Source organism: Pseudomonas spelaei, assembly GCF_009724245.1.
GTDB classification, from domain to species: domain Bacteria; phylum Pseudomonadota; class Gammaproteobacteria; order Pseudomonadales; family Pseudomonadaceae; genus Aquipseudomonas; species Aquipseudomonas spelaei.
In genome coordinates this window covers 54,873-170,215 of the sequence record NZ_WNNK01000004.1, presented here as the reverse complement: position 1 = coordinate 170,215, position 115,343 = coordinate 54,873, and the positions used below count along the sequence as shown (strand labels likewise).

General features: G+C 59.1%; 100 protein-coding genes (2 of these 100 cut by a window edge). 44 read left to right on the top strand and 56 right to left on the bottom strand.

Annotation, left to right across the window (positions count from 1 at the left end; translation table 11 throughout):
* From aspA to GNF76_RS06650, 7 genes are all read left to right on the top strand, one after another.
* Positions 1-350: the 3' end of an aspartate ammonia-lyase gene (aspA, locus tag GNF76_RS06680; RefSeq protein WP_155582388.1), read on the top strand. The gene continues 1,075 nt to the left of window position 1, outside the view; only the last 350 of its 1,425 coding nucleotides appear in the window; the start codon falls outside the window, past its left edge; the stop codon is at positions 348-350.
* Positions 351-826: 476 nt separating this feature from the next.
* Positions 827-2,278 carry an alanine/glycine:cation symporter family protein gene (locus tag GNF76_RS06675; RefSeq protein ID WP_155582387.1) on the top strand — a complete coding sequence of 484 codons (1,452 nt, stop codon included), beginning with the start codon at positions 827-829 and terminating at the stop codon, positions 2,276-2,278.
* Positions 2,279-2,349: 71 nt separating this feature from the next.
* Positions 2,350-3,339: an asparaginase gene (locus GNF76_RS06670; protein WP_155582386.1), complete on the top strand. Its 990-nt coding sequence runs from the start codon at positions 2,350-2,352 to the stop codon at positions 3,337-3,339.
* A gap of 52 nt (positions 3,340-3,391) precedes the next feature.
* Entirely contained in the window at positions 3,392-4,384 is a 993-nt protein-coding gene (locus GNF76_RS06665) for an AraC family transcriptional regulator (protein ID WP_155582385.1), read from the top strand.
* Between the two features lie 156 nt (positions 4,385-4,540).
* Positions 4,541-5,581 (top strand): histone deacetylase family protein, encoded by a 1,041-nt coding sequence (locus GNF76_RS06660; RefSeq protein ID WP_155582384.1) that lies wholly within the window; start codon positions 4,541-4,543, stop codon positions 5,579-5,581.
* Positions 5,578-6,669, top strand: a complete 1,092-nt coding sequence (locus GNF76_RS06655; RefSeq protein ID WP_155582383.1) for a polyamine ABC transporter substrate-binding protein — start codon at positions 5,578-5,580, stop codon at positions 6,667-6,669. Before GNF76_RS06660 ends, GNF76_RS06655 begins: the two co-directional genes overlap by 4 nt.
* 132 nt (positions 6,670-6,801) lie before the next feature.
* A complete protein-coding gene (locus GNF76_RS06650; protein ID WP_155582382.1) occupies positions 6,802-11,361 on the top strand; it encodes a dermonecrotic toxin domain-containing protein in 4,560 nt (1,519 codons plus the stop codon).
* Between the two features lie 12 nt (positions 11,362-11,373).
* Here the strand turns inward: GNF76_RS06650 and pdxR are convergent, their stop codons facing one another.
* Positions 11,374-12,927 (bottom strand): MocR-like pyridoxine biosynthesis transcription factor PdxR, encoded by a 1,554-nt coding sequence (gene pdxR / locus GNF76_RS06645; RefSeq protein ID WP_155582381.1) that lies wholly within the window; start codon positions 12,925-12,927, stop codon positions 11,374-11,376.
* Positions 12,928-13,030: 103 nt separating this feature from the next.
* Here pdxR and GNF76_RS06640 point away from each other — a divergent pair, with 103 nt between their 5' ends.
* From GNF76_RS06640 to GNF76_RS06630, 3 genes are read left to right on the top strand one after another with little or no spacing between them, the layout of a single operon-like run.
* Positions 13,031-13,666 carry an FMN-binding negative transcriptional regulator gene (locus GNF76_RS06640; RefSeq protein WP_155582380.1) on the top strand — a complete coding sequence of 212 codons (636 nt, stop codon included), beginning with the start codon at positions 13,031-13,033 and terminating at the stop codon, positions 13,664-13,666.
* Positions 13,663-14,109 (top strand): GNAT family N-acetyltransferase, encoded by a 447-nt coding sequence (locus GNF76_RS06635; RefSeq protein ID WP_155582379.1) that lies wholly within the window; start codon positions 13,663-13,665, stop codon positions 14,107-14,109. The genes GNF76_RS06640 and GNF76_RS06635 overlap by 4 nt, the downstream gene beginning before the upstream one ends.
* A gap of 10 nt (positions 14,110-14,119) precedes the next feature.
* The gene (locus tag GNF76_RS06630) at positions 14,120-14,788 is read left to right on the top strand and encodes a GNAT family N-acetyltransferase (protein WP_155582378.1); all 669 of its coding nucleotides are present in this window, start codon (positions 14,120-14,122) and stop codon (positions 14,786-14,788) included.
* Positions 14,789-14,850: 62 nt separating this feature from the next.
* Here GNF76_RS06630 and GNF76_RS06625 read toward each other — a convergent pair whose 3' ends face one another.
* Positions 14,851-15,144 (bottom strand): helix-turn-helix domain-containing protein, encoded by a 294-nt coding sequence (locus GNF76_RS06625; RefSeq protein WP_155582377.1) that lies wholly within the window; start codon positions 15,142-15,144, stop codon positions 14,851-14,853.
* On the bottom strand, positions 15,141-16,481 hold the full coding sequence (locus GNF76_RS06620) for a HipA domain-containing protein (protein ID WP_246211878.1): 1,341 nt from the start codon (positions 16,479-16,481) through the stop codon (positions 15,141-15,143). The genes GNF76_RS06625 and GNF76_RS06620 overlap by 4 nt, the downstream gene beginning before the upstream one ends.
* A gap of 360 nt (positions 16,482-16,841) precedes the next feature.
* Between GNF76_RS06620 and GNF76_RS06615 the strand changes: the two genes are divergently transcribed.
* Positions 16,842-18,158 carry an autotransporter outer membrane beta-barrel domain-containing protein gene (locus tag GNF76_RS06615; RefSeq protein ID WP_155582376.1) on the top strand — a complete coding sequence of 439 codons (1,317 nt, stop codon included), beginning with the start codon at positions 16,842-16,844 and terminating at the stop codon, positions 18,156-18,158.
* 75 nt (positions 18,159-18,233) lie between these two features.
* Here the strand turns inward: GNF76_RS06615 and oadA are convergent, their stop codons facing one another.
* Positions 18,234-20,057: a sodium-extruding oxaloacetate decarboxylase subunit alpha gene (gene oadA / locus GNF76_RS06610; RefSeq protein ID WP_155582375.1), complete on the bottom strand. Its 1,824-nt coding sequence runs from the start codon at positions 20,055-20,057 to the stop codon at positions 18,234-18,236.
* An 11-nt stretch (positions 20,058-20,068) separates the two neighbouring features.
* Positions 20,069-21,484: an acetyl-CoA carboxylase biotin carboxylase subunit gene (locus tag GNF76_RS06605; RefSeq protein ID WP_169357078.1), complete on the bottom strand. Its 1,416-nt coding sequence runs from the start codon at positions 21,482-21,484 to the stop codon at positions 20,069-20,071.
* Positions 21,485-21,680: 196 nt separating this feature from the next.
* Here GNF76_RS06605 and GNF76_RS06600 point away from each other — a divergent pair, with 196 nt between their 5' ends.
* Positions 21,681-22,655 carry a LysR family transcriptional regulator gene (locus GNF76_RS06600; protein WP_155582374.1) on the top strand — a complete coding sequence of 325 codons (975 nt, stop codon included), beginning with the start codon at positions 21,681-21,683 and terminating at the stop codon, positions 22,653-22,655.
* Here GNF76_RS06600 and GNF76_RS29535 read toward each other — a convergent pair.
* From GNF76_RS29535 to GNF76_RS06590, 3 genes are all read right to left on the bottom strand, one after another.
* A complete protein-coding gene (locus GNF76_RS29535) occupies positions 22,585-22,782 on the bottom strand; it encodes a PA3496 family putative envelope integrity protein (protein WP_179448544.1) in 198 nt (65 codons plus the stop codon). The genes GNF76_RS06600 and GNF76_RS29535 overlap by 71 nt on opposite strands.
* 222 nt (positions 22,783-23,004) lie before the next feature.
* Positions 23,005-23,871, bottom strand: a complete 867-nt coding sequence (gene hexR / locus GNF76_RS06595) for a transcriptional regulator HexR (RefSeq protein ID WP_003177007.1) — start codon at positions 23,869-23,871, stop codon at positions 23,005-23,007.
* Positions 23,872-24,033: 162 nt separating this feature from the next.
* A complete protein-coding gene (locus GNF76_RS06590) occupies positions 24,034-26,907 on the bottom strand; it encodes a GGDEF domain-containing phosphodiesterase (protein ID WP_155582373.1) in 2,874 nt (957 codons plus the stop codon).
* Between the two features lie 256 nt (positions 26,908-27,163).
* Here GNF76_RS06590 and uvrD point away from each other — a divergent pair, with 256 nt between their 5' ends.
* The 3 genes from uvrD (at position 27,164) to GNF76_RS06575 (ending at position 30,953) form a co-directional block, all read left to right on the top strand.
* Positions 27,164-29,347: a DNA helicase II gene (gene uvrD / locus GNF76_RS06585; RefSeq protein ID WP_155582372.1), complete on the top strand. Its 2,184-nt coding sequence runs from the start codon at positions 27,164-27,166 to the stop codon at positions 29,345-29,347.
* A 189-nt stretch (positions 29,348-29,536) separates the two neighbouring features.
* Complete coding sequence (locus GNF76_RS06580; RefSeq protein ID WP_155582371.1) at positions 29,537-30,409, top strand: Tim44 domain-containing protein; 873 nt, start codon at positions 29,537-29,539, stop codon at positions 30,407-30,409.
* A gap of 136 nt (positions 30,410-30,545) precedes the next feature.
* Positions 30,546-30,953: an SMI1/KNR4 family protein gene (locus GNF76_RS06575; protein WP_169357085.1), complete on the top strand. Its 408-nt coding sequence runs from the start codon at positions 30,546-30,548 to the stop codon at positions 30,951-30,953.
* A 17-nt stretch (positions 30,954-30,970) separates the two neighbouring features.
* Here the strand turns inward: GNF76_RS06575 and GNF76_RS06570 are convergent, their stop codons facing one another.
* A complete protein-coding gene (locus GNF76_RS06570) occupies positions 30,971-32,734 on the bottom strand; it encodes a cation:proton antiporter (RefSeq protein WP_155582370.1) in 1,764 nt (587 codons plus the stop codon).
* Positions 32,735-33,017: 283 nt separating this feature from the next.
* Here GNF76_RS06570 and GNF76_RS06565 point away from each other — a divergent pair, with 283 nt between their 5' ends.
* Positions 33,018-33,503 (top strand): acyl-CoA thioesterase, encoded by a 486-nt coding sequence (locus GNF76_RS06565; protein WP_155582369.1) that lies wholly within the window; start codon positions 33,018-33,020, stop codon positions 33,501-33,503.
* A 140-nt stretch (positions 33,504-33,643) separates the two neighbouring features.
* Here the strand turns inward: GNF76_RS06565 and pdxY are convergent, their stop codons facing one another.
* Positions 33,644-34,516 (bottom strand): pyridoxal kinase PdxY, encoded by an 873-nt coding sequence (gene pdxY / locus GNF76_RS06560; protein WP_155582368.1) that lies wholly within the window; start codon positions 34,514-34,516, stop codon positions 33,644-33,646.
* Between the two features lie 117 nt (positions 34,517-34,633).
* Here pdxY and GNF76_RS06555 point away from each other — a divergent pair, with 117 nt between their 5' ends.
* Positions 34,634-35,026 (top strand): DUF3301 domain-containing protein, encoded by a 393-nt coding sequence (locus GNF76_RS06555; protein WP_155582367.1) that lies wholly within the window; start codon positions 34,634-34,636, stop codon positions 35,024-35,026.
* On the opposite strand, the gene GNF76_RS06550 is transcribed toward GNF76_RS06555, so the two are convergent.
* From GNF76_RS06550 to dksA, 4 genes are read right to left on the bottom strand one after another with little or no spacing between them, the layout of a single operon-like run.
* Positions 35,020-35,982 carry a CobW family GTP-binding protein gene (locus GNF76_RS06550; RefSeq protein ID WP_155582366.1) on the bottom strand — a complete coding sequence of 321 codons (963 nt, stop codon included), beginning with the start codon at positions 35,980-35,982 and terminating at the stop codon, positions 35,020-35,022. The two genes, GNF76_RS06555 and GNF76_RS06550, sit on opposite strands and share 7 nt — an antisense overlap.
* 45 nt (positions 35,983-36,027) lie before the next feature.
* Positions 36,028-36,672, bottom strand: a complete 645-nt coding sequence (locus GNF76_RS06545; RefSeq protein WP_155582365.1) for a DUF1826 domain-containing protein — start codon at positions 36,670-36,672, stop codon at positions 36,028-36,030.
* Positions 36,672-37,880, bottom strand: a complete 1,209-nt coding sequence (zigA, locus tag GNF76_RS06540) for a zinc metallochaperone GTPase ZigA (RefSeq protein WP_155582364.1) — start codon at positions 37,878-37,880, stop codon at positions 36,672-36,674. Before zigA ends, GNF76_RS06545 begins: the two co-directional genes overlap by 1 nt.
* A gap of 26 nt (positions 37,881-37,906) precedes the next feature.
* Complete coding sequence (dksA, locus tag GNF76_RS06535) at positions 37,907-38,311, bottom strand: RNA polymerase-binding protein DksA (protein ID WP_155582363.1); 405 nt, start codon at positions 38,309-38,311, stop codon at positions 37,907-37,909.
* 124 nt (positions 38,312-38,435) lie between these two features.
* On the opposite strand from dksA, the gene GNF76_RS06530 reads away from it, so the two are divergent.
* The gene (locus tag GNF76_RS06530) at positions 38,436-38,804 is read left to right on the top strand and encodes a glutamine synthetase (RefSeq protein WP_155582362.1); all 369 of its coding nucleotides are present in this window, start codon (positions 38,436-38,438) and stop codon (positions 38,802-38,804) included.
* Here GNF76_RS06530 and GNF76_RS06525 read toward each other — a convergent pair.
* Positions 38,801-40,015: an N-acetylmuramoyl-L-alanine amidase gene (locus GNF76_RS06525; protein ID WP_155582361.1), complete on the bottom strand. Its 1,215-nt coding sequence runs from the start codon at positions 40,013-40,015 to the stop codon at positions 38,801-38,803. The genes GNF76_RS06530 and GNF76_RS06525 overlap by 4 nt on opposite strands.
* 129 nt (positions 40,016-40,144) lie before the next feature.
* On the opposite strand from GNF76_RS06525, the gene folE2 reads away from it, so the two are divergent.
* The 7 genes from folE2 to GNF76_RS06490 are packed head-to-tail and all read left to right on the top strand — an operon-like array spanning position 40,145 to position 45,787.
* A complete protein-coding gene (gene folE2 / locus GNF76_RS06520; protein ID WP_155582360.1) occupies positions 40,145-41,041 on the top strand; it encodes a GTP cyclohydrolase FolE2 in 897 nt (298 codons plus the stop codon).
* Positions 41,038-41,706 (top strand): metal ABC transporter ATP-binding protein, encoded by a 669-nt coding sequence (locus GNF76_RS06515; protein ID WP_155582359.1) that lies wholly within the window; start codon positions 41,038-41,040, stop codon positions 41,704-41,706. Before folE2 ends, GNF76_RS06515 begins: the two co-directional genes overlap by 4 nt.
* A complete protein-coding gene (locus tag GNF76_RS06510; protein ID WP_155582358.1) occupies positions 41,706-42,572 on the top strand; it encodes a metal ABC transporter permease in 867 nt (288 codons plus the stop codon). The genes GNF76_RS06515 and GNF76_RS06510 overlap by 1 nt, the downstream gene beginning before the upstream one ends.
* An 11-nt stretch (positions 42,573-42,583) precedes the next feature.
* Complete coding sequence (locus GNF76_RS06505; protein WP_155582357.1) at positions 42,584-43,468, top strand: metal ABC transporter substrate-binding protein; 885 nt, start codon at positions 42,584-42,586, stop codon at positions 43,466-43,468.
* Positions 43,465-43,890 carry a phosphoribosyl-AMP cyclohydrolase gene (hisI, locus tag GNF76_RS06500; protein WP_155582356.1) on the top strand — a complete coding sequence of 142 codons (426 nt, stop codon included), beginning with the start codon at positions 43,465-43,467 and terminating at the stop codon, positions 43,888-43,890. Before GNF76_RS06505 ends, hisI begins: the two co-directional genes overlap by 4 nt.
* The gene (locus GNF76_RS06495) at positions 43,887-44,447 is read left to right on the top strand and encodes a gamma carbonic anhydrase family protein (RefSeq protein WP_155582355.1); all 561 of its coding nucleotides are present in this window, start codon (positions 43,887-43,889) and stop codon (positions 44,445-44,447) included. The genes hisI and GNF76_RS06495 overlap by 4 nt, the downstream gene beginning before the upstream one ends.
* A 2-nt stretch (positions 44,448-44,449) precedes the next feature.
* Positions 44,450-45,787, top strand: a complete 1,338-nt coding sequence (locus tag GNF76_RS06490; protein ID WP_155582354.1) for a dihydroorotase — start codon at positions 44,450-44,452, stop codon at positions 45,785-45,787.
* On the opposite strand, the gene GNF76_RS06485 is transcribed toward GNF76_RS06490, so the two are convergent.
* Entirely contained in the window at positions 45,784-46,305 is a 522-nt protein-coding gene (locus tag GNF76_RS06485; RefSeq protein ID WP_155582353.1) for a DUF3617 domain-containing protein, read from the bottom strand. The genes GNF76_RS06490 and GNF76_RS06485 overlap by 4 nt on opposite strands.
* A gap of 130 nt (positions 46,306-46,435) precedes the next feature.
* Between GNF76_RS06485 and cls the strand changes: the two genes are divergently transcribed.
* Positions 46,436-47,875, top strand: a complete 1,440-nt coding sequence (gene cls, locus GNF76_RS06480; RefSeq protein ID WP_155582352.1) for a cardiolipin synthase — start codon at positions 46,436-46,438, stop codon at positions 47,873-47,875.
* Between the two features lie 119 nt (positions 47,876-47,994).
* Here cls and cfaB read toward each other — a convergent pair whose 3' ends face one another.
* The 8 genes from cfaB to hflK (GNF76_RS06440) all read right to left on the bottom strand — a co-directional run bounded on the left by cfaB (position 47,995) and on the right by hflK (GNF76_RS06440) (position 57,196).
* Positions 47,995-49,179 (bottom strand): C17 cyclopropane fatty acid synthase CfaB, encoded by a 1,185-nt coding sequence (gene cfaB / locus GNF76_RS06475; protein ID WP_155582351.1) that lies wholly within the window; start codon positions 49,177-49,179, stop codon positions 47,995-47,997.
* Positions 49,180-49,266: 87 nt separating this feature from the next.
* A complete protein-coding gene (locus GNF76_RS06470) occupies positions 49,267-50,049 on the bottom strand; it encodes an HvfC/BufC N-terminal domain-containing protein (protein WP_155582350.1) in 783 nt (260 codons plus the stop codon).
* Positions 50,040-50,885, bottom strand: a complete 846-nt coding sequence (gene bufB, locus GNF76_RS06465) for an MNIO family bufferin maturase (RefSeq protein ID WP_155582349.1) — start codon at positions 50,883-50,885, stop codon at positions 50,040-50,042. The genes GNF76_RS06470 and bufB overlap by 10 nt, the downstream gene beginning before the upstream one ends.
* Before the next feature lie 65 nt (positions 50,886-50,950).
* The gene (bufA2, locus tag GNF76_RS06460; RefSeq protein WP_155582348.1) at positions 50,951-51,202 is read right to left on the bottom strand and encodes a BufA2 family periplasmic bufferin-type metallophore; all 252 of its coding nucleotides are present in this window, start codon (positions 51,200-51,202) and stop codon (positions 50,951-50,953) included.
* Between the two features lie 116 nt (positions 51,203-51,318).
* Entirely contained in the window at positions 51,319-53,214 is a 1,896-nt protein-coding gene (locus tag GNF76_RS06455) for a cation-translocating P-type ATPase (protein WP_155582347.1), read from the bottom strand.
* The gene (gene hflK / locus GNF76_RS06450) at positions 53,211-54,257 is read right to left on the bottom strand and encodes a protease modulator HflK (protein ID WP_155582346.1); all 1,047 of its coding nucleotides are present in this window, start codon (positions 54,255-54,257) and stop codon (positions 53,211-53,213) included. Before hflK (GNF76_RS06450) ends, GNF76_RS06455 begins: the two co-directional genes overlap by 4 nt.
* Positions 54,254-55,243 carry a protease modulator HflC gene (gene hflC / locus GNF76_RS06445; protein WP_155582345.1) on the bottom strand — a complete coding sequence of 330 codons (990 nt, stop codon included), beginning with the start codon at positions 55,241-55,243 and terminating at the stop codon, positions 54,254-54,256. The genes hflK (GNF76_RS06450) and hflC overlap by 4 nt, the downstream gene beginning before the upstream one ends.
* Before the next feature lie 12 nt (positions 55,244-55,255).
* A complete protein-coding gene (gene hflK / locus GNF76_RS06440; protein WP_155582344.1) occupies positions 55,256-57,196 on the bottom strand; it encodes a protease modulator HflK in 1,941 nt (646 codons plus the stop codon).
* A gap of 185 nt (positions 57,197-57,381) precedes the next feature.
* Here hflK (GNF76_RS06440) and GNF76_RS06435 point away from each other — a divergent pair, with 185 nt between their 5' ends.
* From GNF76_RS06435 to pbpC, 9 genes are all read left to right on the top strand, one after another.
* Complete coding sequence (locus tag GNF76_RS06435; RefSeq protein ID WP_155582343.1) at positions 57,382-58,002, top strand: CDP-alcohol phosphatidyltransferase family protein; 621 nt, start codon at positions 57,382-57,384, stop codon at positions 58,000-58,002.
* A 10-nt stretch (positions 58,003-58,012) separates the two neighbouring features.
* On the top strand, positions 58,013-59,767 hold the full coding sequence (locus tag GNF76_RS06430) for a bifunctional alpha/beta hydrolase/class I SAM-dependent methyltransferase (protein ID WP_155582342.1): 1,755 nt from the start codon (positions 58,013-58,015) through the stop codon (positions 59,765-59,767).
* A 2-nt stretch (positions 59,768-59,769) separates the two neighbouring features.
* Positions 59,770-61,068 (top strand): phosphatase PAP2/dual specificity phosphatase family protein, encoded by a 1,299-nt coding sequence (locus GNF76_RS06425; protein WP_155582341.1) that lies wholly within the window; start codon positions 59,770-59,772, stop codon positions 61,066-61,068.
* Positions 61,058-61,501 (top strand): hypothetical protein, encoded by a 444-nt coding sequence (locus tag GNF76_RS06420; RefSeq protein ID WP_155582340.1) that lies wholly within the window; start codon positions 61,058-61,060, stop codon positions 61,499-61,501. The genes GNF76_RS06425 and GNF76_RS06420 overlap by 11 nt, the downstream gene beginning before the upstream one ends.
* Positions 61,502-61,510: 9 nt before the next feature.
* A complete protein-coding gene (locus GNF76_RS06415; RefSeq protein WP_155582339.1) occupies positions 61,511-62,131 on the top strand; it encodes a lysophospholipid acyltransferase family protein in 621 nt (206 codons plus the stop codon).
* Position 62,132: 1 nt separating this feature from the next.
* On the top strand, positions 62,133-63,065 hold the full coding sequence (locus GNF76_RS06410; RefSeq protein ID WP_063033761.1) for a phosphatidate cytidylyltransferase: 933 nt from the start codon (positions 62,133-62,135) through the stop codon (positions 63,063-63,065).
* 498 nt (positions 63,066-63,563) lie between these two features.
* A complete protein-coding gene (locus tag GNF76_RS06405) occupies positions 63,564-63,887 on the top strand; it encodes a DUF6124 family protein (protein ID WP_155582338.1) in 324 nt (107 codons plus the stop codon).
* 150 nt (positions 63,888-64,037) lie between these two features.
* Positions 64,038-69,881 carry an MG2 domain-containing protein gene (locus tag GNF76_RS06400; RefSeq protein ID WP_155582337.1) on the top strand — a complete coding sequence of 1,948 codons (5,844 nt, stop codon included), beginning with the start codon at positions 64,038-64,040 and terminating at the stop codon, positions 69,879-69,881.
* The gene (gene pbpC / locus GNF76_RS06395) at positions 69,862-72,171 is read left to right on the top strand and encodes a penicillin-binding protein 1C (RefSeq protein ID WP_155582336.1); all 2,310 of its coding nucleotides are present in this window, start codon (positions 69,862-69,864) and stop codon (positions 72,169-72,171) included. Before GNF76_RS06400 ends, pbpC begins: the two co-directional genes overlap by 20 nt.
* Here the strand turns inward: pbpC and GNF76_RS06390 are convergent.
* From GNF76_RS06390 to rpmH, 27 genes are all read right to left on the bottom strand, one after another.
* Positions 72,168-73,157, bottom strand: a complete 990-nt coding sequence (locus GNF76_RS06390) for a hypothetical protein (RefSeq protein WP_155582335.1) — start codon at positions 73,155-73,157, stop codon at positions 72,168-72,170. The genes pbpC and GNF76_RS06390 overlap by 4 nt on opposite strands.
* A gap of 144 nt (positions 73,158-73,301) precedes the next feature.
* A complete protein-coding gene (locus tag GNF76_RS06385) occupies positions 73,302-73,604 on the bottom strand; it encodes a hypothetical protein (protein WP_155582334.1) in 303 nt (100 codons plus the stop codon).
* A gap of 9 nt (positions 73,605-73,613) precedes the next feature.
* The gene (locus GNF76_RS06380) at positions 73,614-74,237 is read right to left on the bottom strand and encodes a LysE family translocator (protein ID WP_155582333.1); all 624 of its coding nucleotides are present in this window, start codon (positions 74,235-74,237) and stop codon (positions 73,614-73,616) included.
* A 52-nt stretch (positions 74,238-74,289) separates the two neighbouring features.
* Entirely contained in the window at positions 74,290-75,594 is a 1,305-nt protein-coding gene (locus GNF76_RS06375; RefSeq protein ID WP_155582332.1) for a SidA/IucD/PvdA family monooxygenase, read from the bottom strand.
* A 10-nt stretch (positions 75,595-75,604) separates the two neighbouring features.
* Positions 75,605-76,072 (bottom strand): GNAT family N-acetyltransferase, encoded by a 468-nt coding sequence (locus GNF76_RS06370; RefSeq protein ID WP_155582331.1) that lies wholly within the window; start codon positions 76,070-76,072, stop codon positions 75,605-75,607.
* On the bottom strand, positions 76,069-77,322 hold the full coding sequence (ectB, locus tag GNF76_RS06365) for a diaminobutyrate--2-oxoglutarate transaminase (protein WP_218585282.1): 1,254 nt from the start codon (positions 77,320-77,322) through the stop codon (positions 76,069-76,071). The genes GNF76_RS06370 and ectB overlap by 4 nt, the downstream gene beginning before the upstream one ends.
* Before the next feature lie 474 nt (positions 77,323-77,796).
* Complete coding sequence (gene glmS, locus GNF76_RS06360; RefSeq protein ID WP_155582329.1) at positions 77,797-79,629, bottom strand: glutamine--fructose-6-phosphate transaminase (isomerizing); 1,833 nt, start codon at positions 79,627-79,629, stop codon at positions 77,797-77,799.
* 10 nt (positions 79,630-79,639) lie between these two features.
* Positions 79,640-80,410: a DeoR/GlpR family DNA-binding transcription regulator gene (locus GNF76_RS06355; protein WP_178123219.1), complete on the bottom strand. Its 771-nt coding sequence runs from the start codon at positions 80,408-80,410 to the stop codon at positions 79,640-79,642.
* A 237-nt stretch (positions 80,411-80,647) separates the two neighbouring features.
* Positions 80,648-82,015: a bifunctional UDP-N-acetylglucosamine diphosphorylase/glucosamine-1-phosphate N-acetyltransferase GlmU gene (gene glmU / locus GNF76_RS06350; protein WP_155582327.1), complete on the bottom strand. Its 1,368-nt coding sequence runs from the start codon at positions 82,013-82,015 to the stop codon at positions 80,648-80,650.
* A gap of 115 nt (positions 82,016-82,130) precedes the next feature.
* Positions 82,131-82,556, bottom strand: a complete 426-nt coding sequence (locus GNF76_RS06345; RefSeq protein WP_155582326.1) for a F0F1 ATP synthase subunit epsilon — start codon at positions 82,554-82,556, stop codon at positions 82,131-82,133.
* A 44-nt stretch (positions 82,557-82,600) separates the two neighbouring features.
* Complete coding sequence (gene atpD / locus GNF76_RS06340; RefSeq protein ID WP_155582325.1) at positions 82,601-83,980, bottom strand: F0F1 ATP synthase subunit beta; 1,380 nt, start codon at positions 83,978-83,980, stop codon at positions 82,601-82,603.
* Positions 83,981-84,007: 27 nt separating this feature from the next.
* Positions 84,008-84,868, bottom strand: coding sequence for a F0F1 ATP synthase subunit gamma (atpG, locus tag GNF76_RS06335; RefSeq protein ID WP_155582324.1), 861 nt, complete (start codon positions 84,866-84,868; stop codon positions 84,008-84,010).
* Between the two features lie 50 nt (positions 84,869-84,918).
* Complete coding sequence (atpA, locus tag GNF76_RS06330) at positions 84,919-86,463, bottom strand: F0F1 ATP synthase subunit alpha (protein WP_155582323.1); 1,545 nt, start codon at positions 86,461-86,463, stop codon at positions 84,919-84,921.
* A 21-nt stretch (positions 86,464-86,484) separates the two neighbouring features.
* Positions 86,485-87,021 (bottom strand): F0F1 ATP synthase subunit delta, encoded by a 537-nt coding sequence (locus GNF76_RS06325; RefSeq protein ID WP_155582322.1) that lies wholly within the window; start codon positions 87,019-87,021, stop codon positions 86,485-86,487.
* A 12-nt stretch (positions 87,022-87,033) separates the two neighbouring features.
* Positions 87,034-87,504 carry a F0F1 ATP synthase subunit B gene (locus GNF76_RS06320; protein WP_178123207.1) on the bottom strand — a complete coding sequence of 157 codons (471 nt, stop codon included), beginning with the start codon at positions 87,502-87,504 and terminating at the stop codon, positions 87,034-87,036.
* Between the two features lie 57 nt (positions 87,505-87,561).
* The gene (gene atpE / locus GNF76_RS06315; RefSeq protein ID WP_002555987.1) at positions 87,562-87,819 is read right to left on the bottom strand and encodes a F0F1 ATP synthase subunit C; all 258 of its coding nucleotides are present in this window, start codon (positions 87,817-87,819) and stop codon (positions 87,562-87,564) included.
* Positions 87,820-87,952: 133 nt separating this feature from the next.
* Complete coding sequence (gene atpB, locus GNF76_RS06310; protein WP_155582321.1) at positions 87,953-88,822, bottom strand: F0F1 ATP synthase subunit A; 870 nt, start codon at positions 88,820-88,822, stop codon at positions 87,953-87,955.
* 16 nt (positions 88,823-88,838) lie between these two features.
* Positions 88,839-89,246, bottom strand: coding sequence for a F0F1 ATP synthase subunit I (locus GNF76_RS06305; RefSeq protein WP_155582320.1), 408 nt, complete (start codon positions 89,244-89,246; stop codon positions 88,839-88,841).
* Between the two features lie 148 nt (positions 89,247-89,394).
* Entirely contained in the window at positions 89,395-90,267 is an 873-nt protein-coding gene (locus GNF76_RS06300) for a ParB/RepB/Spo0J family partition protein (RefSeq protein WP_155582319.1), read from the bottom strand.
* Between the two features lie 9 nt (positions 90,268-90,276).
* Positions 90,277-91,074 carry a ParA family protein gene (locus GNF76_RS06295; RefSeq protein ID WP_005792605.1) on the bottom strand — a complete coding sequence of 266 codons (798 nt, stop codon included), beginning with the start codon at positions 91,072-91,074 and terminating at the stop codon, positions 90,277-90,279.
* Positions 91,075-91,092: 18 nt separating this feature from the next.
* Positions 91,093-91,737 (bottom strand): 16S rRNA (guanine(527)-N(7))-methyltransferase RsmG, encoded by a 645-nt coding sequence (gene rsmG, locus GNF76_RS06290; RefSeq protein ID WP_155582318.1) that lies wholly within the window; start codon positions 91,735-91,737, stop codon positions 91,093-91,095.
* A complete protein-coding gene (gene mnmG, locus GNF76_RS06285) occupies positions 91,734-93,626 on the bottom strand; it encodes a tRNA uridine-5-carboxymethylaminomethyl(34) synthesis enzyme MnmG (protein ID WP_178123206.1) in 1,893 nt (630 codons plus the stop codon). Before mnmG ends, rsmG begins: the two co-directional genes overlap by 4 nt.
* A 552-nt stretch (positions 93,627-94,178) precedes the next feature.
* Positions 94,179-95,549, bottom strand: a complete 1,371-nt coding sequence (gene mnmE / locus GNF76_RS06280; RefSeq protein ID WP_155582317.1) for a tRNA uridine-5-carboxymethylaminomethyl(34) synthesis GTPase MnmE — start codon at positions 95,547-95,549, stop codon at positions 94,179-94,181.
* A 79-nt stretch (positions 95,550-95,628) separates the two neighbouring features.
* Complete coding sequence (gene yidC / locus GNF76_RS06275; RefSeq protein WP_155582316.1) at positions 95,629-97,311, bottom strand: membrane protein insertase YidC; 1,683 nt, start codon at positions 97,309-97,311, stop codon at positions 95,629-95,631.
* A gap of 2 nt (positions 97,312-97,313) precedes the next feature.
* Positions 97,314-97,559 (bottom strand): membrane protein insertion efficiency factor YidD, encoded by a 246-nt coding sequence (yidD, locus tag GNF76_RS06270; protein ID WP_083355989.1) that lies wholly within the window; start codon positions 97,557-97,559, stop codon positions 97,314-97,316.
* The gene (gene rnpA / locus GNF76_RS06265; RefSeq protein ID WP_053128141.1) at positions 97,552-97,956 is read right to left on the bottom strand and encodes a ribonuclease P protein component; all 405 of its coding nucleotides are present in this window, start codon (positions 97,954-97,956) and stop codon (positions 97,552-97,554) included. Before rnpA ends, yidD begins: the two co-directional genes overlap by 8 nt.
* Positions 97,957-97,972: 16 nt before the next feature.
* Positions 97,973-98,107, bottom strand: coding sequence for a 50S ribosomal protein L34 (gene rpmH / locus GNF76_RS06260; RefSeq protein ID WP_003213577.1), 135 nt, complete (start codon positions 98,105-98,107; stop codon positions 97,973-97,975).
* 575 nt (positions 98,108-98,682) lie between these two features.
* On the opposite strand from rpmH, the gene dnaA reads away from it, so the two are divergent.
* From dnaA to gyrB, 4 genes are read left to right on the top strand one after another with little or no spacing between them, the layout of a single operon-like run.
* Positions 98,683-100,203, top strand: a complete 1,521-nt coding sequence (gene dnaA / locus GNF76_RS06255; RefSeq protein WP_178123204.1) for a chromosomal replication initiator protein DnaA — start codon at positions 98,683-98,685, stop codon at positions 100,201-100,203.
* 39 nt (positions 100,204-100,242) lie between these two features.
* Entirely contained in the window at positions 100,243-101,346 is a 1,104-nt protein-coding gene (gene dnaN / locus GNF76_RS06250; RefSeq protein WP_003213582.1) for a DNA polymerase III subunit beta, read from the top strand.
* Positions 101,347-101,366: 20 nt separating this feature from the next.
* On the top strand, positions 101,367-102,470 hold the full coding sequence (gene recF, locus GNF76_RS06245) for a DNA replication/repair protein RecF (RefSeq protein WP_155582315.1): 1,104 nt from the start codon (positions 101,367-101,369) through the stop codon (positions 102,468-102,470).
* A 4-nt stretch (positions 102,471-102,474) separates the two neighbouring features.
* Entirely contained in the window at positions 102,475-104,892 is a 2,418-nt protein-coding gene (gene gyrB / locus GNF76_RS06240; protein ID WP_155582314.1) for a DNA topoisomerase (ATP-hydrolyzing) subunit B, read from the top strand.
* Between the two features lie 111 nt (positions 104,893-105,003).
* Here gyrB and GNF76_RS06235 read toward each other — a convergent pair whose 3' ends face one another.
* Entirely contained in the window at positions 105,004-105,723 is a 720-nt protein-coding gene (locus GNF76_RS06235) for a response regulator transcription factor (protein ID WP_155582313.1), read from the bottom strand.
* Positions 105,724-105,963: 240 nt separating this feature from the next.
* Between GNF76_RS06235 and GNF76_RS06230 the strand changes: the two genes are divergently transcribed.
* From GNF76_RS06230 to GNF76_RS06220, 3 genes are all read left to right on the top strand, one after another.
* The gene (locus GNF76_RS06230; protein ID WP_257033986.1) at positions 105,964-106,197 is read left to right on the top strand and encodes a hypothetical protein; all 234 of its coding nucleotides are present in this window, start codon (positions 105,964-105,966) and stop codon (positions 106,195-106,197) included.
* Between the two features lie 388 nt (positions 106,198-106,585).
* Complete coding sequence (locus GNF76_RS06225) at positions 106,586-107,587, top strand: FecR family protein (protein ID WP_178123203.1); 1,002 nt, start codon at positions 106,586-106,588, stop codon at positions 107,585-107,587.
* 3 nt (positions 107,588-107,590) lie between these two features.
* Positions 107,591-109,894: a CHASE2 domain-containing protein gene (locus tag GNF76_RS06220; RefSeq protein WP_178123202.1), complete on the top strand. Its 2,304-nt coding sequence runs from the start codon at positions 107,591-107,593 to the stop codon at positions 109,892-109,894.
* Between the two features lie 182 nt (positions 109,895-110,076).
* Here the strand turns inward: GNF76_RS06220 and GNF76_RS06215 are convergent, their stop codons facing one another.
* The 4 genes from GNF76_RS06215 to glyQ form a co-directional block, all read right to left on the bottom strand.
* The gene (locus GNF76_RS06215) at positions 110,077-110,847 is read right to left on the bottom strand and encodes a lysophospholipid acyltransferase family protein (RefSeq protein WP_155582311.1); all 771 of its coding nucleotides are present in this window, start codon (positions 110,845-110,847) and stop codon (positions 110,077-110,079) included.
* 84 nt (positions 110,848-110,931) lie between these two features.
* Positions 110,932-111,471 carry a D-glycero-beta-D-manno-heptose 1,7-bisphosphate 7-phosphatase gene (gene gmhB / locus GNF76_RS06210; protein ID WP_178123218.1) on the bottom strand — a complete coding sequence of 180 codons (540 nt, stop codon included), beginning with the start codon at positions 111,469-111,471 and terminating at the stop codon, positions 110,932-110,934.
* The gene (glyS, locus tag GNF76_RS06205) at positions 111,471-113,525 is read right to left on the bottom strand and encodes a glycine--tRNA ligase subunit beta (RefSeq protein WP_155582310.1); all 2,055 of its coding nucleotides are present in this window, start codon (positions 113,523-113,525) and stop codon (positions 111,471-111,473) included. Before glyS ends, gmhB begins: the two co-directional genes overlap by 1 nt.
* Positions 113,522-114,475, bottom strand: a complete 954-nt coding sequence (gene glyQ, locus GNF76_RS06200; protein ID WP_003213601.1) for a glycine--tRNA ligase subunit alpha — start codon at positions 114,473-114,475, stop codon at positions 113,522-113,524. Before glyQ ends, glyS begins: the two co-directional genes overlap by 4 nt.
* An 81-nt stretch (positions 114,476-114,556) precedes the next feature.
* Between glyQ and GNF76_RS06195 the strand changes: the two genes are divergently transcribed.
* Both GNF76_RS06195 and GNF76_RS06190 read left to right on the top strand, forming a co-directional pair.
* Entirely contained in the window at positions 114,557-115,114 is a 558-nt protein-coding gene (locus GNF76_RS06195; protein ID WP_155582309.1) for a DNA-3-methyladenine glycosylase I, read from the top strand.
* Positions 115,115-115,154: 40 nt separating this feature from the next.
* Positions 115,155-115,343, top strand: partial view of a lysophospholipid acyltransferase gene (locus GNF76_RS06190; protein ID WP_169357161.1) — the 5' end (the start) only. Its footprint extends 699 nt past the window's final position; the window shows 189 of its 888 coding nt (coding positions 1-189); its start codon is at positions 115,155-115,157; the stop codon falls past the right edge of the window.

The following is a 115,343-nucleotide window of genomic DNA, read 5'->3' as shown; positions in this document are numbered from 1 at the left end:
GCCAATTGCAACTGAACGTGATGGAACCGCTGATCGCTTTCAAGATCTTCGACTCGATCCGCCTGCTGCAACGGGCCATGGACATGCTGCGCGAGCACTGCATCGTCGGCATTACCGCCAACGAAGCCCGCTGCCGCGAGTTGGTGGAACACTCCATTGGCCTGGTCACCGCGCTGAACCCGTACATCGGCTATGAAAACGCCACCCGTATCGCCCGTATCGCTCTTGAAAGCGGCCGTGGCGTGCTGGAACTGGTGCGCGAAGAAGGCTTGCTCGACGACGCCATGCTCGACGACATCCTGCGCCCGGAAAACATGATTGCCCCGCGTCTGGTGCCTTTGAAGGCCTAAGCGCTGTTGCACCGCTCACCAGGTTGAGGGACTAGACACCTCTCACCTTTTGAGGGCTTGGAGAACCATTCTCCAGGCCCTTTTTTTTGCCTGAAATACGATCAAACGAACACCGAAAATCCCTGTAGCTGCTCTCGTACCTCGGCAGCGGCTACAGAAAATCAGGTCCCCAAGCAATTGTGTAGATACCTATGCTCATCGCGGGCAAGCCCGGCTCCCACAGGGGATGTGCCGCTCCCGAGGCATTTTGGTGAAACCTTTAATCGGTGCGGGAAGACGTAAGGCTCTCGCCTAGGTATAGTGCCGCCCCTCTTCGCGTCAGCGGTCGTCGGTAACGAGGCCCTGTGAAACGCGAAACCGCATGAATAACAACACCCGCAAAAGGATTGGGGTCGACCGTCGCGCACTGCCTGGTGCATTGCGGCGTGTTGAGCCGTCCTGCGTTTGCCATTAGAAAAATCAGCGAGGAATACTCCATGCTTGAAGTCATCAACGACTTCCTCTCAGGGAAAGTACTGATCGTGCTCATTGTCGGGCTCGGTGGTTACTTCACGATCCGCTCGCGTTTCGTTCAGCTGCGTCACTTTTTCCACATGTTCGCGGTGTTCCGCGACAGCCTGAAAAGCAGTGCCGGCCAACTCAGCTCATTCCAGGCGCTGATGCTCAGCCTGGCCGGCCGTGTAGGTGCCGGTAACATCGCCGGTGTCGGCATTGCCGTGACCCTGGGTGGCCCGGGCGCCGTGTTCTGGATGTGGGTCACCGCACTGGTGGGCATGTCCTCAAGTTTTATCGAGTGCTCCCTCGGCCAGCTCTACAAACGCACCGACGCTGAAGGCACCTACCGTGGCGGCCCGGCCTATTACATCCAGCACGGCCTGCACAAACGTTGGCTGGGCATGGTGATGGCATTCCTGCTGCTGGTAACGTTCGGCTTCGCCTTCAACGGCCTGCAAGCCCATGCCGTGACCCACTCGCTGAACAACGCCTTTGGCCTCGACACCACCTACACCGGCCTGGCCCTGGCGGTATTGCTGGGCCTGGTGTTTATCGGCGGGATCAAGCGTATCGCTTCGATCGCCGACCTGCTGGTGCCGGTCAAGACCCTGGTCTACATCGCCGTGACGGTCTACGTGATCGTGCTGCAATTCGACCAGGTCCCGGGCATGCTGATGACCATCGTCAAGAGCGCCTTCGGTCTCGACCAAGCCTTCGGCGGCCTGGTAGGCAGCGCGATCATCATGGGCGTGAAACGCGGCGTATTCGCCAACGAAGCCGGCCTGGGCAGCGCGCCTAACGTGGCGGCCGTGGCCTCGGTGGAACACCCGATTGCCCAAGGTGTGGTGCAAGCGTTCAGCGTGTTCCTCGATACCTTCATCATCTGCACCTGCACCGCATTGCTGATCCTGCTCTCGGGCTTCTACACCCCGGGCTTCGAAGGCGACGGCATTGCCCTGACCCAGAACTCCCTGGCGGCAGTCGTCGGGGAATGGGGCCGGATGTTCATCTCGGTGGCCCTGGCGTTGTTCGTGTTCACCTCGATCATGTACAACTACTACCTCGGCGAGAGCAACCTGCGCTTCCTGGTGGGCAACAATCGCAAGGTCTTGATGGGTTATCGCGCACTGGTACTGGTGCTGATCTTCTGGGGTTCCATCGAGAACCTCGGCACCGTATTCGCTTTTGCCGATATCACCATGACCATGCTCGCGTTCGTCAACCTGTTCGCCCTGGCGTTCCTGTTCAAGATCGCCATGCGCATCCTGAATGACTACGACAACCAGCGTGCTGCGGGCATCAAGACCCCGGTGTTCGATTCCAGCCAGTTCCCAGACCTGGACCTGGACCGCACCGCCTGGCCAGCCAATCCGGTGAAGCCAGAACCCGCTGCCAAGGCAACGGCTGAACTGAACGCTCAAGCGCAACGCTAAGCAGATGACACGCCGTGTGGCCTTGGGCATGCTCTTGGCCACGCGGCGTTTTTCGTTCAGGAGATTTTCAGATGACCCAACCCGCCCAAGACGTCATGGTGCTCTACACCGGTGGCACCATCGGCATGCAGTCCAGCGCCAACGGTCTGGCCCCCGCCTCAGGCTTTGAAGCGCGGATGAGCGATCACCTCGCCAGCCAGCCGCAGCTCAGCGTACCCACCTGGCGCTTTCGCGAGATGGCGCCGCTGATCGACAGCGCCAACATGACCCCCGCTTACTGGCAGCGTTTGCGCATTGCCGTGATCGAAGCGGTGGACGCCGGCTGCGACGCCGTACTGATCCTGCACGGCACCGACACCCTGGCCTACAGCGCCGCTGCCATGAGCTTCCAACTGCTGGGCCTGCCGGCACCGGTGCTGTTCACCGGCTCCATGCTGCCGGCCGGCGTACCCGACAGCGATGCCTGGGAAAACGTCAGCGGTGCCCTCGTGGCGCTGGGCGAAGGCCTGGCGCCAGGCGTGCAACTGTATTTCCATGGCGAGCTGATGGCGCCGACCCGCTGCGCGAAGATTCGCAGCTTTGGCCGCCACCCGTTCGCCGCGTTGCAGCGCAATGGCGGTGTGGCCAAGGCTGACTCAGTGCCTGCGGCGCTGAATTATCGTCATGACAAAGGGCTCGCCAACGTCGGCGTACTGCCGCTGGTACCGGGCATCGCCGCCGCGCAACTCGAGGGTCTGATCAACAGCGGCATTCAGGCGCTGGTGCTGGAATGCTTCGGCAGCGGTACCGGGCCGAGCGATAACCCGGAGTTCCTCGCCAGCCTCAAGCGGGCTCAGGAGCTGGGCATCGTGGTCGTGGCAATCACCCAATGCCATGAAGGCGGCGTGGAGCTGGACGTGTATGAAGCCGGCAGCCGCTTGCGGGGTGTTGGCGTGCTGTCGGGTGGCGGCATGACCCGTGAAGCAGCGTTCGGCAAACTCAATGCGTTGATCGGCGCCGGGCTCGCGACTCAAGAGATTCGCCGACTGGTCGAGCTGGACCTGTGCGGCGAGCTCAACTGATCGACGGCATATAACTTGCTCGCTTCCAGCCAACCCTTGGCTGGAAGCCCCCATGCTTCACTCGCACCTCACCACCCTCAACGCCGTCTCCTTGATACTCGATACCTTCAAGACCGAAGGCGTCGCCAGCGAGGTGTTGCTGGCCGGTAGCGGCATCTGCGGCGCCGACCTGAGCCGTGCCGACACCTGCATCACCACCAACCAGGAGATGCGCGTCTGCACCAATGCCGTGGCCTTGCGCCGGGACATCGGCCTGGAACTGGGCCAACGCATGCATGTGTCGTCCTACGGCATGCTCGGCTATGCGCTGCTGACCAGTGCCACCTTCGGTGACGCTTTGCGCCTGGCTCTGCGCTACCCCGCGCTGCTGGGAACACTTTTTGAGCTGAGCCTGGAGGAAGACGGCCAGCGAATCTGGTTCACTGCCAGCGATTACCGGGAAAACCCGGCGCTGACCGAGTTCAATGTCGAGTTCTGCCTGGTTTCGCTGAAAGTCATCTGTGACGATTTACTGGGCCACCCCCTGCCCTTACTCGGTGCCCGTTTTGAGCACTCAGCCCCCGACTACCGCGCGCGTTATGCCGAACGCTTCGACTGCCCGTTGCAGTTTGAAGCCACCGCCAATGCCTTCGCCTTCGACCGGTATTGGCTCGATCAACCCTTGCCGTTGGCCGACGCCATCACCCACCGCGCCATGGCCGAACGCTGCCGCAAACAGAACACCGAATTCACCGGCCGCCAGGCCTGGCTGGGCCGGGTGCGCCTGTTGCTGGCGGCGCAATTGAGCGCCGCACCAGGCATCGATGGATTGGCCGAACAGATGAACTGTTCACCGCGCACCTTGCGCCGGCACCTGCATGACCTGGGTTGCAGCTACCAGGAACTGCTGGACGAACTACGCTTCGAGCGGGCCAAGCAGTTGCTGGGGGAGGATGAACTGCCGATCTATCGCATTGCCGAGCAGTTGGGCTTCAGTGAAACCGCAAGCTTCAGGCATGCCTTCGTACGCTGGAGCGGCGTGGCGCCAAGCCAGTTCAGGCTGTGATGCGCCACAGCTGGGCACGGCTGCTTCATTGAAGAGCGAATAACGGACACATACTTTGGCCATATTTATCCCCTTTTGGCCGCTCCTGCCGTTCTCCAAAGCCCCGCGCACCGCAACACTGCAAGGCATCCCAATCAACCTGCGCAGAACAACAATATGCTGACGATCTACTCGGACGATCATCATCTGCACCACGGCCGTTGCGAATTGATGGACGGGCAGTTGATGCCCTGCTTCGAAATGCCCTCCCGCGCCGACCATGTGCTGCAACGGGTCAAGGATCGCGAGCTGGGTCCCGTGCAAGACCCTCAGGACTTTGGCCTGGCACCGCTGCAACGCATCCACAGCCGCGACTACCTGGATTTCTTCAAAGGCGCCTGGCAACGCTGGACCGAGTTCGGCCAGGACGGTGACCTGCTGCCGTACACCTGGCCCGCCAGAACCTTGCGCCGCGTAATACCCACCAGCCTGCATGGTCAACTGGGCTATTACAGCTTCGACGGCGGCGCACCGATCACCGCCGGCACATGGCAAGCGGCCTACAGCGCGGCCCAAGTAGCGCTGACCGCCCAACAAGCCATCCAACAAGGCGCCCACAGCGCCTTTGCTTTGTGCCGGCCACCGGGACACCACGCCGCCGGCGACTTGATGGGCGGTTATTGCTACCTCAATAACGCCGCCATCGCCGCCCAGGCGTTTCTCGATCAGGGCCACACAAAGGTCGCGATCCTCGATGTCGATTACCACCACGGCAACGGCACCCAGTCGATTTTCTATGAGCGTAGCGACGTGCTCTTCACCTCGATCCACGGGCACCCGGAAGCGGAGTTTCCGTTTTTTCTGGGCTATGCCGATGAGCTCGGTGACGGCGCAGGTGAAGGCTTCAACTTCAACTATCCACTGCCAGCAGGTTCCGGCTGGGACAGCTGGAGTGCTGCGTTGGAAGAAGCCTGCAAGGAAATCGAGCGCTACGGCGCCGACATCATCGTTGTCTCCCTGGGTGTGGACACGTTCAAGGACGATCCGATCTCGCAGTTCAAACTCGACAGCCCGGATTACCTGGCCATGGGCCGGCGTATCGCGCGCCTGGGCAAGCCGACGCTGTTCGTGATGGAGGGTGGTTACGCCGTGGAAGAAATCGGCATCAACGCCGTGAACGTACTCGAAGGCTTTGAACACGAGGGGTCACCACAATGAACATGCTCAAGTCTCTGGTCCTGTGTACCGCGCTCATTGGCGGCGTCACCCACGCGGAAGAAAAAACCCTGCGGGTCTACAACTGGTTCGACTACATCACCCCCAAGGCCCTGGAAGATTTCAAGGCCCAGAACCCCGCGATCAAACTGGTCTACGACATCTTCGACACCAACGAAGCCCTGGAAGCCAAGCTGCTCACCGGCAACTCCGGGTATGACGTGGTGGTGCCGTCCAATGTGTTCCTGGCCAAGCAGATCGAGGCGGGTGTGTTCCAGCCCCTGGACCGCAGCCAGTTGCCGAATTGGAACCACCTGGACCCCAAGCTGATGAAGCTGATCGAAGCCAACGACCCGGGCAATAAATTCGCCGTGCCTTACATGTACGGCACGATCCTCATCGGCTTCAACCCAGACAAAGTCAAGGCAGCCCTGGGCGACAATGCACCGGTGGACAGCTGGGACCTGATCTTCAAGGAAGAGAACATCAGCAAGCTCAAACAGTGTGGCGTGGCCCTGCTGGATTCGCCGTCGGAAATCCTGCCGCTGGCCTTGCAGCACCTGGGCCTGGACCCCAACAGCAGCAACCCCAAGGACTATGAAAAAGCCGAAGCGTTGCTGATGAAGATCCGCCCCTACATCACCTACTTCCACTCCTCCAAATACATGGCCGATATCGCCAACGGTGACATCTGCGTGGCCGTCGGTTACTCCGGCAGCTTCTCCCAGGCCGCCAACCGCGCCAAGGAAGCCAAGAACGGCGTGATCGTCGACATGCGCCTGCCCAAAGAGGGTGCGCCGATCTGGTTCGACATGCTCGCCATTCCCAAGGGCGCGAAAAACCCGCAGGACGCCTACACCTTCATCAACTATTTGCTGCAACCGCCAGTCATTGCACCCATCAGCGATTTCGTCGGCTATCCCAACCCGAACAAGGACGCTACCGGGCTGGTTGACCCGACGATTCGCAACAACCCCAACCTGTACCCGACCGAGGCGGCGATGGCCACGCTCTACACCCTGAAACCCTTGGGTCGTGAGGCCGAACGTGCCAGGACCCGCGCCTGGACCAAGATCAAGTCCGGGACCTGAGCCCTCTATCAGCCGGGACAGACATGCCTGCCCCGGCCTATCTAACTACCACCTGCCACACCGCACGCATCGTTAGCTTTTTGCCTCGCAACGGTACCGCTCACCGGTATCGATCACTGCAAGGAAATGACTATGAGCGCAACCCCGTCAACACCGGACGCCACTCCACTCACACGCCCTCTGCTGGAAAAAGCCCTCCTCACTCGCCTGAGCTACGCAGGGCCAACCCTCCACGAAGTCGCCTCGAACCTGCTGCGCGCAGAATTGAAGACCCTCTACCCCGATCTGGACATCGACCCCGACAACACCATGATTGCTACCCCGGCGTGGGACTTCATTGATAACGAGTTGATCTGCAGCCACATCCAGTACGTCTCCTTGAGCCGGACCCTGGTCGGCCAGATCCTGGACGAAACTGTCGCCAACTTCCTGGAAGGGGAACACTTTCTTGCACGACAACCTTTGTCCGACAACCCTGTACACCTGGAAGTCAGCATCGAAAAGATCGCGCAACTGCTCAATGATTTAGCACCCGTATTTTTCTTCGCGTTCAAGGAGCAGCAACTGGCCTTCTGGAACGCCACCGGTGCCAAACTGCCGCGCTGGCAAGAGCTTTCCGACGGCCTTCGCAGAGCACTGAATGTGCAGGAAGTCGAGGCGTGGGATGCCGATCATTGCGCCATTGCCCAAGCGGTATCAACATTCCCCGACAAGCAGGAGCGTATAGCCCGGCGACCAGAGATGGCAGACATCCAAGCCTGCCTGGTCGACATCGATACCCCAAACGAAACGGTACTTAAACACCTGTCACTGGCAGGTATCGCGGTTCTGCAGGGCCGCTACAAACAACGCGACATCCTGCTGATGTACACCGTCGAATTCGGGTATGACGCATTCAGCTCGCTCAAAGCACTGGGTGACGCGATACGCCCATTACTTGAGCCACTGAACGCTTCAGAACCGCTGTCGTGGCGGCTGGTCGAGCCAGAAGGCAATTTCTTCGACCATATGGCCTGGGCCTTGATCAGCACTCAGCTCAAGAAAATCGAATCACTCAATATCGTCGACCCGCCGACGCCCTCCCCCCGGGAAAACGCCGTTACCCCCCCTTCAACCGATGAATTCAGTGATCGGGAAACAACCCGACTGACGCAACTTGAAGACGCGATACCTGACTGGCTGCTCCAGGCCTCGACACATGAATTGAGCGACTACAGCCAATACCTGATTGAACTCAGCACGCTGCGTAATCAGACACCGGATAACCTGTTCAGCATTCCCCCGATCAAAGCCTTCGCCCAGAAGAAGATGCGTGAGGCCATCATTGCCGACAAGGCCAAGGAGGGCGCCGGCAAGCTGCCGCTCGATGAACTGCAAATCACCCTGACGGAAAGCTTCACGGCGGGTGTATTTACCCTGCCCAATCCTTTCGAACGGCATATCCAGACCCTTGGCGAATATGGCCTCACCAACTCGCCACCCTACCTGGCCAGTGTGAGCTTCAAACATGGGCAAACCGTTCCCGACTGGCTCACCGTTGATTATCTGACTGGCATTGCAGAACACGTCAACATCGGCAAGATTTACCCCGAATTGATCAAAAGCAAGCTGGTCGATGACCTAGCCGAAGCTACCCGACAAAAGCAATTCCATAGCCGCCAATTGCGTTCGATGCTGGCGCTGTTGGCACTGGAATGCAAAGTCAAACAACAGGGCAATGTGAACGCGCAAGGTTATCGCTACATCACCGAACTGATTCAGCCAACACCCGGCAACCGACAACCTGTCGTTATCAGGCCGCTGTCGATGCGCCCCCAGGGTCGGCTCAGCAGCACCAGCGATAACATTCTCAATATGTTTATCATTGGCCCCTACAACCCGGAGGACGGGCCGTGCCTGCTCTATCGCCCCTTGCTGGATAACCCGCTGCTGCAGTTCCAGTCATTCCAGAACATGCTCTATGCCATGCACCAACCGGGCGAACTTCGCGATTCGATACTGGCGTGGCTGCCTGGCCGGGCGCTGAGTTTCAACTATTCCCAATACATCTTCCCGATCGGTCTGCCTTCACCCTGGCTAACGGTGCAATCGTTGTCTGAGCCCTTGAGCCTGCACGAATGGACGGGACCCGTCGTGTTCTCCAGCACTGAACTGACGGGCGATATTTTTGGTGCCCTCTTTGACGCCAACACCAAGGCCATGATCGAACTGGCAGACCGCCAAGCGCTGTCCAACGCCGAGAGACGGTGGGCCTTGCTCGCAGACAGTGGCTGGGCCATTTTCAACGTGGCCTCGAACTTTCTGAACGGGTCCGCAGGTGTAGCGGTATGGGCCTGGCAAATCATCAGCGACATCCAACAAACGGTGGATGCCCACAATCAAGGCAACGACCTGATCCAATGGACGAGCTTGGGCGATGTATTGATGGCGCTGGCAATCATGGTTGCCCATCAAGCTCATCATCATCGCCAGGCAGGCCCCAAACGGCCCACTCATTTCAGGCCCGTGTTCACAGACGGTGAAACGTCGACTGCGATGCAAAACCGCCCCATGGCGGTCGCCCACGGCTCATTGCCCCACAGTCAATACGCAACCCTCGCGACCGGTGGTTCGGTGCCGCGTCGAACACCTGAGCAATTGAATACCTATCTGGACAGTCTCAAAGTAGAGGCGCCAAACCTGCCGGACAACGCGATAACACTCACAGCCCCACCCGCCTCACCCACGGCGCCACTGCACGAGTTACAGAACACTCATTACGCGCAGGTAGACAAACGCTGGTTTGAGGTGGTGGCTGATGAAGATGAAAACATTCTGGTACTCGACCCCCAACATCCCTCCAGGGAAGGTCCTCGCCTGAGTCATGGGCCAACAGGCTCTTGGCGCGTCGATACCAGCTTGCGCTTGCTCGGTAGCGGTGTAAGCCTGAAAAGCCAACTGAAAGCCAGTCGCTTGGCCAAGGCGCAACGCCAGCAAGTATTGGAACAACAATTGGCAAAGCTCAAGGCACGAGAAACGCCTTTGAAGAGTGAGATGCGTCAGTCGTATCAAGACCTTCTTCAGGCAGCAAACACACCGCAGTATCAGTTAAAACTCCAAGGTAGCCTGACCAAGACCGAAGCGCTCAGTACGTTTTATCAAGAAACGCTGGCCGAGTTCAAAGAGTGGCGAGAAATGGGGGGCACTGCCGGCTACGCGCAGGAACTGCTCAGACTCAGTGCTGAATATCACAGGTATCTCAGCCAATGGATATCGCTCAAGCAAACTGACTATTCAGAGGTCATGACACGTGTCGAGAGCGCCTTGAAATCCGATCCGGGCCCTTCTCGACAGCTACTTCTGGACGATATAAACCATAGCGTCCAGATGAGTCATGAAATACAAACCAGGCTGGCGCTCTTGAACCAGGCCAAGGACGAGTTGGCCAGCCTTGGCTCAGCAGGCGTCATCGAGGCGGCGCGGTTACAAGCATCGGCCCCCCGGTTTACTCAATGGGACTTGAAAACCAACGAAATCGCCATGGCCTACGAGCCATGCCTGCGTGAGCAGGCCGCTCTGAACATGGAAGAGGCGCGCGCGATGGTCGCTTATGTGGTGCACCGCGCGGGATTGGCCAGCAAGTTCATGGCACAGATGATACGGGGCGTAGATGTTATTCCCGAGGGAGAGGATGCGATCGAGTATCTGCTTGAAATCGTTGACGACTACACCAGCGTCAGCCAGCGTATCGATGAGTTGCCCAGAGACTATCCAGAGCTGGTTGAGCCAGTACCATTGATGCGACTGAAAACACTCGTCCACGAGTTTCAGCGCTTGACCCAAAGCAAGCTCGATGGCCTGCTTTTACAAGAGACCGCTGCCGCCCTGCCTGCCCAGAGAGTAGCCAATACAGGCTTTTCCAGGTCGTTTCCGAAACTCCGCATCACCAAGGCCCGTCGCCGAGATCAACCTAAAAAAGCCCCCCATACGCCCAAACAAGAACCTCTGGAACTTATCCAGCCCTGGGTCATTCACCCTTCCATCAGCCACGGCGACTATGCCCAAACCATCAGTACCGCGATGGACCTGAACATAGACACCAATGCCTTTATCAAACGTACGCAAAAGGACGCCCTCAAACCCAAGCGAGTACCTGCGGACATGCAGGATATTTTCGACCAACAAGCTCTCAAGCTGGAACAGGCTGCCACAGCGGTCGAAACGCTCAATGCGGATGCATCCAACGCCGGAAAACTCGCCCCGGTGGCCAGCCTGCCCATGGAGCTGCGTGAGGGCGCCGCCCGGCTACGCCGTGAAGGCATCAATACCCGGGCGAAAATCCTCAAGACCCGTAAACCCCGCCAGGCCTATTTTCAGTGGTTGCTCGACAATGATCTGGTCCGGATCACCCGCAACGATGCCGGCAGAATCAAGACCCAACAGCAGGATTACTTCCAGGAGTACGTGATTCTCGACACGGCCAACAAGGATCAACCCCTGTGGCTGGCCCACTTCCACTACCCGAGCCTCAAGACCCCAGCCTACAAATTCACGGCGGCTCATCTCAAAATTGCCGATCAACATCTGCTCCAGTTCACCCCCGCACTCCAGGACGAGTTGAACAACCGTACCCCCCAGGATAACCAAGTGCGCAAACTCAGTGATCCACTGATGCAGTCGGTATTCCTGAAGCTCGAACGCCCTCAACCTTGACCAGACGGTGCGCTAGCGGCTCTGCCACGCCTTGCGCAACCGCACCAGCGCATCGGCGATGGCCGCCTCAGGCACGGCAGCAAAACCCAGTACCAGGCCGGCGCGCTGGTCGGGTGGGGTGCTGGAGTCAGGCAACCAATAGCTGCTCAAGCCATTGACCTCGACATCCGCCGCGCGGGCCTGGGCCAGTAATTCACCTTCACGGGCCAGGCTATCCACCCGCACGGTGAGGTGCAGTCCTGCCGCGACGCCGGGCAGGCTACCCACGCCTGGCACGTCGGTAGGCCAGCCGGCCAGCATGACATTACGCCGACTCAAGGCCGCGCGGCGCATGCGGCGGATGTGCCGCTGGAAATGGCCCGTCGCCATGAACTCGGCCATCACCGCCTGGGTGCTGACTTCCGAATGCCGCACATCCACGGCACGGCGCCGGGAGAACGCGTCCACCAAGCCCTCCGGCAATACCAGATAGCCCAGGCGCAATGCGGGAAACGCGACTTTGCCGAAGGTGCCGACATACAGCACCCGCCCACTGCGATCGAGCGCCGCCAACGGGGCCAGGGGCGCGCCGCTGTAGCGATACTCACCGTCGTAGTCGTCCTCAATGATCCAGCCGCCGCTACGTTCGGCCCAGGCCAGCAACTCCAGGCGACGAGCCAAGCTCATGACCACCCCCATCGGGTATTGATGGGAAGGTGTGACGTAGGCCAGGCGACAATCACTGAGAGCATTCAGCGCGGTGCAGTCGATGCCTTCACCGTCCACCGCCACGCCGTGGAGTTTCGCACCCGCAATTGCGAATGCATGCCCGGCTGCCCGATAGCCGGGATTCTCAATCGCCACCGTGTCCCCAGGCGCCACCAGCAGCTGTGCACAAAGGCTTATTCCCTGTTGTGCGCCACTGGTGATCACTATTTGCTCAGCCGCGCATTGCATACCTCGAGAACTGCGCAGGTAGGCAGCAATCAGCCCACGCAGTCGTTCATCTCCCGCCGGGTCGCCATAACACAGTTGCTGCAGGTCCGGCTTGCGCCAGAAGGCCGCATTCAGCTTGGCCCAGACGTCAAACGGGAACAGGTCGAACGCCGGTACACCCACGCGAAAAGCTCGTGGAGGCCCAGTGGGCGGCAGCGGCAAATGGTTGTTTTCCAGACGTCCCAATGCCGGACTGTGGATAACTTTACTGGATGAAATACCAGGTAAATTGACCTGTTTTGTGGATAAGGCTGGGGATAAGCCTGTTGAAAACCCTGTGGATAGTTTTGTGGATAGTTTTTTTGCCGGACTTTCGTTTGAAGGCAACTGCGCCACATAGGTCCCATCGCCGACCCGCCCTTCTATAAAGCCTTCGGCGTATAGCTGATCGTAGGCCCGTACCACGCTGTTGCGGGAAATCGACAAGGCCGTCGCCAGATCCCGGCTGGCCGGTAACCGCGTTCCGCTGACCAGCCGCCCATCCAACACTCGCTGACGCAGCGCCTGGTAGAGCTGGCGGGTGAGCCCCTGGCGTCGGTCCAGTTCAATACCGGCAGGGTTGAACGACAGCGGTGGCTCTAACGGGGGCATGGCAGGCGCTCTGTAAATTGGACCTATGAAATGGACCAAAGATGGCTCTTACAACGAACCATTAGCCTGCCTAGGATGCAAGCATTCGCCAAGGAAAATATTCATGTACACACCGCGCGCCTTTGCCCTCGATGATTTGCCTGAACTGCAGCAACTGATCCAGCACACGCGCCTGGCGCAGGTGGTGACCTTCGGCGAGCAAGGCCTGCAAGCCAGCCACCTGCCGCTGCTGCTCAACCCCGATGAAGGTCCCAATGGCACCCTCTACGGGCATTTGGCCAAGGCCAATCGCCAGTGGCAAGACCTGCAAAACGGCAGCGAGGCCCTGGTGATTTTTGCCGGTGCAGAGGCGTACATCAGCCCATCGTTTTACCCCGCCAAGGTGGAACACGGCAAAGTGGTGCCTACCTGGAATTACCTCGCGGTCCATGCCTACGGCCAGGCCGAGGTGTTCACCGACGCCGAACGCCTCCTCACGCTGGTCAGCGCCCTGACCGATCGCCACGAATCCGCCCGGGACCAGCCGTGGAAAGTCAGCGATGCACCGACGGACTACATCGACGGCATGCTCAAGGCCATCGTCGGCTTCGCCCTGCCGATCCAGCGCCTGGAAGGCAAACGCAAGCTCAGCCAGAACCGCAGCGCAGCAGACATCGCCGGCGTGCGCGAAGGGCTGGCCGCAAGTTCGGACCTGCGCGACCAGACCCTCGCCCGATTCATCCCCAAGGAACCAACATGAGCCAGATCGAAATCCGCCAGGTAGAAGCCGCCGACCACGCCGCTTGGTTGCCCCTGTGGCAAGCGTATCTGCGCTTCTACAACACCGAACTGCCAGACGCGGTCAGCGCCAGCACCTGGCAACGTCTGATCGACCCCAGCGAGCCGACTCATTCGGCCCTCGCCTGGCAGGACGGCAAGGCCGTGGGCATGGTCAACTTCATCTACCATCGCTCCAATTGGAGCATCGAGAACTCCTGCTACCTGCAGGACTTGCTGGTGGACCCCGCTCAACGGGGTACCGGTGTGGGTCGTAAACTGATCGAATTCGTCTACACCACCGCCAAGGTGGATGGCTGCTGCAAGGTCCATTGGCTGACCCACGAGACCAACGCCACCGCTATTCAACTCTATGAACGCATCGCCGAACGCCCTGGTTTCATCCAGTTTCGCAAAGGCCTTTAAGGAGCACCGCATGTCGACATCACTGGCAGACTGGAAAGGCGTTCCGGCGCCGACGGTCAAACTGATCGAAGGCCGCTTTATCCGCCTGGAGAACCTCGACCCGGCCCGCCACGGCGATGGGTTGTGGCAAGCCCTCGCAGGCCCGGGCGCCGACCCCAAGTTGTGGGACTATTTGCCCTACGGCCCCTTCGAGCGCAGCGCCTTCGATGCCTGGCTGCTCAACCACGCGGCCAACAGCGACCCGTACTTCTTCAGCGTCATTGACCGCGCCAGCGGCGAGGTGCAGGGCATCCTCAGTCTGATGTCCATCGTCCCGGCCCAGGGCCGTATCGAAATCGGTCACGTCACCTTCGGCGCACCCATGCAACGCTCGCCGAAAAGCACCGAGGCCGTGTACTTGCTGGCCAAGCATTCATTTGAACAGGGCTACCGCCGCCTGGAATGGAAGTGCAACAACGGCAACGCCCGCTCCAAGTATGCAGCCGAGCGCCTGGGCTTCAGTTTTGAAGGGGTGTTCCGCCAGCACATGGTAGTCAAGGGGCAGAACCGGGACACGGCGTGGTTTTCAATTCTGGATTCGGAATGGCCGGCGATTGGGGCGGGGTTTGAGGTGTGGTTGTCGGATGAAAATCAGGCGGGTGGCAGGCAGATGAAGACGCTGTTGGAGTGCCGGGCCTGAGTCATTGATCGTTCCCGCAGCATGGGAACGATCATCCTAAACAGATCTGGTGGCAATTTTTCTTAGAACGTCACCATTTCCGGGTAGATCCGCCGAACCTTCATCACTCCCATTTGCAGCCCAAATGGGCGGAATACGGCATTCAACGATTTCAACGTCGGATTCCCTTGTCCGTGTTCGATATGCACCAACGTACGAACTGAAATTTTGCACATTTTGGCGAATTGGCTTTGATGCAAGCCGGTGGCCTCCACGCGCAAACGACGCACCGCTTCTCCTATCTCCAAAGTTCCTTGGGCAAACTCTCGCTCGATGCTCTCTATCAATTGAGCACGGTCGTCGACTGAAAGTGTCATTTCAAACCCCAGCTATTCAAGTGCTGATCAAGGCCGCGCAACTTAATGCCTGGATGGTTCAAAGTAACGTCCGGCAATCCGTTTTCAGCCAGAACGTCCGGCAGTGCCCGCAAGTGCTCGGCGTCTTGTCGAAGCCGCTCAAAAGCTTGTTCAGGGTCAATGAATGGTGAAAGAACATCACAGACGCCACGCCAGTCGATATCACCTGCCACCTCCAGAGAACGCGGCCATTTCGTCGTGCGGGTAATACCCTCGTCATCCATGACCATAGGCGCCAGGTCATAAATAGGCGCCAGGCGTAGGCTGTCGGCACCTCGAATGATCGACGTATTACGCCCATGATTGTCTGAGTTGCCCAAGATTTTGTTCAGCAAGTCACGACGCAGATAGTCTGCAATCAAATCGCTCACTTGGGAGCCCTGGTTGGCCTGTTTCCATTTGTCGACCAGTGCACGCACCACGTCAAAGTGCCACATGGCACTGCCGGGTGCCGTGTTACCTGCCAATGAGTAAATTGACTCGACCGCAAAACGCTCGACCCCTTGGGTGCTGACATTACGGTCAAAACGGTGCATCCATAAACTGGGCTTTATCCCTTCGCCATCCTCCAACACCAATCCCTCGGCCACGACAGTATCGATGCCTAGTTCCTGTAGCGCCTTGTAGTAGTGGAATTCGCTTCTGAGAATGTCTTGGTCTCTCTGCAAACCTTTATTGCGAGCAAACTTGATAAACCAGTGCTGGCTGACCTGCTCATCGCCCAATACCGCGTCGGGGTACAGGAGCCCTTCATGGTTTTGAGCTAACAATAATTTCGGAGCCTCGCCACCCGCGCCAGTGGCACCACCAATCGCGGCACCTTCTTCGTAGGCGTACTCAAGAAAACGGTTGTCGCGCTCAACCACATCCTTGCGTGCAAATCCAATGGCTGGCCGCCCCTCTTCTGCCTGCACAGACTCCTTGATACGCATATGGCCAATAGGCGCCTGCGTGCTACGTGCCAGCAGAAACAGATCAGCGCCAATATGATCCGGTTTTTGCCGCCCAATGCGATCCATAAGGAAACGCTTTGCAGCGCCCGCAGGCGCAATGTCATAGAGAAAGGCCGGCGCTTGCCCCCGCGTCTCCTGCTCCCAATTCAATGGCACCTGGGTGCTGACCGCGTTGGCAAATATAGTTTCAAACCGCTCGTAATGACTGTTCAGGTAACCAGAGTCATAGGAAAACCGGCAAGGGCTGGCAAACCCATTTTGCGGCTCAGCAAAATCGAGGATCATCGCGTCCTGCCAATGGCCCTTATCGAAAATCTGAAGTGTCAGCCTGAAAGAGGTATCCATCCGCAATTTAATGCACCTGCAAGGCAGTAGAGGTTAATTCATTTGCAATATAGTGCATAAATTCAACCAGCGCAGACCTAAAAGCGCAATAAAATGCGTATCCGCGAAAAATGAAGCACTATAGACGCAACAAAATGCACACCTCTCTTTGCCTTACCACCCTGCTACCCTCGATGTCGGCTACAGCGGTGAAATCGGCAGTAACAATCGTAATCATTGCCTGATCAGGCAATGGCAGATGCGTTTTTAATCGCGCCAGACTAGAGACACCTCCCGCAAGCGAGGAGTAAAAGCCCTGACAGTTATTGCCGCTACGCCTCGCTAAATTCCCCGACCTCATACATTAGAGGTTGGGACAGCATGCCTTTCACATCACAGCGACTCGTACTCGCCATTACCCTTGCGCTGGGCGCTACCAGCATTCAATACGCCCAGGCACGGGGAGACATGGAGCCGGACAGCGAGTGGATTACCCAAAACCCCGTTGACGGCACAAAGGAGCAACACCACCCCGCGCTCCCCGAGCCTACCACCGACTTCTACTTCGCCGACCACGCGACCTCCCGCAACGGCCTGCGCGCGGCCCACGTATTGGACTCTGCCGTCGATGCCCTGCTGGATTCGGACGAGTTGACCGACTGGGATAGATACGAACTCGAGAATATCGGGCAGTACCTGGGAGGCCTGGGGCCGGGCCGGATCGGTGCCGTCCTTGAGCAACTGGCAGCCAGTCAGAATGCCAACCTGGGTACTGCAACCCAAAAAGGCATGGAGCAGATAAACAGCGGATTGCTGCTTGCCATGCGCCAATTGCCCGACAGCCCAGGCGAGTCCGGCGGGCGTCTCTGGGTCCAGGGCCTGAACAACGGTGGCCGCCTTGACGGCCAGCATGGCAGTGCCGGCTTGCAGCAAGACACCAAAGGCATGGTGATCGGTGCCGACTGGGCCGTGACCCATGATTGGCGAGCAGGATTAATGGGCGGTAAATCTGCCAGCAACTTTGACGCCAAGCGCTTTCACGCCGAACTGGATAGCTGGCACCTGGGCGCTTACGCCGTGCGCCAGGATGGTCCCCTGGCGCTTCGCCTAGGGGCGATCTACAGCAACCATGACGGTCAGAACAAACGGAACGTCGACATTGAGTTCTTCGACTATCGGGAGCAACTCAAGGGCAAGTACAACGCCCAAAGCCAAAACGCCTTCGCCGAGCTGGGTTACCAAATGAGCAAAGGTGACTTCAGCGCCGAGCCTTTCGCCAGCATTGGCTACCAACGCTATCACCGCGACAGTTTCAAGGAAAAAGGTGGCCGGACGGCCCTGAACGTCGGCGAGCAGACCCAACAAAACCTCAGCAGCACCTTCGGTATCCACCTGGCCAGCCTTTACCGGCTGGATAACCAAATGAGCCTGAAGCCACATCTGAGCACCCGCTGGAAACACTTGTACGGCAACGTCGACAGCAAGGTTCGGCAGTCTTCCACCCAGGCAGACAAAAAGGGCTTCAACAGCGACTTCACTATCGAAGGCACTGCCCTGGACCGCGACAGCCTGGCCCTGCAAGCTGGCCTGGACCTTGGCTTGTCCGCCGACCAGACCGTAGGACTGGCCTACACCAGCGAATTTGGCAGCCATAGCCGTAACCAAGGCATCATGGGTCAATGGGCCATGGCCTTCTGACGCAGCTGAATGGCAGGCAAAAAAAGGGGGCACATGCCCCCCCGAGGATTAAACGGTAGTCTCGAAGGCTGTATTTCAGCCTTCGATTTCGATCAGGATTTCGCCAGGGTTGACCCGGTCGCCCTTGGCCACATGAACGGCAGTAACCTTGCCAGCGATAGCGGCCTGGACTTCAGTCTCCATCTTCATGGCTTCAGTGATCAGCACAGCCTGGCCGGCTTTCACCACGTCGCCTTCCTTGACCAGCACGTCGACGATATTGCCCGGCATCGCGGTGCTGACATGGCCCGGCTCGCTGGCGTGCTTGCGCTTGCTGCCGCCACTGCTGACAAACTCGTTGAGCGGTTCGAACACCACTTCTTCCGGCATGCCGTCGATGGACAGGTAGAAGTGACGCTTGCCTTCAGCCTTGACGCCCACACCCGTGATGTCGACGCGGTAGCTTTCGCCGTGTACGTCAATGACAAATTCGGTCGGCACACCTTCGCCACCGGCACGGGCTACACCGCCGGCTTCCGGGATCGGCAACAGTACTTCCGGCGTCAGGGTGCCGGCGTCGCGCTCTTCAAGGAATTTGCGCCCGATGTCCGGGAACATCGCGTAGGTGAGCACGTCTTCTTCGGACTTTGCCAATGCGCCAATTTCGCCACGCAGCTTGGTCATTTCCGGCTTGAGCAAGTCGGCCGGACGGACGTCGATCACCTCTTCGCTACCGATGGCCTGACGCCGCAGTTTTTCATTCACCACGCCCGGAGCCTTGCCGTAGCCGCCTTGCAGGTAGAGCTTCACTTCGTTGGTGATGGTCTTGTAGCGCTCACCAGCCAACACGTTGAAGAACGCCTGAGTACCAACGATCTGCGAAGTCGGCGTCACCAGTGGCGGGAAGCCAAGGTCTTCACGCACCCGTGGGATCTCGGCCAGCACTTCGCTCATGCGGTTCAGCGCACCCTGCTCTTTCAACTGGTTGGCCAGGTTGGAAATCATCCCGCCCGGTACCTGGTTGACTTGCACACGGGTGTCGACGGCGGTGAATTCGCTTTCAAACTGGTGGTACTTCTTGCGCACGGCGTAGAAGTACAGGCCGATTTCCTGCAGCAGCTCCAGGTTCAGACCGGTGTCGAATTCGCTGCCTTTAAGCGCTGCGACCATCGATTCAGTGCCCGGGTGGCTGGTGCCCCAGGCGAAGCTGGAGATAGCAGTGTCGATATGATCGGCGCCGTTTTCGATGGCCTTGAGTTGGCACATCGCGGCCAAACCAGCTGTATCGTGCGAATGGATGAACACCGGCAGGGCCTGCTCGGCTTTCAGTGCCTTGACCAGTTCGCCGGTGGCGTACGGGGTCAGCAGACCGGCCATGTCCTTGATCGCCACCGAGTCGCAACCCATGGCTTCCATTTGCTTGGCCTGGGCCACAAAGGCCTCAATGGTGTGCACCGGGCTGGTGGTGTAGGCGATGGTGCCCTGGGCGTGCTTACCGGCAGCTTTCACCGCTTCGATGGCCACGCGCAGGTTACGCACGTCGTTCATGGCATCAAAGATGCGGAACACGTCGATACCGTTGACCGCCGCCTTGGCAACGAACGCTTTGACCACGTCATCGCTGTAGTGGCGGTAGCCCAGCAGGTTCTGGCCACGCAGGAGCATTTGCAGGCGTGTGTCAGGCAATGCCGCACGCAGTTTGCGCAGGCGCTCCCACGGGTCTTCTTTCAAAAACCGTACGCAGGCGTCGAAGGTCGCGCCGCCCCAGACTTCCAGCGACCAGTAACCGACTTTGTCGAGCTTGTCGCAGATCGGCAGCATGTCGTCGGTGCGCATGCGGGTCGCCAGCAACGATTGGTGAGCGTCGCGCAGGATGGTGTCGGTGACAAAGATTCTTTTAGAAACAGGGGGCTTGCTCATTCTTATATTCCTCACAGGCCTGCGTGGGCGGCGATGGCGGCGGCGATGGCCAGGGCCAGCTCTTCGGGTTTGCGCTTGATCGAGTAGTTGGTCAGCTCAGGGTGGCTTTCCACAAAACTGGTGTTGAACTGGCCGCTACGGAATTCCGGATTACGCAGGATTTCCTGGTAATAAGCGGCGGTGGTCTTCACGCCTTGCAGGCGCATGTCGTCCAAGGCACGCAGGCCGCGATCCATGGCTTCTTCCCAGGTCAACGCCCACACCACCAGCTTCAGGCACATGGAGTCGTAGTAAGGCGGAATGGTGTAGCCGGTGTAGATCGCCGTGTCGGTACGCACGCCGGGACCGCCGGGCGCGTAGTAACGAGTGATCTTGCCGAAGCTTGGGAGGAAGTTGTTCTTCGGATCTTCAGCGTTGATCCGGAACTGCAACGCAAAACCCCGGTGCTGGATATCTTCCTGTTTGACCGACAACGGCAGGCCGGACGCGATGCGGATTTGCTCGCGGACAATGTCGATACCGGTGATTTCTTCGGTGATGGTGTGTTCCACCTGCACCCGGGTGTTCATCTCCATGAAGTACACCTCGCCTTCGGCGAGCAGGAACTCCACGGTACCGGCGTTCTCGTAGCCCACGGCCTTGGCGGCACGCACCGACAGATCACCGATGTAGGCGCGCTGTTCCGGCGTCAGTTGCGGGCTGGGAGCGATCTCGATGAGCTTCTGGTTGCGGCGCTGGATCGAGCAGTCGCGCTCGAACAGGTGCACCACGTTGCCAAAACTGTCACCGAGGATCTGCGCTTCGATGTGCTTGGGATTAACGATGCACTTTTCCAGGAACACTTCCGCCGAACCGAACGCCTTGGTGGCTTCGGAAATCACCCGAGGGAAGGCCTGTTCAAGTTCTTCACGGCTGTTGCAACGACGAATGCCGCGACCGCCGCCACCCGAGGTGGCCTTGAGCATCACCGGGTAACCAATGCGGTCGCCTTCGGTCAGGGCTTCGGCGATATCCGCGACGTTGCCTTCGGTGCCGGGGGTGACCGGCACGCCAGCCTTGATCATGCTGCGGCGGGCTTCGGTCTTGTCGCCCATGCGGCGGATGACTTCCGCCGAGGGGCCAATGAATTTGATTCCACGCTCAACGCAAATATCCGCCAGCTCGGCGTTTTCCGAGAGGAAGCCGTAGCCAGGGTGCAACGCATCGCAACCGGTTTCCACCGCCAGGTTCACCAGCTTGCGCGGGTTCAGGTAGCCGGCCAGGGGCTCGGCACCGATGCTGTGGGCCTCATCGGCACGCTTGACGTGCAGGGCGTGGCGGTCGGCGTCGGAATAGACCGCGACCGAGCGAATGCCCATCTCGGCGCAGGCACGCACGATTCGTACGGCAATCTCACCACGGTTGGCGATCAGGATCTTTTTTATCACTTGGAAATTCCCTTGAGCCGATTGCTGCGTTCTTCGACCTGCTGGACCCGGGTCGGCGCGTGACCAAATGTTTCAAGCCAGTCGCGTGACACACACTATGCCCCGCGAAGGATTAACAAAAATCAATAATTATTGGGTCGTGTATAAGTAAAGACTTATAGTTGGCGCGACGACGGTCGTCAGGGGTGATTGAATAATGCGTAAGTCATTGATGCGTATGACATTGCGTCAGTTGCAGATTTTCAATGAAGTCTGTGATTTGCGTTCCTACAGCCGTGCGGCCGAGGAAATGTCACTCACACAACCGGCCGTTAGCCTACAAATTCGCCAGCTGGAAGAGCTGATCGGCCAACCGCTGTTCGATTATGTCGGCAAAAAACTCTACATGACGGAAGCGGCTGAAGCCCTGCAAAAAGCCAGCCGGGACATTTTCGGGCGCCTGGAAAACCTCGATATGCAGCTCTCGGACATGCAGGGCTCCTTGCAGGGGCAACTGAAGCTGGCGGTGGAGTCCAGCGCCAAGTATTTCGTGCCGCACCTGTTTGCCGCGTTCAAGCGCCAACACCCAGAGGTCAATCTACACCTGACGGTGGTCAACCGTGCCCAGGTGATTCGCCGGCTGTCCGACAACCGCGATGACCTGGTGATCATGTCCATGGTGCCCCAGGACATGGGCTTGGAGTTCCTGCCATTTCTCAACAATCCGATTGTCGCGGTAGCGCCGCCCGACCATCCGCTGAATCATCAAGGACCGTTGCGCCTGCAAGACCTTGAACCGTACACGCTGCTGCTGCGCGAGCCAGGTTCCGGAACCCGGATGGCCTGCGAGGAGTACTTCAAGGAGAAACGCGTGCACTTCACTCAGACGGTGGAGGTGGCTTCCGCCGAAGCTCAGCGTGAATGCGTGGTCGCCGGATTGGGCGTGGCCCTGTTGACGCGCCACGCCCTGAACCTGGAGCTGGCCACCGGCGGGCTCAAGGAGTTACCGGTGGAAGAACTGCCGCTGTACCGCAGTTGGTGCCTGGTGCAGGCCAAGGCCAAGCGTCTGTCACCGGTGGCCCATGCATTCCTGGGCTTTATCCGCAGCGAGCGGGTGCAGATCAGCGCCCTGGCTGAACGCTTCGCAGGGCGGCCACTGGTGCTTGCCAGTGCAATTCAGGATAGTCGGTGATGCTCTGGAGCAATTGACGCTGTTCGCAACGGTCTTCAATTGCACGACGGAACGCCATGCGGCGCTGGTCTTCCTGTTGGCGACGAGTCTTGACGGTGCTGTTGCTGTCTTCGTATTGCCGGGCCATTTTGAGTCTCCCAATGCGAGTACGGGGAGCTCAGGATGGGCGCAGGGGATGACGGTTTGGCGGCGCGGGGATGACAAGCTGATGAATATTCTGGATATGACGCAATTCAAAATGTGGGAGCGGGCTTGCTCGCGAAAGCGATGTGTCAGGCGCTGAAGTGTTTACTGATAGACCGCTTTCGCGAGCAAGCCCGCTCCCACATTTTTTGACCGCGCATGACCTTTAGTCGTCGAGGGCTTTGACGGACTTGGGCGACAGACGAAGGCTACGCAAGCTGCGCTTGACGCTCTTGAGGTGGTTGACCAGGCTCGGACCACGGGCCATGGCCACGCCCATTGCCAGCACGTCGATCACCACCAGGTGGGCGATACGCGAGGTCAGCGGCGTGTAGATTTCCGTGTCTTCATGCACATCGATCGCCAGGTTGACCGTCGACAATTCCGCCAATGGCGTCTGGCTCGGGCACAAGGTAATCAGCGACGCGCCGCTTTCACGCACCAGATTGGCGGTGATCAGCAGGTCTTTGGAACGACCGGACTGGGAAATACAGATCGCCACGTCGGTGGGCTTCAAGGTCACCGCCGACATCGCCTGCATGTGTGGGTCGCTATAAGCCGCCGCCGTCAGCAACAAGCGGAAAAACTTGTGCTGGGCATCCGCCGCCACCGCACCCGAAGCGCCAAAGCCATAAAACTCCACGCGCTGGGCCTGGGACATGGCCGTCACGGCTTTCTGCAATTCCACCGGGTCGAGCTTTTCCCGCACTTCCATGAGGGTGTGCAGGGTCGTGTCGAAGATTTTCAGGCTGTAGTCAGCGACGGAGTCGTCTTCATGAATGGCGAACTGCCCAAAACTCGCACCGGCCGCCAGGCTTTGGGCCAACTTGAGTTTCAAGTCCTGGAACCCGGAGCAACCGATAGCACGGCAGAAGCGCACGATGGTGGGCTCACTGATACCCACGCTGTGGGCCAGGTCGGCCATCGAGCTGTGCATCACAGCCGCAGGATCAAGCAGCACGTGATCGGCAACCTTGAGTTCCGATTTGCGTAACAGGTGGCGTGACTGGGCGATATGTTGCAACAGGTTCAAAGGGCTGGACTCTTGTTATTGGCTGACGCCAGGGATGTAGCAAGCTTGTAGTTATACTACAAGAATTGTTGGTTTGCCCGTTCGATGCATCACTTAATCGCCCTGCTGCCCCCTATTTTCGCGGACACGCTGTATGTAGCCATTGGGGCAACCCGCGTTCGGTTACGGAAAATCCGCATTTTTTCGTAACAAATCCGCCAAGCCATCGGCCTCCATTGGCCGACTGATCAAATAACCCTGTACCTCATCGCATTGCTCGGCCCGCAGGAAATCCAGCTGCTGCTGATCCTCCACACCCTCGGCCACCACCTTGAGCGCCAGCCCATGGGCCATGGCGATGATCGCCCGGGTAATCGCCGCGTCTTCACGGCCCTGGCCCAGACCACGGATGAAGGTTTGGTCGATCTTCACGTAGTCCACCGGGATGCGCTTGAGGTAACTGAGGGACGAGTAGCCAGTACCAAAGTCGTCGATGGCCAGTTTCACCCCCAGGTCCCGCAGTTGCTGGAAGGTAGAGATGATGTGCTCGACACTGTCGAGCAACTGGCTTTCCGTCAATTCCAGCTCCAGGTACCGCGGCTCCAGGCCAGTTTCTTCGAGCACCTGGCGCACCAAACTGACCAGCTTGCCCTGGCGCAACTGGTGCACCGACAGGTTCACCGACACCCGAATCGGCGCCAGCCCTTGGCGCTGCCACTCGCACGCCTGCCAACACGCCTGGCGCAGGACAAACTCGCCCAACGGCACGATCAACCCGGTTTCTTCGGCCAGGCCAATAAAATCCCCCGGCGGCACCCGGCCCCATTGCGGATGATCCCAGCGCACCAATGCTTCGGCGGCGTTCATCTTGCCCGTGGCCAGGCACAACTTGGGCTGGTAATAGACGTTGAGCTGACGCTCCTCGATGGCCTTGCGCAACTGGTTCTCCAACTGCAAACGTTCCAAGGTGCTGGCCTGCAGGCTATCGGTATAGAACTGGAAGTTATTGCCTCCCAAGTGCTTGGCGTGTTGCATGGCCATGTTCGACTGGCTGACCAGCGCAGAAATTTCCCGCGCATTGTCCGGCAACAGACTGACGCCGATTGAGGCGCTGACCACCAGTTCATGCCCCTCTACCGTCATTGGCACCCGCAACTTGGCCAGCAGACGGGTCGCCACCCGCGCGAGGCTCGATAAGCTGCCATAGGCATCAAACAGCACGGCAAATTCATCTCCGGAGAGACGGGCAATGGTGTCGGCTTCCGGCAAGGCATTAATCAGGCGCCGGGCCATTTTCTGCAACAGCTGGTCGGCCACTTCATGACCGAAGCTGTCATTGAGCAGCTTGAAGCGATCCAGGTTGATGTGCAGCAAGGCCAGGCTACGGCCGCCCTGGCGTACTCGCTGATGGGCTTCACGCAGCCGCTCATGGAACAGAGAGCGATTGGCGAGGCCGGTCAATTCGTCGTAATGAGTGAGGTAGCGCATGCGCTCTTCAGATTCGCGTCGAGCGGAGAGATCGGCAAAAAATCCCACGATATGACTGACATTTCCCCGAACATCGCGCACGACATTCAGTTGTAGCCATTGCGGATAGAGCTCGCCGTTTTTGCGCGCCTCCACCAGCTCGCCTTGCCAGGTACCATGGCTTTGCAGGGCTTGGCGGATCACCGGAAAGTGGCGCCGGGCATCGCGACTGCTGGGCAGTTCCACGACGTTGCGCCCCAGCATGTCGTCGATATCAAAACCGGTCACACGGCTGAATGCCTGGTTCACCGCAAGCAGCGCATAGTCCGGATCAAGGATCACAATACCTTCGCTGGCGGCCTCGAACACCGTAGACGCCAACCGTTGCTGCTCTTCTATGGCTTTACCGGCGCTGATATCGCGCCGAGTACCCAGCATCCGCGTGACTCGCCCGTTGGCCGCATGCTCCACGGCGCGGCCCCGGTCCTGGATCCAGACCCAGTGCCCATCGCCATGGCGCACCCGGTATTCCACCAGATAGTCATCGCTGCGGCCTTTCAGATGTTCCACCAGGGCACGCTTGAGTACAGGCAGGTCATCAGGATGCAGGCGCGGCTTGAGGTGGCTGAGCATCGCCGTGACGTACTCCGGCTCCAGGCCGAACAGTTCTTTGAGTTGGGTATGGTGAACCTCGTCGGTTTGCAGGTTCCAGTCCCACAGGCCCAGTTCGCTGGCTTGTAACGCCATGGCCAGACGGGCTTCGCTTTTGCGCAGGGCCAGGCTGGTAGCGCCCAGTTCCTGGCTACGCTGTTCGACGCGCTGTTGCAGGCCAATCTGCGCCTCACGCAATTCCCGTTCGACCTGACGCCGTTGTTCCACCTCGCGAACCAGCTCCTGATTCAACTGTTCGCTGCGGTGCCGGGCTTGCTGCAAGTGCTCGATCAATGCCTGATTCTGGAAGCGCCGCAACAATCCGCGCTGAGTCAGACGGTTGACCTGCCACGCCACCACGCTCAGGGAAGCCAGCAAAATCAGGCACAAACAACCCCAACCTTGCTGCTGCGGGTCACCGCTCCAGAACAGATAAACAATGGCGGGCACCAAACAAGGCAAGGCAAACGACAGGAACGCCAGCAGGCTCACGGCATAGGCGACGCTGGCAGACAGCGTCGCCGCACCGATCAAGCCGAACACCCACGCCTGTTGAGCGAAGCTGTCCACCGGCCCCAGGGCAATGGCTGCACTGGTCAACGTCAAACCGCTCATCGCCGACCCCAGCATGAACATGCGGCGCCAGATCGGCTGCGCCTGGCGGCTCGGCATCGCGGCATCGAACGCGGCCACCTGAATCACCCGCAAGGCCACCAGCGCCAGCAACCACACCAGCCAAACGCTGACCAGCAGATAGCGCTGCGGGCTCCAGAGCAACCAGGCGCAGACCAGACCGTTGAGCAACATCAATAAGGTAGGCAACAGCGAGCCTTGGTACAGCAGGCGCGTGCGCTCGACCGCCATCTCCATGGCGTAGTGTTTGCGAATAACCTGCGCCGGCGCCACTGCGGGCCCAGACAGGTCAGAGCTAAGGGTCATAGGCAATGTTCTTATAATGGTGAGCCCGAAACGTGGACGGAGCATACACAAGCAAACGTGCAGACCAAACAGCTGCGGACCATAAAAATGGATCGCCAAATGGGCGCAAACCTTGGAGCCAGAGGGGCTGAGCGAGGCGGGGCGCGGGTTGTGGGGGATGACCAGCCAGTCATCCTTGGGCGCAGATTGTTGGTTTTCCTTCGACCACCGGGCATTGGGATTTGCCCCCCTTCCCCCGGCACCCTAGAATGCGCCGATGCGCGATGATCTCTCTCTTTTGCTGAACTCCCTCAACGATGCCCAACGCCAGGCCGTAGCAGCCTCCGTCGGCCGTCAGTTGGTCCTGGCCGGTGCTGGCTCCGGTAAAACCCGAGTGCTGGTGCACCGTATCGCCTGGTTGATCCAGGTTGAAAACGCCTCACCTCATTCCATCCTGTCGGTGACCTTCACCAACAAGGCCGCTGCCGAGATGCGCCATCGCATCGAGCAGCTGATGGGCATCAGCCCGGCCGGCATGTGGGTCGGCACCTTCCACGGCCTGGCGCACCGCCTGCTGCGGGCCCATTGGCAGGAGGCAGGGCTGAGCCAGACGTTCCAGATTCTCGACAGCGACGACCAGCAACGCTTGGTCAAGCGGGTGATCCGCGAGCTGGGCCTGGACGAACAGCGCTGGCCGGCCCGTCAGGCCCAGTGGTTCATCAACGGCCAGAAAGACGAAGGCCTGCGCCCACAACACATCCAGGCCAGCGGCGACCTGTTCCTGGCCACCATGCGCAGCATCTATGAAGCCTACGAAGTGGCCTGCCAGCGTGCCGGCGTCATCGACTTCTCCGAACTGCTGCTGCGCGCCCTCGACCTGTGGCGCGACAACCCAGGCCTGTTGGCGCATTACCAGAAGCGCTTCCGCCATATCCTCGTGGACGAGTTCCAGGACACCAACGCCGTGCAGTACGCCTGGTTGCGCCTGCTGGCCAAAGGCGGCGACAGCCTGATGGTGGTGGGCGACGACGATCAGTCAATCTACGGCTGGCGCGGCGCGAAAATCGAGAACATCTACCAGTACTCCGACGACTTCCCGGACGCCGAAACCATTCGCCTGGAGCAGAACTATCGCTCCACCGCCGGGATTCTCAAGGCCGCCAACGCCTTGATCGCCAACAACACCGGGCGCATGGGCAAAGAACTGTGGACCGACGGCGGCGAAGGCGAAGCGATCAACCTCTACGCGGCCTTCAACGAGCACGACGAAGCGCGCTACGTGGTGGAAACCATCGAAAGCGCCCTGAAAACCGGCCTGGCCCGCAGCGATATTGCCATTCTGTACCGCTCCAACGCCCAATCCCGGGTGCTGGAAGAAGCCTTGCTGCGCGAGCGCATTCCTTACCGCATCTACGGCGGCCAGCGCTTCTTCGAGCGGGCGGAAATCAAGAACGCCATGGCCTACCTGCGCTTGCTGGAAGGCCGTGGCAACGATGCGGCGCTGGAGCGGGTGATCAATATCCCGGCCCGTGGCATCGGCGAGAAAACTGTCGAAGCCATCCGCGATCACGCGCGCCACAGCGACGTGTCGATGTGGGAAGCCATGCGCCTGCTGATCGCCAACAAGGGCCTGACCGGCCGTGCGGCTGGTGCCTTGGGGGTGTTTGTCGAGTTGATCGAGAACCTGGCCGCCAAGTGCATGGAAATGCCCCTGCACTTGATGACCCAGACCGTGATCGAACAATCCGGCCTGATCGCTTACCACGAAGCGGAAAAGGGTGAGAAAGGCCAGGCTCGGGTAGAAAACCTTGAGGAACTGGTCAGCGCCGCCCGTGCGTTTGAAAACAGCGAAGAAGATGCTGAGCTGTCGCCGCTGGCCGCCTTCCTGGGGCACGCGTCGCTGGAGGCCGGTGATACCCAGGCCGACGAGCACGAAGACAGCGTTCAACTGATGACCCTGCACAGCGCCAAGGGCCTGGAATTCCCCTACGTGTTCCTGGTGGGTATGGAAGAAGGCCTGTTCCCTCACAAGATGAGCCTGGAAGAACCGGGTCGCCTGGAAGAGGAACGCCGCCTGGCCTATGTCGGCATCACCCGGGCCATGCACAACCTGGTGATGACCTACGCCGAAACCCGTCGCCTGTACGGCAGCGAGACCTACAACAAGGTATCGCGCTTCGTACGTGAAGTGCCGAAGGGGCTGATTCAGGAAGTACGATTGTCCAACAGCGTCAGCCGGCCCTTCGGCGGTGGCCAGCAGCAGAACTCCAGCAGTATGTTTGCCGGTTCGGAAATTCCCGAGACACCGTTCAGCCTTGGTCAACAGGTCAAGCATGCGATCTTCGGCGAAGGCGTGATCCTCAACTTCGAAGGCGCTGGCGCCCAGGCCCGGGTACAGGTGAACTTCGCCGAGGGCAGCAAGTGGCTGATGATGGGTTATGCCAAGTTGGAAGCGATTTAAAGTCCCGCCGCACATGAAGGTATATGGCCCGCCCTTGTTTTTACGGGAGACGGGCCAATATCTGTAATACGTCCTACAGACCATTCTGATTCGGTCTTACGCAAAAGCCCGAAACATTATGTCGCTAGCCACTGTCACGACACCTGTGCAACATGGCGCGCGTGCAATCCACAAATGGGAATTCCCTTTATGAAACGTTTTCTTAGCATCGCCATGGCGTTGTGCATCGGCCTGACGATGAGCCTCGACGCCAACGCCAAGCGCTTCGGTGGCGGCAAAAGCATGGGTTCGGCGCCGAGCCACCAGACCAGCCAAATGGCCCCATCCGCCGGTGGTATGGGCGGCGCTGCTGCTACCGCCGGTGCTGCTGGTGCCGCGGGCGCTGCTGCCAAGGCTGGCGGTGCTTCGCGCTGGTTGGGCCCTCTGGCCGGTATCGCTGCCGGCGGCCTGCTCGCTTCCATGTTCATGGGCGGCGGCTTCCAGGGCATGCAGATCTTCGACATCCTGATCATGGCGGTCATCGGCTTTGTGATCTTCCGCTTCATCGCCGCCCGTCGACGCAAGCAGCAGGAGCACATGGCTCCGGCTGGCGCGCCGATGCAGCGTGAAGTGTTCGAGCAAAAGCCTGCCATGGGTTCGATTTTCGGTGGCTCGGCCGCACCTGCTGCCGCCCGTCCGGTGATCAATGCACCTGCCTGGTTCAACGAAGAGCGTTTCGTTGAAGCGGCACGCAACCACTTCCAGTCCCTGCAGCAACACTGGGACGCCAACGAAATGGACAAGATCGCCGAGTTCGTGACCCCGCAACTGCTCGAGTTCCTCAAGCGCGAACGCGCTGACCTCGGCGAAGGCTTCCAGTCGACCTACATCGACGACCTGCGCGTACAACTTGAAGGTGTGGATGACCGCGCCGACAAGACCATCGCCACCCTGACGTTCAGCGGCGTGTCGAAAACCTCGCGTTTCGACCAGGGCGAAGTGTTCAGCGAAAGCTGGAACATGGAGCGTCCGCAGGGCGAGAACCAGCCTTGGCTGGTGGCCGGTATCCGCCAGAACGGCTGATCCCCACGCGCTTTGAGCATGCAGTAACAAAAACCCCGGACTTGTCCGGGGTTTTCTATTTCACGGTTGCACTTATAGCGAGCTACTGTATAAAACGCCCCTATAAACCGCGCCATCTAGCAAGAGGATCCCGGCCGTGGAAGAAGTCATCGAACAATTGCGTGAAGCCAACGAACCGGTTCCGGTTCCTCTGGAGCTGCCTGATGAAGACCAGATTGTGGAAATCGAGGAACAACTGTTCATCGATATTCCGTTTGTCTTCCGGGAATTTCTGCTGACCGTCAGCGACGTGGTCTACGGCAGCCTGGAGCCGGTGACCGTCACCGACCCACAATCCCACACCTACCTGCCAGACGTTGCCGCCAACGCCTGGGATGCCGGTGTCGATCGCAGCATGATCCCTATCTGCCAGAACGGCGACGACTACTACTGCGTCGAAGAAGACGGCACTGTGGTGCTGTGGTCCGGCGAAGAAGAGCTCGTCACCGAAGAAACCTGGGAATCCGTGTGGCACTGGGCGCGGGACGTCTGGCTGGAAAGCTGAGACCCGCACCTCGCCTATCAGTGCTCCGGCGTGTCCTTATGGTTATCCAGGGTTTCCAGCAAGGCCACCTGCATCCGCGTATGCACGCGGATGAACCAGCGCCAGAGCACGGCGGCCACCGCGGCCGCCACTACGGCGATCAGCACGAGCAACTTGTTGGTCGGTAAAATACTGGCCGACAAGGCTGCCAATAGCAGGAAAATCACCAACAGCGAGAGCAACGGGATCACTTCGGCGATCACGCGACGCACGCGTTGGGTATGACGCCCGGCCATTTCCGGCTTGACGCTCATCTCTGCCAGCAACATCGACAGCGCCTTGAGTTTGCGGTACGCCGCGATCAGGAACGGCAGCGACAACAACAGCGCCCCACCCCAGATCAACGCCTTCTGCCAGCTCGGATCGCTGATCCAGCCTTCCAGATAACTGCCAATGCGCACCGCGAAAAAGCTGCCGGCAAAGAAGATCGCGATCACCAGTGCCAGATTCACCCCGACCTGCAAAATGATCTTGCGGATCATCGACGCCAGCATTGCGCCTTCGCCCTGAGGCTGAATACTGCGCAACCACTCGCCATACATCCCGAATACCCGGCTCATGCGCTTGGGCATCACCGCCGCGATCTTCAACGATAGCGGGTCGGCGCCGCGAATCAGGTAAGGCGTGAGCAGCGTGGTGATGGCCGACACGGCCACCGCCACCGGATAGAGGAAGTCGCTGGTCACCTGCAATGTCATTCCGAGCGCGGCGATGATGAATGAAAATTCGCCGATCTGTGACAGCCCCATCCCTACCCGCAACGACGTACGGCCATCATTACCGGCAATAAATGCCCCCAGGCCGCAGGACAACATCTTGCCCAGCACCACCGCCACGGTAATCACCGCGATCGGCCAGGCGTATTGCAGCAGGATTTGCGGGTCGATCATCAAGCCGATGGCCACGAAGAAGATCGCGCTGAACATGTCGCGAACCGGTTCGATCAAGCGCTCAATCTTCAGCAACTGCCGGGACTCGGCCATGATCGCGCCGATCAGGAATGCGCCTAGCACCATGCTGTATTCCAGCTTGACCACCAGCAGGCAGAAGCCAAAACACAGGCCCAGCACGGTGATTAGCAGCATCTCGTTGCTTTCAAACTTGGCGACATATTCCAACAGCCGTGGCACCAGCAAAATGCCGATGACCAAGGCGACGATCATGAACAACGACAGCTTTCCGACGGTAGAGAATACCTCGCCGGAGCTGACCGTACCGCTGACGGCAATGCTCGACAGCAGGGCGATGATGCCGATGCCGAGGATGTCTTCGACGATCAGCACGCCGAAGATCAACTGGGCAAAGCGTTGGTTCTTCATCTTCAGGTCATTGAGCGCCTTGACGATGATGGTGGTTGAGGAAATCGCCAGGATCGCGCCGAGGAACAGCGAGTCCATGGTATTCCAGTCGAACCAGCGGCCGATTTCGTAGCCGATCCAGATCATCAGGATGATTTCCAGGAAGGCGGCGATAAAGGCGGTGGCGCCAACCTTGAACAGCTTGCGCAGGCTGAACTCCAGGCCCAGGCAGAACATCAGGAAGATCACCCCCAGTTCGGCCAGGGTCTTGATGGTGTCTTCGTCGTGGATCAGGCCGAACGGTGGAGTGTGAGGGCCGATGATGAAGCCGGCGACGATGTACCCCAGGACCACCGGTTGCTTGAGGCGGTGAAACAGGATGGTAACCACCCCAGCCACTAACATGATCACGGCCAGGTCCTGGATAAAGCTGATGGCGTGCATGGCGAGGGGCTCCTTGAGGGGACTGGCGCTTTTGTTCGCTTCCGTGCAACGGTCGTAATAAGCGGAAGGAAAAGTCTGCCTTGATCGTAAGAAAGGCCCTTGAACTGGGCTTTTGAAGGGTAACACCGCGACTTCCGGCAGAAAGCCGGTGCAATATATGGAAACAGATCGCTCCAGGCGTGACGGCAAGCCGCATGACGGCGTCCCGTTAGGAATGGCTCTGCAAAGATTTCAGCACCCGCAGAGGTGCCCCCCACCCAATGCCTACAACCGTGAGTGTGCTATGGAACCCGGAAACGCCCAACTGTCGATGACGGTACTGATGACCCCTGACATGGCCAACTTCTCAGGCAATGTCCACGGCGGCACTTTGCTCAAGTACCTCGACGAAGTTGCCTACGCCTGCGCCAGCCGTTACGCCGGGCGCTATGTAGTCACCTTGTCGGTGGACCAGGTGATTTTTCGCGAGCCGATTCATGTCGGTGAGCTGGTGACCTTCCTGGCCTCGGTCAACTACACCGGCAACACCTCGATGGAAGTGGGGATCAAGGTGGTCACCGAGAACATTCGCGAGCGCTCGGTGCGCCATACCAATAGCTGCTTCTTCACCATGGTGGCGGTGGACGATCAACGCAAACCGGCGGCCGTGCCGCCGCTGCAACCGCAGAACAGTGAGGACGAGCGCCGGTTTGTACAGGCTCAGCAACGCCGGCAGATTCGCCAGGAACTGGAGAAGCGCTACCGGGAAATCAAGGCAGACGCACCCTGATTCCAGACTGTGAACCTTATCAAGTGTGGAAGCTGGCTTGCCTGCGATTGCATCACTGCGGCGTGACTGACACACCGAGGTGCCTGCATCGCGGGCAAGCCCGGCTCCCACACAAGCCCGATCACATTCGAGTTGCGTTTCTACAGACCGATCGGCGTTGCTTCAAAGCGGACTCGCGGGTGCGCGATCCGGTCCTGAGCACGCACCAGCTCCAACTCGTAGCTGGCACAGGCCTGAGTTTCCAGCAGCACTTCATGCACCGCCGCAGCGGTGAACTCGAACGCTGCCAGCAGGCTGTCGCCCAACAACACTCGCGCCAGGAACAGGCCTGAAGTCAGGTCCCCCACCCCCACCGGCTGGCGAGGGAATGCCAGCAATGGCCGACGCAAGTGCCAGCTGCCATCGGCAGTCACCAGCAGCATCTCGAAGCCGTCCGGCAGCTTGCCGGGGTAATCTAGGTGTTTGACCAGCACCGCCTTTGGCCCACGGGCCAGCAATGCGCGAGCCATGCCCAGGCAATCGAACAGTGACTGCGGCTTGCGCCCGGCAAAGCTGTCCAGCTCCAGTTGGTTAGGGCACAGGAAGTCCGCCATGGCAGCCGCCTCTTCCAGCAGAAAATCGCTGACTTCCTGGGGCACGATGCAGCCTTTTTCCGCGTGGCCCATTACCGGGTCGCACAAGTACAAGGCCTTGGGGTTGATCGCCTTGATCCGCGCCACGCCAGTAAGGATTGCCCGGCCCTGGGCCGCGCTGCCCAGGTAGCCCGACAGTACCGCATCACAGTTGCCCAGCTCGCCAATGGCCGCGATGCCTTCCACCAGTGCAGGAATTTGCTGCGGCGCCAACACTTCTCCCGCCCACTGACCATACTGAGTGTGGTTGGAGAACTGCACCGTATTGAGCGGCCAGACATTCACCCCGACCCGCTGCATAGGGAACACGGCGGCGCTGTTTCCGGCGTGGCCAAAGACCACATGGGACTGGATCGCAAGTAGATGAGGGGTACGTTTCATGCGGGAAATGTCCGTAAAGCCGTTGAAATTCTGGCCGCGCAGTATGCGACTAAACGCAGCCTGTACGACAGACCGAAGACACAGTTAAGCTGGCCATACTTTGTTGGAGTTCATCGAATGCTGACCCTGGGAAATATCTTCGTGCTGATGCTACTGGCGACCGGCGCCGCCTGGCTGTGGCACAACCACGGCCTGCGGGAGCGGGCGCTGGAACGGGTCAAGCAGCATTGCGCCAAGCTCGACATCGAGCTGCTGGACGGTGCCGTGGCGCTCAAACGCATCGGTTTTGTGAAAGATGCCAGCGGTCGCAAGCGGCTGGCACGGATTTATAACTTCGAGTTTACTGTGACCGGCGAAGCGCGCCACCCTGGGACTATCACGCAGTTTGGCGCCCACAGCGCACAAATCGAACTGGCGCCCTACCCGTTCGAGATCAAGACACCGTTGCCCAGTGCCGAGGTGATTGAGCTAAGCCAATGGCGTCAGGAGCACGGCAAAAGCCGTCACTGACGGCAATCCGCCAAGGCTCGCTGCAGTTCGGCAACGTCTTGAGCATCACTGAAAATCAGTTCGATGCGTGAATCCCGACGCCATTCACTAGGTTGCCAAGTGAAGGTGGTGTTATCCACAGCGTTAGCCGAGAGCCAATCGTGCGGGCTGTGGATAACCAGTTTGGCCCGCTTCCAGCTCAGGGATTGCAGCCAATGCTGCAGGCGTTGCGGGTCAAATTGCTGACTCGGGTGCCAGCGCCAGCCAATACTCCAGTCACCTTCCTGCGCCTGACTCAAACAAATCGGCAACGTCGGATCACTCCAGATCGCCGGTATCTGCGCCAAGCCTTTGGGCACCTCAAACTTATCCACAACCCCGCCCGCCTGAGCGGCCACACCTGGTAACTGGGCCAAGGGCAGTTGTGCCTGGCGCGTCCAGTAGACCGGGCAGGCAGGCAGTTGCCCTTCAATTGCCAAGCGTTGCACTGCGTCCAGAGACTCATCCTTGTTCAATACCAGCAACCCGGCACTGGCCAGCGCTTCCCGTTGCGCATCCGGCAGTGGCTTACCGGCCGCCAGCGCCTGGGCGTCCAGTACCAGCACACAAGGTTGAACAGCCAGAACTTCTTGCCAGGGTGCTTCGCGCAGTTGCTTGAGCAGTTGAGCCGGATGGCCCAGTCCGGAGGGCTCGATAAACAACCGGTCTGGCTTGGCCTTACGCAACAAACGGCCCAGTCCTACCTGGAACGGCGCACCGTTGACGCAACACAAGCAGCCGCCCGCCACTTCGCCCAGGGCGATCCCGTCGTCATCACGAGCCAGCAGTGCGGCGTCCAGGCCAATCTGCCCGAACTCATTGATCAGCACCGCCCACCGCTCGTTGGCCGGGCGCTGGGCCAGCAGGTGTCTGATCAGGCTGGTCTTGCCGGCGCCCAAGGGACCAGCAATCACATGGGTGGGAATGTTCTGCAGCATGGAGGACATCATTCAGGCCGTGTAGAGAGATTTGATCCTACCCGGTTACGCCAACCAATCCAGCGTCAGAATCAGCCGCCGTTCGTTGGCGTTCAGTTGCGGCGACCGGTGGATCAGGCCAAAACCTTCATTGCCGTGCCATTTTTCGCCCTTGAGCAAGGCCACTTCACCGCAATGGATTTGCTCGATTCCGTCTTCGGGCTCTGCATTGGCCTGGCTCAGGTGTCGACGCTCCATCCTACCTTCCCGCAGCCATTGGCTGCCGATACCGGCATAGGTGGTGATCAACCGCACCGGCACATGATCCACATGGAAACGTGGACACATGGCCTTATCCAACAGGCGCAAGCGCACGCCGATGCGCCTGGCGCCGAGCAGGCAGGCAAAGGCGCTGACCAACCACGACACATCGGCGATAAAGCCTTCATAGCCTTCAAGATCACTGCAACTGGAGGCCAGCCCCAGTAAGTTCGGCTCTGCATCCTCGCCGCTCAACTCAATGACCCGCGACTCAGCCAAAGGCTCGTTCAACGAAATCAGCAGCTCGCCAAACTCGGCAATGTGCAGGGGCAACTGGCGCTGCCATAGCGCCAGATTAACGCCGTCTTTCAGGATATCGGTGAGCACCACCGGGGTTTCACCGATGGTCTGGCGGATCACCGGACGCAGTTTCAGGGTCGGTGCCAGCATCAGGCCGCTGCCTCCTCAAACCAAGGACCAAAAGGGTCCGCCAGCAAGCGCCAACCCTCGACGCCCACGGCCATTTCGTCGTCGGTCAACAAGCAATCATCAAGCTCGGCAGTGAGCTTGGCGAAATCGATGTTCTGCCCGATAAACACCAATTCCTGACGGCAATCGCCGGTGCTGGGTTGCCAGTTACCCATGATCGCCGCGACATTTTCTTCGTCCTGCGGCCACTGGCTCTTCGGCACAAAACGCCACCAGCGTCCGGCAAAGCCATGACGCATCAAGCCACCGGCCTGGGACCAACTGCCAGCGTCCTGGTGCTTGCTGGCCAGCCAGAAAAACCCTTTGGAGCGCAGCAACTTGCCGTTGACCCATGGACGATCAATGAAGTCGAAAAAACGCTGGGGGTGGAACGGGCGGCGTGCGCGATAAGCGGTAGAAGCGATACCGTATTCTTCGCTCTCCGGCACATGCTCGCCGCGCAATTCCTGCAGCCAGCCCGGTGCCTGGGCTGCACGCTCGAAGTCGAAACGGCCGGTGTTGAGGATCTTGGCCAGCGGCACTTCACCCATGACCATGGGGATGATTTCTGCCTGGGAATTGAGGCGTTCGAGGATCGCCATCAGCTCCTGACGCTCATCGCGGCTGATCAGATCGATCTTGCTGATAAGGATCACGTCAGCGAACTCGATCTGCTCGATCAGCAAGTCGGTGATGGAGCGTTCGTCCTCTTCACCGAGGGTTTCGCCGCGCGACGCCAGGCTTTGCGCAGCCTGATAGTCGAGCAGGAAATTCATGCCATCCACCACGGTGACCATGGTGTCGAGGCGCGCGATGTCCGCCAGGCTCTGGTCGTTTTCATCGCGAAAGGTGAAGGTTTCAGCCACCGGCAGCGGCTCGGAAATACCGGTGGACTCGATCAACAGGTAATCGAACCGACCGTCCCTGGCGAGCTTTCCGACTTCTTCGAGCAAGTCTTCACGCAAGGTGCAGCAGATGCAGCCGTTGCTCATCTCCACCAGCTTTTCTTCGGAGCGGTTGAGGGTAACGTCGCGCTGGACCTCGCTGCCATCAATATTGATTTCGCTCATGTCATTAACAATCACCGCCACCCGCAGGTTTTCGCGATTGCGCAGAACATAGTTGAGCAGCGTGCTTTTACCGGCGCCGAGAAAGCCGGACAGCACAGTAACGGGGAGACGATTGGGCATCAGGTAGTCCTCATCAGGTTGGCCGGTCAAATCGCCCGTCGATGGCGTTCGCGCAGCTCTTCACGTTCTTTGGCTTCGATACACAGGGTGGCCGTAGGCCGTAGCAACAGGCGCTGTAGGCCAATGGCCTCGCCGGTTTCACGGCACCAGCCGTACTCACCGCGGGCCAGGTTTTCCAGGGCGTCATCGATCTTGTCCAGGAGCTTTTTCTCGCGCTCCAGCAGGCGTAATTGCCACTGGCGTTGCTCTTCGGCGCTGCCGACGTCGGCGGGGTCGCTGCTGGGTTCTTGCTCACGCAGCACCATGAATTCGGCATCGATGCGCGCTTGCAGCTCATCGCGCTGGGCCAGCAATAGCTCGCGAAAGAAACCTTGCTGGGCTTCATTCATGTAATCGTTGGGCGATTGGGCGAGGAGGTCTTGTTCAGTCATGGGCAGGGTTCACGGGTCAGGCTTTATTTGATGTTATAGTATAACAATACAAATAAGCCAATCCTCGCTTGCTCCCCGCGACGAAGGGCGCAATGCTTGAGCCCATCAATCCCCGGGAACGCCTATGAAATACCTGTTGTGCGGCCTGTTGCTGGTAGCTGCAACCCACGCCAGCGCCCAGGCGCCGAGCCTACTGGCCACCTGCACGCGCAGCGCCAACCTGTTGTCATGTGTGGATGCCGAGGGCAACGCCTATAGCGTCGCCACCGCCGGCAGCACCACGTATTTGCGGGGTTTCGAGGTGATCGGCAAACGCTATTGGGCGCAGACCAACAGCCGCTATGGGCAACTGACGTTCTTTACCGGGTTGGCATCCGATGGTGAGGCGTGGGTCGGCTACACGAGGCGCGTGGGCTGGACCACCATCAACCGGTTTTCCAGTTCCGGAGGGGCCAGTGCCAAATTCACGTGCAGCCGAATGACCGGCTGTTAAACCTGACCTTTCTTCTGCTCCTGGGCCCAGGCCATGTAGCTGTTGACCGGTGGATTCTTCTGGAAGTAACGCTGTAAACCTTCAAACAAACCGTCTGCCACCGCTTGCTGATGGCGCGCCGTGACCAGCCGCTGACTGTCGCGAGCGTTGGAAATGAAGCCGGTTTCCACAAGTATCGACGGCACGTCCGGTGACTTGAGCACTGCGAATCCTGCCTGTTCCACACGCTTTTGATGCAGCGTGGTAATCCCCGCCAAACTGCCCAGCACCGTGCCACCCAGTTGCAGGCTGGCGGCGATGGTCGCATTCATCGACATGTCGAGAATCACCCCGGCCAACATCGGGTCCTTGTCCTTGAGATTGAGCAAGCTGGTCGCGCCCAGCAGGTCGGCGCCGTTTTCCCGTTGTGCCATGAAGCGAGCGGTGGCAGACGTCGCGCCGCCTTCAGACAAGGCGTAAACCGATGCACCAGAGGCAGTGAGCCGTGGCGCCGCATCGGCGTGTACCGAGATGAACATGTCGGCCTTGTGCTTGCGAGCAATGTCTACCCGTTTGCGCAGCGGCACAAAAAAGTCGTCGTTGCGCACCAGTTTCACGTCAAAACCCTTCTCACGCTTTAAACGTTTGGCCAGCAATTGGGCGATCGACAACACCACATCTTTTTCCCGCTCGCCCTTGGAGCCAATGGCGCCTGGGTCCTTGCCACCGTGGCCGGGATCGACCACCACGATGATGTCGCGCTTGGGGTGTGCCTTGTCCGTCGGTACCACCGCCAATGGCGCCGCAGCGGCGGCGATCTGTAGAGGCGCCTTCGTGGCACGGGTCAAATCCAGTACCAGGCGATGGCCCTGGCCATCCTGCGGCGGCAACAAAAAACTGTTGAGCTGCATCGGCGCGGCGAGATCCAGGACGATCCGCGTATCGCCCTGACCGAAATGCCCGGATCGAATCGAGGTAATGCCGCTGTTGGCTAACGCCAGTTGACTGAAATCGCCACTCAGCTTCGAGCCAGAGAGGTCGATGATCAACCGCTCCGGCGCGGTCAGGGAAAAAGTCTTGTACTGCACCGGCCCGCTGAGATCGAACACCAGCCGCAACTTGTCATCCGAACGCCATAGGCGGGCATTGCGAATCTGCGTGGCCGAAACGCCGAAGGGCAAGGTGAACACTGCGCTGGCCAGCAGCAGGTTGAGGAGTTGACGTCTGTGCATGGCATATACCGCAAATGGGGGAGCGTCCGTACTCGACATGACTGAATAAAAGACTGAAGTAGAAAAACCATCGTCGACTCAATCGTTATAATATAACATGTCTTTTTATTTCAAACGATGGACCTGTTCATGAATGCGCTGACTCTGCCGGACATCGCCGCGCAGGCTTCCCGCCAAGCCTTGCCGCTCGAATGGGTAGGCATGTGCGGCATTGCCCTTCCCATCCTGATTGACGGCCAGCACCTGAGTGCCAAGGCCGATGCAGGTGTCAGCCTGGACGACGGCGAGGCACGCGGCATTCATATGTCGCGGCTGTACCTGGCGCTGGAAATGCTTGAACAAGAAAGCCTGACACCTGCCCTGTTACGCCAAGTGTTACAGCGCTTCCTCGACAGCCATGAGGGTTTGTCCCACAACGCCTACCTGCGGATTCACACGGATTTGCTGCTCAAGCGACCCGCTCTGGTCAGTCCACTGGCCGGCTGGAAGACCTATCCGGTGAGCATCGAAGCGCGCCTGGAAAACCAGATGTTCCACGTGGAACTAAAAATTGACGTTACCTACTCCTCAACTTGCCCCTGCTCTGCCGCCCTCGCCAGGCAGTTGATTCAGCAGCAATTTATCGAAGACTTCGCCAACACGTCGTTACAGCATGAACACGTCCTGACCTGGCTCGGCAGCGCAAACGGCATCGTCGCCACGCCCCACAGCCAGCGCAGCAGTGCGCAGCTACAGATCCATTTGCAAGACAACCAACAGACGCTGCCACTGACAGAACTGATCAACAACGCCGAAGCAGCCCTCGGCACCGCCGTGCAAACCGCCGTGAAACGCGCGGACGAACAAGCCTTCGCCTTGGCCAACGGCCAGAACCTGATGTTCTGCGAAGACGCCGCCCGACGCCTTAACCTCGCCTTGAAACGCTCGGATGCAGTCAAAGCCTTCCACCTGAAAGTGATCCACGCCGAAAGCCTGCACGCGCACGATGCCGTGGCTGAAAGCCGCTGGACGAGGCTCTCCGAATGATTACCTGCAAAGCACTGCGCTGGGGCGCTCCCGGCCAACCGCTGACGCCTGCCGTGGATTTCGAACTGGCCCAAGGCAGCCTCACCGGCGTGATCGGCGCCAACGGTTCCGGTAAAAGCAGCCTGCTGAAAGTCATCGCCGGTTTGCAAAAGCCTCTTGCCGGGAAAGTCATCCTGGATGTTCCACGACGCGGCAGCCTGTCGTTCCTACCCCAGCAACAACACCTGGATCGCCAGTTCCCCATCAGCCTGCAAGAGCTCGTGGCCGCAGGCTTCTGGGGCAGCAAACAAACACCGCAACAACGCAGCCAACGCCTGCAAGCGGTACTGGAAGACTGGTGCCTGAGCGGCTTGGAGCACCGCCCGTTGATGGCCCTTTCCGGCGGCGAACTGCAACGTGCCTTGCTCGCCCGCATGAGCCTGGCGGAGGCGCCAGTGCTGTTGCTCGACGAACCCCACGCCGCCCTCGACGAACAAGGCCAAATCCTGCTGTGGAAACACATCCATGCCTGGCATGCCGAGGGCCGCACGCTGGTCGTGGTGTGCCATGACCTGAGTGCTGTGCGCCAACATGTTCCCCAGGCGCTGTTGATTAAAAGCAGTGGTTGCATGCTGGCGCCCAGCAAAGAACTGATCCTCCAGCAACCGCAAACGCAGGTGGCCTGATGCACTTCACCGCCCACCTGTGGCTGCCCTTCCACGACTTTGTGTTCATGCGCCGAGCCTTGCTTGGCGGCTTGGTCCTGGCCTGCAGCACAGCGCCACTCGGGGTGTTTCTGATCCTGCGCCGCATGAGCCTGATCGGTGACGCCGTGGCCCACGGCATCTTGCCCGGCGCGGCGCTAGGCTTCTGGTTCGCCGGCCTCAGCCTGCCCGCGCTGACCATCGGCGGCCTCGGCGCCGGCCTGAGCATGGCCGGCCTCGCGGCGTGGATAACCCGTCGAACAGGACTGAAGGAAGACGCCAGCCTCGCCGCCATCTACCCAATTTCTCTGGCCAGCGGCGTGCTGATCCTCGGCATCGCCGGTAAACGCCTGGACCTGCTGCACCTGCTGTTCGGCTCGGCCCTGGCGGTAGATGGCCCGACCCTCACCGGCATGCTCTGGGTTTCTGGTTTCAGCCTGATCGCCATGGCGCTGATCTACAAACCACTCTTGCTGGACACCCTCGACCCACTGTTCCTGCAAACCGTCAGCCGTCTCGGCCCACTGGCCCATGGCGTGTTCCTGACCCTGGTGGTGCTGAATCTGGTGATCGGCTTCCAGGCGATCGGCGCCTTGATGGTGGTGGGCTTGATGATGTTGCCAGCCATTGCTTCACGCTTCTGGAGCCGGCGCCTGCCGGTATTGATCGCGGTATCGGCGGTGCTGGGATGCCTGTCGGTGTGGCTTGGTTTGTTGCTGTCGTTCTACTACTCGCTGCCCAGCGGCCCGGCGATTGTGCTGGTGGCTGGTGGCTTGTACCTGCTGTCCGTGGTCTTCGGTCCGGTGCACGGCTTGCTGCGCCGCCCGCCTTTGCTTACATCCCAATGAGGTGTTTCCCGATGCGCGCTCTACTCATGCTATTCAGTGTCTTGCTGGCGCTGTCGTTCGCGACTGCCCAGGCGGCCGACAAGCTTCAGGTGGTCACCAGCTTCAGCATCCTCAACGACATGACCCACCAGATCGGTGGCGATCATATTCAGATCAGTAACATGGTCGGCCCCGACGCCGACGCCCACACGTATGAACCCACACCCGACGACGCCAAGGCCCTGCTCAAGGCCCGGCTGATCATCAAGAACGGCCTCGGTTTCGAGCCATGGCTGGATCGCCTGGTCACCAGCACCGAGACCAAAGCCACCGTGGTCACCGCCAGCAAAGGCGTGATCGCTCGCACCATGGAGGAAGACGGCGACACCATCCCCGACCCTCACGCCTGGCATAACCTGGCCAACGCCGAAATTTATGTGAGTAACATCACCAAGGCACTGATCGCGGCCGACTCGGCCAACAAGGCCGACTACCAGCACAACAGCCAGGTCTACCTGAAAGAGATCTACCGCCTGCTCGCCCTGGCCAAGGACAAGTTCGGTTCGCTGCCACCGGGCAACCGTCGCATCGTCACCTCCCATGACGCCTTCGGTTACTTGGGCCAGGCCTACGGCATCGACTTCATGGCCCCTCAAGGTTTGTCCACCGAACGTGAGCCGTCGGCCGCCGAAGTTGCCGCGCTGATCACTCAGATCCGCAACGACCACGTCAAAGCCGTGTTCATGGAAAACATCAAGGACTCGCGCCTACTCAAACAGATTGCCGACGAAAGTGGCGCCCACATCGGCGGCACGCTGTACTCCGATGCCTTGGCGGCAGAAGGTCCGGCCAGCACCTTTACCGGGCTGTTCGAATACAACCTCAACACCTTGTACGCAGCCTTGAGCAAGCCATGACCCTGAGCATGCTCGATCTGGAAGAGGCTGCCTTGGGCAGCCGCTTTCCGCTCGATTCGGTGCTCGATGCCCTGCCGTGGAACAGCGATGGCCTGATTGCCGCCATCGCCCAGCAACACGGTAGCGGCGAAGTATTGATGCTGGCCTGGATGAACCGCCAAGCCTTCAATGAAACCCTGGCCACCGGACAAGTTTGCTACTGGTCGCGCTCGCGCCAGCAACTGTGGCGCAAGGGTGAAACCTCCGGTCATCGCCAGCAATTGGTGGAGGCGCGCCTGGACTGCGATGGCGATGCGGTACTGCTGATCGTCAACCAGCAAGGCCCGGCCTGTCATACCGGTCGACCCTCCTGCTTCTACAACGCCATTGCTGGCGGCGAAGTGCACATCATCACCGCGCCTCTCAAGGAACCTGCCGCATGATCCGCAAAAACCCTTCCGGCGATCTGCCCATCATTGCCGAATCGGCCTACGTCGATAAGACCGCCATCATCTGCGGCAAGGTCATCATCGGCGAGAACGTCTTCGTCGGTCCCTACGCCGTGATCCGCGCCGACGAAGTCGACGCAACCGGCGACATGGATCCGATCACCATTGGCGCCAACTCCAATATCCAGGACGGCGTGGTGATCCACTCCAAGTCCGGCGCCGCCGTCACCATTGGCGAATTCACCTCCATCGCCCACCGCTCTATCGTCCACGGCCCCTGCACCGTCGGCGACCGGGTGTTTATCGGCTTCAACAGCGTGCTGTTCAACTGCGCGGTCGGTGATGGCTGTGTGGTGCGTCATAACTCGGTGGTCGACGGCCGCGACTTGCCCGCCGCGTTCTACGTGCCCTCCACCACCCGCATCGGCCCCAACACCGACCTGTCGCAGTTCCCACCGGTGAGCGTCAGCGCCTCGGAGTTTTCCGAGGACGTGGCCCGCACCAATGTCGACCTGGTACGCGGTTACAAAGCCCTGCAAAACGAGTTCTGACCATGAGCCGCCTGCTGATCCGCAATGCCCGCCTGGTGAATGAAGGCCAGGAATTCGACGCCGACCTGCTGGTTGCCAATGGCCGTATCGAGAAGATCGCCAGCAGCATCGAAGGCGAAAACGCACCCGTGGAAATCGACGCCCGAGGCCAATGGCTGCTGCCGGGAATGATCGACGACCAGGTGCATTTCCGCGAGCCCGGCGCACCGGACAAAGGCAGCTTCTACAGCGAGTCCCGAGCCGCCGTCGCCGGTGGTATCACCAGTTTCATGGACATGCCCAACACCCGACCGGCGACTCTGACCCTGGAAGCCCTGGCCGATAAAAAGCGCCGCGCCGCCCTGCATTCGGTGGCCAACTATGGTTTTCACTTTGGTGTGAGCAACGACAATCTCGATACCGTCGCCGCCCTCGATCCACGCGAAGTGGCTGGGGTTAAGGTGTTCATGGGCGCCTCTACCGGCAATATGCTGGTGGACGACCCACGGATTCTGGAGCGTCTGTTCGCCGAGGTGCCGACCATTCTCCTGGCGCACTGCGAACACACGCCAAGCATCCTGGCCAACGAGCAACGCCTAAGGAATCGATTCGGCGACAGTATTCCTGCCGTGGCGCACCCACTGATTCGCGACGCCGAAGCGTGCTATCGCTCCTCTTCCCTCGCCGTGGAACTGGCCCGCCGCCACGGTACTCGCCTGCACGTGTTGCACATCACCAGCGCGCGGGAGTTGGTACTGTTCGAAGACAAACCTCTGGCGCAAAAGCGCATCACCGCCGAAGTCTGCCTGCACCATTTGCTGTTCGATGACCGCGACTACGCGCGCCTCGGCCACCAGATCAAATGCAACCCGGCAATCAAGACCCGCGCCGACCGCAATGCCCTGCGCCTGGCCTTGTTGAGCGATCGTCTGGATGTGATTGGCAGCGATCACGCGCCGCATACCTGGGCGCAAAAACAGCTGCCCTACCGCGAGGCGCCCTCGGGCTTGCCGCTGGTGCAACATGCCCTGCCGGCACTGCTGGAACTGGTGGCCGATGGCCTGTTACCGCTGACCACGCTGGTGGCAAAAACCAGCCATCGCGTGGCCGACCTGTTCGCCATCCCCGACCGCGGCTACCTGCGCGAAGGCTACTGGGCCGATCTGGTGCTGATCAAACCCGAACCCCATGGCAAGCCTGTCGGCAGCGAGCCGGTTCTCGCCCGCTGTGGCTGGACACCCTTCGCCGAACGCAGCTTCCGTCACAGCGTCAGCACCACCCTGGTCTCCGGTCACTTGGCCTGGCACGACGCACGGGTACACGACAGTTGCCAGGGCTTGCCTCTGCATTTCCAGCGTTAAGCGCGAGGTTTGACGGTGCCGCAATTGCTGCCCAGCCACTGCGCACTCGTGTCCAGGCTGCCGTTTTGCTGAATACCTGTGGCATTGAACGTACCGTTAACCGTGGTAGTGAATGCCTTCTGGCTCTGGAATGTCGCCACGCCAGTGCCTTGGGCTTTCGGGCAACTGAAACGGAATTTCCACTGGTTGCCGGTCTTGTCCGTCACTTCCTGTTTGCAGCCCGACTGCGGGTCGGTCAGCGGGATTGAATCGGACGCCACCTGGGCGGGTGTCAGGCAGACCTGAACACCTTTGCCGGCCATGGTGATGCCTTGCTTTTCCAGCATGGCCTGCTGTTCCGGGGTCATCTGTTGCTTCAGTTGACCGAGGATCAGCGACAGGTCCGGCAGGGCCTGGTTATCGACTTTCATATTGCTGGTGGTCAATTCCCACAAGCCCGGCGCCAGCATCTGTGCATGTGCCGCCACCGGCAGCGATAAACCAAAAACCATGGCCAAACCAAGCAGACGAGCCTTCATCGGGTAACTCCTGGACAATTGTCGGCGTTAGACGCCGCAAAGCCGCCAGTGTTGCACAGCAAATAAAATAGCGACATTCATGGCCGAACATGGTCTGTTACGCATTGGATTGTCAGGAGTCACGTTCTCCATGGATTTTTTTGGCCCGCACCTGCTCGGCTACTTCATTGCCACGCTGCATTTTTTGGGAACCCTCGCCGCCATCCACGCGGTGCTCACCGTCAGGACCGCCCAAGGCTCGATTGCCTGGGCCTTGTCCTTGATGTTCATTCCCTACCTGACACTGATCCCTTACCTGATCTTCGGCCGTAGCACCTTCGACGCCTATATTCAGGCCCGTCGTCAGGCCAACCAGGAAATGCACAAGGCAATCACCGAGCTGAACTGGCGGCCTTGGGTCGAGGAAGCGCTGGCCGCCCGTAACTCCCATGCCTATGCGTCCTTGCGGGCCATGCCCAAATTGGGCCGCATGCCTTGCCTGGCGAACAATCAGGTGCGCTTGCTGATCAATGGCGACGCCACCTTCGGCGCGATTTTCGAGGCGATTCGTTCGGCGAAAACGGCGGTGCTGGTCCAGTTTTTCATCATTCATGACGATGAACTCGGCCGCCAACTGCACACCCTGCTCAAGGAAAAAGCCGCCGAAGGCGTTGCCATTTACGTGCTTTACGATCGTATCGGCAGCCATTCCCTGCCCCATCGCTATGTGCAATCGCTGCGGGACGCGGGGGTGCAGGTGAAGGCATTCGCCACCCGCAGTGGCTGGCTCAACCGCTTCCAGGTCAACTTCCGTAACCACCGCAAGATCGTCGTGGTCGATGGCATCACCGGATTTGTCGGCGGCCACAACGTGGGTGACGAATACATGGGCAAGAGTCCGCCCCTGGCGCCCTGGCGTGATACACACGTGCAGGTCAGCGGCCCGGTCGTGGCGTGCCTGCAGGAATCGTTTGCCGAAGACTGGTTCTGGGCCGCGCGGGAACTGCCGCCGCTGCTCCTTCCCGACACCTACCCGGATGACGGCGTGCTCTGCCAATTGCTGGCCAGCGGTCCGGCCGATCCCTATGAAACCTGCTCGCTGTTTTTCGTCGAGGCGATTCATGCGGCCACCGAGCGGGTGTGGATCACCAGCCCGTACTTTATCCCCGATGAAGCGGTATTTTCCGCGCTGAGGCTGGCGGTATTACGCGGGGTGGATGTGCGCTTGCTGCTGCCGTCACGGCCTGATCACCGCATCGTCTACGCCGCCTCCAGCCTGTACGCCATTGAAGCAGTGCGCGCCGGAGTGCGGGTGTTCCGCTACACGCCGGGCTTCCTGCATCAGAAAGTGGTGTTGGTGGACAGCGAGATCAGCGCCATTGGCAGTGCCAACCTGGACAACCGCTCGTTCCGGCTCAACTTCGAAGTGATGTTGCTGACGGTGGACAAGACGTTTGCCAGCCAAGTGGAGCACATGCTGATGGACGACTTCGCCCTGGCCCATGAAATCAGCCAGGAAGAAAACCGCCAGACCCACCGCCTGCAACAACTGGGCATGCGGGTCGCGCGGCTTATTTCACCGATTTTGTAGGCTCACACCGAAACACATGTGGGAGCTGGCTTGCCTGCGATAGCATCACCGCGATTTACTCGATAAACCGCGGCGCCTGCATCGCGGGCAAGCCCGGCTCCCACAAGGTTCAGTGTGATTCAGCGATACAGATCATCCCGCGTCCATGGCAATTCATGGCTGCCATCGGCATGCGGTTTCACCGCCAGGATCTGATGCAGGTTGATCCAGCCCCGGGCAAACGCATACGCGCAACCCGCCAAGTACAACCGCCAGATCCGCAATGCCTGCTCCGGCACCATCTTCGCCGCCGCTTCCAGGTTGTCTTCCAGGCGCTCGCTCCAATGATCCAGGGTACGGGCGTAGTGCAGGCGCAGGCTTTCCACGTCGACCACTTCCAATCCCACCTCACTGATCTCGGCAGTCATCATCGACAGGTGCGGCAACTCGCCGTTGGGGAACACATAACGCTCGATAAAATCACCGGCGCCACGGCCCACAGGCCTGCCATCGGTGTGCTTGGCGGTAATGCCATGGTTCATCACCAGGCCACCCTCACGCACCGCGCCGAACAAGGTCTGGCAGTATTGCGCCAGGTTGGCATGGCCGACGTGTTCGAACATGCCCACGCTGACCACCTTGTCGAAACGACCGTCTTGCGGCAGGTCGCGGTAATCCAGCAGTTGCAGTTCTACTTGATCTTCCAGTCCTTCGGCCTTCACCCGCTCCTTGGCCAGTTCCAACTGCTCCTTGCTCAGGGTGATACCAAACACCTTGACCCCGAACTCGCGCGCGGCATAACGCGCCAGCCCTCCCCAACCGCAGCCCACGTCCAGCAAATACTCCCCCGGCTGCAGCCGCAATTTGCGGCACAGGTGGCGGAATTTATCTTGCTGGGCTTGATCGAGGGATTCGCTGCCGGTCTCGAAATACCCGCAGGAATAGGCCATGTCGCGGTCCAGCCAGAGCTGGTAGAACGCATTCGACAGGTCGTAATGATAGGAAATAGCCGCTGCGTCAGTGGCCTTGTCGTGGATCGAGCGCACCGGACGACTCCCCTCGTCGTCATCAATCAGGGCGTGACTCAACTCGTCACACACCCGGATCACTTCGGCGATGGATCCTTCCAGATCCAGTTTACCCTCGACAAACGCTTCGCCCAGGGAATCGAGCGTTGGATGAGTCAGCTTCGTGACCATCATGGGATCCTTGACCACAATGGTGACGCTGGGCTCCGGGCCCAAGTTGAATTCATGGCCGTCCCAGAGTCGCAGACGCAGCGGAAGCTGAAGATTCTGTAAGGCCGGTGGAAGTTGCGCGAGCATGAGTAGTCCCCCCTTGTTTCAGACGTCTGCTGAGAGGGTAGACCATCCAGGGAAAAAGTAGGAGGCTATCGAATTGATAGCCCTTTTCTATGGTGCCCGCAGTTGGAGCAAACCGTCCTGGACCCACTGTTTCAGCCAGGTCACCGCTTGCAATGGCGCGCCCTCTTGATAAGTGACTGCCAACTCGGCGCACAGTTCTGAAAAACTCCAGCCGGTGGTCACCATGCCCATCAAGGCCCAGGCTTCGGCCGGTTCCAGGGTGCGGTACTGGCACACATTCTGGTGGCGCCAGATCAGGCAAACCTGGGCCTCAGTCAATGCGTCACTGCCAGGAAAGTCCGCCTCGTTCTTGCTCGATCGCCAGATCGCCACACTGTTGAAATGACATAGCCTCTGCTGCACCGAAGGCGCCAACTGCACCTGTAAACCAGGCCAGTCCTCGGGAGGCAACTGCGCCATGTCCTGCAACATCAGCGGCTCGCCTTGTGGCGCATCGAAGGCCAGGGTAAACGCCCATTCAAGACGTGCCAGCTCGACCAGCGGCGCGCTTTGCTCAGCGATCAGGTGTTCAAGGATAAACCCGGGAAACCGCTCGCCGAACCAACGCAAACTGTAATGAGCAGAGGGATAACGGCGAATATAGGCCCCGCTCAACTGCGCAAACTCATCGTCCCCCAGCCAATACCACACAGCGCTGAAATCATCGCGCAGCACGTCCTGCAATCGGGCGTGGTAGGCGTTGTGGTAGATCGCAAGGCCGGTGTCGACATCCAGCGTCGGGCCGCCGAGTAACGTGGCGCTGAAGCTGCTGTTGACGGTCTCTGATAACAGATGTTGTTCAAACGCCAACTGCCAGTCGGTCAGGCGCATAAAGCTCTCCTGCCCAGGGCCGTCGCCCCCAGCTCCCGGGCCTTGGCCAACTCGGTGAGCAGCTCTTCAAAGGGTGGAAAGTGGTCATCACGCTCCAGCAGCGTCGAGACCGGGCCCAGGTGTTCCAGGGTTTGTTGATACAGCGCCCAGACCGGATCACACACCGGGTGATCATGGGTATCGATCACATAATCGCCATAATCCATGTGCCCGGCCAAGTGCAGTTGGCGGATGCTCTCGGGAGGCAGGTTGCGGATAAAGGTCCAGGCATCAAAGCCATGGTTGCGGGAGCTGACGTAGACGTTGTTGACGTCCAGCAATAGCTGGCAACCGCTGAGGTGGGTCAGGGCGTTGAGGAATTCCCACTCGGTGAATTCATCCGCCTTGGATCGCACATAACTGGAGACGTTTTCCAGTACCAAGGGACGCTGCAACACATCCTGCACCTGCCGCACACGACCGGCGACGTGGTACAGACTTTCTTCGGTGTAAGGCAGTGGCAACAGGTCATGCAACTGGTGCGCGCTACCGCGGCTCCAGCACAAGTGATCGGAGATCCACGCCGGTTGGACCCGCTCGGCCAGTTGTTTTATTTGCTTCAGGTAGTCGATATCGAGGGCATGGGGCCCGCCGATGGACAGGGACACACCATGCATCACCAGGGGATAACGCTCGGCTATCGCATCCAGGTAGTACAAGGCTTTACCGCCCTGGACCAGATAATTCTCGGAGATCACCTCGAACCAATCCACCGCAGGGGATTGTTCAAGAATCTGCTGGTAGTACTCGCTGCGTAAACCCAGGCCGTAGCCCAAAGTCGGGAGGGAGGTGGACATCGCGAACTCCTGGGAGAAGTGTCCGCAGCGGCGGTAGACCCGCTGCGGTTGCACTCTGTTGTCAGTTATTCGCCGACTTTGCCACCAGCCGCATCACAGGCAGCCTTGGTCATTGCCTTGAAGCCGTGACCCTTGCAAACAGCCTGACCTTTACAGGCGTTTTCAGCGGTCTTGCAATCGTTCATGCCTTTGCAGGAAGTGACGCCGTAGCAATGAACCTGGGCATCTGCAGCCTGCACCTGGGTGGCGACACCGGCAAACATGCCAGCAGCAGCGATAGCGAAGGCGGCACCAGCAGCAGCGGATTTAATGTTCATTCTTGTGTTCCTCATGATCGGTAATGGAGTCGGCTAAACGGATTGTTCAGTCCCGACACAGCACTAGAGTGAGGTGCTCGGGTGCCGTTACATCGGGCCTGAAAATTTTCTGAAATTTATTCCTCAAGCTTCATCAACGGTTCCTGAAACCGCAACAAACGCCCGGCGTTACCCAGTACCAGCAAGGTACTCAGGTTATGCAGCACCGCCGCAATCATTGCCCCCGCCGCACCCAACCAGCCGAAGGCGGCGAACACCACAATCGCCAGGGTCCAGCCCAGGCCGATGATCACATTGACCTGCAACGTATGCCGGCACTGACGACTCAGCCGCACACAGGTACCCAGGCGCCGCAGGTCGCTGCCGATCAGCACCACATCCGCCGAGGCCAGGGCGATGTCCGCCCCGCCCGCGCCCATGGCCACGCCCACCACGCCAGCCTTGAGGGCCAGGGAATCGTTGATCCCGTCGCCCACCACCATCGGGCGGAACCCACTGCCGATTTCCCCCAGCACGCGGTTGAGTTTGTCTTCAGGCAAGGCCTGGGCTTCGACATCGCTGATGCCCACTTCCAGCGCCAGGCTATCGGCCACGCTCTGGCGGTCGCCGGTCAGCAGTAACTGACGGCCAAGGCCCAGTTCCCGCAGCTCCTTCATGGCCTGACGCGCTTCCGGCTTGACGCTGTCAGCGAGCAACAACCAGGCAAGGAACTGCCCATCAAGCGCCAGCCCAGCAATCGGACCGTCATGATTGGGCACCGTCGTGGTCGCAATACCCAGTTGCTCAAACAGCTCCGGCCGACCGAGGGCCGCTTCACCCTGTTCGGTCTGCGCCACCACGCCCAAACCCTGGCGCTCGCGAATATCCGACAGCCCCAGCATCTGTTCTTGCGTCGCGAGCCCGGCCAGCGCCCGGCTGACCGGATGGCTGCTGGCTGAGCCGAGGCTGGCCGCCAGGTTCAGTAGTACTTGGCGATCCGGCGCCGAGGTCTCCATGGATTGCAAACGCAAGGTGCCAAACGTCAGGGTGCCGGTCTTGTCGACCACCAGGGACGTCAGGTCTGCCAGCTCTTCGAGAAACGCCGAGCTGCGAATCAAAATCCCATGCCGTGCCGCCACGGCAATCCCGGCAATCGCCGTGGCCGGCGCCGACAACACCAACGCACACGGACACGCCGCCACCAGCACCGCCAGCATGGCCTGGGCGTCATTGGTCACAAACCAGGTGACTGCCGCCAGCAGCAACACCAACACCATGTAGCTGCCGGCATACCGCTCCAACAGCCGGGTGATCGGCGGCTTGGAACGCTCGGCACTTTGCATCAGGGCGATGACCTTGCCCAAGGTCGACTCGTTGCCGGTACGGGTCACTTCCAGACGCAGCAAGCCATCGAGGTTGATCGCGCCACCAAACACCTGCACGCCCACGCTGGCTTCCAGCGGCACCGATTCACCGGTAATCGGCGCGGTATCCAGACTGGCCTGCCCCGACAGCACCACGCCATCGGCCGGCACCCGGTCACCGGCGCGCACCTCAACGATATCGCCGGTCTTCAAGGTGCCGTTGTCCACTTCCACAATGGTTCCGTCGGCCTGCACCAGACGGGCATGGCTGCGGGTCAGCTTGCCCAGGGCATGGATGGCCTCTTGAGAACCGATCACGCTGCGCTCTTCCAGCACATGGCCGAAGATCATGATGATCGGCAGCAAGGCGGCGGTCAGCAGGTCACCGGTGGCCCAGGCACCCAACATCGCCAGGGCGATCAATTGGTCAGTGATGCCATGCAGGCTCGGGTAACGCAGGCTGTACCAGGCCGAACGCATCACTGGCACGGCCACCAATAACGAGGCGACGCCCAGCAACAGTTGGCTCACGCCGGTTTGATCCGGAGACAGCCAGCGCCAGACCAGACCCAATGCGAGCAAGCCGAGGGCCAGCATGGCCAAGGTCAATTGGCGAGCGGCGCTGCGTTGTTCGGCCGATGTCAGCATCGGCGCAGCGTGAGCGGTCATTGTTCAGCTCCCTGAATAATCAGGCGGGAATCGTCTTTAGGGTCGACCGTGGTCACGGAGCCGGCTTGACCGAGGATCTTCGGTAAGCGTTCGCGGTACAGGCGTAGCAACAGGCCTGGATCTTTGACCTGGGCCAGACTGGCGACGGTGGCGGTTTGTGCCTGGGCATTGGCCAGGCGCTCACTGGCCTGGGCGTGGGCCACCTGCACCAGTCGATCGGCGTCCTGAGTGGCGCCCTGGGTCAGTTTCTCCGCGTCGGTGCGGGCATTGGCTACAGCCTTGTCGGCTTGCTGGCTGGCGGTCAGTACCGCGTTGAAGGCATTCACTGCCGGGCTTGGCAAGCTCGATTGCACATCGACCCGGGTAACTTCGATGCCCAAACCCAGGCCGGTAGACGCCAAGTCCACCAGGCGCTGGTTGATGCCTTGCACCAGATCACCGCGCAGGCGTTCACGGCGTTCGGCGGCCTGGTTGTCGGCGCCGATCAGCTCGGGGCGAGCAACCAGAATGGTGTCCAGGTCCCGCGCCGCCGTGAGGGCCACGGCGCTTCGGGTGACCAACCGATCCAGCGCCGGCAACACATGATCACCCTGCAACACAAAGGCGTAAGGCTCGGTGACCTTGTAGAACACCCGCACATCCAGTTGCACCACACCGGCGTCACCGGTCAGCAGATAACCGGAGCCCGCCAGCGCATCACTCAGGGGCGTGGCCAGACTGGCCACGCGGTCGGCCTGGATCGCGGCATCCGAGCGCAGCAGGTTTTCCACCCGGCGCTCGATCACGCGGTCAGCCGCTGGCAGCAGCACGACCTGTTCGAACGGACGCGGCCAGGCCAGCAGTAACCCGGCGTTCTGAATCCGGTCCAGCGCGCCGAAGTGCAACACCACGGCCCGGTTCTGCGGGTCGATCTGCCGCACATTGGAAAATGCCCAGGCCAGCGCCGCCAGCACGGTCACCGCGTACAGCGCGAGGAAGGTCAGGCGCCCGGCCTGGATCCACGGGCTGTCGAGGCTGTCCCGGTCTTTGGACGCGTCACTCATGGCTGAACGTCCTTGGGACCGTCCACCAATGCACGGAACGGCGCAGCATCAGTGCGCAAGATGATTTTGGTGCCCGGCGTCACCACCGTACCCAAGGTATCGAGGGAGCGCAGCAAGTTGTACAACTGCGGATTTCCTGCATAGGCCCGGCCGTAAATTTGCGCCGCTTCGACGCGGGATTGCGCTTCGATATCGGCCGCTTTCACCGTGGCATCGGCCTGGACGATTCGCGCGTCACGCTCGGCAGCGGAGCGTATCTGCGCCGCTTCACGCTTGCCGACGGCAGTGCGTTCGGTGGCAATGGTTTCGCGCTCGGCACGCATGCGATCGACGGTGGCCGCCAGGGTCACCGAAGGCAGAGTCAGCCGTTCAATCCCCACCTGCACCACGCGCACGCCGTAAGTGGTGAGCAATTGTTGATCAATCTGCTGGCGCAATTGCGCCTCGAAGTCGGCGATATGCACCTGGTTGGCATCGGTGTTGACCAGGTTGGCCAGGTCAAAACTGCTGGCGGTGGTTTCCAGGGCCGAGCCGACAAAGGTGCGAATCTGCCGCGCCGCTTCGTCCGGCTGGTTCTGCACGGCGCGCATAAAGCGTTTCACGTTGTCGGCATCGCCCTGGACCTGCCAGGCCACATAGGCCTGCACGATGATCCGCAAGCCATCCCGCGTACCCACGTCCTGCAAACCGCTGGAGGTGGTACGCAAGCGCAGGTCCACCGGGATCGCCGCTTCGAACGGCGCCGGCCAGCGCCAGCCAAGCCCCGGGTCCAACAGCACTCGTGCTGGGTTGCCAAAGCGGGTGATCACCGTGGCTTCGCCGGAACGCACCTGCACCAGGCTGGCGGCCGCCACAGCAAACAGCACCAGCAACACAGCCCAGGCCATACGGCGCCAAGGGAACGGGCCGGCTGCCTGCTCTTCACCGTGATGGTGATGATGGTGGTGGCCGTGGTGGTGACCATGATCGTGAGAATGAGCGCTCAACAGACAGACTCCTTATTGAACGGCTTTACGCGGCACCGAAGGGTCGGCCGGCAAAGTAAAAGAACGCAGATCAATCGTCGGTGCACTGCTGCCCCCCAGACGATGATCAAGAATAAGCAACTTGGCCTGGGACAGGCCCTGGCTCAGTTGGCTGAGGTATTGCTCGAGCACGAATGCCTGGCCGGCGCTGGCGTAGGCCTTTTGTTCGGCAGCAAAGCGCAGGTCCGCCGCTTGTGCGCCTGCGTTGACCTCATGGGCCGTGGCTTGGGCCTGGTCGCGGGCGGTACTGGCTTGCAACTGCGCCTGGTTGGTCTGCTCGCTGGCCGCACCGCGCTCCCGGGAGATCAACGCCTGGGCCCCAATCTGCGCCGCCTGCACGCCGTGGTAGGCGTTGGCTGCACCGGCAGGCGGGTGAATGGCTTCCACCACCGTGGCGAGGATTTCCACGCCGCTGTCGAGTGTCTGCAAATCGGCTTGTACAGCCTTACCTATTTCATCGGCGAGGCCGGTGCGCTGTTCCCCGAGTAATTCATCGAGGGTGCGCGAGGCAAAGTCATGCACGAGGATGCGGCTGGCCGTACTGCGGATCAGCGTGGGCACATCGGCACTGTTGTAAGTGGCAGCGAGCGCGGCCTGATCGGTCAGGCCGATGCGATAGACAAAGCGCACGTCCATGTTGACGATCTGGAAGCTCTGCTTGTCGCCGCTGCTGCTGGCGATCACCTGGGACTTGTCATTCACATGGCTGGCGTCCCACAGACGATTGGCAATCAACGGTGCCGGGCCCTCGGCGGGCGCCAACTCGGTGGTGGCCGTTTCACCGACGCTGGTGGCCAACTCGTGGACCACGCCATTTTCCACACTCAGCACTCGGCCCAATGGCCAAGGCAAACCGACATGCAAGCCCGGGCCGAAGACCTCTACCGGTTTGCCAAAGCGCTCATAAATCCCACGGCCTTGCAGGGCAACTTCATGCACGCCCGTGAGCAACCAGCCCACCGCGAGCACCACCACCAACACCGGCAGAAACGCCCGGCGCATGTAGGTAAACGCCCAGATCTGCCGCAGGTCGATGCCGAAGCGGTTGTGCAGTTCGTGCTGCAAAGCGAGCAAGGGTTGCGGCGGCCAGCGCAGCAGGTCGGCAATAAAGCTTTGCGCCATCAGCCGGGGTTCCAGGCGTTCCTGGCGCGGGCTGAACAGCGACAGCACGCCCCGCAGCAGAAACTCCAGGGCCACCAGCGCCGGCAGCAAACCGATCAGCACCGCGAGGCGCAGTGGCCAGACGGACTCTTCACCTGCAAACAACAGGCAGATCGCACTGATCACCAGGCAGATGATCGCCACCCGGCTCAACTGCGCCAGTTGCCCGGCTTCCGGCCACTGGGCGGTGCTTTCCTGGGCCAGCCGTCGCTCGAATACCAACAAACCAAAGGCCAGCAGCAACGCGACTGCCGCGCCGACACTCGCGGCCTGGCCTACCGCAGCAGGCGGTAATGCCAGGTTCCAGAATTCGACGATGCTGAGCAATGCCAGCAGGGACCAGCCGCACAGCCACAGCACTGGCGCACCGATCTGCGCCAGCAGGCCCCCCCAACCATTGCTGATGCGGCCAAGCAGGCGGTCGTACCAGCCGGAATCTTCCACAGGCGTCGGCGGCTCAATCAGTGGCGCCGTCAGCCCTTCCAATGCCTGGGCCCGCCAATCGGCCACCCACCAGGCTGACTGCAACCCGGCCACCAGCACCAGCAATGCCGAGGAGCAGTTGATGAGCATCACCGGCCAGATCGACAGCGGCGTAAACAACACCACAAACAGCGCCAGCACCCAGCCGCTGATGGCCAGTGCCGTCAGGCCGATACCGGCCTGACGTAAACGCCGGGCATGAAACATCCCTTGCTGAAAACGCGGCAACCCGTCGACGGCAGCGCCTTCAGCTTCTAGATCCACTCGCATCCACACACGCCTACTTGTACACAATTCGTTACCATATAACACAGAGCGTGAATTTTTTGTTCGATTGCACATGAAGAACGACAAAACCCCTATAAACACGAGCCATCACTAGTGTCCGCCGCGATAAATCGTCACACTCCGGAAAAAGTATTTCGCGGGTTAACGGACAAGGAAGCGTCACCTTCATGATTTCGATCTATCAGCTCAAACCGCGTTTTCAAAACCTGCTGCGGCCATTGGTCCAGCGCCTCTACGACAACGGCACCACTGCCAACCAGATCACCGTGCTGGCCGGGGTCATTTCCCTGCTGGTGGGTCTGCTGATTGCCAGCTTTGCCCAGCACCTGTGGCTCTTTGCGCTGATTCCCGTGTGGATGATCCTGCGCATGGCCCTCAACGCCATCGACGGCATGCTCGCCCGGGAATTCGGCCAGCAGTCGCGACTTGGCGCCTACCTCAACGAACTCTGTGATGTGATCGCCGACAGCGCGCTGATCCTGCCGTTTGCGCTGATCCCCGGCGTGAGCCTGGCGCCGGTGCTATTGGTGGCCTTGCTGGCGGTGTTCAGCGAGTACGCCGGCGTACTTGGGCCGATGGTGGGCGCTTCGCGGCGCTATGACGGCCCCATGGGCAAAAGTGACCGGGCGTTTGTCCTCGGCGTGCTGGCCACCGGCGTTGCGCTCGGCTGGCTCGGTGCCGTTTGGGTCGACGCTGTTATGTGGCTCGTCGCTGCGTTGTTGGCCTATACCTTGGTCAACCGTGTACGCCAAGGCTTGAAAGAAGAATCGACCTCTCCTTCTGCATAAGGATTTTGCGATGCGCGAACAGCAAGAGCACACCTTCAGCACCCATGACGGCGTAGAGCTTTTCTACCGTCACTGGCCCGCGACTGCAGCGACAGACGGAACGCCGCGCAAGGCGATCCTGCTGTTCCATCGCGGCCACGAACACTCCGGGCGCATCGCCCACCTGGTGGATGAACTGGACCTGCCGCAGTTCGACTTCTTCGCCTGGGACGCCCGCGGCCACGGCCAATCCCCTGGCGAGCGCGGCGACAGCCCGAGCTTCGCCACCAGCGCCCGGGACGTGCAGACCTTCTGTGACCACATCCACGCCACCTACGCCATCGAAGAAGAAAACCTCGCTGTCATCGCCCAGAGCGTGGGCGCGGTGATCGCGGCAACGTGGGTCCACGATTACGCACCGAAAATCCGTTCCCTGGTGCTCGCCTCGCCGGCCTTCAAGGTCAAGCTCTACGTGCCTTTCGCCCGGACCGGCCTGGCGCTGATGCGCACGTTTCGCGGCAACTTTTTCGTCAACAGCTACGTCAAGGCCAAGTTCCTCAGCCATGACCCGGAACGCGTGGCGTCCTACGACAGCGATCCGCTGATCACCAAAGCGATTTCGGTGAATGTGCTGCTCGGCCTGTATGAAGCCGCTGACCGGGTTGTAGCCGATGCCCAGGCGATTCAGGTGCCAACCCAGTTGCTGGTTTCCGGCTCGGACTTTGTGGTCCACCGCAAACCGCAGCAGCAGTTCTTCGACCGCCTCGGCAGCCTGAAAAAGGAGCTGCACATCCTCCCCGGCTTCTTTCACGACACCTTGGGTGAACGTGACCGCGCCGTGGCCTTGAGCAGTGCCAAGCGCTTTATCCTGCAGAACTTCGAACACCCGCTGGACCGTGCTTCCCTGCTGGACGCCGACAAGTTCGGCCTGACCTGCGCCGAATCCGAATCCCTCGCCGCACCGCTGCCCCACAACTCGCTGCGCGACCTGTACTGGCGCATGACCCGCGCCAGCATGGGCCTGGGCAGCAAGCTGTCGGACGGGGTGAAGCTGGGCTTCGACACCGGCTTCGACTCCGGCAGCACCCTGGACTATGTGTACCGCAACACGCCCACCGGCAAGGGCGCGCTGGGGCGGATGATCGACACCAACTACCTGAACTCCATTGGCTGGCGCGGTATTCGTCAGCGCAAATTGAATGTCGAAGAGCTGCTGCGCCTGACCATGGCCAAACTGCGTGATGAAGGCCGCGAAGTGCGGATCGTCGACATCGCCGCCGGCCACGGCCGCTACATTCTGGAAGCCTTGCAGGGCGTCACACCCCTGCCGGAATCGATCCTGCTGCGCGACTACAGCGATATCAACGTGCGCGACGGTGGCGCACTGATTCGTGAAAAAGGTCTCGGCGATATCGCCCAATTCGTCAAAGGCGATGCCTTTGATCGCGCGGACCTGGCGGCGCTGGAGCCCAAGCCGACCTTGGCGGTAGTGTCTGGCCTGTATGAATTGTTCGCGGATAACGCGATGGTCGGCGGCTCGCTGGCCGGGCTGGCCGAAGCAGTGGAGCCCGGTGGTTATCTGGTCTACACCGGCCAACCGTGGCACCCGCAGCTGGAATTGATCGCGCGTGCCCTTACCAGTCACCGTCAGGGCCAGGCTTGGGTGATGCGTCGACGCACCCAGGCAGAAATGGATCAACTGGTGGAGGCCGCCGGTTTCCGCAAGATCACCCAGCGAGTGGATGAATGGGGGATTTTCAGCGTGTCTCTGGCACAGAAGATCTGACCATGCGCGAACCAGGCCTGTTAAAGCCGGCAGTGTTGTGGCTGCTGCTGTTGGCGCCGCTGTTTTTCAGCACCTATGGGTTTGCCACGTGGGTCACCAGCCAACGCAGCGATGTCGGCACGATGGTGTTTGGCTGGGAAACCCATATCCCGTTCTGGGCCTGGACCATCGTCCCCTATTGGTCGATTGATCTGCTCTACGGCTTCTCCCTGCTGTTGCCCTCGACTCGCCATGAGCTGAAACAACACGCCCTGCGTCTGCTGACGGCGCAGATCGTCGCAGTCAGTTGCTTCCTGATCTGGCCGTTGCGTTTCACCTTTGAGCGGCCGGAACTGGACGGCGTGTTCGGCTGGTTGTTTGCCGTGCTCGCAGGCTTCGATAAGCCGTTCAATCAGGCACCTTCGCTGCATATCGCCCTGCTGGTGGTGCTGTGGATAATGTTCCAACGGCATACCCAAGGCCTGTGGCGCTGGCTGGTGCACGGCTGGTTTGCCCTGATCGGCATTTCAGTGCTCACCACTTATCAACACCACTTTATCGACTTACCCACAGGCGCGCTGCTGGGCTGGTTGTGCGTGTGGTTATGGCCACTGGAACACCCGAGCCCACTGTTGAGTGCACGGCTCACCCGAGACCCGCAGCGTTGGCGCCTGGGCTTGCGCTATGGCTTTGGGTCTTTGGCCCTGGTGATCCTGGCGTTTGTGTTGGGTGGCGGCTGGCTGTGGCTACTGTGGCCGGCGGTTTCCCTGGGGTTGGTGAAGGCGAGTTATCTGGTGTTGGGCGCTTCGGGTTTTCAGAAGCGCGCCGATGGCCAACTCAGCCCGGCGGCACGCTGGCTGTTTGCGCCTTATCTGGCCGCTGCCTGGATCAATTCACGGCTGTGGACGCGCAAACATCCACAGCCCGATCAAGTTGTGGATAACGTTTGGCTGGGACGAATTCCCACAGGCAACGAGCTGGGTTCGTTCAAGGCCATCGTCGATCTCTGCGCCGAGTTAGCGCTGGATCCACAGGACCGAGCCTATTACAGCGTGCCCGTATTGGACCTGACCGCCCCCACCACTGAGCAATGCCTGGACGCCGCACAAGCCATCGAACGCCTGCGCCAGCACGGGCCGCTGCTGGTGTGTTGCGCCTTGGGTTATTCGCGCAGCGCCACTGCCGTCGCCGCTTGGTTGTTGACCACTGCGCGTGCGGCCACCGTCGATGAAGCCGTGGCGATGATTCGTACGGCGCGTACTCAGGTGGTCCTGCACCCCGCCCATCGTGAAGCCTTGGAGAGCCTGCCTTATGCGCGCTGACATGGAATTACAGGTTGTCGCCAGCCTGCTGCGTCGGGGTCGTTCGCTGGATCAGTTATCCACAGGCCTGACTTTGCTCGGCATCTTGTTCGGCCTGGCTCAGTTGTTGATGGCCACCGTCACGCCGATCTGCCTGATTCTGAGCCTGTGGATGATTATTCTCGGCTTGCTGCAAAAATACTGGGCATTGCGGGTGGCCTTCGATGCCGACCTATTCGCCTTGCTGGCCGGTAATAAAGATCGCACCCCCGACCTCGACCTGGCCCTGCAAACCCTCGGCCTGCAATCCGCCAAACGTGCGGGCCGGCCCTGGACCGAGCGCCGTCGCGGCGCGTTGAAACTGTTGCGCAAACAAGCGTACCTGCTGGCCGCGCAAGTACTGCTGACATTGGCCGTCATCCTGGCCAGCCCCTGGCTGCCCTTCGCTGGATAAGGAATCCTTATGTTCGAACCCGTGGTCGCCACCCTGATTACCTCCATGGCCCGCACCGTCACCGGGGCCCGTAGCCTGTGGCTCGGTTGCGCGCCGGTACCGGTGCAACGCATCTATTTTGCCAACCACAGCAGCCATGGCGACTTCGTGTTGCTGTGGGCATCGTTGCCGCAGAACCTGCGCAAATTCACGCGCCCGGTGGCCGGCAGCGACTACTGGAACAAGAGCGCCTTGCGCCGCTACATCATCAGTCGCGTGTTCAACGGCGTGCTGATCGACCGGGAGCGCAAAGACCCTGTGGATAACCCTTTGGCGCCCATGCTCGCGGCCCTGGAAAGCGGCGACTCGCTGATCATCTTCCCGGAAGGAACACGCAACCTGGAAGACGGCCTGCTGCCGTTCAAGAGCGGCCTGTATCACCTGGCGAAAAGTTACCCACAGGCCGAATTGATCCCGGTGTGGATCGCCAACCTCAACCGCGTCATGCCCAAAGGCCGCGTCCTGCCGCTGCCGTTGCTGTGCACCACCAGCTTCGGCGCGCCGCTGCAATTGGAAGACGGCGAAGACAAAGCCCTGTTCCTCACCCGTACCCGCGACGCCTTGCTCGCCCTCGCCCCGGAGCATTCCTGACATGGATAGCCAAACCCTGATGCTGTTCGGCGGAATCGGCGCGATCCTGGTGCTGGCCTCGCTGATCGGCCTGATCCTCAAACTGCGCACACGCGGCACCCCGAATGCGGTGATCGACAACCTCAACGCCCGCATCAACGCCTGGTGGGTGATGGTGGTGGTGATCGGCGTGGCCTTCTGGCTCGGCACCGGTGCGGTGATCCTGCTGTTCTACGCGGTGTCGTTCTACGCACTGCGGGAATTCCTCACCCTCACGCCCACCCGGCGCAGTGATTACCCGGCACTGGTGGCCGCGTTCTACCTGGCCTTGCCGCTGCAATACCTGCTGATCTACTTCGACTGGTACGGACTGTTCTCGATCTTCATTCCGGTCTACGTGTTCCTGCTGTTGCCGATCCTGGCCTCGCTGGGCGGCGACAGCACGCACTTCCTGGAACGCGCGTCGAAAGTGCAATGGGGCTTGATGATCGCGGTGTTCTGCGTGTCCTTCGTACCGGCGCTGCTCACGTTGGATATCGTCGGCTATGAGGGTCGCAACCTGCTGCTGATCGCCTACCTGGTGATCGTGGTGCAGCTGTCGGACGTGTTGCAGTACGTGTGCGGCAAGCTGTTCGGCAAACACAAGATCGCGCCCAACCTCTCGCCGTCGAAAACCGTGGAAGGCTTTGTCGGCGGGATCCTGCTGTCATCGCTGATCGGCGCGGCGCTGTGGTGGACCACCCCGTTCAACCCGTGGCAGTCGTTCTTGATTGCACTGTTGATCAACCTGCTGGGGTTTGCCGGCGGGATTGTGATGTCGGCGATCAAGCGCGATCGCGGGGTCAAGGATTGGGGGCATATGATCGAAGGGCATGGCGGGATGCTCGATCGACTGGATTCGGTGTGCTTTGCGGCGCCGATTTTCTTTCACCTCGTGCGGTATTGGTGGACCTGAGCACCACCCCCTTCAAATCCAACACAGATCAAATGTGGGAGCGGGCTTGCCCGCGATGGCAGTGGATCAGCCACCGGAAGTATTGGCTGACACACCGCTATCGCGGGCAAGCCCGCTCCCACAGTTGTTTTGCAGTGTTTCCACTGATCGCGAAAAAGTCTGAAATCGTCGCTCCTGAACGCCCCTTCCCTTTCCTTCGAAGGACATTTCCGAGAGAATCCCCAGCGCTTGTGCCCTGCCTTTTCGGCGTCTAGTCTGCGTCCGTCACTGTCAATTCAGTGACCGGGTTTAGCAGCTCGAACGTTCGACATTGGGCGCACAAGCGCCATCTCAAGCAAGGCGTTTTTTTACGCCAACGCTTTATGGTGGCTGTGCGCAGGGCACCTTAGGGTGCGCCGGGTTCCCAATGTTCCGGTCTGCTAACCTGCGTACAGCTGCCACCCATTGTTTAGCAGCGATGTCTGGCAGCTCCAATCACGAAACATTGGAGTTTTTGGAATGGTCAAAGTCACCCCCGATCCACCTCTCGGCGACACCCCGCGTGACCGCGCTGCAGTACACCGCACCATTGATCGTTATTTAACCAAGCCACACAACCTTCCCACGCCGGAAGCCGGCTATTTCACGCCCAATGCCGACCTGAGTTTCGAAGACGCCCTGGCCCGCGCTTCGGACTTGCTCAACTGTGCAGCGGCCACCGCCCATGAATCCGCAGATGGGTTGGACGGACCGTCCCGAGCACTGGTGCACTCGGTGATGCACCTGATAGAAATGGCCAAGGTGATGGTGGATAGATCGCTGGATTGCCTGCACCCCCAATAAAGCAACCTGCGCTTTGCCGTCCGTTTGACCTTCATCCGGCAAGCCTGAGTCGCATCACCGCAAAAAACACTGGCTGCGCGGTGTATCTACGTCATCTTTTGTATCAAAGACGCGTGTAAGATACGCCGCACATTGCCAGGGATGCTCACCATGTTTGACTCGTTCAAAACGACCAGTCGCCGGTTTTTCGGTGCATTAATTTCAGTGGTGAGTGTTCTGTTCGGCGCCGTCCGGTGGCTGCTGCGCAGCCTGTTCGGCCAATGGCAGCCGCCACATTGGCTGCAAGCCGTTGGCAACGGGTTGGCCAACATCGGCCACAAAGCCCGCGCCTACCCGCGTCAAGCAGCCGGCGGCGTGTTGGGCCTGGTGTTGCTGGCCGCCGCAGGGTTCTATGGCTGGCACTGGTACTCCAACCTGCCGCAGCCCCACACCGTGGGTTACTCACTGCACAAACCAAACCTGACCGACTACACCCAACAACCACCGGTTGTGGATAACTTGCAAGTGCGCTTCGCCGAGTCGGTGGCGCCGTTGGAAGACATCGGCAAGACCGTCAGCCAGGGCATCGTGATCAAACCCGCTGTCCAGGGCACCTGGCGCTGGACCGATGACCACACATTGTTGTTTGTCCCTGAGAAAGACTGGCCGATTGATACGGGCTACAGCGTCGACTTGGACAAGAAAGGCCTGCTGGCCGGCGGTGTCTTGCTCGACCAATACAGCGCTCAATTCTCCACCCAACCGTTCCGCGCCAAGCTGGCACAAAACGAGTTGTACCAGGACCCGGTCAACCCAACGCTGAAACAGCTGGTGGCGACCTTCCGCTTTTCCCACCCGGTGGATGAGGACAGCCTGCGCAAGCGCGTTTCGGTGACCCTCGGCAAAGGCCTGGCCTATCGCGACGCGCAACTGCCGAACCTTCCGGAAATCACCTTCGACGATGCCAAACTCAACGCCTACGTGCGCTCTGCCGCGCTGGCAACGCCGCTGGAAAGCACCCCGGTCAGCGCCAAGATCGACGAAGGCATCAAGGCCCGTGACGGCGGCAACGCCAGCTCCGCGCCACTGCTGGCGGAAGTCACCGTACCTGGCCGCTATCGCCTGACCTTTACCGGCGCCGAAGTCAGCTTTGTCGACAACGAGCGCGGTGAGCCCGAGCCGGTGCTGATGTTCAGCAGCTCCAGTGCCGTGGCCGATGAAACCATCGCCACCAAGGTCCAGGCCTGGCTGTTGCCGGAAAAAGCCCAGGACGATACCCAGCCCTGGAACACCAAGGACATCGACGACAAACTGCTGGCCCGCAGTACGCCCGTCAAACTGACCCACGTGCCCAGCGTCGAGCCCCTGAACACCCTGCACGCCTTTAAATTCAAGGCCCCGGCCGGTCGTGCCCTGTATGTGCGGGTACCGGCCAACCTGGAAGCCATCGGCGGCTACCTGGCGAAAAATCCGACGGCGTCCCTGATCAGCATGCCGGCCTATCCGCGTACCTTGCAGTTCCTCTCCGACGGCGCCTTGCTCAGCCTCAATGGCGAAAAACGCCTGGGTTTCATGGCCCGTGGTGTACCCGGCGCCCACGTGGAAATCGCCCGTGTGCTGCCTAACCAGTTGCAGCACCTGGTGGACCAGAGCAGCGGCAGTTTTGCCCGGCCGAATTTCGCCAACGACTACTTCGACCGAATGGTGGAACGTCAGTCCCTGGATATTCCACTGTCGGCCGCTGACCCGTCGAAAACCCTCTACGACAACGTCGACCTGAGCAGCTACCTCACAGCCAACGGCGGGCGCCGGGGCATTTTTGTCCTCAAGTTGAGCCCGCAGGACGACCCGGCCGAACGCACATTCGACTACTCGCACAACAGCACCAGTGACCTGCGCTTTATCGTGGTCACCGACTTGGGGATCATCGCCAAGCGCTCCAGCGATGGCAGTCATGACGTGTACGTACAGTCCATCGGCAACGGCTCGCCCGTCGCCGACGCCCAGGTCGATATCATCGGCCGCAACGGCTTGCCGGTCAGCAGTGGTCGTACCGATGCAGAGGGCCACGCGCACTTCGCCAAGCTGGATGAACTGCGCCGTGAGAAAACGCCGCTGATGTATGTAGTCAGCCGCGGCAACGACCAATCCTTCCTGCCGATTGCCCGCCAGTCGCAGCAGTTGGATTTGTCGCGTTTTGATGTAGGCGGCCTGGAAGAAGACGGTGCGATTGATCGCCTCAGCGCCTACCTGTTTACCGATCGCGGCCTGTACCGGCCGGGCGAAACCGCGCACCTGGGCATGATCGTGCGCAGCGGTAACTGGAAAGGCGCCTTGCAAGGCTTGCCGGTTGAGCTGCAAATCACTGACCCACGCGGGCTGGAAGTGATCCGCCAACCCCTGAAGCTCTCCACCAGTGGCTTTGAGACGTTTGATTTCCCCAGCAGTGAAGTCGCCCCTGCCGGTGATTACACCGCCACTTTGCAACTGATCGGCGAGAAACAGACTCGCACTGACCTGGGCAGCGTCAACTTCAAGGTTCGCGACTTTGAACCGGACCGCATGAAAGTCAGCCTGAGCCTGCACGACACACCCGTGCAAGGCTGGATCCCGCCGGACCAAGTGGTGGCCAAGGTCACCGCAATGCACCTGTTCGGCGCTCCGGCATCTGGCCGGCGCGTGACTGCAAAAATGTCCCTGAGCCCAACGCTCGCGGCCTTCGACCGTTACCCGGATTACCGCTTCCGCCTCAATGATTCACTGGAAGAAGCCAACTCCGAAGACCTGGCCGAAACCACCGTCGACGACAACGGCCAGGCCGTACTCGACCTTAATCTGCAACGCTACGCCAACAGCACCTACCGCCTGCAAGTCATGACCCAGGTGTTCGAAGCCGAGGGCGGGCGCAACGTCGCCGCGCAAAGTGCGTTGTTGGTGTCGTCGGCACCGTATCTCGTGGGTGTGAAGAGTCAGGACTCGCTGTCGTTCGTCGCCAAGGACGCGCCACGCCAAGTGCAATGGCTGGCCGTGGCGCCTGACCTCACGCCCGTGGCGGTGGATGGGCTGACCAGTGAAGTGGTGGAGCATCGTTACGTTTCGGTGCTGGTGAAACAATCCAATGGCACCTACAAGTACGAGTCGCGGATCAAGAACATCAGCCAGCCGGCCTCGCCTGTGGTGATGACCAAGGAAGGCGCCAAGCAGGCGCTGAACACGTCCACCCCCGGCGATTTCACCCTGCAACTCAAGGACGCCAACGGCAACCTGCTGAACCAGATCGATTACAGCATCGCTGGCCGTGGCAACACCTCGCGCTCCCTGGAACGCAACGCCGAGCTGCAACTGCGCCTGGATAAACGCAGCTACGCCACCGGCGATGAGATCGCCATCAGCATCCGCGCGCCGTACACCGGCGCCGGGTTGATCACCATCGAACGGGACAAGGTCTACACCCAACAGTGGTTCAAGGCCGACAGCACCAACAGCGTGCAACACATTCGTGTGCCGGCGGGGCTTGAGGGCAATGCCTACGTCAACGTGCAGTTTGTGCGGGACATGGGCTCGTCCGAGGTCTACATGAGCCCGCTGTCCTACGGCGTGGTGCCGTTCAGCATCAACCTGGATGCACGGCGCATGGCCTTGAAAGTCGAAGGCCCGGCGAAGATCGAGCCGGGGCAGACCCTGGACATCAAGGTCAATACCGACCGTCCTTCCCGCGCGGTGATCTACGCGGTGGACGAAGGCATCCTGCAGGTGGCTCGCTACCAGACGCCGGACCCGCTGGGCTTCTTCTTCCAGAAACGCGCATTGGAGGTGGGTACCAGTCAGATTCTTGACCTGATCCTGCCGGAATTCAGCCGCCTGCTCAGTGGTGCGGCGCCCGGTGGCGATACGGAAGGCGCCCTGGCCAACCATCTCAATCCGTTCAAGCGTAAACATCAGCCGCCTGTAGCCTGGTGGTCAGGGCTGGTGGATCTGCCGGCCGGTGAAACGGTACTGCATTATCAGGTACCGGACAGCTTCAACGGCAAACTGCACTTGTTTGCGGTGGCGGTAGACGCCGACAGCGTAGGCGTCAGCGAAGCCAACACCGAAGTGCGCGGGCCGTTGGTGATCACGCCGAACGTGCCGGCCTTTGTCGCGCCGGGGGATGTGTTCAGCGTCAGTGCCGGGGTGTTCAGTAACCTCGATGCTGCAGCGGATGTGAAGTTCGAGTTGCAGACCAGTGACGGCCTGCAAGTTCAGGGCGACAAAGCCAGCACGCTGGCGCTGCAACCGCGCAAGGAAGGCGTCGCCGAGTTCAAGATCAAGGTCCTGGAAAACCTCGGTTCGGCGGACTTGCGTTTCGTCGCGGTGCTGCCTGATGGCAAGCGTATCCAGGTGGCGGAAACCACCTCGATCCGGCCGTTGAGCGAGCATCGAGTCGCCCTCAGCCTGGGCCGCTTCGACAGCGCCAGCAAAGAGCTGAAACCCACCCGCCAACTGTTCACACAGCTGCGGGACGTGCAATTGGGCGTGGCCGCCTCGCCGCTGGTATGGGCCAACGGCCTCAAGCATTACCTGGATGACTACGGCTATGCCTGCACCGAGCAATTGGTGTCCAAGGCCATGCCGGCGTTGATCTGGGGCGGTAACGCGCCTGAGGCCGAACAGGCCTTCAGCGGCGCGGTACGCATGCTGCGTCAGCGCCAGAACCAGGCCGGCGGCTTTGGTTTGTGGGCGGCCAACCCGGACGTGGCGCCCTACGCCAGCCTGTACGCCACCGACTTCCTGATTGAAGCCAAAGAGCGCGGCCTGCCGGTGCCGGAGGACGTGCTGGTACGTTCCAACGCCTACCTCACCGACCTGGCCAACGGCCCAAGCGAGGGCCTGTCGGAATTGCGCAACCGCGCCTACGCCAGTTACCTGTTGAGTCGTCAGGGGATTCTGGTCAGCGGTGCCTTGAGCGATATCCGTGAGCGCTATGAAACCTACTTCAAAGACACCTGGCAGAACGATATTGGCGCCGCTTACCTGGCCGCCAGCTACAAGTTGCTCAAGCAGGATCGCCAGGCCGACGTGTTGTTCCGCAAGATCCCGTGGCGTTCATTGAGCGATAAGTGGGACAGCGATGGCCTGTATTACGACCCGCTGGTGCATGACGCCGAACACCTGCATCTGCTCGCCCGACACTTCCCTGAGTTGCTGGACGACGTGCCGGCGACCCTGCTGGATAAACTCGGCAAGCGCCTCAATGAACAGCGCTACAACTCGCTGTCGGCGGCACTGTTGCTGCGGGCCCTGGACAACTATGGCCAGCGTGCGCAAAGCGACATGACCCTCAAGGCCACCGCCTGGCTGGCAGACAAGCAGCAACAACTGTTGCAGATGGCTGGCCAACCGCCGCGCGCTGCCGTGCCTGCCGCCACGCAAAAACTGTTGATGGAAAAATCCGACGGTCCACCGGCGTTCTACATGCTCAGCGAAGCCGGTTTTGATCGCGGCACCACCCTCAAGCCGATCAACAATGGCCTGGAAATCATCCACGAGTACCTCGACCTGGAAGGCAAGCCGGTAAGCAAGGTCGAGGTGGGCGATGAGTTCCTGGTGCGTCTGCGCCTGCGGGCAACCGATCGGGATCAGGTGCAACAAGTGGCCGTGGTCGACTTGCTGCCCGGCGGTGTCGAGCCTGTGTATAACTTGCCGCCAGAACCGGAAGCCAGAAGTTCCGACGAGAGCGAAGGCGACGATTCGGAGTACGTGGAAAACAGCGAAGACACCGAAGAAGCCGATGCCTGGCAAGCGCCCATCGGCGAAACCGACCTGAGCAACTGGCAGCCGGACTACGTCGATGTACGGGATGATCGAGTGGTGTTGTACGGCACCGCGCTGCGGGACGTGGGCACCTTCGTCTATCGCGTACGTGCCACCAACGCCGGGATCTTCAACACGCCACCGGCCTACGCCGAAGGTATGTACGAAACTACCCTGCAAGGGCGCGGCAAAGTAGGCCAGCTTGAAATCGTCAAACCTTAAGCGCCTCAAACCGCTGCTGGCCACCGGGCTGGCAGCGGTGGTGATACTCGCGGGGCTGCGCCTGTGGCCCCATGCATCCCTGGAGCACGCCGCCACTTCGTCACGGGTGGTGCTGGCCGATGACGGTTCGCTGCTGCGCATGACCCTCGCCGATGACGGCCAATATCGCCTGTGGCTGCCGTTGGAGCGGATGTCTCCATCGCTGGTGCAAGCACTGTTGCTCAAGGAAGACCGCAATTTCTACTGGCACCCGGGGATCAATCCGCCAGCGTTGCTGCGGGCGGCGATGGCGACCTACAGCGGTGGCCAGCGCCAGGGCGGTTCGACCTTGAGCATGCAATTGGCGCGGCGGTTGTGGGATCTCAACACACGCCAGGTGCCGGGCAAGCTGCAGCAAATGGTGTTGGCGCTGTGGCTGGAAGCGCGTTACAGCAAGCACGACATTCTTGAGGCCTACCTTAATCTCGCGCCCATGGGCGGCAATATCGAAGGTGCCGAGGCCGCCAGCCGGATTTACTTTGGCAAGGCCGCAGCGCAGTTGTCCTTGTCTGAAGCCCTGGCGCTGGCGGTGATCCCCCAGCAACCGGGGCGGCGCGCACGCTTCGGCCCATCGCTGCAAAACGCGCGGCTGCGGTTGATGGCCGACTGGCGCGAAACTTATCCACAAGACCCGCGTAACGACAGTTTGCTCGACCTGCCGCTGGAAGCACGCAACCGGCAGCAGATCCCGTTTCTGGCGCCGCACCTGAGCGAACAGTTGCTGGCCTCCCAGACCGGCAACGAGTTGAACAGCACCCTCAACTTGCCGCTGCAGCAGTTGCTGGAACGCCTGATCAGCGGCTTTATCGCCGAGCGGCGCAGCAATGGCGTGGAAAACGCCACGGCCATCCTGATCGACAGTCGCGACCAGAGCGTCAAGGCGCTGGTGGGCTCGGCGGATTACTTATCCACAGGCATCCACGGCCAGGTCAATGGGGTGCTGGCGCGACGGTCGCCGGGCTCCACCCTCAAGCCATTTCTGTATGGGTTGGCGCTGGATCAAGGGGTGATCCACCCCATGAGTATTCTCAAAGACATGCCCAGTAACTTCGGCTACTTCCAGCCGGAAAACTTCGACGGCAGTTTTGTCGGGCCGCTGACAGCGCGCGATGCCTTGATCCGCAGTCGCAATATCCCGGCGGTGTGGCTGGCCAGCCAGGTCAAGTCGCCATCGTTGTACGGTTTGCTGCAACGGGCCGGGATCAAGGGCCTGCGGGGCGAAGGCCATTACGGCCTGGCACTGGCGCTGGGCGGTGGTGAGATGACACCCGAGGAGCTGGCACGGCTGTATCTGATGCTGGCCGGTGATGGGCATTTGCGGCCATTGCGCTATTTGGTGGAACAACCTCAGGTCACAGGGGCACAGTTACTCACCCCCCAAGCGACCTTTATGGTGCGTGACATGCTGCGGCGCAATCCACGCCCGGATGGCCTGCCTGCGAAGCGCTGGCGCACCGCCTGGAAAACCGGCACGTCGTGGGGTTTTCACGATGCCTGGAGCGCCGGCCTGGTGGGGCCGTATGTGCTGGTGGTGTGGGTCGGCAATTTCGATGGACGACCAAATCCTGCGTTTATCGGCGCCAAAACCGCCGCACCGCTGTTCTTCCGTATCGCCGACGCCCTGCCTCTGGCCTTGCCGACCGTGGCCGACAAACCGGACAAGCCGCCTGCCGGCCTGATCCGCATCGATATCTGCGCCGCCTCCGGTGAACTGCCCAACCGCTGGTGCCCTCGCACCCGCAAGACCTGGTACATCCCCGGCGTATCGCCGATCCGCGTCTCCAACCTGCATCGCCCGGTGCTGATCGACACCCGTACCGGCAAGGCCGCCTGCCCGCCGTTTGATCCGCAGTACACCCGCGAAGAAGTCTTCGAGTTCTGGCCCAGCGACGTACAACGGCTGTTCCGCGCCGCCGGCCTGCCCCGCCGCACGCCGCCCACGGTGATGAAAAGCTGCCAGCCCAACCGCCTCAGCGACCAGAGCGAAGCCCCACAGATTCGCTCGCCGCTGACCCAGGTCAGCTATCACCTGCGCCTGTCGCAACCCCAGGAAAGCATTCCCCTGAGCGCCAACGCCGCCAGCGATGCACAAACCTTGTATTGGTTCGCCGACCAGACCTTGATCGGCCAGGGCCCGCCCCAGGCCACCTTGAACTGGCGGCCGGGGAAATCGGGGGAGTATCGGTTGCGGGTCAGTGATGATCAGGGCCGCAGCGCCAGCCGCGGGCTACGGGTGGAATTTGTACCTTAGGGCGATTCAGTCTTGAGGATGCTTGCCACCAGCGCCCGCAAGGCTGGTTGTTGGGTGATGGAAAAGCCCAAGGAAACGATGATCACGCTTAGCCAGATCAAAAAGATCTTGAATGGATCAAGCTCCAGCGCCACCAGCGCCCAAGTCACCAGACCGCCGCCGATCACTCCGACCACCCACCAGGCAATAAGTATGGGCTGCACCACCCTGTGGATATCTCGATAGAGGAACAACCGGGCGGCACACATCAGCACGAAAACCACTCCCGTCCAACCGAAGACAGCCATCAGTGGCAACGATGAACCCTGGCGCTGATACAGCAACGTCGTCCATTCGTGGAGGGGTCCCAATGCAGCCATCTGCTGGAACGTCTCGCGGCTGGGCAACTGCCACTGAGCCCATTGCACCGGATCAATGAGCATCAGCGCAAGACTGAACAACGCCACCAGGACGCCACACAAACCGAGGGCGCGCCACGCCGGGACAGCAACACGGTGGTTCTTTACGTTACGCAGCCGTTCTACGCCAAACACTGCATCCGCTTGTTCGCCCTGGGCAATCACGGTTTTGCCGTTGCGCTGAATAGCAGTGCCAATCACGATGACCTCCAGGCCTTCGCTGAGCAGGATTTCTCCTTGCTGACGGCGAGGCCCTGCGGTGTAGCGATAGTCTCCCAGTTGCGGTACCTGGCCTGAGAACAGCTCAATCCCTTCGGCGAGGATATCCACAGTGCCGTGGGCATCCTTGAGGACAAAGTCATTGCACTGGGCATCGGTAAATACCGTCCGCCATTCGTCCTTATCATCTGTGTTGCGGTAGCTCTCCTGGATCCGCAGTGAATACCCCGCACAGGGCACGCCATCCACCGGAGAAAAACGAGACTCTTTGAGCACCACAGTGCCACAGACTTTTACCAGGCCTGGACTCAATGCATACGAAGGGCTGAGGGGCAGGCGCTTATCCGCACGGTAGAAGCCTCTGTTCATGGTGACGGCATCCCTGGCTAGTTATCCACAGGCTCGCAGTCTAGCGCGAACGACTGCGTAGACACCGGGTTGCGTTTGTTTACCTGACCTTCATTTCTTAACTGACTACATTACCCGACCTAGGGCTTTTTCGTAGGCGGCGTATCAACAGGCCCATTTGAAATCATGAAAAGCCACCGCCCCCGGTGGCGCTGCCACTACCGCTTCAACCCTGCGCCTGGCCGCTTGTAACGAGGCTGCGTAGCTGACCCCCGGGCCCAAGGCCTCGACGATGGGGAAGATGTCTTCAAGCCCGCAGTCGAGGATCAAGGTGGCTTGTACGTAATCGCTCGCCAGGTTCCGTATAGGACCGTTCAGCGGCAAGCCATCATGGGGCAGATCGATCAGCAACCAACTGCGGTACTTGAAGCGCGCGCTCACCTCCTTGAGCAAATCGTTCCATTCCATGACACGGCCTCATCGACTGGCAATCAATACTGGAATTGCGTTATTGAGTGAAAACGCCACCAGAAACACCGCCAGTCCTACGTCAATCTGCCGGGTGTATTTGAGAAACAGCGCCTTGATCGGGCCTTGGCCGAATAGCAACGCAACCACGGAGTACCAGATCACTTCCAGGGTCGAACACAACATGACCACCAGTACCTTTTCGATGTCGGTACGCGGCGAAGAAAGAAAGCCGGCGTAGATGCTGATCATGAAGGCGATCGTCTTCATGTTGCTGATGTTGGTGATAACGCCCACCCGATAAGCCTTGGCAAAGCTGGTGACCCCAGGCGCAGCGCTTTCGGCAGCGCCGGTGTGTTTTGCCAGCACACTTTTGATGATGCTGTAGGCGATGTACAGCAGGTATGCCGAACCACACAACGTGGCGACTTTGGAAAACGCCGGGTACTGATGCAGCAATGCCGCCAGGCCCAGCAGGGAAATGGTCGAGAAAAATACCCCTACGGTGCAGATGCCCAGGGTTGCGCCAAGTCCCGTAGAGACAGACCCCAATGAAGAAAACCGGCTGACGATAATGAAATTAGGCCCCGGGCTTATCACCGCCAGTATGTAAATCAACGCTGCTGTAAACATGAGAACTCCTTGTATGAAGCAGCAGCCCGCAAAGGCCGCTGCAAGGGTTGGATCAGGCCAACGCGTGTGCCGGCACGTCGACCTGCGCCAACTGTGCCTCCAGGGCCGACAAGATGTGTTCAACCCGCAAGGAAATCAGACTGAACGAGCCGGCATCACCCAAGCCGTGGGAGCTTTCGCATAACCCGTTGAGAAACACGGCGGGCAAGCCATCCAAAGGTGTCAGGCTGTAATCACGATTGACCACGAGCGCGCCTTGGGCATCGGCACGAAACCGGCGGTGATAAGCCGCAAGCAGCGGCGGATAAAGCTCGCCATTTTCCTTGGCGGCAATGTCCTTGAAGCCGGTGGCGAGCACCAGTGCATCCAGGGCCAGGGTCGAGTGCGTCAGCTGATTGACCTCCTTGAGCGCCAACTGCACTTGCCCCGATGTATCAATGTGCACCTGCTCGATGGCAATGTTGTTGAGAATCTTGATGCGCTGCTTGCCCTGCAGTTTTTCTTCATGGATGCGCACGTACAGTGCGTTGATCACATCTTCATCGGCCGAGCTGTAGTTGGTGCCCCGCAGCTGCTTATCCACCCGCACCTTGGCCTCAGACGACAAGTTGAAGTAGTAGTCGATAAATTCCGGGAAATACACCTTGTCGCTGAACGGGCTGGTGTCCTTGAGTCGAAAGCTGAAGCTGCGGTGCAGCGAATAAATCTCTTTGTCTGGAAACCTGGCGGTCAGGTCGAGGACAATTTCAACCGCGCTTTGGCTGGAGCCCACCACGCCAATGCGCTGCACGTTCGGTGGCAGCTTATTGATGCGTTCCAAGTAGTGATTGAGGTGGAACACCTGAGGGCCGGTCAGGCCGTCGAATACCGCCGGGATATTCGCCGTGCGCCCGGTGCCCAGCACCAGGCTGCGCCCGTAGATGACCCGCTGATTGTTGTAGGTGACCTTCCACACCGGCTCACCGTTGAACAGCAACGGCTCAACCCGTTGGGCGAACGCCGAGGACTCGACACTGCCGAGAAAATGGCCGGCTACCCATTTGATGTACTCGGCATATTCGCGCCGCAACGGGTACGTCAGCGGCAGGTTGAGGTAGTCGAACAGGCGGCCGGTTTCTTTCAGGTAATTGACGAAGCCATAGCGGCTGCGCGGGTTTCGTGGCGTGACCAGGTCCCGCAGCGGGTTATTCTGGATGTCCGAGCCGCTGAGCAGCATTTCATCCTGCCAGTCGGGCTCGGGCTTGGCATCCAGAAAGCGGTACGTGAGCGCAGAGGCTGATTCTTCAAGCCCGATGGCCAACGCCAGGTTAGAGGGGCCGAAGCCAATACCGACGATATCGAAAACAGTGTCTGACATGGGACAGCTCCTATCCTTGGGCTTGCTTGAGGGGAAGATGGTAATAGTGATAAGCCGTGTTTTCGATAAATCCGAAGCGCGTGTATAAATTTCTCGCCCGCGGGTTATCCTCCGCGCCTTCAATGAATAATTGTTTGGCGCCGGTTGTTTGTGCGAACGCTTTTGCGGCATTCAATAACGCGAGGCCTACACCTGCCCTGCGCTTGGACGCCTCGACATATAAGTCATTAAGTATCCATAGGCGCTCCAACGTGACACTTGAGAAACTTGGGAACAGTTGGGTAAAGCCAATCACTTCGTTATTGACTTCAGCAACGACAATAATCGACTCGCCTAAAAAGAACCGCTGTTGAATAAATGCCAAGGAACGGGACAAGTCGGGTGCTTCACCATAGAACTCGCGATACTTGTCCAACAAAGGCGCAATGGCCACGGCGTCATCCAGAGAAGCGTGCCGTGTGATGATCAGCTCACTCATGGCGCAGTCACCTCGGCAAAGGCTTGTTCAAGTATGTGCAGCCCTTGGGTAATCTGCGCGGGCGTGATCGTCAGTGCCGGGAGGAACTTGAGCACCTGGTTCTCGATGCCGGAGGTTTCAATGATCACCCCACCAAGATAGGCCTGCGCGGCAATTTTTTGCGCCAGCGACCGGTCTTCGAACTCGATGCCTTTGAAGAACCCACGCCCCTTGAGACGGTTAGGCGCCGTGGCGGCAACGCCCTGGGATAATGTCAGCAACCCTTGATGCAGGACGTCGGCTTTGGCCTTGAGTACCTGGGTAAAACTCGCGTCGCTCCAATAGTGATCGATCACTACCTTGCCCGTGACGAACGCCAGGTTGTTGCCGCGGAACGTACCGTTGTGCTCCCCCGGCTCCCATACATCCAGATGGGGCGCGAGTAGAACGAGAGACATGGGCAAGCCATAGCCACTGATGGATTTGGACAAGGTCACGATATCCGGCGTGACACCCAGGGCCTCAAAGCTGAAGAAGTCCCCGGTGCGGCCGCAGCCTGCCTGAATATCATCAATAATCAACAGTATGTCGTGCTCACGGGCAATAGCCTGCACGGCCTGCACCCAAGCGGGCGAAGCGCTGTTCACACCACCTTCACCCTGTACCGTCTCCAGTATGATTGCCGCCGGCTTGTCGACCCCGCTGCCGCTACGCAGCATGTTGGCCAAGTACAACGACGTATCCACACTCTCGCCGAAGTACTGGTCATATGGCATAAACGTCACGTTATTCAAGGTGACGCCTGCGCCTGCGCGCTTGCGCGGATTGCTCGTCAACGCCAGACTGCCCAGGGACATGCCATGGAACGCGTTGGTGAACGCCACGACATTCTGGCGTCCGGTGTACTTGCGGGCCAGTTTAATGGCCGCCTCCACCGCGTTGGTGCCAGTGGGGCCGGGAAACTGAACTTTGTAGCGCAGATTGCGTGGCGCCAGGATCTGCTCTTCAAACGCGGTCAGGAATGCTTTCTTGGCGGTGGTCTTGAAATCCAGGCCATGGGTGATGCCATTCTGGCCGATGTAATCGAGCAGCGCGGCCTTCAATACCGGGTTGTTATGCCCGTAGTTCAAGGCCCCCGCACCACTGAAAAAGTCGATGAACACCTGACCCTGTTCACTGGTCAAGGTCGAGCCTTCAGCAGTGTGGAACGTGGCGGTGAAGTCACGGCAATAAGAGCGAACGTTAGACTCTTTAAGCTCAAATATATCCAAGGACTGTGGCGTGGCAGGTGCAAGATGGGAAATTGAGTAGTTCAGCGTGGCCGTCATGTCAGGTACCGTTTATCAATCCAATTGAATGGACTTCCAACAGGCATAGCAATTTCCCAGTGGCCATGTAGCGAATGCTGAGAAGACTTTAACCCTTGAAGTCCGCGTGCAACTTTCATCCAATGAAACATGACCCGCTCTGTTGGCCAGCAGGAACAATTACGTCTTTCGCTTATTAAACTAGCAGCAATCCAGGAATGAACGACTAATTATAAATTCATATGCTTATTACTTGTTTTTTTGGGGTATATGAACTGCCACCGGCACCGTAAATATCTCCATTCCATCTTTCTGCAGGTGGTGTTGCCGTACTGGGTGGGTGAGATAAAAAGAAAAAGCCCCTGAAATCAGGGGCTTTTGGCACTGTGTCAAAATCTATTGTCCGAAACCGATGTGTATCGGCAAACGCTGAAAGGCTTACTCCACCGTCACCGACTTCGCCAGGTTACGCGGCTGGTCAACGTCCGTGCCTTTGAGCACAGCAACGTAGTACGACAGCAGTTGCAGCGGGATGGTGTAGAGGATCGGCGACAACGTGTCGTGGATGTGCGGCATGTTGATGACGTGGGTGCCTTCACCATTGGTCATGCCAGCCTTTTCGTCAGCGAACACGATCAGTTGACCACCACGGGCACGGACTTCCTGCAGGTTGGATTTGAGCTTCTCCAACAGTTCATTGTTCGGTGCGACAGTGACGACAGGCATGTCGTCATCCACCAGGGCCAACGGGCCGTGCTTCAGCTCACCGGCCGGATAGGCTTCGGCGTGGATATAGGAAATTTCCTTGAGCTTCAGGGAGCCTTCCATCGCCACGGGGTACTGCGCGCCACGACCGAGGAACAGGGTGTGGTTCTTGTCGGCAAACAATTCGGCGACTTTTTCCACGGTGCTGTCCATCGCCAAGGCTTCACCCAGGCGTGTCGGCAGGCGGCGCAGCTCTTCCACCAGAGTGGCTTCAACGCCCTCAGCGAGGGTGCCGCGCACTTGGCCCAGGGACAGAGTCAGCAGTAACAAGCCCACTAACTGGGTGGTGAAGGCTTTGGTAGAAGCGACGCCAATTTCACGGCCGGCCTGGGTCAGCAGGGTCAGGTCGGATTCACGCACCAGGGAGCTGATGCTGACGTTGCAGATCGCCAGACTGCCCAGGAAGCCCAGCTCCTTGGCGTTGCGCAGGGCAGCCAGGGTGTCGGCGGTTTCGCCGGACTGAGAGATGGTCACGAACAAGGTATCGGGCTGTACCACCACCTTGCGGTAGCGGAATTCGCTGGCCACTTCGACCTGGCACGGGATGCCGGCCAGCTCTTCCAGCCAGTAACGGGCAACCATACCGGCGTGGTAGCTGGTACCACAGGCAACGATCTGCACGTTGCGCACTTTGGCGAACAGCTCGGCAGCTTGCGGGCCGAAGGCATTGACCAGTACCTGGTTCTGGCTCAGGCGACCTTCCAGGGTGCGTTGCACCACGGCCGGTTGCTCGTGGATTTCCTTGAGCATGAAGTGGCGGAACTCGCCTTTATCAGCGGCTTCGGCGCCGTCACGGTACTGCACGGCTTCACGCTCGACGGTGCGGCCGTCGACGTCCCAGATTTGCACGCTCTCGCGGCGGATCTCGGCGATGTCGCCTTCTTCCAGGTACATGAAGCGGTCGGTGACCTGACGCAGGGCCAATTGGTCGGAAGCGAGGAAGTTCTCGCCAAGGCCAAGGCCGATCACCAGCGGGCTGCCACTGCGGGCAGCGACCAGGCGGTCCGGCTGGCTGGCGCTGATCACGGCCAAGCCATAGGCACCATGCAATTCCTTGACGGTGGCCTTGAGGGCTACGGTCAGGTCGTTATGGTCCTTGAGCTTGTGGTTCAGCAGGTGAGCGATGACTTCGGTGTCAGTGTCCGAGGTGAAGACATAGCCCAGCGCCTTGAGCTGTTCACGCAACACTTCGTGGTTTTCGATGATGCCGTTGTGGACAACAGCCAGGTCACCGGAGAAATGCGGGTGAGCATTGCGTTCGCACGGTGCACCGTGGGTTGCCCAACGGGTGTGGGCAATGCCCAAGCGACCCACCAATGGCTCGCCGGCCAGAGCCTGTTCCAGTTCACTGACCTTGCCCGGACGACGCATGCGTTCCAGCTTGCCAGCGTTGGTGAAGAGCGCCACACCGGCGCTGTCATAGCCTCGATATTCCAGGCGTTTGAGGCCCTCGAGCAAAATGGCGGTGACGTTTCGTTCAGCGACTGCGCCAACAATTCCACACATGGTTTCTCTCCTAGATGACTGCCGCGCAAATCAACGTAATGCCGCGGGCTTGGATCTGGTCGCGGGCCTCAAGCGGCAGGCGATCATCGGTGATAAGGGTATGGACGCTGCTCCAGGGCAGTTCCAGGTTGGGGATCTTGCGGCCAATCTTGTCGGACTCGACCATGACCACCACTTCGCGGGCAACCTCAGCCATGACTCGGCTCAGGCCCAGCAACTCGTTGAAGGTAGTGGTGCCACGCTCCAGATCGATGCCGTCGGCGCCGATAAACAATTGGTCGAAGTCGTAGGAACGCAGCACTTGCTCGGCGACTTGGCCCTGGAAGGAATCAGAATGAGGGTCCCAGGTGCCGCCGGTCATCAACAACACCGGCTCGTGTTCCAGCTCACTGAGGGCGCTGGCCACATGCAGTGAATTGGTCATCACCACCAGGCCGGGTTGCTGGCCCAGCTCGGGGATCATGGCGGCGGTGGTGCTACCACTGTCGATGATGATTCGTGCATGTTCGCGCAGTCGCATAACGGCCGCACGGGCTATGGCGCGCTTGTAGGCCGAAATGGGCTGGGCGGGGTCACCCACCAACTCTTGGGGCATGGTGATCGCACCACCATAGCGACGCAGCAACAGGCCGTTGCTTTCGAGGGCGGCCAGGTCCTTGCGGATGGTCACCTCCGACGTCTCGAAACGCTTGGCCAATTCGTCCACGCTGACTTCACCTTGCTCGGTGAGCATGGCAAGGATGTTGTGGCGACGTTGGGGTGTATTTCGTTTCGACATGATGGATTTAAGTTTCGATTCGAAAGATAACGAAGGCAATCAAAACCTATTGGCTCAGAATCGTCAAGCACCAAGAGGTAGTTTTTCAGAGGTCCTGAGCACATCACCAAACAAATGTGGGAGCTGGCTTACCTGCGATGGCGGCGTGTCAGACGACATCAATGTTAAATGTCAGACCGCTATCGCAGGCAAGCCAGCTCCCACAAGGGATCAGCGTTGTCAGTCGAGGTTGTGGATAACTCAGGTCTTTTTGATTTTGACCGGGCGCTTCCAGCCGTCGATGTTGCGCTGACGGGCACGGGCCACTGCCAGTTGTGACTTATCCACATTCTGATTGATGGTAGAACCAGCGGCAGTATTTGAGCCATCACCGATGCTTACCGGTGCCACCAACGAGTTGTTTGAGCCGATAAACACGTCCTCACCAATGGTGGTCTGGTGCTTATTTGCCCCATCGTAATTGCAGGTGATAGCGCCGGCGCCGATATTGCTACGAGCGCCGATCACAGCATCACCAAGGTAGGCCAAGTGCCCTGCCTTGGCATCGTCGCCCATCTGTGCATTTTTCAGTTCGACAAAGTTACCCACATGAGCCCTGGCGCCCAACACACTCCCCGGACGCAAGCGGGCGAACGGACCGGCATCACTGCCCTCACCCATGACTGCGCCATCGATGTGGCTGTTAGCCTTGATCACAACGCCTTGGCGCAGGGTACTGTCCTTGATCACGCAGTTAGGACCGATAACCACGTTGTCTTCAATGACCACTCGGCCTTCGAGGATCACGTTGATGTCGATCAGCACGTCGCGGCCCACGGTGACGTCGCCACGCACATCAAAACGAGCCGGATCACGCAAGGTCACGCCCAAGGCCATCAGCCGGCGTCCTTCGCGCAGTTGGTAGTGACGCTCCAGTTCGGCGAGCTGCTTGCGGTCATTGGCGCCCTGTACTTCCATCGGGTCGTGAGGGTGCTCAGTGGCGACTACCAGGCCATCACTGACGGCCATTTCAATCACGTCGGTCAGGTAATACTCGCCTTGGACGTTGTTGTTGGACAGGCGGCCCATCCAGTCAGCCAGGCGGTCGGCGGGTACCGCAAGGATGCCGGTGTTGCCTTCAGTGATGGCTCGCTGGGCGTCGGTGGCATCCTTGTGCTCAACGATGGCGGTCACCTTGCCGTCGGCGTCGCGCACGATGCGGCCATAACCGGTGGGGTCATCCAGTTCAACTGTCAGCAACCCCATCTGGCCCGGCACCACGTGCTTGAGCAGGCGCTGCAAGGTTTCCACTTCGATCAGCGGCACGTCACCATAGAGAATCAGTACAGTGTCGGACTTGATGAACGGCACGGCTTGCGCGGTGGCATGACCGGTACCCAATTGCTTGTCCTGCAATACGAAATTCAAGTCGTCCGCCGCCAGGCGCTCGCGCACCACATCAGCACCATGGCCAATCACCACATGGATGCGTTGCGGCTCCAATTGCCGGGCGCTGTGGATAACATGTCCCAGCATGGAGTTACCGGCAACCGGGTGCAGCACCTTAGGCAGGGCCGAACGCATGCGGGTGCCTTGGCCGGCGGCAAGAATTACGATTTCAAGAGACATGAATGGCTACCAATCCTGGGCGGTCCGGTTTCAGACCAAAGAAGTGTTTTGCAAAAAAAGAAAAAGGGTAGCCGAGGCTACCCTTTTTAATCAATCACACATGAAGTGCGACGGCTTAGCCGCCAAACTTCTTGCGGATCTGCTGGACGGTACGCAGCTGAGCTGCGGCCTCGGCCAGACGTGCAGCAGCAGAACCGTAGTCGAAATCTGCGCCTTTTTCGTTCAGGGCCTTCTCGGCAGCCTTGACGGCTTCCTGAGCAGAGGCTTCATCCAGGTCAGCAGCACGTTGCACGGTGTCGGCAAGTACCTTGACCACGCTCGGCTGAACCTCGAGGAAACCGCCGGAGATGTAAAACACCTCCTTCTCCCCGCCCAGCTTGGTCAGAGTAATCGGACCGGGCTTCAAGGACGTAATCAATGGCGCGTGGCCAAAGTTAATGCCCAAGTCACCCAGATCGCCGTGTGCAATCACACTTTCAATCTGACCGGAGAAAATCTCCCCTTCCGCGCTGACGATATCGCAATGGAATGTCATAGCCATCTGATTGCCTCAACCTGATTAGCGCCCGTTACCGGGCGCCGGGATTACAGTTTCTTGGCTTTCTCGATCGCTTCTTCGATGCCGCCGACCATGTAGAACGCTTGTTCTGGCAGGTGGTCGTAGTCACCGTTGAGGATGCCTTTGAAGCCAGCAATGGTGTCTTTCAGGGAAACGTATTTACCCGAAGCACCGGTGAAGACTTCAGCCACGAAGAACGGCTGCGACAAGAAGCGCTGGATCTTACGAGCGCGGGATACCAACTGCTTGTCGGTTTCCGACAGCTCGTCCATACCCAGGATCGCAATGATGTCCTTCAGTTCTTTGTAACGCTGCAGCACGTACTGAACGCCGCGAGCGGTGTCGTAGTGCTCCTGGCCGATCACGTTCGGGTCCAGCTGGCGCGAAGTCGAGTCCAGTGGATCGACCGCTGGGTAGATACCCAGGGAGGCGATGTCACGGGACAGTACAACGGTGGCGTCCAAGTGGGCGAAGGTGGTCGCTGGCGACGGGTCGGTCAAGTCATCCGCAGGTACGTATACCGCTTGGATCGAAGTGATCGAACCTTCCTTGGTCGAAGTGATACGTTCTTGCAGAACGCCCATCTCTTCAGCCAGGGTCGGCTGGTAACCTACTGCCGAAGGCATACGGCCCAGCAGTGCGGATACTTCAGTACCGGCCAGGGTGTAACGGTAGATGTTGTCGACGAACAGCAGAACGTCGTTACCTTCGTCACGGAACTTCTCGGCCATGGTCAGGCCGGTCAGGGCTACGCGCAGACGGTTACCCGGCGGCTCGTTCATCTGACCGTAAACCAGTGCCACTTTGTCCAGAACGTTGGAGTCCTTCATCTCGTGGTAGAAGTCGTTACCCTCACGAGTACGCTCACCCACACCCGCGAACACGGAATAACCGCTGTGCTCGATGGCGATGTTACGGATCAGTTCCATCATGTTTACGGTTTTGCCTACACCGGCACCACCGAACAGACCGACTTTACCGCCCTTGGCGAACGGGCAAACCAGGTCGATAACCTTGATGCCGGTTTCCAGCAGGTCGTTGCCGCCTGCCTGCTCTGCGAACGACGGCGCAGGACGGTGAATGCCCCAGCGCTCTTCGGTGTCGATCGGGCCAGCTTCGTCAATCGGGTTGCCCAGTACGTCCATGATCCGGCCCAGGGTCGCTTTACCGACCGGTACGGAGATGGCTGCGCCAGTGTCAGTGACTTCCAGACCGCGCTTCAAGCCCTCGGTGGAACCCATTGCAATGGTACGAACCACGCCGTCGCCCAGCTGTTGCTGAACTTCCAGAGTGGTGCCGGCATCGCTTTGGACTTTCAAAGCGTTGTAGATGCTCGGTACGCTGTCGCGTGGGAATTCCACGTCGATAACGGCGCCGATGATTTGAACGATACGTCCGCTACTCATAGCTGGATCCTCTGAATATTTGAACCGTTAAACCGCGGCAGCGCCGCCGACGATTTCCGAGATCTCTTGGGTGATCGCAGCCTGACGCGCCTTGTTGTAGATCAGTTGCAAATCACTGATCAAATCACCGGCGTTGTCGGTAGCGTTCTTCATCGCGATCATCCGCGCAGCTTGTTCAGCCGCGTTGTTCTCGACCACCGCCTGGTACACCTGCGACTCCACGTAGCGCACCATCAAGCCGTCAAGCAGCTCTTTGGCGTCTGGTTCGTAGAGGTAGTCCCAGTGGTGCTTGAGTGTTTGTTCCGGGGTCGCCACCAATGGAATCAACTGCTCCACGGTAGGCTGTTGCGTCATGGTGTTGACGAACTTGTTGGATACCACGGACAGGCGGTCAATCCGGCCTTCCAGGTACGCATCCAGCATCACCTTGACGCTACCGATCAAGTCATTGATCGACGGTTCTTCACCCAGGTGGCTGATAGCTGCAACGACGTTACCGCCGAAGTTGCGGAAAAAGGCCGCACCCTTGCTACCAACAACACACAGATCGATCTCGACGCCTTTTTCGCGGTTTACCGCCATGTCCTTGACCAGGGCCTTGAACAGGTTGGTATTCAGACCACCGCACAAACCACGGTCACTGCTCACTACCACATAACCCACACGCTTAACTTCGCGGTCGATCATGAACGGGTGGCGGTATTCCGGGTTGGCGTTAGCCAAATGCCCAATTACCTGGCGGATACGCTCCGCATAAGGACGGCTAGCAGCCATGCGCATTTGTGCCCTGCGCATTTTGCTGACCGCCACTTTTTCCATGGCGCTGGTAATCTTTTGCGTGCTTTTGATGCTCGCAATCTTACTGCGAATCTCTTTTGCGCCTGCCATGTAACACCTATCAGGTTAGCAAGCGGGAGCCTCGCGGCTCCCGCTGCGGCTTACCAGGTTTGGGTGGCCTTGAACTTCTCGATACCGGCTTTCATGCCAGCGTCGATTTCGTCATTGAAGTCACCCTTCACGTTGATCTTCGCCATCAAATCGGCGTGATCTCGGTTGAAGTAAGCAATCAGCGCTTGTTCAAAGCTGCCGACCTTGGCGATTTCGACGTCAGTCAGGAACCCACGCTCAGCGGCATACAGCGACAACGCCATGTCAGCGATCGACATTGGGGCGTATTGCTTCTGCTTCATCAGCTCGGTAACGCGCTGACCATGCTCAAGTTGCTTACGGGTCGCTTCGTCCAGGTCAGAAGCGAACTGGGCGAATGCCGCCAGTTCACGGTACTGAGCCAGAGCGGTACGGATACCACCGGAGAGCTTCTTGATGATCTTGGTCTGAGCGGCACCACCCACACGGGATACCGAAACACCGGCGTTCACAGCAGGACGGATCCCGGAGTTGAACATGGCCGATTCCAGGAAGATCTGACCGTCAGTGATGGAAATCACGTTGGTCGGAACGAACGCGGAAACGTCGCCAGCCTGGGTTTCGATGATCGGCAGTGCGGTCAGGGAACCGGTTTTGCCGGTCACTGCGCCGTTGGTGAACTTCTCTACGTACTCTTCCGAAACGCGGGATGCGCGCTCCAGCAGACGGGAGTGGAGATAGAACACGTCGCCTGGGTAAGCTTCACGGCCTGGTGGACGGCGCAGCAGCAGGGAAATCTGGCGGTAAGCCACTGCTTGCTTGGACAGATCGTCATAAACGATCAACGCGTCTTCACCGCGGTCGCGGAAGTATTCGCCCATGGTGCAACCGGAGTACGGTGCCAGGAACTGCAGCGCAGGAGATTCCGAAGCACTGGCAGCCACGATGATCGTGTTGGCCAGGGCGCCGTTTTCTTCCAGCTTGCGAACTACGTTGGCGATGGTCGATTGCTTCTGACCAATGGCTACGTAGACGCAGAAAATGCCGCTGTCTTTCTGGTTGATGATCGCGTCGATCGCCAGAGCGGTTTTACCGATCTGACGGTCACCGATGATCAGCTCACGCTGGCCACGGCCGACAGGAATCATGGCATCGACAGCCTTGTAGCCAGTCTGTACAGGCTGGTCTACCGACTTACGCCAGATCACGCCTGGAGCAACTTTCTCGACCGCATCGGTCTCGGTGTTGTTCAGCGGACCTTTGCCGTCAACTGGGTTACCCAGTGCGTCGACAACGCGACCCAGCAGTTCCTTACCAACCGGAACCTCCAGGATGCGGCCTGTGCACTTGGCGCTCATGCCTTCAGCCAGACTGGTGTACGCGCCCAATACAACGGCACCTACGGAGTCTTGCTCCAGGTTGAGGGCCATACCGTAGACGCCGCCCGGAAACTCGATCATCTCGCCGTACATGACGTCGGCCAGACCGTGAATCCGCACGATGCCGTCAGATACGCTGACGACAGTGCCTTCGTTACGGGCTTGGGAGGTCACATCGAGCTTGTCGATGCGGCCCTTGATAATTTCACTTATTTCGGAAGGATTGAGTTGCTGCATTGCTCTGCTGCCCCTTCAAACTCAAGATTTCAATGCTTCGGCAAGGTTCGCGAGTTTGCCGCGAACCGAGCCATCGATAACCAGGTCGCCGGCGCGAATGACAACACCCCCAATGAGGGACCTGTCTTCCGCAACTTGCAGGCGCACTTCCCGGTCGAGTCGTGCACTGAGAACCTTGGCGAGTTTGTCTTGCTGTTCTTGGTTCAATGCAAAAGCACTGGTGACTTCAACGTCTACCGACTTCTCTTGCTCGGCCTTGTACAGGTCGAAAAGAGCGGCAATCTCCGGCAGAAGCGGGAGACGGTCGTTTTCGGCAACGACGTGAATGAAGTTCTGCACTTTTACATCAAACTTGTCGCCGCACACGTCAATAAACGTGGCGGCCTTATCTGCGCTCGTCAGTCGCGGGGCCTTGAGCACGCGCTGCATAGTGTCGTCTTGCGACACTGCTGCAGCCAGGCCGAGCATGGCTGACCAAGAGGCCAGCTGCTGGTGGGCCTGGGCGTGCTCGAAGGCTGCCTTAGCGTAAGGTCGGGCCAACGTGGTCAATTCTGCCATGATCGCCCTCGCTTAAATTTCAGCAGCCAGTTTGTTAACCAGCTCCGCGTGCGCGTTTTGATCGATTGTGGCACCGAGGATCTTCTCAGCACCGCCGACCGCCAGAGCACCCAGTTGGGTACGCAGCGCGTCTTTGACGCCGTTCAGTTCCTGTTCGATCTCGGCAATCGCCTGTGCCTTCACACGTTCAGCTTCGACGCGGGCTTTATCAACAGCCTCTTCGACGATCTGGTTACCGCGTTTCTTGGCTTGCTCAATGATTTCAGCTGCCTGTGCTTTCGCATCGCGCAGTTGATGGCCCGCTTTCTCTTGGGCCAACTCCAGGTCGCGAGCTGCACGGCTGGCAGCGTCCAATCCATCAGCGATCTTCTTCTGACGTTCGTGCAAAGCCGCGATGACCGGAGGCCACACGAACTTCATGCAAAACACTACAAAAATGAAGAACGCAACGGATTGGCCAATCAGGGTTGCATTAATGTTCACGCCAACACCTCGCTCATTCGTTGTCCATCACCCTAATCACTCGAAAAATTCGAGTGATTAGCCAGCGAGTTGACCAACGAAAGGGTTCGCGAAGGTGAAGAACAGAGCGATACCAACGCCGATCATGGTCACGGCGTCGAGCAGGCCGGCAACGATGAACATTTTAACTTGCAGCATTGGAACCATTTCTGGCTGACGCGCTGCGCCTTCCAGGAACTTGCCGCCCAGCAGGCCGAAACCAATGGCAGTACCCAGGGCGCCCAGGCCGATCAACAGTGCAACAGCGATAGCGGTTAGACCAACTACAGTTTCCATCTTTCCTCCCGACTTTTACGTCGTATGGTTTAGGTTTTTTAGATTTTAAAGCGGTAAAACAAATCGTTTCATAGCCCTTTCAGGCCACCCTCCCATTTGACCGGGAGGGACATCAGACTAGTCGAGACTGGCCTTAATGGTTCTCTTCGTGCGCCATCGACAGGTAGACGATGGTCAGCATCATGAAGATAAACGCCTGCAGGGTGATGATCAGGATGTGGAACACAGCCCACGCCCACTGCAGAACTACGCCCAGGCCGCTAAGCCAGAGCAGACCGCTGCCGAACATCACAGCGATCAGAATGAACACCAGCTCGCCGGCATACATGTTGCCGAACAGTCGCAGAGCCAGGGAAATCGGCTTGGCGATCAAGGTTACGAACTCCAGCAGGAAGTTCACCGGAATCAGCAGCGCTTGCAGGAAAATATTCTTGCTGCCAAACGGATGCAGGGTCAGTTCGCCGATGAAGCCGCCGATGCCCTTGACCTTGATGCTGTAGAAAATGATCAACGCGAACACCGACAGGGCCATGCCCAGGGTGGCGTTAGGGTCTGTGGTCGATACGGCACGGAATGGAATGTGCGCATCGCCAGTGATCAGGATGGCCAACTGAGGAATCCAGTCAACCGGAATCAGGTCGACGGCGTTCATCAGGAACACCCAGACGAAGATGGTCAGTGCCAACGGCGCAATCACCGGGCTACGGCCATGGAAGCTGTCTTTCACGCTGCCATCGACGAATTCGACCAATACTTCAACGAAGTTCTGCAAAGCACCCGGCTGACCGGAAGTCGCCTTCTTTGCCGCCATGCGGAAAATCAGGACGAAGATCAGACCCAATGCGACAGACCAGCCCAGAGTATCCAGGTGGAATGCCCAAAAGCCCATTTCTTTGGCTTCTGCTGCGGTGTGGGCAAAGCCCCAGCCGCCATTGGGTAGCTGACCGAAGGTCAGGTTCTGCAAGTGGTGCTGGATATAGCCCGAAGCGGTTGTTTCTGCCATGGTTGCCTCAAACGCCCTAAGGTCTCGAAAGTCTTGTTTTCATAAGCAGGGGAGCGAACCAGTTGACCAGTTGGGTCAACACGAAGACGCCGAATACAGCTAGCGGCGCCAATGGCTTCACACCTGCAAAGGTCAGTGCGAACAGCACTGCCGTCAAAATCAGTTTCCCTGCCTCGCCGGCATAAAATGACCGGACGATAGCCTGGGCTGCTCGGGCGCCGGAAAACCGAAAGGCCCTGTGAGCAAAATACATGTTGGGCAGCAAGGCTATCAGGCCTCCGCAGAGTCCTGAATACCCGGCAACGACTCCATGCCAATACCAAAGCGCCAAAGCGGCAATCAGTAAAATGACAAATTGGGCCACTAAAACCGGGAAAACGGCCAAGCGATGGAACGGCAACGTGTTTGGCGTGCGGGTTTCCATCACTCTTGCTCCTCAATAGTCGGCTGCCGGAAATCAATAACTTGGCATAATTTGTGCCGACAAAATGCGCGCAGAGTATAGGGGCGGTTCTGCCCCTATTCAACTGCCGGGTAGTGATTTCCGACTGCGCGCTACATAAGCAAATGTTTCAGCGGATGTGGGCAAGGACGCCCTGAAGCTCATCCAATGAGTTATATCCGATGACCAATTGCCCTTTGCCTTTCTTCCCGTGACGAATTTGCACCGCAGAGCCTAGGCGTTCGGCCAGGCGCTGCTCCAGGCGTGCAATATCCGGATCAGGTTTGGCTGTTTCGACCGGTGCAGGTTTACCACTGAGCCACTGGCGAACCAGAGCCTCAGTCTGACGAACGGTGAGACCTCGTGCGACAACGTGTCGCGCCCCTTCAACCTGTTGATTTTCCGGCAAACCAAGCAATGCACGGGCGTGCCCCATTTCCAGGTCACCGTGGGAAAGCATGGTTTTGATCACTTCCGGCAAGGCAATCAGGCGCAGCAGGTTGGAAACGGTAACCCGGGATTTACCCACCGCATCGGCAACTTCCTGCTGAGTCAGCTTGAATTCCTGCTGCAAGCGCTGCAAGGCGATCGCTTCTTCGATCGGATTGAGGTCCTCACGCTGAATGTTTTCAATCAGCGCCATGGCGATCGCGGTTTCATCCGGCACATCGCGGACCATCGCCGGGATGGTTTCCTGGCCAGCCTGTTGGCTGGCACGCCAGCGGCGTTCGCCGGCGATGATTTCAAAGCGGCCACCACCAATTGGGCGAACCACGATTGGCTGCATCACGCCCTGGGCCTTGATCGATTGCGCCAGTTCTTCCAGTGCCTGGGGATCCATGTCCCGGCGCGGCTGGTATTTGCCACGCTGGATCAGATCCAGCGGCAGATGCTGCAGCTCACGCTGATCGGCCTGCACCGCCTGTTCTTCAAGCGAAGTGACAGTCGGACCACTCAGCAGTGCATCCAGTCCACGTCCGAGACCTCGTTTCTTGACGGCCATGAGGATTCCTTAAGTTGGCTGGGCTGCAGCGGTGCGTGAGTTGCGGCGTTGGCGACGAACCATCTCGCCCGCCAGGGCCAGGTAGGCAATGGCACCACGGGATGACTTGTCGTACGCCAGCGCGGGCATGCCATAGCTTGGCGCTTCGGCCAGGCGAATGTTGCGTGGAATCACGGTGTCGTACAACTGATCACCAAAGTGTTCCTTGAGCTGCGCCGACACATCGTTCATCAGGCTCAGCCGCGGGTCATACATGGTCCGCAGCAAACCTTCGACTTTCAGGTTCGGATTGAGCAATTCAGCGATGCGCTTGATGTTATCCACAAGGTCGCTCAAGCCTTCCAGGGCGAAATACTCGCACTGCATGGGGATAATCACCCCATCGGCAGCAACCAATGCGTTCAGCGTGAGCATCGACAGCGACGGTGGGCAGTCGATCAAAATGTAATCGTAATTCTCGCGGATCGGCGCCAAGGCGCTACGCAGACGGCTTTCTTTCATCTGCATTTCCAGCAGCACCACTTCCGCCGCCGTCAAATCACGGTTGGCCGGCAGCAGTTGATAACCGCCGTGCTCGGAATAGTGCATGGCCTGGGCCAGGTCACACTCGCCAATCAGCAAGTCATAGACCGAGTTTTCCAGACCGTGTTTATCCACACCGCTACCCATGGTGGCGTTGCCCTGTGGATCGAGGTCGATCAACAGCACCCGACGCTTGGTAGCGACCAGGGATGCTGCGAGATTGATGCAGGTGGTGGTTTTGCCCACGCCACCTTTCTGGTTCGCTATCGCGAATACCTTAGCCATTCTTGCTTGTGTTCCCAATCATGCCGTGCGGCGCAGTATCAGCAGATGGCGTTGGCCTTGGCAACCGGGTACGGCCAAGGCGTGTTCGCTATCAAGGTGGAAGTCTGCCGGCAATGCTAACAGCTCGTCGCTTGGATGAACGCCCTTCATTGCCAGCCAACGCGTATCGCGGTCGCCAAGATGGCGGGTCCAGTTGCTGAAGTTCTCCATGCTGCTGAACGCCCGGGACACAATGCCGTTGAAAGGCTGTGCAGGCGTAAAGGCTTCGACGCGGCTGTGGATAACTTGCAGGTTGTCCAGCTTGAGTTCGAGTTTGACCTGCGTCAGGAAGCGGGTTTTCTTGCCGTTGCTGTCCAGGCAGGTCACTTGTGACTCGGGAAACAGGATCGCCAACGGGATGCCAGGCATACCGCCGCCGCTGCCAACGTCGAGCCAGCGACCGTTATCGATAAACGGCATGACGCTGAGGCTGTCGAGCAAATGCCGGGAAACCATTTCGTCTGGATCACGCACGGCAGTGAGGTTGTAAGCCTTGTTCCATTTGATCAACAGGGCCAGATAGCCCAGCAACAACTCGTGCTGGGCTTCGGTCAGGTTGACGCCAAGCTGGCGAGCACCTGTGGATAACTCTTCGGCGTGTTGCGAGGTGACCAACGAACTCAAGCGCTTTGCTCCAACTGACGGCCCGCGCCGCGTTTTTTCAAATGAATCATCAACAGCGAAATGGCTGCCGGTGTGACGCCCGGGATACGCGACGCTTGGCCCAGTGTTTCCGGCCGAGTTATCCCCAGCTTGCTTTGGATCTCTTTGGAGAGACCCGAGATATTCGTGTAATCGATATCCACAGGCAGCTTGGTATCTTCACTGGCCCGCAGACGAACGATCTCGTCTTGCTGGCGATCGATGTAGCCCGCGTACTTGGTCTTGATTTCGACCTGCTCGGCGACCTGGGGATCTTCTGCACCGCCGCCCGTTACCGAGATCAGACCAGCGTAGTCGATTTCCGGACGGGACAGCAGGTTCAGCAGGTTGTACTCATGAGTCAGCGGTGTACCGAATTTTTCGGCAATGGCATCGCCCTGCTCGGTGCCCGGACGAACCCAGGTACTTTTCAGGCGCTGCTCTTCCAAATCGATGCTTTCGCGTTTTTTACAGAAGGCGGCCCAACGCACGTCATCCACCAGGCCCAGCTCACGACCTTTTTCGGTCAAGCGCAGGTCGGCGTTATCTTCACGAAGAATCAGGCGGTATTCGGCCCGGGAAGTGAACATCCGGTACGGTTCCTGGGTTCCCAGGGTAATCAGATCATCGACCAACACGCCGATGTACGCTTCATCGCGACGCGGGCACCAGCTGTCTTTGCCCTGAGCGCGCAATGCTGCGTTGGCTCCGGCCAGCAAACCTTGGGCGCCGGCTTCTTCGTAACCGGTGGTGCCGTTGATTTGGCCGGCGAAGAACAAACCGCCGATAACTTTGGTTTCCAGGCTGTACTTCAAATCACGTGGATCGAAGTAGTCGTACTCGATGGCATAACCAGGACGCACGATATGGGCGTTTTCCATGCCGCGAATCGACTGCACGATCTGGATTTGCACGTCGAACGGCAGGGAAGTGGAAATTCCGTTCGGGTACAGCTCGTGGGTGGTCAAACCTTCCGGCTCGATAAAGACCTGATGGCTTTCCTTGTCGGCAAAGCGGTGGATCTTGTCTTCGATCGACGGGCAGTAACGCGGGCCAATGCCTTCGATCACCCCGGAATACATCGGCGAACGGTCGAGGTTCGCGGCAATGATTTCGTGGGTTCGGGCGTTGGTGTGAGTAATCCAGCAACTGACCTGCTTGGGATGCTGTTCCTTGGAGCCCATGAACGACATGACCGGGATCGGGGTGTCACCGGCCTGCTCGGTCATCACAGAGAAATCCACAGAACGCCCATCGATACGCGGTGGTGTACCGGTTTTCAGGCGGCCCACCCGCAGCGGCAGTTCGCGAAGGCGATGAGCCAGCGCGATTGACGGTGGATCACCGGCACGACCACCGGAATAGTTCTGCATACCGATGTGGATAAGTCCACCGAGGAAGGTACCGGTGGTCAACACCACGGATTCTGCGAAGAAACGCAGGCCCATTTGGGTGACAACACCGCGTACCTGGTCCTGTTCGACGATCAGGTCATCGGCGGCCTGTTGAAATATCCACAGGTTCGGCTGGTTTTCCAGGGTTTCGCGGACAGCGGCCTTGTACAGGATCCGGTCGGCTTGAGCCCGTGTGGCTCGCACGGCCGGGCCTTTGCGGCTGTTCAATACGCGAAATTGAATACCACCCTTATCGGTGGCCATGGCCATCGCACCGCCCAGGGCATCGATTTCCTTGACCAGATGGCTTTTGCCAATCCCACCAATGGCAGGGTTACAGCTCATGGCGCCGAGGGTTTCCACGTTATGCGTCAGCAACAGGGTTTTTGCCCCCATGCGTGCTGACGCCAGTGCTGCCTCGGTACCGGCATGACCGCCGCCGATGACGATCACTTCAAAACGGGAAGGGAAATCCACCACGCACCTCGTGCCTGCTTCTGTAGGTAATTAGGAATGGGCGTTCGAGCTTGGGTTTTCGAACGCGTTGGCAAGTATAGGGACTTCGCCCCTCCTAAAGAACCCTTTGCACAAAATTTAACCAGCTGTGGATGAATCACAGACAATAGAAATTAAAAGAGAGAAATTTATTAAATCTTTGTTTTTATGTTTATTTCTACTGAGCCACCTTTCTGTGGATAGAATCACACAGGCTATATATTACGCTGTGTACAGAGATTCAAAAGTCTGTGGTTAGGTGCCAAGGAGGCCCTTGGATAAGTGGTTTAAGCCTGTGGATTAAACAGATGGTTATCCACAGAGGGTGTTTTACTCAGTTTTCGAGCCCTGTTATCAACTGGGCACAAGGGCGGTTATTCACAGGGCTTAATCCACAGAAAAGTGTCCGCCACAGCAAATAGCGCCCACGAAAAAGCCGCCGCTACCGATAGCGGTTGTTAAAATTTGGAGTTGAGTACCCTGAAACGGGCGGAACAGACAGGCACGAATGGCCTGTCTGTGAGTAACGAAGGATTATTTACCGATGCAGAAGCTGGAAAAGATCCTGCCCAGCAGATCATCGGAGCTGAATGCACCGGTAATTTCCCCCAGCAGCTGTTGAGCCTGGCGCAAATCCTCGGCAAGCAGCTCTCCTGCTCCCGCCAACGTCAGCTGCGCCCTTCCATGCTCAAGGGCAGCGCTGGCATGTCGCAAAGCCTCCAAGTGCCGGCGGCGCGCACTGAAGCTGCTTTCCGACGTCTGTTCGTAGCCCATGCACGCTTTGAGGTGGTCGCGCAGCAGTTCCAGACCATTGCCTGCCGACTTGGCACTGAGGCTGATAGTCACGTGGCCATCCTCACTGACTTCCAAAGCAATTGGCTCGCCCGTGAGGTCAGCCTTGTTGCGAATCAGGGTAACTTTAGCCGGATCCGGCCGCTGTTCGAGGAATTCTGGCCATAGGGCAAAAGGATCCACAGCCTCCGGAGCAGTGGCATCCACCACCAACAACACCCGATCGGCTTCACCAATGGCCTTGAGTGCTCGCTCTACACCAATTTTTTCCACCTGGTCATCGGTATCGCGCAGCCCTGCGGTATCCACGACGTGCAGCGGCATGCCGTCGATGTGGATATGTTCGCGCAAGATATCCCGCGTAGTGCCGGCGATCTCTGTAACGATGGCCGCCTCACGCCCGGCCAGGGCATTGAGCAAGCTGGACTTGCCGGCATTCGGTCGACCGGCAATCACTACGGTCATCCCGTCACGCAGCAATGCACCTTGCCCGGCTTCGCGAAGAACGGTGGATAACTCATCACGGACCTTGTCGAGCATGGCCAACACATGACCATCGGCGAGGAAGTCGATTTCCTCTTCCGGAAAATCAATGGCCGCCTCGACGTAGATCCGCAAGCTGATCAACTGCTCGGTGAGGTTATGCACACGCAGGGAAAACGCGCCCTGCAACGAGCGCAACGCATTGCGCGCAGCTTGTGCAGAACTGGCCTCGATCAGGTCCGCAATAGCTTCAGCCTGCGCCAGGTCGAGCTTGTCATTGAGAAACGCGCGTTCACTGAATTCACCCGGCCGGGCCAGGCGGCAACCCAGTTGCAGGCAGCGCTGCAGCAGCATGTCCAGGACAACCGGGCCGCCATGGCCTTGCAGCTCCAGCACATCTTCACCGGTGAAGGAGTTGGGCCCTGGGAAGTACAGGGCAATGCCTTCGTCCAGGACTTCTTCGTTATCGCCCAGGAACGGGCCGTAATGGGCGTACCTCGGTTTCAGCTCACGGCCACTGATGGCCTGTGCTGCCACGCGGGCGAGCGGTCCGGAAATACGGACGATACCGACACCACCACGACCTTGAGCGGTGGCAACGGCGGCGATGGTTTCACGAGGAGCGCTCATCAACGGGTACCCAGACAAAAGTGACGGAAAGCAAAACGCCCCACTAGGGGGCGTCTTGAGTGGTTATCCACAGAGTAAGTTACGCCTCGGCTTTTTTGGTAGCCGCTTCGATCTTACGTGTGATGTACCACTGTTGAGAGATCGACAACACGTTGTTGACCACCCAGTACAGAACCAGACCAGCCGGGAACCACAGGAAGAAGAAGGTGAAGATGATTGGCATCATTTTCATGACCTTGGCCTGCATCGGATCCGGAGGTGTAGGGTTCAGGCGCTGCTGGATAAACATGGTCGCGCCCATGATGATCGGCAGGATAAAGAACGGGTCTTTGATCGACAGGTCAGTTATCCACAGCATGAACGGAGCCTGGCGCATTTCCACGCTTTCCAGGAGTACCCAGTACAGCGACAGGAATACCGGCATCTGTACCAGAATCGGCAAGCATCCACCCAACGGGTTGATCTTCTCTTTCTTGTACAGCTCCATCATGGCTTGCGACATTTTCTGCCGGTCATCGCCATGTTGCTCTTTCAGCGCGGCCAGTTTCGGGGCCACGGCACGCATGCGGGCCATCGACTTGTAGCTGGCAGCCGACAGTGGGAAGAAGATCCCCTTGATCAGCATGGTCAGGAAGATGATCGAGAAGCCCCAGTTACCGACGATGCTGTGGATATGTTGCAGCAGCCAGAAAATCGGCTGGGCAATGAACCACAGGAAGCCGTAATCCACAGTCAATTCCAGACCTGGGGACAACTCTTTGAGCACAGCCTGGCTTTTCGGACCGGCGTACAGGGTAGCGCTGGTTTCTGCCTTGGCACCTGGCGCGACGGTCAATACCGGCCCCGTAAAGCCAATGATGTAGTTGCCTTGGCTGTCTTTGCGGGTTTGAACCAGGTTGGCATCACCCTTGGCCGGAATCCACGCGGTCACGAAGTAGTGTTGCAACCAGGCAACCCAACCCCCTTGAACGGTTTCTTTCAGCGAGCCCTTGTCGATATCTTTCATCGACACTTTTTTGTACGGCTCGTTACTTGTCCACAGGGCAGCGCCCAGGTAAGTAGCGGTGCCAGTAGCGGTGCTGGAAGATGGATCGGCGCTCGCGTCACGCTTGAGTTGGGCAAACAGGTTGCCCGTCCATGGCTTGGCGCTTTCGTTGTCGATCAGATAAGTGACTTTCAGATCGTACAAACCGCGAGTAAAGCTGAAACGCTTGATGTAGTTGACGCCGTCGTGACTGAATTTCAGGTCGACGTTCAACTGGTTCTGGCCATCAGCCAGTTGATAAGTCTTTTGTTCGGTCGAATAAATCGGACGACCGGTAGCACGAGCATCCGGGCCGTCAGTACCGGTCAGGCCACTTTGAGCCAGATAAGTACGTTCGCCACCGTTATCGAACAGTTGGAACGGAACATCTGGATGGTCTTGGCGACGTGGATACAGCGGCAGCTTCAGCTGGGCAATATCACCACCTTGTGGGTCGATAGCCAGGTCCAGCACATCCGTTTTGACATGGATGAGGTCTTTATTGGTAACGACAGGAGTTTCCAAAGGTGCGCTTGTATCAGTATTCGCGCTGGGTACATCGGCACTGGCGGCAGCATTGTTACCCAACGGGGTGTCCGGAATAGCCGGTGCAGCCTGATTGGTAGCAACATTCTGAGTCGGCAGGGCAGCCTGGCCATAGTCCTGGTTCCACTTAAGAACCATGACGTAGGACACGATTGCCAGGGCGACGATCAGGATCGTGCGTTTAATATCCATGATTACTCGGCCATCGAAGAAGAACGGGAGGTAGGGATAGGTGGAACCGGGTCATAACCACCGGGATTCCACGGATGACAGCGACCTAAACGACGAAAGGCCAGCCAGCCACCGCGCAGAAGGCCATGATTTTCTATGGCTTCCAACGCGTAGCAGGAACAACTGGGGTAGAAACGACAGTGATCTGCCATCAGGGGACTAATGGCATAGCGGTAAAACTGGATCGGAACGAGGGCCAGTTTACGCATCAGTACTGTCTACCCCTACAGTTTCGGTGCTGACTGCTGGTGCTGGCTTGTTGGTACGAGCCAAACGTTTCCAGAGCTTGCCGAAATGCTGAATCAATTCGGGGTTTTCTACATCCCCCAAGCCTTTGCGCGCGACGATAACAATATCCCAACCAACCAGAGTGTCCTGGTGGAGGCGAAACGATTCGCGCATCAGACGCTTGAGGCGATTGCGCTCAACGGAGAGCTTTACGCTCTTCTTGCCAATCACCAACCCGAGACGGGGGTGATCAAGATCGTTGTTACGCGCAAGGAGCAGGAGATTTTTCCCCGGAACCTTGCCGGTGGGGGAGTCAAAGACTGCCTTGAAATGCCGGGGGGTTAGCAGACGCTTTTCCCGACTGAAGTCCTGACTCACCACCAGTGCCGGATTATCAAACTGCCAGACGCGCACGACCTTTGGCGCGACGACGCGACAGGACGGCACGACCGTTCTTGGTGGCCATGCGGGCACGGAAGCCGTGGGTACGGGCGCGTTTGATAGTGCTGGGTTGGAAAGTACGTTTCATGGCGTGTTACCTGGTTCGTCCACAACGGGCCGGAATGGCCCCCGTTTTAAGAGACCGGCGATTCTAGAGAAAGCAAGCCTCTAGGTCAATTTCCAACCAGCTTTTCCTTCAATTAGGTATTCGGGACGTTTTCAACCTGTCGGGCTTTCACGAGCAATGCCATAGATATAAAAATAAAGAAGGAAGTTATTTAAAGCTTTTCTGTAAAGCTTATAAAAGCTAGGGAGGGCATCCTCTGTGGATAACTACCTTAAGGCCATGTTTTACGTGGTGTACAGAGAATGACAACACGGGGGAGAAGCGGTGCTCTGCCTGTGCTGCGCTATCGGATAAGCTGTGTGTGGAAGGGCTAGTTATCCACAGGCCAGTTACCCACAGACTTTCGCCCCCACTTGTACAACGAGCTTAGGGTCGCTTATCCACAGAGCTTATGCACAGACCATTTGTCGCCTTTTTTACGGTTAAGACATTGATTCTTGGTGGTCTGTGAGCAACCTACATGTGGATAAGTGGACGGCTGGCCGCTACAATGGCGGCTGTTTTTGCCTCACCGGCTTTCAACTTAGGGGATATCCGTGTCAGTGGAACTTTGGCAGCAGTGCGTGGAGCTTTTGCGCGATGAGCTGCCTGCCCAGCAATTCAACACCTGGATCCGTCCGCTACAGGTCGAAGCCGAAGGCGACGAGTTGCGTGTCTACGCACCCAATCGTTTTGTTCTCGACTGGGTCAACGAGAAGTACCTGAGCCGCGTTCTCGAATTGCTCGATGAACATGGCAATGGGCTTTCCCCCGTGCTCTCCTTATTAATAGGTAGCAAGCGCAGTTCCGCACCGCGTGCTGCTCCGAACGCGCCGTTGGCGGCTGCCGCATCGCACGCGCAGGCTGCGGCGGCACCGGTTAACACGCCAGTTGCGCCCGCTGCACCGACTCGTTCTAAATCATCGGCGCAGAAAAACGCGCCGATGAGCGAAGAGCCTTCCCGCGACAGCTTCGACCCGATGGCGGGTGCCAGCTCACAGCAGGCCCCGATTCGTGCCGAACAGCGTACCGTGCAGGTCGAAGGTGCGCTCAAGCACACCAGCTACCTGAATCGTACGTTCACGTTTGAGAACTTTGTCGAAGGTAAATCCAACCAGTTGGCCCGCGCGGCCGCCTGGCAGGTCGCCGACAACCCCAAGCACGGCTACAACCCGCTCTTCCTTTATGGTGGGGTTGGCTTGGGTAAGACTCACTTGATGCATGCTGTGGGTAACCACCTATTAAAGAAGAACCCGAATGCCAAGGTTGTGTACCTGCACTCGGAGCGCTTCGTGGCTGACATGGTCAAGGCCTTGCAGCTCAATGCCATCAACGAGTTCAAACGGTTTTACCGTTCCGTTGATGCGCTGTTGATCGATGACATTCAATTCTTCGCCCGTAAAGAACGTTCCCAGGAAGAGTTTTTCCACACGTTCAACGCCTTGCTCGAAGGTGGCCAGCAGGTCATCTTGACCAGTGACCGTTATCCGAAGGAAATCGAAGGCCTGGAAGAGCGCTTGAAGTCGCGCTTTGGTTGGGGCCTGACCGTCGCGGTAGAGCCGCCGGAGCTGGAAACCCGGGTGGCGATCCTGATGAAAAAGGCCGATCAGGCGAAAGTCGATCTGCCCCACGACGCGGCATTCTTCATCGCCCAGCGCATTCGCTCCAACGTGCGTGAACTGGAAGGCGCGCTCAAACGGGTCATCGCTCACTCGCACTTCATGGGTCGCGACATCACGATCGAGCTGATTCGCGAGTCCCTGAAGGACCTGTTGGCACTGCAAGACAAACTGGTCAGTGTGGATAACATTCAACGCACGGTGGCCGAGTACTACAAGATCAAGATTTCCGACCTGTTATCCAAGCGCCGTTCGCGCTCGGTGGCTCGTCCTCGTCAGGTGGCCATGGCACTCTCCAAGGAGCTGACCAACCACAGCTTGCCGGAAATCGGTGATGTGTTTGGCGGTCGCGACCACACTACGGTCTTGCATGCGTGCCGCAAGATCAACGAACTTAAGGAATCCGACGCGGATATTCGCGAGGACTACAAGAACCTGCTGCGTACACTGACTACTTGATGAACACCAGCGCAGCTTATTAAGGCAAGGGACTAGACCATGCATTTCACCATTCAACGCGAAGCCCTGTTGAAACCCCTGCAACTGGTCGCAGGCGTCGTCGAGCGCCGACAGACCTTGCCGGTGCTTTCCAACGTATTGTTGGTTGTTGAAGGCCAACAACTGTCGCTGACCGGTACCGACCTGGAAGTCGAACTGGTTGGTCGTGTCCAACTGGAAGAGCCCGCCGAGCCTGGCGAGATCACCGTGCCGGCGCGCAAGCTGATGGATATCTGCAAAAGCCTGCCCAATGATGCACTGATCGACATCAAGGTCGACGAGCAGAAGCTGGTGGTCAAGGCCGGTCGCAGCCGTTTCACGCTGTCCACCTTGCCGGCCAACGATTTCCCGACCGTGGAAGAAGGCCCGGGTTCGCTGACCTGCAGCCTGGAACAAAGCCGGCTGCGTCGCTTGATCGAGCGCACCAGCTTCGCCATGGCCCAGCAGGATGTGCGTTACTACCTCAATGGCATGCTACTGGAAGTATCGGAAGGCATCATCCGCGCTGTAGCCACCGACGGTCACCGTCTGGCCATGTGCTCGATGAAGGCTGATATTGGTCAGCCGGATCGCCACCAGGTCATCGTGCCACGTAAAGGTATCCTTGAGCTGGCACGTCTGCTCACCGAACCGGACGGTAACGTCAGCATTGTCCTGGGCCAGCACCATATCCGCGCGACCACCGGCGAGTTCACCTTCACCTCCAAGCTGGTAGACGGCAAGTTCCCGGACTACGAGCGTGTGCTGCCTAAAGGTGGCGACAAGCTGGTGATCGGTGATCGTCAGGCCCTGCGTGAAGCGTTTAGCCGTACAGCAATTCTGTCCAACGAAAAGTACCGTGGTATTCGCCTGCAACTGGCCAACGGTCAGCTGAAAATCCAGGCCAACAACCCGGAGCAGGAAGAAGCGGAAGAAGAAGTGGGCGTCGACTACAACGGCGGCAACCTGGAAATCGGCTTCAACGTCAGCTACCTGTTGGACGTGCTGGGTGTGATGACCACCGAACAGGTTCGCCTGATTCTGTCCGACTCCAACAGCAGCGCCCTGGTGCAAGAGTCCGACAACGATGACTCGGCGTACGTTGTCATGCCGATGCGCCTGTAATCATGTTCAGCAGAAGCTAGATGTCCCTCAGTCGTGTCTCGGTCACCGCGGTGCGCAATCTGCACCCGGTGACCTTCTCCCCCTCTCCCCGCATCAATATCCTCCATGGCGCCAACGGCAGTGGTAAAACCAGCGTGCTGGAAGCCATCCACCTGCTGGGCCTTGCCCGTTCCTTCCGCAGTGCCCGTTTATTGCCGGTGATTCAATATGAGCAATTGGCGTGCACGGTATTCGGCCAGGTCGAATTGGCCGAAGGTGGTCATAGCAGCTTAGGGATATCGCGTGATCGCCAGGGGGAGTTTCAGATACGTATTGATGGGCAGAATGCCCGCAGTGCGGCGCAGTTGGCGGAGATTCTGCCGCTGCAACTGATCAACCCTGACAGCTTTCGACTGTTGGAAGGTGCACCGAAAATCCGCAGGCAATTCCTCGATTGGGGAGTGTTCCACGTGGAACCGCGTTTCATGGCCACTTGGCAGCGCCTGCAGAAGGCCCTGCGGCAGCGGAACTCATGGCTGCGGCATGGTACACTTGACGCCGCTTCACAAGCTGCCTGGGACCGGGAACTGTGCCTGGCCAGCGCTGAAATAGATGAATACCGCCGCGCCTATATCAAAGCCTTGAAACCAGTCTTTGAGCAGACCTTGAGCGAGTTGTTGGAGCTCGAAGGTTTAACGCTGAGCTATTACCGAGGTTGGGACAAAGAGCGGGAGCTGAGTGCAGTGCTCGCGACGTCCTTGCAACGGGATCAGCAAATTGGCCACACCCAGGCCGGACCACAACGGGCTGATTTGCGCCTTAGATTAGGTGCTCATAATGCCGCAGACATCTTGTCTCGCGGTCAGCAGAAGTTAGTGGTGTGTGCGCTGCGTATCGCCCAGGGGCATCTGGTTAGCCAGGCCCGGCGAGGCCAGTGTATTTATCTGGTGGATGACTTGCCGTCCGAACTGGACGAGCAGCACCGCCGCGCGCTTTGCCGCTTGTTGGAAGACTTACGCTGCCAGGTGTTTATCACCTGTGTAGACCATGAATTATTGAGGGAAGGCTGGCAGACGGAAACGCCAGTCGCTTTGTTCCACGTGGAACAAGGCCGTATCACCCAGACCCACGACCATCGGGAGTGAAGGCATGAGCGAAGAAAATACGTACGACTCGACCAGCATTAAAGTGCTTAAAGGTTTGGATGCCGTACGCAAACGTCCCGGTATGTACATCGGCGATACCGATGATGGCAGCGGTCTGCACCACATGGTGTTCGAGGTGGTCGACAACTCGATCGACGAAGCTTTGGCCGGTCACTGCGACGACATCAGCATCATCATTCACCCGGACGAGTCCATCACCGTGCGCGACAACGGTCGCGGCATTCCAGTAGATGTGCATAAAGAAGAAGGCGTATCGGCGGCAGAGGTCATCATGACCGTGCTCCACGCTGGCGGTAAGTTCGACGATAACTCCTATAAAGTATCCGGCGGTTTGCACGGTGTAGGTGTTTCCGTGGTGAACGCCCTCTCCGAACTGCTGGTGCTGACTGTGCGTCGCAGTGGCAAGATCTGGGAGCAGACTTACGTTCACGGCGTTCCGCAAGAACCGATGAAAATCGTCGGCGAGAGTGAAACCACCGGTACCCAGATTCATTTCCGTCCTTCCGACGAAACCTTCAAGAACATCCACTTCAGCTGGGACATCCTGGCCAAGCGGATTCGTGAACTGTCCTTCCTTAACTCCGGTGTCGGCATCGTCCTCAAGGATGAGCGTAGCGGCAAGGAAGAGCTCTTCAAGTACGAAGGCGGCCTGCGGGCATTCGTTGAATACCTGAACACCAACAAGACTGCGGTCAACCAGGTGTTTCACTTCAATGTTCAGCGTGAAGACGGTATAGGCGTGGAAATCGCCCTGCAGTGGAACGACAGCTTCAACGAGAACCTGTTGTGCTTCACCAACAACATTCCACAGCGCGACGGCGGTACTCACTTGGTGGGTTTCCGTTCCGCACTGACGCGTAACCTGAATACCTATATCGAAGCTGAAGGCCTGGCGAAGAAGCATAAAGTCGCCACCACCGGTGATGATGCCCGTGAAGGTCTGACCGCGATTATCTCGGTGAAAGTGCCAGATCCGAAGTTCAGCTCCCAAACTAAAGACAAGCTGGTGTCTTCCGAAGTGAAGACTGCAGTGGAACAGGAGATGGGCAAGTACTTCTCTGACTTCCTGCTGGAAAACCCGAACGAAGCCAAGCTGGTCGTCGGCAAGATGATCGATGCCGCTCGCGCTCGTGAAGCAGCACGTAAAGCCCGTGAGATGACCCGTCGTAAAGGCGCGTTGGATATTGCCGGCCTGCCGGGCAAACTGGCGGACTGCCAGGAGAAAGACCCCGCTCTCTCTGAGCTGTACCTGGTGGAAGGTGACTCTGCTGGCGGTTCCGCCAAGCAGGGTCGTAACCGTCGCACCCAGGCCATCCTGCCGTTGAAGGGTAAGATCCTCAACGTCGAGAAGGCACGTTTTGACAAGATGATTTCCTCGCAGGAAGTCGGCACTTTGATCACCGCCCTGGGCTGTGGCATTGGCCGTGACGAGTACAACATCGACAAGCTGCGTTACCACAACATCATCATCATGACCGATGCTGACGTCGACGGTTCGCACATCCGTACCCTGTTGCTGACGTTCTTCTTCCGTCAGTTGCCGGAGCTGATCGAGCGTGGCTACATCTACATCGCTCAGCCGCCGTTGTACAAAGTGAAAAAGGGCAAGCAAGAGCAATACATCAAAGACGACGACGCCATGGAAGAGTACATGACGCAGTCGGCCCTGGAAGATGCCAGCCTGCACTTGAACGATGAGGCCCCCGGGATCTCCGGTGAGGCGCTGGAGCGCTTGGTAAACGACTTCCGCATGGTGATGAAGACTCTCAAGCGTTTGTCGCGCCTGTACCCTCAGGAGCTGACCGAGCACTTCATCTACCTGCCAGCCGTCAGCCTGGAACAGTTGGGCGATCATGCACATATGCAGGATTGGCTGGCCCAGTACGAAGTACGCCTGCGCACCGTGGAAAAATCCGGCCTGGTCTACAAAGCCAGCCTGCGTGAAGACCGTGAACGTAATGTCTGGTTGCCAGAGGTCGAACTGATCTCCCACGGCCTGTCGAACTACGTCACCTTTAACCGCGACTTCTTCGGCAGCAATGATTACAAAACCGTTGTGACTCTCGGCGCGCAGCTGAGCACCCTGCTGGATGACGGTGCTTATATTCAGCGTGGCGAACGCAAGAAAGCGGTCAAGGAGTTCAAGGAAGCCTTGGACTGGTTGATGGCCGAAAGCACCAAACGTCACACGATTCAGCGATACAAAGGTCTGGGCGAAATGAACCCGGATCAACTGTGGGAAACCACCATGGACCCAGCCCAGCGCCGTATGCTGCGGGTGACCATCGAAGATGCCATTGGCGCGGATCAGATCTTCAATACCCTGATGGGTGATGCGGTCGAGCCTCGTCGTGACTTCATCGAGAGCAATGCCCTGGCTGTGTCCAACCTGGACTTCTGATCGGGCTCTGAGTCAGTAAAACGAAAAAGGCCAACGCTTAGCGTTGGCCTTTTTTATTGAGCTGGAATTGAGGTTTTTAGAAATGCTCCACGTGGAACATCAAAAAGCGCCTCAGTTGTCAGTGGTTGTCACACTCTCCAACCGATACCCGTATCCATAGATCGTCAGCAACTGCCAACCCCTATCCGCAGTAAGCCCCAGCTTGTTGCGCAGGCGATAGATATGCGTATCCAGTGGGCGTGAGGACACCATCTCTTCATGGGTCCAGAACCGTTCATAGAGGTACTCACGGGACAGCGGACGTGCCAAGTTAGCAAAGAGGCAACGAGCCAAGCGGTATTCGCGTTCGGTCAGGCTGATGGGCTTGCCGGCCCGAGTGACGGTCAGCTCGGCGTCATCGAATGTCAGGTCGTTGAATGTGAGCACTTCGCTGGCGGCAGATTTCTGCAATCCATGGCGTCGCAGGACAGCCGTCACCCGAGCCTTGAGCTCGTTGGGGCGAAAGGGCTTGCTGACGTAGTCATCTGCGCCGCTGTTCAGCGCCTGGACGATATCGCTCTCGGCATCTCGGCTGGTGAGCATGATGGCGGCGGGTGGTACCTCCATGTGCTCACGCGTCCAGCGCAACAGCGCCAAACCGCTCAAGTCAGGTAACTGCCAGTCCAGGATCAGTAGGTCGAATGTTTCGCGGCGTAGTTGGCGCAGCAGGTCTTCACCGTTCTCAAAGCAATGCAGCGTCCATGGCTGTTCCGAGGCGGTGGGGATTTGTCGCAGTGTCTGTTCCACCCGCCGTAATTCTGCAGGTTCGTCATCCAGTATTGCGACACGCATGGGAGGGTCCTTTCTTCTTGAAGAGTGCGGCAGTCGTCGGCCTGTTTCGATGAGGGGGTACTGCGTAAATTCTAGCTGTTGAATCTGAACAATTATCGCCAAATTCTCAAGCCCCCTGCATCTCTAGGTACGCTGATATCAAATGGCCGTTAAGCCGTTGGAAGTCATCAATACCCAAGCTGGGAAGATACCGGCTCGGGACCGTCAGGAAAAGGATCAATGGCAATCAGGCGTTATGCTGTGTCGAGACGAGCGATCGTCATGGAGCGGGTCAATGTGTGGGGGCGGATGGTTTTGTTGGTGATCGCGGCGGGCCTGGGGACGGAAACGATCGGTGCTTCCGGTCCTGCGGCGGCGCCTACCCCGTTTGACGAGCGGCAGACATTAAGTGAACCAGGCGATGGAATGGGGTTCGCGGCTTCGCCGTTCCAGCACGCCAGCGAGACTCAGGAGGGCCAGCGCTGGGTCTTCTAGTCGTGCTGAATCTGAACAAATGTTGCAGATTCCCCTGATGCACCTCCGCTGTAGGTAAATTCTCTCCCGCTGAGTGACACACAGATTGGAGCGCGGGACGCGCTCCGACACAGGATGTGTCAACCGCAGTCCGAGGTTCGCTACGGACTGTTGTCGGAGGGATGAGAGGGAGGGTATCTCTTCGATATGTACCCCGGACCGGGATATAACCCGGGTTCGACACAGGGACGTGTCATCCTCTGCAATGGATTCCACGCTCAGACATTACCGCTATCGAGTGCGATACATCATCGGGTATCGTAGGCGGCGTTCAAGGTCTTCCTGCTGCAAGACGCTTTCTGAAAGTGCTTTCTGATGACCCATTAGAACCAGAATCTTGATGAGCGCCATGACCTCCTTTTCCTACCGATACCGCCACCTCTTTTCCACACTGTTGGGCTCAGGCCTGATCGTTTCTCTGGGCGCATTGAGTCTGCCTGCCGTTGCGCGCCCCGCTCTTCCCCGTGCCCCCTACGTTGACGACAATCTGCTATGTCGTGCGCAGCCGTTGCCGGCTGTCGTTCAGCATCTGACAGGCGAAGCCTGGAAGCTGGATGACAAAGGCGTGTCGACGGTTCTGATGGAAGGTATGGTTATTGATGAGCAGGAGAGTGTGAAAACCTCCCCTTCGGCATTTGTCAGCCTGTTGTTGGGGGATGGTTCACGGATCGTGCTGCCGTCCAGTTCCCAGGTCCGATTGCACTTGGTGGAGGAACAGGCGATCCCTCAGGTCATTCTTGAGCAGGGTCAGGTCGAGGCCTATGTGATCAAACGTGCCAGCGATTATGACCGTTTCCAGATTGTGACCCCGGTGGGCGTGCTGGGTGTACGCGGTACGCACTTCCGGGTTCGCAACGATGGCGAACAATCGGTGGTCGAGGTGCTCAATGGACAAGTGGCAGTCAATCGGGACGAGACGCCGCCCACCACCAAACCCGTTAAAAAGAAACCGGTGGTTGGTCCGGTAGCGGGCGAAGTGAAGGTCGGCGCACGCCAAGGTTTGGTGTTCAAGAAACAAGGGGAGCTCAAGCCAGTGGAGCTGCTGGACCCACCCACCTTGGTGGGCCAGGATGGCCAGAAGGGCGACGCGCCGGTCTGGACCCTGTTCCTGCGACCGCTGCCGGGCGCTCAGCGTTATCGGGCACAGGTCGCTACCGATAAGGAATTCATGAACATCAAACAGGAAAACTTCTCCAGTAAGCCGCAAATGAGCTTCACTGGGCTGAAAGCGTCGTTCTACCACGTGCGCTTGTCTGCCTATGATGAACAGGGACTGGAGGGCGCCACCGGGGTCTATGACATTTTCTACTACCCACCCGCGACGCGTGTGCAGCAGACCTCCGGCGGTTGACCGGTGAGGCTGTGGCGCAGGGCTGAAAAGCGCCAGCCGACTCAGGCCCAGCGGCTGTTCAACGGCCTGGTTCGTGAGTGGCTGTGGATCAGCCTCCTGTTGTTGCCCATGACGGCATTCCTGTCGCTCAGCCCGGGACTCTCCCCCAATAACCTGCTGTATGACAGCCTCCGCCGTTTGAGCCCTTTGCCGGTTGATCCGCGCATTCTGCTGGTGACCATTGATGACCGCAGCCTTAAACAATTGGGCCAGTGGCCGTGGTCGCGACGTGTGCATGCCGACCTCATTGATCGCCTGAGCGCTGCCAAGCCTGCAGGTATTCTGTTTGATGTGATTTTCAGCGAACCGGCGCGTGAGCCCGACAATGATCAGCGTTTGGCCGAAGCCATCTGCAACGCCGGCAATGTATTGCTGCCACTGATTCGCGAGGGAGCGCCCCGCTACGGTCAGCCTGTGGCGCAAATCCAACCCGTGCTGCCGTTACGTGATTGTGCCCGGGGTGTTGGCCATATCAATGTCGAGGCCGACAGCGATGGCATTGTTCGCAGCCTTTATTTACGTGAAGGGCCGCCCGGCCAAATGACGCCACAATTGGCGTGGCTGGCGTTCGAACTGGCTGGACAGGACGACGCGATGCCTGGCTTGTCCGGGCCATCAGAGCGTTCCGATTGGCAACGGGAGAACGCCATTCGGATCCCCTTCATTGATGCCAGTGCCGGCTTTGCCAGCGTTCCCTATGTCAGCGTGTTACGTGGAGAGGTTCCGCCTGAGATTTTGCGAAATCGCCTGATTCTAGTGGGCGCCACTGCGCCCGGTATGGGCGATCGTTACGTCACGCCGCTGTCGGCCAGTGTGGGTACTACCGCCGGTGTTGAGATTCAGGCCAACATTCTCAATGGCTTGCTGCAAGAACGCAGCATCGTAGTGTTGCCCGGTTGGTTGGCAGCGTTGATGGCAACCTCCATGGTGGCTCTGCTGCTGGGGTTGCTGTTGTTCCGTCCGCGCTACGCGCTGTGGTTGACCCTGGGCTGCATGAGCGCCGCCCTCCTCGGCTCCTGGGGCTTGTTGCGCCTGGGTGGCTGGTGGTCGCCCGCAGCGTGTCTGATCGGCTTGCTGCTGGCCTACCTGATTTGGAACTGGCGTCGCCTGAGTGTGATCCTTGCCTATTTCGGTTGGGAACTGGCTCGCCTGGATAACGAACCCAAGGTGCTGCCGGAGCGCCGTCGTGCACCCGCTAGCAAGGGCGATGTATTGCAAGGACGGATCTTCGCCCTGGAACAGGCTGTTAGTCGTACCCGCGACACCCGGCGCTTCATGGCGGATGGCCTGGAATGTTTGCCAGTGGCCACGTTGATCACCGACCCGGTGGGAAACATCCTGCTGGCTAACCGGATTGCCCGAGACGTGTTTGATAATGAGTTGATTGCCGAAAACCTGCTTGGGCAACTGGCTGGATTGGGTTACCCACCGCTACAGGATGGCCTTCGTCCTTCTTTATCGACGTTGGAGATCGTTGAGTTTCGCGATACCCAACAACGCAGCCTGCGCCTGGACCTGGCTCCCCTGCGGCCGGCAGATGGCGAGGTGGCTCTAGGGTGGCTGCTGAGCATGACGGACTTGAGCATCGAGCGTGATGCACAGCAGCAACGGGAAACCCTGCTGCGCTTTTTGTCCCATGACCTGCGCGCGCCTCATTCGGCGATCCTGGCCTTGCTGGATGTCCAGCGCCACGAATCCTCAAGGGACACACCGGTATTCGCCCAGATCGAACAGCAGGTGCGGCGTGCCTTGAACCTCACTGAGTCATTCGTCCAGTTGGCCAAGGCCGAATCCGACGGCTATCAGTTCCAGCCCAGCTTGTTCGCCATGCTGGTACTCGACGCGTTTGACCAAGTGGCGCTAATTGCCCAACTGAAGGGTATCCACTTGGTTCACGATCTGGACGAGGCCGGCGAGGAGATGGTCTCGGCGGATCAATCGCTGCTGACTCGCGCTCTGTTCAACGTGCTGGAGAACGCGATCAAATACAGCCCGTCCGGGACCACGGTAACGTTGAGCCTGAGCTGTGCTGGCGAGTGCCTGACATGTCGAATCAGCGACCAAGGCCCTGGCATTGCCCCCGAGGACTTGCCTGTCTTGTTTGGCCAGTACCGGCGCTTTGCGTCGTCCCAAGGCAGCGAGGGCTTGGGGTTGGGGTTGACCATGGTCAAGGCGGTAGTGGATCGTCATGGCGGACGTGTCGAGTGTGAGAGTGAGGTAGGGAAAGGCACCACATTCAGCCTGCAATTACCGCTGTGGAAGGAGTGAGTTGGCACGCTTTTTACCTGTGCATAAAAAACCGGCTGCGAGAGCCGGTTTTTTAATGCGGAAAAAACTTATGCACCTTTTTTGTTGTTTTATGAGCTTGAGAAATATGTAAATAAATCAGCAAGTTATTCGATAAAAACGTCAATTCGCCAACAAACCGTACACAGGTTATCCACAGAAACTCAAATTGCCGCCGAATCAATTTCAACAGGTAGCGGCGGCAATGAACCCATGGCCCGTTGCTGTGCCTCATTCCACGCTGCGGCGCGGTCATTGAGCGCCGCAATAGCTCGCGGTCCTTCACCTTCGGCGTACATCGGTTCGCCGATCACCACGGTAATGGTGCCTTCGCGCTTGGCCCAACCGGTCTTCGGCCAGAACTTGCCGGCGTTGTGGGCAATCGGCAGCACGGGCAGGTTGGCATTGACCGCCAACGCCGTACCTCCTCGGGAGAACTTGCCGACGGTGCCATACGGCACACGCGTGCCTTCCGGGAAGATCAGTACCCAAACCCCATCCTTGAGCAGCTCATCCCCCTTCTTTGCCACATGTTTGAGTGCCGCCTTGGGGTTGTCGCGGTCGATGGCGATCGGTCGCAACATGGCCATGGCCCAGCCGAAGAACGGCACGTACAGCAACTCACGCTTGAGCACCTGGCTCAACGGTGAGAAGTAGGCAGACAGGAAGAAGGTTTCCCAGGTGCTTTGGTGGTTGGACAGAATCACGCAAGGCTGGTCCGGGACGTTTTCGGCGCCCTTGATCTCGAAACGAATATTCAGGAACACCTTGGTCAGCCACAACGCGCAGCGGCACCAAAAGACATTAATGAAACGATAGCGCGCCTTGAACGGCAAAAAAGGTGCGATAAAAAAGCTCAGGGTGCACCAGAGAAACGAACTGGTGCCCAACAGCAGGTAAAAGAAGAAGGTTCTGATGGCCTGCAAAATCGACATGGCGGCATTTACCGTTGCGGGACTACGCCCGCCTGTTAAAAGCGCGCTCCCGAACAGTCCTTGGTCAGGAAGTCAGAAGGGCTGCTAGTTGTTGATAAGTTCTGCGGCAACGGCCGCCAGATCGTCAAAAATCAAGGTGCCTACCGGCAGGGGTTTACCCTGGGTCTTTTCGCCTTTCCCGGTTTTTACCAAAACTGGCTGTGAGTCGACGGCCTTGGCCGCCTCCAGGTCACCGAGACTGTCCCCGACGAACCATAGGCCAGTCAACGGCACATTGTAATATTCGGCAATGGTTTTTAGCATGCCCGGTTTGGGCTTGCGGCATGCGCAGCCCTCATCCGGCCCGTGAGGGCAATAAACCACCAGCCCCAACTCACCGCCCTGCTCTGCCACCAATGTGCGCAAACGCGCGTGCATGGCGTCCAGGGTGGCGATGTCGTAGTAGCCGCGGGCAATGCCGGACTGGTTGGTGGCCACAGCCACCGTCCAGCCCGCTTTGCTCAACTGCGCGATGGCCTCGATCGAGCCGGGCAATGGGATCCACTCCTCCACCGACTTGATGTAAGCGTCGGAGTCGTAATTGATCACTCCGTCCCGATCGAGAATCAGCAGTTTCAACATGATCAGCCCAGTACGGAAATGTCAGCGATGTTGATGAACAACCCACGCAGGCGCGCCAGCATGGCGTAGCGGTTTTTCCGCACACCTGCGTCTTCGGCGTTGATCATCACGGCTTCGAAGAACGCATCCACCGGCTCACGCAAGCTGGCCAGGCGCGCCAGTGCTTCGGCGTAGTTGCGTTCGGCGATCAGCGGCTTCACCGCATTTTCTGCCTTGGCGATGGCCGAGTTCAGCGAGAACTCCTTGGCATCGGCAAACAGGCCCGGGTCGACTTCGGCATTGCCGAGGTTGTCGGCCTTGCTCAGCAGGTTCGACACACGCTTGTTCACGGCGGCCAGGGCACCGGCTTCCGGCAATTTGCGGAAGGCCTGTACGGCCTGTACACGTTGGTCGAAGTCCAGCGCAGAACCTGGCTGCAGGGCACGCACCGACAGGTACACCGACACGTCCACGCCTTCGTCTTCGTAACGCGCACGCAGACGGTCGAATACGAATTCCAGCACTTGCTCGGCCAGGCCGGCTTGCTTGACCTTGGTCCCGAACTGGCCGACAGCGAACACCACGGCCTGGGTCAGGTCGAGGTCGAGCTTTTTGTCGATCAGGATACGCAGCACGCCCAGGGCCGCACGGCGCAGGGCATACGGGTCTTTGCTGCCGGTAGGCAACATGCCGATACCGAAGATACCGACGAGGGTATCCAGCTTGTCAGCGATGGCCACGGCCGCACCGGTGAGGGTGGTCGGCAGTTCGGCACCTGCACCGCGGGGCATGTACTGCTCGTTCAGGGCCAGGGCGACGTCTTGCGGCTCACCGTCATTGAGGGCGTAGTAGTAACCGGCAACACCTTGCATCTCCGGGAACTCGCCGACCATCTCGGTGGCCAGGTCGCACTTGGAGAGCAGGCCTGCGCGTGCTGCCCAAGCGGCGTCACCGCCAATGCGTGGCGCGATGTAGGCGGCCAGTTTGGAAACCCGTACGGCTTTGTCGTAGACGCTGCCCAGTTTTTCCTGGAACACCACATTTTGCAGGCGCAGGTTGAAGTCTTCGAGCTTCTGCTTCTTGTCTTGCTTGAAGAAGAACTCGGCGTCGGTCAGGCGCGGGCGAACGACTTTTTCGTTACCGGCGATGATTTGCTGCGGGTCCTTGCTCTCGATGTTGGCCACGGTGATAAAGCGCGGCAGCAACTTACCATCGGCGTCCAGCAGGCAGAAATACTTCTGGTTGTCCTGCATGGTGGTGATCAGGGCTTCTTGCGGCACGTCGAGGAAACGTTCTTCGAACGAGCACACCAGCGGCACTGGCCATTCAACCAATGCAGTCACTTCGTCCAGCAGGCTTGGCGGCACAATGGCGGTGCCTTCCTGCAGTCGGGCCAACTCTTCGGTACGTTTGCTGATCAGCTCGCGACGCTCGTTGGCATCGGCCAGCACGTACGCGGCACGCAGGTCGTTGAGGTAGTTGGCGGGCGCAGTGATGCGCACGTTTTCTGGATGGTGGAAGCGGTGACCACGGGAATCACGGCCAGCCTTCTGAGCAAGGATGGTGCAATCGATGACCTGGTCACCGAGCAGCATCACCAGCCATTGGGTCGGACGCACGAACTCTTCCTTGCGGGCACCCCAGCGCATGCGCTTAGGGATAGGCAGGTCGTTCAGAGAGTCTTCGACGATGGTCGGCAACAGGCTGGCGGTTGGCTTGCCCTTGATGACCTGGCTGAAACGCAGCTTTGGACCGCTCTGGTCGATTTCGCTCAGTTCAACGCCGCACTTCTTGGCAAAGCCAAGGGCGGCTTGTGTCGGATTGCCTTCGGCATCGAAGGCCGCCTGACGTGGCGGGCCGTCGAGGTTGATGCTGCGGTCCGGCTGCTGGGTTTCCAGTGCGGTGAGCAACACGGCCAGGCGGCGCGGCGCGGCGTAGACTTTCTTCGCTTCGAACTTCAGGCCGGCGGTTTGCAGGCCTTTTTCGATACCGGCCAGGAACGCGTCGGCCAGGGTGTTCAGTGCCTTGGGTGGCAGCTCTTCGGTGCCCAGTTCAACCAGGAAATCTTGAGCACTCATTGTGCAGCCTCCAGCTTAGCCAACACTTCATCACGCAGGTCCGGGGTTGCCATCGGGAAGCCCAACTTGGCGCGAGCCAGCAGGTAGGCTTGGGCGACGGAACGCGCCAGGGTGCGTACACGCAGAATGTATTGCTGGCGCGCGGTGACCGAGATGGCACGGCGGGCATCCAGCAGGTTGAAGGTGTGGGATGCCTTCAGGACCATTTCATAGCTCGGCAACGGCAGCGGCTGATCCAGTTCGATCAGGCGCTTGGCTTCGCTTTCATAGAAGTCGAACAGCTCGAACAGTTTCTCGACGTTGGCGTGTTCGAAGTTGTAGGTCGATTGCTCCACTTCGTTCTGGTGGAACACATCGCCATAGGTGACCTTGCCGAACGGACCGTCAGCCCACACCAGGTCGTAGACCGAATCCACGCCTTGCAGGTACATGGCCAGGCGCTCGAGACCGTAGGTGATCTCGCCGGTCACCGGGTAGCACTCGATGCCGCCCGCTTGCTGGAAGTAGGTGAACTGGGTGACTTCCATACCGTTGAGCCAGACTTCCCAGCCCAGACCCCAGGCGCCCAGGGTTGGCGACTCCCAGTTGTCTTCGACGAAACGGATGTCGTGGACCAGCGGGTCCAGGCCGACGTGTTTCAACGAGCCCAGGTACAGCTCCTGGAAATTGTCAGGGTTGGGCTTCAATACCACCTGGAACTGGTAGTAGTGCTGCAGACGGTTAGGGTTTTCGCCGTAGCGGCCGTCAGTCGGGCGACGACTGGGCTGCACATAAGCGGCGTTCCAGGTTTCCGGGCCGATGGCCCGCAGGAATGTTGCAGTGTGGAAAGTGCCGGCGCCTACTTCCATATCGTAGGGCTGAAGTACCACACAACCTTGCTCGGCCCAGTATTGCTGGAGGGCGAGGATCAAGTCTTGGAAGGTACGCACGGCTGGCGTAGGCTGGCTCACGAAATTCACCTGTTACTTGGGCTGCGATTTAAAGAGCGGGAGTATACCCGATTCGGCCCCGCCACCACTCCCTGGAGCCTTATGCCACGCTGCTTTTGGTGTTCTGAAGATCCGCTGTACATGGCTTATCACGATCAGGAGTGGGGAACGCCGCTGCGCGATGCGCAGGGCTTGTTTGAACTGCTTTTGCTCGAAGGGTTCCAGGCGGGCCTGTCCTGGATCACCGTTTTACGCAAACGCGAGCATTATCGGAAGGTTCTGTTTGGCTTTGATCCACAGCGACTGGTACACCTGACTGATGCCGAGATAGAGGCATTGATGCTGGATCCGGGCATCGTGCGAAACCGTCTGAAACTCAACGCCACCCGGCGCAATGCCGCTGCCTGGCTGGCGCTGGAGGATCCGGTGAAGTTTCTTTGGTCGTTTGTCGACGGTGTGCCCAAGGTCAATCATTTCCGGGATCGCAGCGAAGTCCCGGCGATTACGCCGCAGGCCGAAGCCATGAGTAAAGCCTTGAAAAAAGCCGGATTTACTTTTGTTGGCCCAACCATCTGCTACGCGTTCATGCAGGCCTCGGGCATGGTCATGGACCACACCCGGGACTGCGATCGCTACGCCACCTTGGTCCACGGCGGTTAGAATGACCGCTTTGCGCACCGCACAAGATCAGGAGTGACCTGTGGAAAAGTTTAAAGGCGCCTTGCTGGTAGGCGCTCTTCGGTTGTTTGCCCTGCTGCCCTGGCGCGCCGTGCAAGCCGTGGGTTCGGCCATTGGCTGGATCATGTGGAAAACCCCCAACCGCTCTCGCGAAACGGTGCGGATCAACCTCTCCAAATGCTTCCCGGACATGGACCCGGCCGAGCGCGAG

What these genes read in the sequence shown, in the direction of transcription:
- GNF76_RS06675 (WP_155582387.1), top strand. Translation starts at nt 827, where the DNA reads ATGCTTGAAGTCATCAACGACTTCCTCTCAGGGAAAGTACTGATCGTG.
- GNF76_RS06670 (WP_155582386.1), top strand. Translation starts at nt 2,350, where the DNA reads ATGACCCAACCCGCCCAAGACGTCATGGTGCTCTACACCGGTGGCACC.
- GNF76_RS06665 (WP_155582385.1), top strand. Translation starts at nt 3,392, where the DNA reads ATGCTTCACTCGCACCTCACCACCCTCAACGCCGTCTCCTTGATACTC.
- GNF76_RS06660 (WP_155582384.1), top strand. Translation starts at nt 4,541, where the DNA reads ATGCTGACGATCTACTCGGACGATCATCATCTGCACCACGGCCGTTGC.
- GNF76_RS06655 (WP_155582383.1), top strand. Translation starts at nt 5,578, where the DNA reads ATGAACATGCTCAAGTCTCTGGTCCTGTGTACCGCGCTCATTGGCGGC.
- GNF76_RS06650 (WP_155582382.1), top strand. Translation starts at nt 6,802, where the DNA reads ATGAGCGCAACCCCGTCAACACCGGACGCCACTCCACTCACACGCCCT.
- pdxR (WP_155582381.1), bottom strand. Translation starts at nt 12,927, where the DNA reads ATGCCCCCGTTAGAGCCACCGCTGTCGTTCAACCCTGCCGGTATTGAA.
- GNF76_RS06640 (WP_155582380.1), top strand. Translation starts at nt 13,031, where the DNA reads ATGTACACACCGCGCGCCTTTGCCCTCGATGATTTGCCTGAACTGCAG.
- GNF76_RS06635 (WP_155582379.1), top strand. Translation starts at nt 13,663, where the DNA reads ATGAGCCAGATCGAAATCCGCCAGGTAGAAGCCGCCGACCACGCCGCT.
- GNF76_RS06630 (WP_155582378.1), top strand. Translation starts at nt 14,120, where the DNA reads ATGTCGACATCACTGGCAGACTGGAAAGGCGTTCCGGCGCCGACGGTC.
- GNF76_RS06625 (WP_155582377.1), bottom strand. Translation starts at nt 15,144, where the DNA reads ATGACACTTTCAGTCGACGACCGTGCTCAATTGATAGAGAGCATCGAG.
- GNF76_RS06620 (WP_246211878.1), bottom strand. Translation starts at nt 16,481, where the DNA reads ATGGATACCTCTTTCAGGCTGACACTTCAGATTTTCGATAAGGGCCAT.
- GNF76_RS06615 (WP_155582376.1), top strand. Translation starts at nt 16,842, where the DNA reads ATGCCTTTCACATCACAGCGACTCGTACTCGCCATTACCCTTGCGCTG.
- oadA (WP_155582375.1), bottom strand. Translation starts at nt 20,057, where the DNA reads ATGAGCAAGCCCCCTGTTTCTAAAAGAATCTTTGTCACCGACACCATC.
- GNF76_RS06600 (WP_155582374.1), top strand. Translation starts at nt 21,681, where the DNA reads ATGCGTAAGTCATTGATGCGTATGACATTGCGTCAGTTGCAGATTTTC.
- GNF76_RS29535 (WP_179448544.1), bottom strand. Translation starts at nt 22,782, where the DNA reads ATGGCCCGGCAATACGAAGACAGCAACAGCACCGTCAAGACTCGTCGC.
- GNF76_RS06590 (WP_155582373.1), bottom strand. Translation starts at nt 26,907, where the DNA reads ATGACCCTTAGCTCTGACCTGTCTGGGCCCGCAGTGGCGCCGGCGCAG.
- uvrD (WP_155582372.1), top strand. Translation starts at nt 27,164, where the DNA reads ATGCGCGATGATCTCTCTCTTTTGCTGAACTCCCTCAACGATGCCCAA.
- GNF76_RS06580 (WP_155582371.1), top strand. Translation starts at nt 29,537, where the DNA reads ATGAAACGTTTTCTTAGCATCGCCATGGCGTTGTGCATCGGCCTGACG.
- GNF76_RS06570 (WP_155582370.1), bottom strand. Translation starts at nt 32,734, where the DNA reads ATGCACGCCATCAGCTTTATCCAGGACCTGGCCGTGATCATGTTAGTG.
- GNF76_RS06565 (WP_155582369.1), top strand. Translation starts at nt 33,018, where the DNA reads ATGGAACCCGGAAACGCCCAACTGTCGATGACGGTACTGATGACCCCT.
- pdxY (WP_155582368.1), bottom strand. Translation starts at nt 34,516, where the DNA reads ATGAAACGTACCCCTCATCTACTTGCGATCCAGTCCCATGTGGTCTTT.
- GNF76_RS06555 (WP_155582367.1), top strand. Translation starts at nt 34,634, where the DNA reads ATGCTGACCCTGGGAAATATCTTCGTGCTGATGCTACTGGCGACCGGC.
- GNF76_RS06550 (WP_155582366.1), bottom strand. Translation starts at nt 35,982, where the DNA reads ATGCTGCAGAACATTCCCACCCATGTGATTGCTGGTCCCTTGGGCGCC.
- GNF76_RS06545 (WP_155582365.1), bottom strand. Translation starts at nt 36,672, where the DNA reads ATGCTGGCACCGACCCTGAAACTGCGTCCGGTGATCCGCCAGACCATC.
- zigA (WP_155582364.1), bottom strand. Translation starts at nt 37,880, where the DNA reads ATGCCCAATCGTCTCCCCGTTACTGTGCTGTCCGGCTTTCTCGGCGCC.
- dksA (WP_155582363.1), bottom strand. Translation starts at nt 38,311, where the DNA reads ATGACTGAACAAGACCTCCTCGCCCAATCGCCCAACGATTACATGAAT.
- GNF76_RS06530 (WP_155582362.1), top strand. Translation starts at nt 38,436, where the DNA reads ATGAAATACCTGTTGTGCGGCCTGTTGCTGGTAGCTGCAACCCACGCC.
- GNF76_RS06525 (WP_155582361.1), bottom strand. Translation starts at nt 40,015, where the DNA reads ATGCACAGACGTCAACTCCTCAACCTGCTGCTGGCCAGCGCAGTGTTC.
- folE2 (WP_155582360.1), top strand. Translation starts at nt 40,145, where the DNA reads ATGAATGCGCTGACTCTGCCGGACATCGCCGCGCAGGCTTCCCGCCAA.
- GNF76_RS06515 (WP_155582359.1), top strand. Translation starts at nt 41,038, where the DNA reads ATGATTACCTGCAAAGCACTGCGCTGGGGCGCTCCCGGCCAACCGCTG.
- GNF76_RS06510 (WP_155582358.1), top strand. Translation starts at nt 41,706, where the DNA reads ATGCACTTCACCGCCCACCTGTGGCTGCCCTTCCACGACTTTGTGTTC.
- GNF76_RS06505 (WP_155582357.1), top strand. Translation starts at nt 42,584, where the DNA reads ATGCGCGCTCTACTCATGCTATTCAGTGTCTTGCTGGCGCTGTCGTTC.
- hisI (WP_155582356.1), top strand. Translation starts at nt 43,465, where the DNA reads ATGACCCTGAGCATGCTCGATCTGGAAGAGGCTGCCTTGGGCAGCCGC.
- GNF76_RS06495 (WP_155582355.1), top strand. Translation starts at nt 43,887, where the DNA reads ATGATCCGCAAAAACCCTTCCGGCGATCTGCCCATCATTGCCGAATCG.
- GNF76_RS06490 (WP_155582354.1), top strand. Translation starts at nt 44,450, where the DNA reads ATGAGCCGCCTGCTGATCCGCAATGCCCGCCTGGTGAATGAAGGCCAG.
- GNF76_RS06485 (WP_155582353.1), bottom strand. Translation starts at nt 46,305, where the DNA reads ATGAAGGCTCGTCTGCTTGGTTTGGCCATGGTTTTTGGTTTATCGCTG.
- cls (WP_155582352.1), top strand. Translation starts at nt 46,436, where the DNA reads ATGGATTTTTTTGGCCCGCACCTGCTCGGCTACTTCATTGCCACGCTG.
- cfaB (WP_155582351.1), bottom strand. Translation starts at nt 49,179, where the DNA reads ATGCTCGCGCAACTTCCACCGGCCTTACAGAATCTTCAGCTTCCGCTG.
- GNF76_RS06470 (WP_155582350.1), bottom strand. Translation starts at nt 50,049, where the DNA reads ATGCGCCTGACCGACTGGCAGTTGGCGTTTGAACAACATCTGTTATCA.
- bufB (WP_155582349.1), bottom strand. Translation starts at nt 50,885, where the DNA reads ATGTCCACCTCCCTCCCGACTTTGGGCTACGGCCTGGGTTTACGCAGC.
- bufA2 (WP_155582348.1), bottom strand. Translation starts at nt 51,202, where the DNA reads ATGAACATTAAATCCGCTGCTGCTGGTGCCGCCTTCGCTATCGCTGCT.
- GNF76_RS06455 (WP_155582347.1), bottom strand. Translation starts at nt 53,214, where the DNA reads ATGACCGCTCACGCTGCGCCGATGCTGACATCGGCCGAACAACGCAGC.
- hflK (WP_155582346.1), bottom strand. Translation starts at nt 54,257, where the DNA reads ATGAGTGACGCGTCCAAAGACCGGGACAGCCTCGACAGCCCGTGGATC.
- hflK (WP_155582344.1), bottom strand. Translation starts at nt 57,196, where the DNA reads ATGCGAGTGGATCTAGAAGCTGAAGGCGCTGCCGTCGACGGGTTGCCG.
- GNF76_RS06435 (WP_155582343.1), top strand. Translation starts at nt 57,382, where the DNA reads ATGATTTCGATCTATCAGCTCAAACCGCGTTTTCAAAACCTGCTGCGG.
- GNF76_RS06430 (WP_155582342.1), top strand. Translation starts at nt 58,013, where the DNA reads ATGCGCGAACAGCAAGAGCACACCTTCAGCACCCATGACGGCGTAGAG.
- GNF76_RS06425 (WP_155582341.1), top strand. Translation starts at nt 59,770, where the DNA reads ATGCGCGAACCAGGCCTGTTAAAGCCGGCAGTGTTGTGGCTGCTGCTG.
- GNF76_RS06420 (WP_155582340.1), top strand. Translation starts at nt 61,058, where the DNA reads ATGCGCGCTGACATGGAATTACAGGTTGTCGCCAGCCTGCTGCGTCGG.
- GNF76_RS06415 (WP_155582339.1), top strand. Translation starts at nt 61,511, where the DNA reads ATGTTCGAACCCGTGGTCGCCACCCTGATTACCTCCATGGCCCGCACC.
- GNF76_RS06410 (WP_063033761.1), top strand. Translation starts at nt 62,133, where the DNA reads ATGGATAGCCAAACCCTGATGCTGTTCGGCGGAATCGGCGCGATCCTG.
- GNF76_RS06405 (WP_155582338.1), top strand. Translation starts at nt 63,564, where the DNA reads ATGGTCAAAGTCACCCCCGATCCACCTCTCGGCGACACCCCGCGTGAC.
- GNF76_RS06400 (WP_155582337.1), top strand. Translation starts at nt 64,038, where the DNA reads ATGTTTGACTCGTTCAAAACGACCAGTCGCCGGTTTTTCGGTGCATTA.
- GNF76_RS06390 (WP_155582335.1), bottom strand. Translation starts at nt 73,157, where the DNA reads ATGAACAGAGGCTTCTACCGTGCGGATAAGCGCCTGCCCCTCAGCCCT.
- GNF76_RS06385 (WP_155582334.1), bottom strand. Translation starts at nt 73,604, where the DNA reads ATGGAATGGAACGATTTGCTCAAGGAGGTGAGCGCGCGCTTCAAGTAC.
- GNF76_RS06380 (WP_155582333.1), bottom strand. Translation starts at nt 74,237, where the DNA reads ATGTTTACAGCAGCGTTGATTTACATACTGGCGGTGATAAGCCCGGGG.
- GNF76_RS06375 (WP_155582332.1), bottom strand. Translation starts at nt 75,594, where the DNA reads ATGTCAGACACTGTTTTCGATATCGTCGGTATTGGCTTCGGCCCCTCT.
- GNF76_RS06370 (WP_155582331.1), bottom strand. Translation starts at nt 76,072, where the DNA reads ATGAGTGAGCTGATCATCACACGGCACGCTTCTCTGGATGACGCCGTG.
- glmS (WP_155582329.1), bottom strand. Translation starts at nt 79,629, where the DNA reads ATGTGTGGAATTGTTGGCGCAGTCGCTGAACGAAACGTCACCGCCATT.
- glmU (WP_155582327.1), bottom strand. Translation starts at nt 82,015, where the DNA reads ATGTCTCTTGAAATCGTAATTCTTGCCGCCGGCCAAGGCACCCGCATG.
- GNF76_RS06345 (WP_155582326.1), bottom strand. Translation starts at nt 82,556, where the DNA reads ATGGCTATGACATTCCATTGCGATATCGTCAGCGCGGAAGGGGAGATT.
- atpD (WP_155582325.1), bottom strand. Translation starts at nt 83,980, where the DNA reads ATGAGTAGCGGACGTATCGTTCAAATCATCGGCGCCGTTATCGACGTG.
- atpG (WP_155582324.1), bottom strand. Translation starts at nt 84,868, where the DNA reads ATGGCAGGCGCAAAAGAGATTCGCAGTAAGATTGCGAGCATCAAAAGC.
- atpA (WP_155582323.1), bottom strand. Translation starts at nt 86,463, where the DNA reads ATGCAGCAACTCAATCCTTCCGAAATAAGTGAAATTATCAAGGGCCGC.
- GNF76_RS06325 (WP_155582322.1), bottom strand. Translation starts at nt 87,021, where the DNA reads ATGGCAGAATTGACCACGTTGGCCCGACCTTACGCTAAGGCAGCCTTC.
- atpE (WP_002555987.1), bottom strand. Translation starts at nt 87,819, where the DNA reads ATGGAAACTGTAGTTGGTCTAACCGCTATCGCTGTTGCACTGTTGATC.
- atpB (WP_155582321.1), bottom strand. Translation starts at nt 88,822, where the DNA reads ATGGCAGAAACAACCGCTTCGGGCTATATCCAGCACCACTTGCAGAAC.
- GNF76_RS06305 (WP_155582320.1), bottom strand. Translation starts at nt 89,246, where the DNA reads ATGGAAACCCGCACGCCAAACACGTTGCCGTTCCATCGCTTGGCCGTT.
- GNF76_RS06300 (WP_155582319.1), bottom strand. Translation starts at nt 90,267, where the DNA reads ATGGCCGTCAAGAAACGAGGTCTCGGACGTGGACTGGATGCACTGCTG.
- GNF76_RS06295 (WP_005792605.1), bottom strand. Translation starts at nt 91,074, where the DNA reads ATGGCTAAGGTATTCGCGATAGCGAACCAGAAAGGTGGCGTGGGCAAA.
- mnmE (WP_155582317.1), bottom strand. Translation starts at nt 95,549, where the DNA reads ATGAGCGCTCCTCGTGAAACCATCGCCGCCGTTGCCACCGCTCAAGGT.
- yidC (WP_155582316.1), bottom strand. Translation starts at nt 97,311, where the DNA reads ATGGATATTAAACGCACGATCCTGATCGTCGCCCTGGCAATCGTGTCC.
- yidD (WP_083355989.1), bottom strand. Translation starts at nt 97,559, where the DNA reads ATGCGTAAACTGGCCCTCGTTCCGATCCAGTTTTACCGCTATGCCATT.
- rpmH (WP_003213577.1), bottom strand. Translation starts at nt 98,107, where the DNA reads ATGAAACGTACTTTCCAACCCAGCACTATCAAACGCGCCCGTACCCAC.
- dnaN (WP_003213582.1), top strand. Translation starts at nt 100,243, where the DNA reads ATGCATTTCACCATTCAACGCGAAGCCCTGTTGAAACCCCTGCAACTG.
- recF (WP_155582315.1), top strand. Translation starts at nt 101,367, where the DNA reads ATGTCCCTCAGTCGTGTCTCGGTCACCGCGGTGCGCAATCTGCACCCG.
- gyrB (WP_155582314.1), top strand. Translation starts at nt 102,475, where the DNA reads ATGAGCGAAGAAAATACGTACGACTCGACCAGCATTAAAGTGCTTAAA.
- GNF76_RS06235 (WP_155582313.1), bottom strand. Translation starts at nt 105,723, where the DNA reads ATGCGTGTCGCAATACTGGATGACGAACCTGCAGAATTACGGCGGGTG.
- GNF76_RS06225 (WP_178123203.1), top strand. Translation starts at nt 106,586, where the DNA reads ATGACCTCCTTTTCCTACCGATACCGCCACCTCTTTTCCACACTGTTG.
- GNF76_RS06215 (WP_155582311.1), bottom strand. Translation starts at nt 110,847, where the DNA reads ATGTCGATTTTGCAGGCCATCAGAACCTTCTTCTTTTACCTGCTGTTG.
- glyS (WP_155582310.1), bottom strand. Translation starts at nt 113,525, where the DNA reads ATGAGTGCTCAAGATTTCCTGGTTGAACTGGGCACCGAAGAGCTGCCA.
- GNF76_RS06195 (WP_155582309.1), top strand. Translation starts at nt 114,557, where the DNA reads ATGCCACGCTGCTTTTGGTGTTCTGAAGATCCGCTGTACATGGCTTAT.